Annotated in this window: 102 protein-coding genes, 2 tRNA genes, 1 other RNA gene and 1 pseudogene; 55 read left to right on the top strand and 51 right to left on the bottom strand. The window is 62.8% G+C overall.

Going from position 1 to position 104,648, the window contains the following annotated elements:
- Positions 1–396: 396 nt before the first annotated feature.
- The 5 genes and pseudogenes from ACR65T_RS12865 to ACR65T_RS12845 form a co-directional block, all read right to left on the bottom strand.
- Complete coding sequence (locus ACR65T_RS12865) at positions 397–1,695, bottom strand: AAA family ATPase (protein WP_434496853.1); 1,299 nt, start codon at positions 1,693–1,695, stop codon at positions 397–399.
- The gene (locus tag ACR65T_RS12860) at positions 1,692–1,925 is read right to left on the bottom strand and encodes a hypothetical protein (protein WP_434496852.1); all 234 of its coding nucleotides are present in this window, start codon (positions 1,923–1,925) and stop codon (positions 1,692–1,694) included. Before ACR65T_RS12860 ends, ACR65T_RS12865 begins: the two co-directional genes overlap by 4 nt.
- Before the next feature lie 10 nt (positions 1,926–1,935).
- Complete coding sequence (locus ACR65T_RS12855) at positions 1,936–2,097, bottom strand: hypothetical protein (protein ID WP_434496854.1); 162 nt, start codon at positions 2,095–2,097, stop codon at positions 1,936–1,938.
- A gap of 49 nt (positions 2,098–2,146) precedes the next feature.
- Positions 2,147–2,356, bottom strand: a pseudogene (locus tag ACR65T_RS12850) (single-stranded DNA-binding protein); the annotation flags it as partial.
- 154 nt (positions 2,357–2,510) lie between these two features.
- Entirely contained in the window at positions 2,511–2,837 is a 327-nt protein-coding gene (locus ACR65T_RS12845) for a helix-turn-helix domain-containing protein (RefSeq protein WP_434496851.1), read from the bottom strand.
- 852 nt (positions 2,838–3,689) lie between these two features.
- On the opposite strand from ACR65T_RS12845, the gene ACR65T_RS12840 reads away from it, so the two are divergent.
- Positions 3,690–3,842 (top strand): hypothetical protein, encoded by a 153-nt coding sequence (locus ACR65T_RS12840; RefSeq protein WP_434496850.1) that lies wholly within the window; start codon positions 3,690–3,692, stop codon positions 3,840–3,842.
- A gap of 87 nt (positions 3,843–3,929) precedes the next feature.
- A complete protein-coding gene (locus ACR65T_RS12835; protein WP_434496849.1) occupies positions 3,930–4,142 on the top strand; it encodes a hypothetical protein in 213 nt (70 codons plus the stop codon).
- Here the strand turns inward: ACR65T_RS12835 and ACR65T_RS12830 are convergent.
- The 3 genes from ACR65T_RS12830 to ACR65T_RS12820 all read right to left on the bottom strand — a co-directional run bounded on the left by ACR65T_RS12830 (position 4,129) and on the right by ACR65T_RS12820 (position 6,704).
- Positions 4,129–4,320, bottom strand: a complete 192-nt coding sequence (locus tag ACR65T_RS12830) for a hypothetical protein (RefSeq protein ID WP_434496848.1) — start codon at positions 4,318–4,320, stop codon at positions 4,129–4,131. The two genes, ACR65T_RS12835 and ACR65T_RS12830, sit on opposite strands and share 14 nt — an antisense overlap.
- 396 nt (positions 4,321–4,716) lie before the next feature.
- Entirely contained in the window at positions 4,717–6,336 is a 1,620-nt protein-coding gene (locus ACR65T_RS12825; protein WP_434496847.1) for a copper resistance D family protein, read from the bottom strand.
- Positions 6,336–6,704 carry a copper resistance CopC family protein gene (locus ACR65T_RS12820; RefSeq protein ID WP_434496846.1) on the bottom strand — a complete coding sequence of 123 codons (369 nt, stop codon included), beginning with the start codon at positions 6,702–6,704 and terminating at the stop codon, positions 6,336–6,338. The genes ACR65T_RS12825 and ACR65T_RS12820 overlap by 1 nt, the downstream gene beginning before the upstream one ends.
- 322 nt (positions 6,705–7,026) lie before the next feature.
- Between ACR65T_RS12820 and ACR65T_RS12815 the strand changes: the two genes are divergently transcribed.
- Positions 7,027–7,827 (top strand): SDR family NAD(P)-dependent oxidoreductase, encoded by an 801-nt coding sequence (locus ACR65T_RS12815; RefSeq protein WP_434496845.1) that lies wholly within the window; start codon positions 7,027–7,029, stop codon positions 7,825–7,827.
- Positions 7,828–7,955: 128 nt separating this feature from the next.
- On the opposite strand, the gene ACR65T_RS12810 is transcribed toward ACR65T_RS12815, so the two are convergent.
- Positions 7,956–8,531: a superoxide dismutase family protein gene (locus ACR65T_RS12810; RefSeq protein ID WP_434496844.1), complete on the bottom strand. Its 576-nt coding sequence runs from the start codon at positions 8,529–8,531 to the stop codon at positions 7,956–7,958.
- Positions 8,532–8,699: 168 nt separating this feature from the next.
- On the opposite strand from ACR65T_RS12810, the gene ACR65T_RS12805 reads away from it, so the two are divergent.
- The gene (locus ACR65T_RS12805; protein WP_434496843.1) at positions 8,700–10,772 is read left to right on the top strand and encodes a catalase; all 2,073 of its coding nucleotides are present in this window, start codon (positions 8,700–8,702) and stop codon (positions 10,770–10,772) included.
- Positions 10,773–10,827: 55 nt separating this feature from the next.
- The gene (locus tag ACR65T_RS12800) at positions 10,828–11,349 is read left to right on the top strand and encodes a hemerythrin domain-containing protein (protein ID WP_434496842.1); all 522 of its coding nucleotides are present in this window, start codon (positions 10,828–10,830) and stop codon (positions 11,347–11,349) included.
- Positions 11,350–11,370: 21 nt separating this feature from the next.
- Here the strand turns inward: ACR65T_RS12800 and ACR65T_RS12795 are convergent, their stop codons facing one another.
- The 4 genes from ACR65T_RS12795 to ACR65T_RS12780 form a co-directional block, all read right to left on the bottom strand.
- The gene (locus ACR65T_RS12795; RefSeq protein WP_434496841.1) at positions 11,371–11,934 is read right to left on the bottom strand and encodes a hypothetical protein; all 564 of its coding nucleotides are present in this window, start codon (positions 11,932–11,934) and stop codon (positions 11,371–11,373) included.
- 127 nt (positions 11,935–12,061) lie between these two features.
- Positions 12,062–12,982 carry an agmatinase gene (speB, locus tag ACR65T_RS12790; protein ID WP_434496840.1) on the bottom strand — a complete coding sequence of 307 codons (921 nt, stop codon included), beginning with the start codon at positions 12,980–12,982 and terminating at the stop codon, positions 12,062–12,064.
- Entirely contained in the window at positions 12,979–13,548 is a 570-nt protein-coding gene (locus tag ACR65T_RS12785; protein WP_434496839.1) for a pyruvoyl-dependent arginine decarboxylase, read from the bottom strand. The genes speB and ACR65T_RS12785 overlap by 4 nt, the downstream gene beginning before the upstream one ends.
- Positions 13,549–13,650: 102 nt before the next feature.
- Complete coding sequence (locus ACR65T_RS12780; RefSeq protein ID WP_434496838.1) at positions 13,651–14,472, bottom strand: cell envelope integrity EipB family protein; 822 nt, start codon at positions 14,470–14,472, stop codon at positions 13,651–13,653.
- A 107-nt stretch (positions 14,473–14,579) separates the two neighbouring features.
- Between ACR65T_RS12780 and ACR65T_RS12775 the strand changes: the two genes are divergently transcribed.
- Entirely contained in the window at positions 14,580–15,059 is a 480-nt protein-coding gene (locus ACR65T_RS12775) for a RidA family protein (RefSeq protein WP_434496837.1), read from the top strand.
- The gene (locus ACR65T_RS12770) at positions 15,056–15,823 is read left to right on the top strand and encodes a glycerophosphodiester phosphodiesterase family protein (RefSeq protein WP_434496836.1); all 768 of its coding nucleotides are present in this window, start codon (positions 15,056–15,058) and stop codon (positions 15,821–15,823) included. The genes ACR65T_RS12775 and ACR65T_RS12770 overlap by 4 nt, the downstream gene beginning before the upstream one ends.
- A 71-nt stretch (positions 15,824–15,894) precedes the next feature.
- Here the strand turns inward: ACR65T_RS12770 and ACR65T_RS12765 are convergent, their stop codons facing one another.
- The 3 genes from ACR65T_RS12765 to ACR65T_RS12755 form a co-directional block, all read right to left on the bottom strand.
- Entirely contained in the window at positions 15,895–17,460 is a 1,566-nt protein-coding gene (locus ACR65T_RS12765) for a SulP family inorganic anion transporter (RefSeq protein ID WP_434496835.1), read from the bottom strand.
- Positions 17,461–17,503: 43 nt separating this feature from the next.
- Entirely contained in the window at positions 17,504–18,151 is a 648-nt protein-coding gene (locus tag ACR65T_RS12760; RefSeq protein WP_434496834.1) for a carbonic anhydrase, read from the bottom strand.
- A gap of 240 nt (positions 18,152–18,391) precedes the next feature.
- Positions 18,392–19,930 (bottom strand): NAD(P)H-hydrate dehydratase, encoded by a 1,539-nt coding sequence (locus tag ACR65T_RS12755; protein WP_434496833.1) that lies wholly within the window; start codon positions 19,928–19,930, stop codon positions 18,392–18,394.
- Positions 19,931–20,001: 71 nt separating this feature from the next.
- On the opposite strand from ACR65T_RS12755, the gene ACR65T_RS12750 reads away from it, so the two are divergent.
- Complete coding sequence (locus ACR65T_RS12750) at positions 20,002–20,568, top strand: transposase (protein ID WP_434496832.1); 567 nt, start codon at positions 20,002–20,004, stop codon at positions 20,566–20,568.
- Between the two features lie 17 nt (positions 20,569–20,585).
- On the opposite strand, the gene ypfJ is transcribed toward ACR65T_RS12750, so the two are convergent.
- Positions 20,586–21,479: a KPN_02809 family neutral zinc metallopeptidase gene (gene ypfJ, locus ACR65T_RS12745; protein ID WP_434496831.1), complete on the bottom strand. Its 894-nt coding sequence runs from the start codon at positions 21,477–21,479 to the stop codon at positions 20,586–20,588.
- Between the two features lie 183 nt (positions 21,480–21,662).
- Between ypfJ and ACR65T_RS12740 the strand changes: the two genes are divergently transcribed.
- Positions 21,663–22,712 (top strand): bile acid:sodium symporter family protein, encoded by a 1,050-nt coding sequence (locus ACR65T_RS12740; protein ID WP_434496830.1) that lies wholly within the window; start codon positions 21,663–21,665, stop codon positions 22,710–22,712.
- Between the two features lie 25 nt (positions 22,713–22,737).
- Here ACR65T_RS12740 and ACR65T_RS12735 read toward each other — a convergent pair whose 3' ends face one another.
- Positions 22,738–23,580 carry a TIGR00282 family metallophosphoesterase gene (locus ACR65T_RS12735; protein ID WP_434496829.1) on the bottom strand — a complete coding sequence of 281 codons (843 nt, stop codon included), beginning with the start codon at positions 23,578–23,580 and terminating at the stop codon, positions 22,738–22,740.
- A 122-nt stretch (positions 23,581–23,702) separates the two neighbouring features.
- On the opposite strand from ACR65T_RS12735, the gene ACR65T_RS12730 reads away from it, so the two are divergent.
- On the top strand, positions 23,703–24,887 hold the full coding sequence (locus tag ACR65T_RS12730) for an aminodeoxychorismate synthase component I (protein WP_434496828.1): 1,185 nt from the start codon (positions 23,703–23,705) through the stop codon (positions 24,885–24,887).
- Positions 24,836–25,501, top strand: a complete 666-nt coding sequence (locus ACR65T_RS12725) for an aminotransferase class IV (RefSeq protein WP_434496827.1) — start codon at positions 24,836–24,838, stop codon at positions 25,499–25,501. The genes ACR65T_RS12730 and ACR65T_RS12725 overlap by 52 nt, the downstream gene beginning before the upstream one ends.
- A gap of 112 nt (positions 25,502–25,613) precedes the next feature.
- On the opposite strand, the gene ACR65T_RS12720 is transcribed toward ACR65T_RS12725, so the two are convergent.
- On the bottom strand, positions 25,614–26,891 hold the full coding sequence (locus ACR65T_RS12720) for a cell wall hydrolase (protein WP_434496826.1): 1,278 nt from the start codon (positions 26,889–26,891) through the stop codon (positions 25,614–25,616).
- 155 nt (positions 26,892–27,046) lie between these two features.
- Complete coding sequence (locus tag ACR65T_RS12715) at positions 27,047–27,463, bottom strand: secondary thiamine-phosphate synthase enzyme YjbQ (protein ID WP_434496825.1); 417 nt, start codon at positions 27,461–27,463, stop codon at positions 27,047–27,049.
- Between the two features lie 108 nt (positions 27,464–27,571).
- On the opposite strand from ACR65T_RS12715, the gene ACR65T_RS12710 reads away from it, so the two are divergent.
- Positions 27,572–28,243 (top strand): Crp/Fnr family transcriptional regulator, encoded by a 672-nt coding sequence (locus tag ACR65T_RS12710; RefSeq protein WP_434496824.1) that lies wholly within the window; start codon positions 27,572–27,574, stop codon positions 28,241–28,243.
- Between the two features lie 209 nt (positions 28,244–28,452).
- Here ACR65T_RS12710 and ppdK read toward each other — a convergent pair whose 3' ends face one another.
- Positions 28,453–31,131 carry a pyruvate, phosphate dikinase gene (gene ppdK / locus ACR65T_RS12705; RefSeq protein WP_434496823.1) on the bottom strand — a complete coding sequence of 893 codons (2,679 nt, stop codon included), beginning with the start codon at positions 31,129–31,131 and terminating at the stop codon, positions 28,453–28,455.
- Between the two features lie 222 nt (positions 31,132–31,353).
- Here ppdK and ACR65T_RS12700 point away from each other — a divergent pair, with 222 nt between their 5' ends.
- From ACR65T_RS12700 to ACR65T_RS12690, 3 genes are all read left to right on the top strand, one after another.
- Complete coding sequence (locus ACR65T_RS12700) at positions 31,354–31,542, top strand: DUF1192 domain-containing protein (protein ID WP_256033660.1); 189 nt, start codon at positions 31,354–31,356, stop codon at positions 31,540–31,542.
- Positions 31,543–32,152: 610 nt separating this feature from the next.
- On the top strand, positions 32,153–33,934 hold the full coding sequence (gene aspS / locus ACR65T_RS12695) for an aspartate--tRNA ligase (RefSeq protein ID WP_434496822.1): 1,782 nt from the start codon (positions 32,153–32,155) through the stop codon (positions 33,932–33,934).
- A 38-nt stretch (positions 33,935–33,972) separates the two neighbouring features.
- The gene (locus ACR65T_RS12690; RefSeq protein WP_434496821.1) at positions 33,973–35,457 is read left to right on the top strand and encodes a CoA transferase; all 1,485 of its coding nucleotides are present in this window, start codon (positions 33,973–33,975) and stop codon (positions 35,455–35,457) included.
- A 16-nt stretch (positions 35,458–35,473) separates the two neighbouring features.
- Here the strand turns inward: ACR65T_RS12690 and ACR65T_RS12685 are convergent, their stop codons facing one another.
- On the bottom strand, positions 35,474–35,809 hold the full coding sequence (locus ACR65T_RS12685; RefSeq protein WP_434496820.1) for a PepSY domain-containing protein: 336 nt from the start codon (positions 35,807–35,809) through the stop codon (positions 35,474–35,476).
- Positions 35,810–36,048: 239 nt separating this feature from the next.
- Here ACR65T_RS12685 and ACR65T_RS12680 point away from each other — a divergent pair, with 239 nt between their 5' ends.
- The 9 genes from ACR65T_RS12680 to ACR65T_RS12640 all read left to right on the top strand — a co-directional run bounded on the left by ACR65T_RS12680 (position 36,049) and on the right by ACR65T_RS12640 (position 43,820).
- Positions 36,049–36,690 (top strand): 50S ribosomal protein L25/general stress protein Ctc, encoded by a 642-nt coding sequence (locus ACR65T_RS12680; protein ID WP_434496819.1) that lies wholly within the window; start codon positions 36,049–36,051, stop codon positions 36,688–36,690.
- A 64-nt stretch (positions 36,691–36,754) separates the two neighbouring features.
- On the top strand, positions 36,755–37,360 hold the full coding sequence (gene pth / locus ACR65T_RS12675; protein WP_434496818.1) for an aminoacyl-tRNA hydrolase: 606 nt from the start codon (positions 36,755–36,757) through the stop codon (positions 37,358–37,360).
- Positions 37,361–37,420: 60 nt separating this feature from the next.
- Positions 37,421–37,778: a transfer-messenger RNA gene (gene ssrA, locus ACR65T_RS12670) on the top strand.
- Positions 37,779–37,879: 101 nt separating this feature from the next.
- On the top strand, positions 37,880–38,470 hold the full coding sequence (locus ACR65T_RS12665; protein ID WP_434496817.1) for an SspB family protein: 591 nt from the start codon (positions 37,880–37,882) through the stop codon (positions 38,468–38,470).
- The gene (locus tag ACR65T_RS12660; RefSeq protein WP_434496816.1) at positions 38,470–38,664 is read left to right on the top strand and encodes a DUF4169 family protein; all 195 of its coding nucleotides are present in this window, start codon (positions 38,470–38,472) and stop codon (positions 38,662–38,664) included. The genes ACR65T_RS12665 and ACR65T_RS12660 overlap by 1 nt, the downstream gene beginning before the upstream one ends.
- The gene (locus tag ACR65T_RS12655) at positions 38,661–38,957 is read left to right on the top strand and encodes a ribbon-helix-helix domain-containing protein (RefSeq protein WP_434496815.1); all 297 of its coding nucleotides are present in this window, start codon (positions 38,661–38,663) and stop codon (positions 38,955–38,957) included. Before ACR65T_RS12660 ends, ACR65T_RS12655 begins: the two co-directional genes overlap by 4 nt.
- Positions 38,958–39,087: 130 nt before the next feature.
- Positions 39,088–41,436, top strand: a complete 2,349-nt coding sequence (locus ACR65T_RS12650; protein WP_434496814.1) for an ATP-dependent helicase — start codon at positions 39,088–39,090, stop codon at positions 41,434–41,436.
- 291 nt (positions 41,437–41,727) lie between these two features.
- A complete protein-coding gene (locus tag ACR65T_RS12645) occupies positions 41,728–43,500 on the top strand; it encodes a helix-turn-helix domain-containing protein (protein ID WP_434496813.1) in 1,773 nt (590 codons plus the stop codon).
- Positions 43,497–43,820: a type II toxin-antitoxin system HicB family antitoxin gene (locus tag ACR65T_RS12640; protein WP_434496812.1), complete on the top strand. Its 324-nt coding sequence runs from the start codon at positions 43,497–43,499 to the stop codon at positions 43,818–43,820. The genes ACR65T_RS12645 and ACR65T_RS12640 overlap by 4 nt, the downstream gene beginning before the upstream one ends.
- On the opposite strand, the gene ACR65T_RS12635 is transcribed toward ACR65T_RS12640, so the two are convergent.
- A complete protein-coding gene (locus ACR65T_RS12635; RefSeq protein WP_434496811.1) occupies positions 43,786–44,100 on the bottom strand; it encodes a type II toxin-antitoxin system HicB family antitoxin in 315 nt (104 codons plus the stop codon). The genes ACR65T_RS12640 and ACR65T_RS12635 overlap by 35 nt on opposite strands.
- A 476-nt stretch (positions 44,101–44,576) precedes the next feature.
- Between ACR65T_RS12635 and ACR65T_RS12630 the strand changes: the two genes are divergently transcribed.
- Entirely contained in the window at positions 44,577–46,220 is a 1,644-nt protein-coding gene (locus tag ACR65T_RS12630; protein WP_434496810.1) for a L,D-transpeptidase family protein, read from the top strand.
- Here the strand turns inward: ACR65T_RS12630 and ACR65T_RS12625 are convergent.
- Positions 46,209–46,883, bottom strand: coding sequence for a class I SAM-dependent methyltransferase (locus ACR65T_RS12625; protein WP_434496809.1), 675 nt, complete (start codon positions 46,881–46,883; stop codon positions 46,209–46,211). The two genes, ACR65T_RS12630 and ACR65T_RS12625, sit on opposite strands and share 12 nt — an antisense overlap.
- A gap of 100 nt (positions 46,884–46,983) precedes the next feature.
- Between ACR65T_RS12625 and ACR65T_RS12620 the strand changes: the two genes are divergently transcribed.
- On the top strand, positions 46,984–48,795 hold the full coding sequence (locus ACR65T_RS12620; protein ID WP_434496808.1) for an ABC-F family ATP-binding cassette domain-containing protein: 1,812 nt from the start codon (positions 46,984–46,986) through the stop codon (positions 48,793–48,795).
- 171 nt (positions 48,796–48,966) lie between these two features.
- On the top strand, positions 48,967–49,428 hold the full coding sequence (locus ACR65T_RS12615) for a pseudoazurin (protein ID WP_434496807.1): 462 nt from the start codon (positions 48,967–48,969) through the stop codon (positions 49,426–49,428).
- Positions 49,429–49,539: 111 nt separating this feature from the next.
- Here ACR65T_RS12615 and ACR65T_RS12610 read toward each other — a convergent pair whose 3' ends face one another.
- Genes ACR65T_RS12610 through ACR65T_RS12600 form a run of 3 tightly spaced genes read right to left on the bottom strand, consistent with a single transcriptional unit; the run spans position 49,540 to position 52,445 of the window.
- A complete protein-coding gene (locus tag ACR65T_RS12610; protein ID WP_434496806.1) occupies positions 49,540–50,859 on the bottom strand; it encodes an MFS transporter in 1,320 nt (439 codons plus the stop codon).
- Positions 50,860–50,862: 3 nt separating this feature from the next.
- A complete protein-coding gene (locus ACR65T_RS12605) occupies positions 50,863–51,570 on the bottom strand; it encodes a class I SAM-dependent methyltransferase (protein WP_434496805.1) in 708 nt (235 codons plus the stop codon).
- A gap of 23 nt (positions 51,571–51,593) precedes the next feature.
- Complete coding sequence (locus tag ACR65T_RS12600) at positions 51,594–52,445, bottom strand: NADPH-dependent oxidoreductase (protein ID WP_434496804.1); 852 nt, start codon at positions 52,443–52,445, stop codon at positions 51,594–51,596.
- 90 nt (positions 52,446–52,535) lie between these two features.
- Between ACR65T_RS12600 and ACR65T_RS12595 the strand changes: the two genes are divergently transcribed.
- Both ACR65T_RS12595 and ACR65T_RS12590 read left to right on the top strand, forming a co-directional pair.
- Positions 52,536–52,838, top strand: coding sequence for a BrnT family toxin (locus tag ACR65T_RS12595; protein WP_434496803.1), 303 nt, complete (start codon positions 52,536–52,538; stop codon positions 52,836–52,838).
- Entirely contained in the window at positions 52,822–53,085 is a 264-nt protein-coding gene (locus tag ACR65T_RS12590; RefSeq protein ID WP_018405882.1) for a BrnA antitoxin family protein, read from the top strand. Before ACR65T_RS12595 ends, ACR65T_RS12590 begins: the two co-directional genes overlap by 17 nt.
- Before the next feature lies 1 nt (position 53,086).
- Here the strand turns inward: ACR65T_RS12590 and ACR65T_RS12585 are convergent, their stop codons facing one another.
- From ACR65T_RS12585 to msrB, 13 genes are all read right to left on the bottom strand, one after another.
- Positions 53,087–54,361 (bottom strand): glycerate kinase type-2 family protein, encoded by a 1,275-nt coding sequence (locus ACR65T_RS12585; RefSeq protein WP_434496802.1) that lies wholly within the window; start codon positions 54,359–54,361, stop codon positions 53,087–53,089.
- Positions 54,362–54,493: 132 nt separating this feature from the next.
- Entirely contained in the window at positions 54,494–55,246 is a 753-nt protein-coding gene (locus ACR65T_RS12580) for a DUF3142 domain-containing protein (protein ID WP_434496801.1), read from the bottom strand.
- The gene (locus ACR65T_RS12575; protein ID WP_434496800.1) at positions 55,216–57,345 is read right to left on the bottom strand and encodes a hypothetical protein; all 2,130 of its coding nucleotides are present in this window, start codon (positions 57,343–57,345) and stop codon (positions 55,216–55,218) included. The genes ACR65T_RS12580 and ACR65T_RS12575 overlap by 31 nt, the downstream gene beginning before the upstream one ends.
- A 171-nt stretch (positions 57,346–57,516) precedes the next feature.
- A complete protein-coding gene (locus ACR65T_RS12570; RefSeq protein ID WP_175092866.1) occupies positions 57,517–58,488 on the bottom strand; it encodes an HpcH/HpaI aldolase/citrate lyase family protein in 972 nt (323 codons plus the stop codon).
- 21 nt (positions 58,489–58,509) lie between these two features.
- The gene (locus tag ACR65T_RS12565) at positions 58,510–61,263 is read right to left on the bottom strand and encodes a phosphoenolpyruvate carboxylase (protein WP_434496799.1); all 2,754 of its coding nucleotides are present in this window, start codon (positions 61,261–61,263) and stop codon (positions 58,510–58,512) included.
- A gap of 100 nt (positions 61,264–61,363) precedes the next feature.
- Entirely contained in the window at positions 61,364–62,251 is an 888-nt protein-coding gene (sucD, locus tag ACR65T_RS12560; RefSeq protein ID WP_014890657.1) for a succinate--CoA ligase subunit alpha, read from the bottom strand.
- Between the two features lie 17 nt (positions 62,252–62,268).
- A complete protein-coding gene (locus ACR65T_RS12555; RefSeq protein ID WP_018405889.1) occupies positions 62,269–63,441 on the bottom strand; it encodes a malate--CoA ligase subunit beta in 1,173 nt (390 codons plus the stop codon).
- A 34-nt stretch (positions 63,442–63,475) separates the two neighbouring features.
- Entirely contained in the window at positions 63,476–64,108 is a 633-nt protein-coding gene (gene fchA / locus ACR65T_RS12550; RefSeq protein ID WP_434496798.1) for a methenyltetrahydrofolate cyclohydrolase, read from the bottom strand.
- 12 nt (positions 64,109–64,120) lie between these two features.
- Complete coding sequence (locus ACR65T_RS12545) at positions 64,121–64,981, bottom strand: NADP-dependent methylenetetrahydromethanopterin/methylenetetrahydrofolate dehydrogenase (protein WP_434496797.1); 861 nt, start codon at positions 64,979–64,981, stop codon at positions 64,121–64,123.
- 165 nt (positions 64,982–65,146) lie between these two features.
- On the bottom strand, positions 65,147–66,088 hold the full coding sequence (locus ACR65T_RS12540) for a D-2-hydroxyacid dehydrogenase (protein ID WP_434496796.1): 942 nt from the start codon (positions 66,086–66,088) through the stop codon (positions 65,147–65,149).
- Between the two features lie 89 nt (positions 66,089–66,177).
- Entirely contained in the window at positions 66,178–67,371 is a 1,194-nt protein-coding gene (locus ACR65T_RS12535; protein ID WP_175092860.1) for an aminotransferase class V-fold PLP-dependent enzyme, read from the bottom strand.
- A 64-nt stretch (positions 67,372–67,435) separates the two neighbouring features.
- Complete coding sequence (locus ACR65T_RS12530) at positions 67,436–69,169, bottom strand: formate--tetrahydrofolate ligase (RefSeq protein ID WP_434496795.1); 1,734 nt, start codon at positions 69,167–69,169, stop codon at positions 67,436–67,438.
- Positions 69,170–69,854: 685 nt separating this feature from the next.
- Positions 69,855–70,256 carry a peptide-methionine (R)-S-oxide reductase MsrB gene (gene msrB, locus ACR65T_RS12525; protein WP_434496794.1) on the bottom strand — a complete coding sequence of 134 codons (402 nt, stop codon included), beginning with the start codon at positions 70,254–70,256 and terminating at the stop codon, positions 69,855–69,857.
- A 118-nt stretch (positions 70,257–70,374) separates the two neighbouring features.
- On the opposite strand from msrB, the gene ACR65T_RS12520 reads away from it, so the two are divergent.
- Positions 70,375–71,943 (top strand): phytoene desaturase family protein, encoded by a 1,569-nt coding sequence (locus ACR65T_RS12520; protein ID WP_434496793.1) that lies wholly within the window; start codon positions 70,375–70,377, stop codon positions 71,941–71,943.
- Positions 71,944–71,994: 51 nt separating this feature from the next.
- On the opposite strand, the gene ACR65T_RS12515 is transcribed toward ACR65T_RS12520, so the two are convergent.
- A complete protein-coding gene (locus tag ACR65T_RS12515; RefSeq protein WP_434496792.1) occupies positions 71,995–72,237 on the bottom strand; it encodes a hypothetical protein in 243 nt (80 codons plus the stop codon).
- A gap of 125 nt (positions 72,238–72,362) precedes the next feature.
- Positions 72,363–72,611, bottom strand: coding sequence for a hypothetical protein (locus tag ACR65T_RS12510; protein ID WP_434496791.1), 249 nt, complete (start codon positions 72,609–72,611; stop codon positions 72,363–72,365).
- A 772-nt stretch (positions 72,612–73,383) separates the two neighbouring features.
- Here ACR65T_RS12510 and ACR65T_RS12505 point away from each other — a divergent pair.
- Both ACR65T_RS12505 and ACR65T_RS12500 read left to right on the top strand, forming a co-directional pair.
- On the top strand, positions 73,384–74,973 hold the full coding sequence (locus ACR65T_RS12505) for an MFS transporter (protein ID WP_434496790.1): 1,590 nt from the start codon (positions 73,384–73,386) through the stop codon (positions 74,971–74,973).
- Between the two features lie 267 nt (positions 74,974–75,240).
- Entirely contained in the window at positions 75,241–75,753 is a 513-nt protein-coding gene (locus ACR65T_RS12500; protein ID WP_434496789.1) for a CopD family protein, read from the top strand.
- On the opposite strand, the gene ACR65T_RS12495 is transcribed toward ACR65T_RS12500, so the two are convergent.
- Complete coding sequence (locus ACR65T_RS12495; RefSeq protein WP_434496788.1) at positions 75,723–76,214, bottom strand: DUF2231 domain-containing protein; 492 nt, start codon at positions 76,212–76,214, stop codon at positions 75,723–75,725. The two genes, ACR65T_RS12500 and ACR65T_RS12495, sit on opposite strands and share 31 nt — an antisense overlap.
- 147 nt (positions 76,215–76,361) lie before the next feature.
- Here ACR65T_RS12495 and ACR65T_RS12490 point away from each other — a divergent pair, with 147 nt between their 5' ends.
- From ACR65T_RS12490 to ACR65T_RS12480, 3 genes are read left to right on the top strand one after another with little or no spacing between them, the layout of a single operon-like run.
- Entirely contained in the window at positions 76,362–76,922 is a 561-nt protein-coding gene (locus tag ACR65T_RS12490; protein ID WP_434496787.1) for a cytochrome c oxidase subunit II, read from the top strand.
- Positions 76,919–79,402, top strand: a complete 2,484-nt coding sequence (gene ctaD, locus ACR65T_RS12485) for a cytochrome c oxidase subunit I (protein WP_434496786.1) — start codon at positions 76,919–76,921, stop codon at positions 79,400–79,402. Before ACR65T_RS12490 ends, ctaD begins: the two co-directional genes overlap by 4 nt.
- Entirely contained in the window at positions 79,399–79,722 is a 324-nt protein-coding gene (locus tag ACR65T_RS12480) for a hypothetical protein (RefSeq protein WP_434496785.1), read from the top strand. The genes ctaD and ACR65T_RS12480 overlap by 4 nt, the downstream gene beginning before the upstream one ends.
- A gap of 36 nt (positions 79,723–79,758) precedes the next feature.
- On the opposite strand, the gene ACR65T_RS12475 is transcribed toward ACR65T_RS12480, so the two are convergent.
- Complete coding sequence (locus ACR65T_RS12475) at positions 79,759–80,268, bottom strand: DUF1643 domain-containing protein (RefSeq protein ID WP_434496784.1); 510 nt, start codon at positions 80,266–80,268, stop codon at positions 79,759–79,761.
- A 188-nt stretch (positions 80,269–80,456) separates the two neighbouring features.
- Between ACR65T_RS12475 and ACR65T_RS12470 the strand changes: the two genes are divergently transcribed.
- Positions 80,457–80,708 (top strand): CsbD family protein, encoded by a 252-nt coding sequence (locus ACR65T_RS12470; protein ID WP_434496783.1) that lies wholly within the window; start codon positions 80,457–80,459, stop codon positions 80,706–80,708.
- Positions 80,709–80,769: 61 nt separating this feature from the next.
- Here the strand turns inward: ACR65T_RS12470 and ACR65T_RS12465 are convergent.
- The 3 genes from ACR65T_RS12465 to ACR65T_RS12455 all read right to left on the bottom strand — a co-directional run bounded on the left by ACR65T_RS12465 (position 80,770) and on the right by ACR65T_RS12455 (position 82,329).
- Positions 80,770–80,844: transfer RNA gene (locus ACR65T_RS12465), tRNA-Val, on the bottom strand.
- Positions 80,845–81,009: 165 nt separating this feature from the next.
- A complete protein-coding gene (locus tag ACR65T_RS12460) occupies positions 81,010–81,552 on the bottom strand; it encodes an HD domain-containing protein (RefSeq protein ID WP_434496782.1) in 543 nt (180 codons plus the stop codon).
- Positions 81,553–81,624: 72 nt separating this feature from the next.
- Positions 81,625–82,329: an HAD family hydrolase gene (locus ACR65T_RS12455; protein ID WP_434496781.1), complete on the bottom strand. Its 705-nt coding sequence runs from the start codon at positions 82,327–82,329 to the stop codon at positions 81,625–81,627.
- A gap of 130 nt (positions 82,330–82,459) precedes the next feature.
- Between ACR65T_RS12455 and ACR65T_RS12450 the strand changes: the two genes are divergently transcribed.
- The 3 genes from ACR65T_RS12450 to gor are packed head-to-tail and all read left to right on the top strand — an operon-like array spanning position 82,460 to position 84,980.
- Entirely contained in the window at positions 82,460–82,858 is a 399-nt protein-coding gene (locus tag ACR65T_RS12450; protein WP_434496780.1) for a hypothetical protein, read from the top strand.
- A gap of 29 nt (positions 82,859–82,887) precedes the next feature.
- Positions 82,888–83,610, top strand: coding sequence for a ribose-5-phosphate isomerase RpiA (rpiA, locus tag ACR65T_RS12445; RefSeq protein ID WP_434496779.1), 723 nt, complete (start codon positions 82,888–82,890; stop codon positions 83,608–83,610).
- Positions 83,607–84,980, top strand: a complete 1,374-nt coding sequence (gene gor / locus ACR65T_RS12440; protein WP_434496778.1) for a glutathione-disulfide reductase — start codon at positions 83,607–83,609, stop codon at positions 84,978–84,980. The genes rpiA and gor overlap by 4 nt, the downstream gene beginning before the upstream one ends.
- Positions 84,981–85,079: 99 nt before the next feature.
- Here gor and ACR65T_RS12435 read toward each other — a convergent pair whose 3' ends face one another.
- Positions 85,080–86,303 carry an acyltransferase family protein gene (locus tag ACR65T_RS12435; RefSeq protein ID WP_434496777.1) on the bottom strand — a complete coding sequence of 408 codons (1,224 nt, stop codon included), beginning with the start codon at positions 86,301–86,303 and terminating at the stop codon, positions 85,080–85,082.
- 193 nt (positions 86,304–86,496) lie between these two features.
- Between ACR65T_RS12435 and ACR65T_RS12430 the strand changes: the two genes are divergently transcribed.
- The gene (locus ACR65T_RS12430; protein WP_434496776.1) at positions 86,497–87,876 is read left to right on the top strand and encodes a class II 3-deoxy-7-phosphoheptulonate synthase; all 1,380 of its coding nucleotides are present in this window, start codon (positions 86,497–86,499) and stop codon (positions 87,874–87,876) included.
- A gap of 19 nt (positions 87,877–87,895) precedes the next feature.
- Here the strand turns inward: ACR65T_RS12430 and ACR65T_RS12425 are convergent, their stop codons facing one another.
- Entirely contained in the window at positions 87,896–89,038 is a 1,143-nt protein-coding gene (locus ACR65T_RS12425; RefSeq protein WP_434496775.1) for a ceramide glucosyltransferase, read from the bottom strand.
- A 244-nt stretch (positions 89,039–89,282) separates the two neighbouring features.
- Between ACR65T_RS12425 and gltX the strand changes: the two genes are divergently transcribed.
- The 3 genes from gltX (at position 89,283) to ACR65T_RS12410 (ending at position 91,284) form a co-directional block, all read left to right on the top strand.
- Complete coding sequence (gene gltX / locus ACR65T_RS12420) at positions 89,283–90,635, top strand: glutamate--tRNA ligase (RefSeq protein ID WP_434496774.1); 1,353 nt, start codon at positions 89,283–89,285, stop codon at positions 90,633–90,635.
- A 13-nt stretch (positions 90,636–90,648) separates the two neighbouring features.
- Positions 90,649–91,047 (top strand): DUF1622 domain-containing protein, encoded by a 399-nt coding sequence (locus ACR65T_RS12415; RefSeq protein WP_434496773.1) that lies wholly within the window; start codon positions 90,649–90,651, stop codon positions 91,045–91,047.
- 66 nt (positions 91,048–91,113) lie between these two features.
- Positions 91,114–91,284: a YegP family protein gene (locus ACR65T_RS12410; protein WP_434496772.1), complete on the top strand. Its 171-nt coding sequence runs from the start codon at positions 91,114–91,116 to the stop codon at positions 91,282–91,284.
- 93 nt (positions 91,285–91,377) lie between these two features.
- Here ACR65T_RS12410 and ACR65T_RS12405 read toward each other — a convergent pair whose 3' ends face one another.
- Positions 91,378–91,953 carry an NnrU family protein gene (locus tag ACR65T_RS12405; RefSeq protein ID WP_434496771.1) on the bottom strand — a complete coding sequence of 192 codons (576 nt, stop codon included), beginning with the start codon at positions 91,951–91,953 and terminating at the stop codon, positions 91,378–91,380.
- 30 nt (positions 91,954–91,983) lie between these two features.
- Positions 91,984–92,331 carry a hypothetical protein gene (locus ACR65T_RS12400; protein WP_256032192.1) on the bottom strand — a complete coding sequence of 116 codons (348 nt, stop codon included), beginning with the start codon at positions 92,329–92,331 and terminating at the stop codon, positions 91,984–91,986.
- Between the two features lie 143 nt (positions 92,332–92,474).
- On the opposite strand from ACR65T_RS12400, the gene ACR65T_RS12395 reads away from it, so the two are divergent.
- The 12 genes from ACR65T_RS12395 (at position 92,475) to ACR65T_RS12340 (ending at position 104,487) form a co-directional block, all read left to right on the top strand.
- The gene (locus ACR65T_RS12395; protein WP_434496770.1) at positions 92,475–93,053 is read left to right on the top strand and encodes a hypothetical protein; all 579 of its coding nucleotides are present in this window, start codon (positions 92,475–92,477) and stop codon (positions 93,051–93,053) included.
- Positions 93,054–93,423: 370 nt separating this feature from the next.
- The gene (locus ACR65T_RS12390; RefSeq protein WP_434496769.1) at positions 93,424–94,737 is read left to right on the top strand and encodes a winged helix-turn-helix domain-containing protein; all 1,314 of its coding nucleotides are present in this window, start codon (positions 93,424–93,426) and stop codon (positions 94,735–94,737) included.
- 56 nt (positions 94,738–94,793) lie between these two features.
- Positions 94,794–95,198 carry a methylmalonyl-CoA epimerase gene (mce, locus tag ACR65T_RS12385; RefSeq protein WP_434496768.1) on the top strand — a complete coding sequence of 135 codons (405 nt, stop codon included), beginning with the start codon at positions 94,794–94,796 and terminating at the stop codon, positions 95,196–95,198.
- Positions 95,199–95,203: 5 nt separating this feature from the next.
- Positions 95,204–95,440 (top strand): DUF1467 family protein, encoded by a 237-nt coding sequence (locus tag ACR65T_RS12380; protein WP_434496767.1) that lies wholly within the window; start codon positions 95,204–95,206, stop codon positions 95,438–95,440.
- A gap of 142 nt (positions 95,441–95,582) precedes the next feature.
- A tRNA-Lys gene (locus ACR65T_RS12375) sits at positions 95,583–95,658 on the top strand.
- A gap of 543 nt (positions 95,659–96,201) precedes the next feature.
- Positions 96,202–96,975, top strand: coding sequence for a glucose-1-phosphate cytidylyltransferase (gene rfbF / locus ACR65T_RS12370; RefSeq protein ID WP_434496766.1), 774 nt, complete (start codon positions 96,202–96,204; stop codon positions 96,973–96,975).
- A 60-nt stretch (positions 96,976–97,035) separates the two neighbouring features.
- Positions 97,036–98,091, top strand: a complete 1,056-nt coding sequence (gene rfbG / locus ACR65T_RS12365) for a CDP-glucose 4,6-dehydratase (RefSeq protein ID WP_434496765.1) — start codon at positions 97,036–97,038, stop codon at positions 98,089–98,091.
- A gap of 4 nt (positions 98,092–98,095) precedes the next feature.
- On the top strand, positions 98,096–99,334 hold the full coding sequence (locus ACR65T_RS12360) for a methyltransferase domain-containing protein (RefSeq protein WP_434496764.1): 1,239 nt from the start codon (positions 98,096–98,098) through the stop codon (positions 99,332–99,334).
- Positions 99,331–99,864 (top strand): dTDP-4-dehydrorhamnose 3,5-epimerase family protein, encoded by a 534-nt coding sequence (locus tag ACR65T_RS12355; protein ID WP_434496763.1) that lies wholly within the window; start codon positions 99,331–99,333, stop codon positions 99,862–99,864. Before ACR65T_RS12360 ends, ACR65T_RS12355 begins: the two co-directional genes overlap by 4 nt.
- A 92-nt stretch (positions 99,865–99,956) precedes the next feature.
- Positions 99,957–100,847 carry an NAD-dependent epimerase/dehydratase family protein gene (locus ACR65T_RS12350; protein WP_434496762.1) on the top strand — a complete coding sequence of 297 codons (891 nt, stop codon included), beginning with the start codon at positions 99,957–99,959 and terminating at the stop codon, positions 100,845–100,847.
- 132 nt (positions 100,848–100,979) lie between these two features.
- Complete coding sequence (locus ACR65T_RS12345; RefSeq protein WP_434496761.1) at positions 100,980–102,308, top strand: glycosyltransferase family 2 protein; 1,329 nt, start codon at positions 100,980–100,982, stop codon at positions 102,306–102,308.
- Between the two features lie 1,327 nt (positions 102,309–103,635).
- Positions 103,636–104,487 carry a hypothetical protein gene (locus ACR65T_RS12340; RefSeq protein WP_434496760.1) on the top strand — a complete coding sequence of 284 codons (852 nt, stop codon included), beginning with the start codon at positions 103,636–103,638 and terminating at the stop codon, positions 104,485–104,487.
- The last annotated feature ends 161 nt before the right edge of the window (positions 104,488–104,648 follow it).

The following is a 104,648-nucleotide window of genomic DNA, read 5'->3' as shown; positions in this document are numbered from 1 at the left end:
TCACCCATCCATCCAACTCCAGCGCGTTCGAGATGTGCAGATCGACCCAGCGGAAATAACGCAACGCGGAATTGCGTCCGCAATCATGTCGCGAAGAAAATCAGAAATGCGTGTCGGCAGGGCGAATAAGACGGGCTAGCGCGCGATTGAAGGTGCGGCAACACTGTGCGCGAGACGAACGACGGGATCATTTCGGCAGAGTGGCTCGATAACGTCGGGCGAGCGAGATAACGCCTCGGGCGCCGTTAGGTGGTCGGAGGGCGGCGAGCCCCCAAGGGCGAGCGGTCCGACCTTCGACCGCCTAGTAGGGGGGTATGGGGGGGTGTGGTGGCAGACCGGTCGTAGGCCGGTTGAAGGCCGGTCGTAGGGTCGGTCGAATGTCGGTCGAAGGGGTGATTATTCGTCGGCAGGCACCAATGTTCGGGATGGCCTTGATGCGGGTCCAGTGACTTCGACTCTGATTTTCTTTTCACGGAAAAGTCGATTCATTGCGGCTTCGAGCTGCTTCTTGGTGAACCCGTCCGCATCCGGCTGTTGCGCAAATAGCGCTGGGGCATAGCTTGTGCCGGTTTTCTCGCTGGCGTTCCGGCCTTGCTCGTTGAATTGCTTCAAAAGTTGCAGGAAGACGTCGTCGGCCTTTTGCTCTTGTGCGAGCTTATCGAGCCCGGTCGGTCCAGTGACTGGGACGAAGACGCCATCCTGCCAGCGGAGATTTATTTTGCCGCCGACTTCGCCATAATTGGCCTTCATGCCCTCGAAAGCGCGCAGGTTCTTATCGGGCGTATCGCCATCGGCCGTCTTCGGTGTTTTAAGATAGGCGCGGGCGCGGACGCCGTTGTTCCAGTCGGTCGAGCCGGATAGACCGGTTCCGGTGTTCATGCCGGTAAGGCTCGGGTGCGCCAGCAGGATGATTGTGCAATCGTGTTTCCGCGCCAGCCGCTTCAAGAGATTGATGAATTGCCGGACTTGCGGGCGGTCGCTTTCGTCGCCTGCGAACATATCGGCGAGCACGTCGAGTACAGTAAGGCTTGGCTTGAAGTCGGCCATGTAGGCGTCGAGCGCGCGATACATTTCGGTCGGCTCGATGCGTCCTTTCATCAGCGCAGCGAGGACCGAGTCTTCGCCGACCAGGTCGATTAATCGAATGCCTGCTAGCTCGGCCCATGACGCGCCATAGAAACTACGCACGGCGTCTAACCGCCTGTGTAGCTCTTCGCCATCGTCTTCCGCCGACAGGAGCAGCGTCTTGCCGGGCTCCGGCATGAGCCCGATCCAGTCGGCGCCCATTTGCCTCGCGACCGCCAACTGCAATGCCAAGAGGCTCTTGCCTTGACCGCCGTCTCCTGACAGCAAGCAGACTTGGCCATGCGGGAAATAACCGGGGACGCAGTATCGTCGCTCGGGAACGGGAACGCCCTCCCAATCGGCCGGATTAATGATCTTTTTGAAGGTCGGCGCAGGCTTTTGGTCGCGCCCGTTGCTTTGAGGCGCGGCCTCGCCCATCGGGTTGTAGGCGTCATGATCGTCGGGCGTCGGACCGGGGTCAAAAACCTCGATCGGGTCGGCGGCCTTATAGTCGCCGTCGAAATATCGTCGACCGCAATTTTGACGTGCGCGCTCGGCCTTTCGCTCTCGCTCGCGGCGATATTCTTCGGCGGTGTCGCCAAAGCCCTTCGGCAAAACGTCATCGTTCATGCCGCAGCCCTCCGCTCATCAGAAGCCGGGCGCATCTCGCGAAAGGTCTGGCAGGCGCTCTTGGTGGCGAGGACAATCTGGCGAAGGCGGACCTCGGCTTCGTCGTCATCGCCACGGCAGGCGGCGTCGGCGAGCGCGGCGGACAGGTCGCCCAGGACAATCGCGCATTCTCGGATGAAGTCGCGACGCTGAATCGCCACGTCCGTTTTGAGAGAGGTCGCTTTCGTCATTCGCGCGCCCTTAAAACGGTACGTCGTCGTCGAGATCGGCGTCGACGCGGTTGCGCTCTTCGCCTTGCAGATAAGCATTGTCCCGGCGCCGGGACGTTTCTTCTTTCTGCTTTGGCTTTCGTTGGCGTGGCGGCGCGCGCAGCGGTGCAACCTGGTCTGCGAGGATCGTCAACGCTACTCGAATCTCGCCATCGCGCGTCGACGTGTAAGACTTCAGATTTCAGCACGCCTTGCACCGCGACGCCGTCGCCATCATTGAGTCGCTGCAAGGCTTCGATCGCGTGATCTGAGAAGGCGAGGACCCTCACCCAGCTCACGGCATCGCCGTCGCGAACTTTCAACGTCGCGGTCGCGAATGCGCGTCCATTTTTGCTTCTGCGGATTTCGACGCTGCGAAAGATCGCGCCCGAGGCGAGGGCGAAGAGGCTCATGCGCAGCCCTCCGTGAAAGGGGCGCGAGGCGCTTGAACTTCATAGGCGGAAGATTTATTTTCGCGCTTGCAATTGCCGGAAACCGCCAAGCTGAGCATTGCAAGAGGCCCGCTTCTCGCTGCCGCAGGGGCGGGCTTCGTCGCGTTTCGGCGCATCATTTGGCGGGCGCGGCTTCCGCATTCGAGACGGCGGAGCGGCTGCGCAAAGGTTTAACCCGCCGCGCTTCGTCGCAAATCCGATCCCACCAAGGCTTTCGTCCTATTCTCTCGAAATGATCACGAATCCTCTGGACGGCGAGCGGCGAGAGCTGCGCGAAAATAAATTCCTCCAGCGCCGCGTATGGGATGCGGGTGATCAGCCCGATTTTGATGGTTTCAAGTTCGCCAGCTTCGATAAGAAGCTCGACGGCCTCGGGCGAGACGCCAAGCGCTTCGGCGGCGACTTCCGAGCTGAGGGCCAGCGGCTTCGATAGATGCGACATGGAGCGACTCCTTTCGTCGCCCCGATTCGACCCACGGCTCCAAGCGCAAATCCAGTAGGTTTTTGACCCTCTGGTTTGCGCTAAATTGCTGAACGCGTTACATAAAGTAACAGCGCGTAGCGTTTTTCAATATCGCGCCTCAAACTGAATAATCGTGCGGGCTCAAGTGTGGGTAAATCGCGAAATAGCGTCACAAATAGCTGAAATCAAAAACTATTATGCGGACACCCCTTCCGCCAGCATGGCCGGCAATCAATTGAAATATAATGGCTATTTGAATTGCTATTTCGCCGGCCCTACTACAGGCCCCATTTTCGGTTTGAGATTTCGAGCGACGAAGTGAGACGGCGAGGCCGGCTTCACAACCCTTCAATTCGTGCGGCGATCGCCTGACCGTTATGACTCGCGAGCATCGTCGGTTGGTGCCGGCACATACATGCGAATCTCCGCCAAATCGCGCGCAGAATATCCGATGCAGTTTTGAGAATGAAATAGCCCTACGTTGGATCGGTCCCGGTTCACTCCGCCCCAAGCCAGACCAAGCCAGGGGCAGGAGCCGCCAGACAGGCGCGCGGCGTGAGGAATCCGCATGACCCAAGAAAACCCCATCTTTACGAAGTCCGAATATCTCTTAGCAAGCGAGCGATTCATAAAGAGGCGCGCCGCTCGTCAGGCGGCCGAGGAAATCATCGCCCGCATCGTGAATGGCGCGCCGCGTGCGACCTTTGGCGACTTCACGATATCGTTCGACGACATTGAGAGGCGGCAATGGGGGATGACTTCGCAATCTCGCCCGGCTTCTGGCGCGGGACGCGAGAGGAATTTCGGATAGATCAGCGCCAACTCGCCGCCATGGCCAGCGTCGCGCAGTCTGGCATCGCCGGGCTTGAGGCGGACGGGATTGGCAGCCTCGAACTAAAGCTCAAAGTGCTCGAAGCGTTCCTTTGTCTCTGCGCGGGCGAAGACGAGGATGCAGAAATAGGCGCGATTGCTTTCGCAAGTTGAAGGAGCCTTTGCGGCCTCCCTCGCGTGCCGGCGCTCATCTAATAGCTGGAGGCCTCTATCGAACGCAGGCCAGAGGAGAAAGCAAAAATGCGTAGAGTCATCTTCGCCATGTTGGGCCTGCTGGCCGGGTATGCTGCTGGAGCTGCCCTCGGAGCAGCCCTCGTCTCGCTTTTCTCTGGCAACATGCACGATAAGGATCTTGAGATCGCGATGACATCTGCCTTCGTCACGGGGCCAACAGGAGCCTTGATCGGGCTGTTGGCTGGGTTGTTCATGCCACTCGGCGTCAAAAGGAGGTAAGCGAAAAAAGAAAGGCGAGCCCCGATAGAAGTAATGCGATGATGCCCAACGAGCGCACGAAACTCCCGATCTTGTAAAAGCGTTCGCTGCGCATGGAGTGACCGAGAAAATAAAGGCAGATGGAGGCGATCAGGAGCTTGAACCAGATCGGGGTATCGCCAAAGGGAAAGATCGGCACGACCATCTCACTTACCTTTCAAAAACGCTTGCCAGCATGAGCGAGAACGCGTCAAACTCGCTCGAACACAACGCGCCGAGCGTGTGTCGATCGCGTCGGGAATCCGGTGATGGTCTCCGGCTGAAGAGCTTCGGTAGGGATGGTGCGACGATCAGGCCGGGGCATGTGTCTTTACACTTCCACACGGATCGTTCTCCAGCAGAACGTCCTCGTGCCTCAATATCGCTCTGGCGTTCGAGACGGCTCTCGCGGATAGACCCGTCACAGCGCCACAGCGTAGGCATAGCGCTCATCTTCGTCGGGCGCCGCCCGCCGCTTCTATTGCATAAATAATTGCACTTTTTTCGTGACGTCTTCCTCTGTGCATCGGCTTCTTAGGATGCATTCTGCTACCGGTCACTGTTCTCGGTAGAGCAGCAGCAAGAAGCCCGATAGCATGAATGCGACGGGCCAGACATAACCGCCTATTCGACCCGCGAAGCTGTCCGACAAACGTATTTCCAGCCAGCGCGCGCTTGCGGAGACAACCCCGAGCAATGCGATAGGCGTATGGCTGATTGCGATCAGAACCTCGTCCGCGCCTTCCGTGTGTCCATAGTGCGTCAACAAAAACGCCGCCGCCGCGCCGGTTGTTATCGGGAAGACGTAGGCTGGCCAGTCGGATTTAAAGCGGCCTCGTCGAACCTGCCATTCGAATATCGCAAAGGTCGCAATGAGGACCGTAATGACTTTGTGTTGGACGATCTGAGGGTCGCGAAGACTTTCGAAGAACCCGATGGGTCCGAGCGGCCATGCGGTTTCGTCGGCGCGAATCACCAGAATGCCGCCAAGCAACAAAAACAGCAGAGGCCAATGACGCATCACCGGCGCAGTTCGCCAATAGTGCTCAAGCAAGGCGAAAGCGCCCATAAGGATAACAAGAACGCCCGCCAAATGATGATTCATTTCCGCCCAGGCAATGTCCGCCGCGCTGGGTGAGCTGGGCGTTCCTGGTTGGACTATGCCGGAGACTGCTTGCGCAGCAGACAATTCGGCATACGCTGGACTATGGAAACTCGGCCAACGCGGCGCGAAACGCGCCGCAATCTCCGACAGACTCGTGCGCTCCGCGCCGCCGTCGATTGGGAGCGACGCCGACGCGAGCGCGGCGGCGCAAAACAGCGTTACGAGGCCCAATCCCACCTCCACCTCGGCGAAACGCAATAATCTTCTGATCGAAGTGAAAGAAACGCGCCACAGTTTGCGCGTTGTCGAAAGATTGGCGGCGGCAAAGCAAAGCAAGCCAAACAGCAGCGCGATTTTGGTGGTGAGCAGCATTCCGTAATTCGTTTCATACAACGCACTGAGATCGGGAGTGTGGCGCGTCATCATCAAGAGGCCGGCAATAATCAACGCTCCCACGGCCCACATGGCGTTCCGCGAGAATTTGGAGGCGATCAATCGCCGCGCCTCGCCGCTCTTCGTCATGCCGAGCGCGACCAAAAAGAACGGAATGCCGCCGATCCAGATCGCCGCTGCAAGCACATGGACAATCTCGGTCGTCACCAGCAACGCAGAGGCGACGGGGCGGCTCGCGGCATGTGTCACGCCCACATGCGCAAAAACCAGCAGCAACGCCAAAGCAACGGCGCCCCCTCGCCACATGAAAAAGCTGCGGGTGTCGAGGCGGGCGTAAAGCGCCAGCGCGCCCGACAGGATCATGGCGATGACGTGACTGACGACGGCGTCGGCGCTGGCTGCGACCGCAAAATCCACCTGTAACGTTCCGACGAGCATCGCCGTCAGCACGCCCACGGCGACGATCTCGCCGAAGACCGAAGCACAGCAGCTCCAAAAAAGAATGCGAAGGCAACGTCGTGCAACTGGCGCCGCCTCGGCGTTTAGCTTCCCGTCAAGAGGGGACAGAACAAGCGTCAGAAACGCTATGCCGCCCACGACGATCGATTGCGTCGCGAGGAGATATGCGCGCAGCACGAGATCCAAGAAACCGTACAACGCGATGAAGGATTGCATCATCAGCGTTCCACGCGAAAATTCAGCTTGCCTTGTGTCAGATGGCCGTCAAGGCTCAGGATTTGCCACTCGAGCGTATACGCGCCCGACCGCAAATCCGGCGCTCTCGCCTTTAGGCCCTCCGATACAGGGCTCGTTTCGAGAGGCTGAACGACGCTTTGATCTGCGGCCTTGAGAAGCGTGAGACGCGAAAGCTTCGAGTCGATGCGGCTATTGAACCGAAGCTGAATGATGACGTCTCCGCTTGGAACCGTTGCGCCATCCTGAGGCGAAGCCGAGATCAGAGCCGCATGCGCGTGGCAGGGAGCGCGGACAAGCGCGAACGCCAGGATAAGCGACAGAAGAAAAGGTACTTTTTTCCGTAGGATCATCGTAAGCCCCAGTTGAAAACCAGCGCCTTCGGCCGTCAACGTCATTGCATCTAAGTCGCGCGCGTATACCGGCAAGCGGGGCATCGCCGATGATTGTTGCGCTGTCGCTTCGAGCATTTGCCGCCGAAAGCGCGTGCCCTGCCCTGCAGGTCGTTCGCCCGCTCGCTCTCGTTGTTGATGCGTTGATGCGGACCTTTGTCGTCGCCTCAGAGCAGGCTCGATAACCGACGAACGAAAGGAAAAGTGCGCGCGCCTATTGTCGATGTCGATGGGGGAACCAGTTCAGAAACAGGTTGTATGTATCCCCTAAAAGGAGAGCGTTATGGATCATACTTCCAGCGGCCGTCCGCTTGCGGTCGTCACCGGCGCTTCGGTCGGCATCGGCTTCGAACTGGCGCAAGTTTGCGTCGACAATAACTTCGATGTCGCAATCGCATCCAACAAGGCGCGCATATATGACGCCGCCGCAAGTCTCGAAGCGCGAGGCGCCAGCGTTGTCGCGATTGAAGCTGATCTTTCGACGATCGAAGGCGTCGATCGGCTTTATGACGCAGCTCAGCAATTCGGCCGGCCCGTTGACGTCCTCATCGCCAACGCGGGCATTGGACTGGGCAACGCCTTCCTCGATCAGGACTTTCAAAAGGTTCGTGATGTCATCGACACCAACATCACCGGAACAGTCTATGCGATCCAGAAATTTGGCCGCGACATGCGAAACCGAAACTCTGGGCGCATTCTCATCGTTGGCTCGATCGCCGGCATGGTGCCGGGAACCTTCCAGGCCGTTTACAACGGCACCAAAGCGTTTCTCGAGAATTTCGCTTTCGCGCTGCGGAACGAACTGAAGGACACCACCGTTACGGTTTCCCTGCTTATGCCGGGCATGACCGAGACGGACTTTTTTCGCCGCGCCGACATGCTGGATACGCGCCTCGGGCAGGCCAGAAAGGCGAATGCGGCCAACGTCGCGCGCGACGGCTTCGACGCGATGATGCAGGGCCAGGCGCAAGTCGTCAGCGGATGGAGGAACAAGATTTCCGCGACCTTCATACACGCTATGCCCGCGACCTTCCTTGCCAAACAGCATCGCAGGATGGCCAAGCCGGATTCTACGCGGCGCTAGTGGCCTGCATCATCGATTTTCAGGGCAAGTTCGGCGTATCGGCCCGGCGCAATCTTGTGAGACGAACCTGGACCAGGCCGGAACCTATGGCGGCGCACACCCCTTCCGCCGCGCCCATCGCGCCGACGCTATTTCAACACGGCGCGGGCGACGCGCCCGCCGGCGCCGCCAATCGGCTGCGACATGTGGTCGTCAGGGCTCGCATGCACCACGACCGCCGATCCATCCGCATCAAGGAGATTGATCTTGCCGCCGCTCAAGGACACGCCATCGATGAACATTTCCGCCTGCGCGGAGCCGTCGGAATAGGCATAGACATTCGGCAGATCCGCCGGGTGCGGCCCCTTGGGATTGAGGAACCCATGTTCGGCATTTGACGGATTTATATGGCCCTTCGAATGCATGAATTTTTCAATGTCGGAGCAGTCGCCAACTTCGTGCAGATGGACGCCGTGCCAGCCCGGCGCGAGCGCGCCCGGCCGCAGCATGACGCGAAGAACGACTCCATGCGGCCCCTGTTTGACCTCGATGGAGCCTATCCCCTTCCCTTTGTTGTCGATGACGTCGGCGGTTCGCTCCTCCGCGCGTGCGAAGCCGGTGATGAGCGCGGACCCTTCCCCCGTATCAAACGTCTTCGACGCACTGCGCTTCTGACGCTTTGCGCTTCTCTTGGCTCCGAGAGAATTTTCCTGCCCGGGGAACAAGTCAGATCGCCCGAGGTTTCGCTCCCGTGCGCTCGCGTCTCATCGCCGCTTCTTCGGAGTTTTCCTATGGGGTCAAAACGCAAACCGTCGTCCTCGAGCGAATCCGCCATCGCTAACGCTGTAAAGAGCCAAACCGAGCAACCTGATCTTGTCGCGGCCGAGACTGAGATGTCTTACGCGCAGCCGCAAGGCGACGGCGGTGAAACGCACCAGACCGCCAACGACGCGGTTGAGACGCTCACCACGCAACAGGGCATCCCGGTTTCCGATGACCAAAACGCGCTACGCATAGGCGCGCGCGGTCCGAGCCTCATCGAAGACTTCCATTTCCGCGAAAAAATCTTCCACTTCGACCACGAGCGCATCCCGGAACGCGTGGTTCACGCAAGGGGATTCGGCGTTCACGGCTATTTCGAACTCACGAAATCTCTCGCAGACGTCACGCACGCGGATCTTTTCCAGCGGGTTGGCGAGCAGACGCCGGTCTTCGTGCGGTTCTCGACCGTCGCCGGCAGCCAAGGGTCCTTCGACCTTGCCCGTGACGTAAGAGGCTTCGCGGTGAAGTTCTACACTAAGGAAGGCAATTGGGATCTCGTCGGCAATAACATCCCGGTGTTCTTCATTCAGGATGCGATCAAGTTTCCGGATCTGATCCATGCCGCGAAGGCTGAGCCCGATCGCGGCTTCCCACAGGCGCAAACGGCGCACGACAATTTTTGGGATTTCGCTTCACTGTCGCCGGAAAGCTTTCACATGATCATGTGGATCATGTCGGATCGCGCCATTCCGCGTTCCTTCCGTTTCATGGAAGGCTTTGGGGTTCACTCTTTCCGTTTCGTCAACGCAGAAGGCAAGTCGACGTTCGTCAAGTTTCACTGGAAGCCGAAGCTCGGTCTGCAATCGGTGCTCTGGAACGAAGCGGTCAAGATCAATGGCGCCGATCCCGATTTCCATCGGCGGGATCTGTGGGACGCCATCAAGGGCGGACATTTCCCGGAATGGGAGCTCGGCCTTCAGCTCTTTGACGACGCGTTCGCCGATAGTTTCGAATTCGACATTCTCGACGCGACCAAGATTATTCCCGAAGAGCAGATTCCCGTGCAGGTCGTCGGGCGGCTCGTGCTCGACCGGACGGTGGACAATTTCTTCGCGGAAACCGAACAGGTCGCCTTCTGCACGCAGAACATCGTTCCTGGCATCGATTTCAGCGACGATCCGCTGCTGCAAGGCCGCAACTTCTCCTACCTCGACACACAGTTGAAGCGGCTCGGCAGCCCGAACTTCACCCACCTTCCCGTCAATGCGCCGCGCTGCCCGATGGCGCATTTCCAACAGGACGGGCATATGGCGATGAAGAATCCCAAGAGCCGAGCCAATTACGAGCCCAACAGCTGGGGCGCGCTCGGCGGACCGCGCGAGAATCCCGAGCGCGGCTTCACGTCGTTCCCGGAGGAAGTCGCCGGTCCGAAGACGAGAATTCGCGCCGAAAGTTTCGCCGATCACTACAGCCAGGCGCGGCAATTCTTCATCAGCCAGGCGCCGATCGAGCGAAAACATATCAGCGATGCGCTCGTCTTCGAACTGAGCAAATGCGAGCGCCCGGACATCCGCTCGCGCGTCGTGTCGCATCTCTTAAACATTGACGTTGCGCTCGCGACGCACGTCGCTGACGGCTTGCGGCTTGAAATGCCCGATCCGGCGAAGGCCGCGCGCCCGACTCGGCAAGAGCTTCCCCCGTCCACGCCGTTGAGCATCTTGGCGCGTCCAAAATCCTTCACAGGGCGCAAGCTCGGGATTCTCGCGACGGACGGCGCTGACGCGAAGCTGTTGAAGGCGCTGATCGAGGCCGTCGAAAAGATCGGAGCGGTTTACGAGATTGTCGCGCCCCACATCGGCGGCGTGGTGCTTGACGACGGCGCCATGCAGCCGGCCGCGCAAAAGATCGACGGAGGACCGTCGGTGCTCTATGACGCCGTCGCCATTGTCGCGTCCGACACCGGCGCCGCCGATCTCGTCTCCGATGCCGCCGCGCGCGATTTTGCAAGCGACGCCTTTGCGCATTGCAAGTTCATCGGCTTCACCAAGAGCGCGTTGCCGCTGCTGGAGAAAGCCGGCGTCGCCGACGCGCTGGATGAAGCGTGCATTCAGCTTGCGACCGTCAAGGACGCGGCCGCGTTCGTCGCGGCCTGCGCCGAACTTCGCTACTGGCCCAGGGAACTGACGGTCGATCTCGACGCATGACGCGTCACGCATAGCAGAACAGTCAAGTTAACAAACGCGCGACAGGAGAACCAAAATGCCAACGGCGAGCACGGGCGGCAGCACGAAAAGGTCGAAGTCCCAAACGGGCCCGAAGACGTCGGCCAACGCCTCCAAAAAGGCGGACGCCATCAAGCTGCTGAAAGAGGACCACCGGGAGGTGAAAACCTGGTTCAAGCAGTATGAAAAGCTCGAAAAGGAAGCGGAGAAGGAAGAGCTCGCCCGAAAAATTTGCGCCGCGCTGACCGTTCACGCCAAGATCGAGGAGGAGATCTTCTATCCGGCGCTGCGCAGGAACATCGACGACGAAGAGCTTCTCGACGAAGCCGAAGTTGAGCACGCGAGCGCCAAACAGCTGATCGCCGAGATCCGATCGATGTCGCCGCAAGACCATCTCTTCGACGCAAAGGTTAAGGTGCTTGGCGAATACGTCATGCACCATGTCCAGGAAGAAGAGCAGGAAATATTTCCCGAGGCGCGCAAGAGCGAGGTCGACCTCGACGCCTTGGGCGTCAAGCTCTCGAAGCGTAAAGCCGAACTGATGAAAAAAGCGGCCTGATCGCGGCCGCCTCGATGCTCATTACGCCGCCGCGGCAGGCACGTCATGCGCATGCACATCGCGGCCGGAATGTTTGGCGATAATACGCTTGGCGGTCTCCTCGAGCGCGGCGTTTCGCGTTCGTACCCAGAGCAACAAGCCGCCATGGTCAAGTTGCTCCTGGAGATATTTCGCGTGACGCTCCTCCATGAACTCGCCAAGTGCGACGCCGACGAGGCCGCCAAATTCCGCGCCGATCAGGCCGCTCACGAGAAGCATCGCGAGGGCTCCGCCGGACGCGAGCGCCGCGCCGGCCGCCACAGTGGCGCCGACATAGACAAGACCGCCAATGATCGCGCCCTCTTTCTTGCTCAAAGACTCCCTCGGCGCATAGGCCACGCGCGGGGCGCCGCCGTCGTCTTCGGCGGCCTCGACCTTTTCATATATATGGCCGAGCTTGCCGACGATCGCCTTTTCGCCCGCAAGCAGGCTGATGTCGCCGAGATCGAACCCCGAATTCAACAATTCCTCGACGGCGCTCTCGAGCACATAGCCGTCCGAGAAAACGCCGACCACCTCTCGCGCCCGCCGCTCCGCACTGGACATGCCGCCCTCCCCTAGCCTTGCACGCCTCGATCCGCTTCGAAGCGGCCCGCCGCATCGCGGCTGTTCGGGGCAGAGTGCTGCCGAAGGCCGGCCTTTGGCAAGAGCCGCATTGACGCTGGCGAGGGAGCTAAGGAGATCCCGAGGCGGATCGGGACGAACCGGCTGACGCCGCCAGCAGGCAGAGGTATTCCCAGGCCATCGTCGCGCCGGCGAGCGCGGTGATTTCGGAAACGTCATAGGCCGGCGCCACCTCGACGACGTCCATCCCGACAAAGTTCAGACCGACGAGCTTGCGGATGATCGACTGCGCCTGCCAAGTGGCCAGGCCGCCGATTTCCGGCGTGCCGGTCCCGGGGGCAAAGGCCGGATCAAGCGCGTCGACGTCGAACGTCAAATAGACTGGGGCGTCGCCGACGACTTCGACGATCCGCGAGACGATCGCCGCTGGCCCAATCTCATGCGCCTCCTGCGCGGCGACGATCGTGACGCCTTGTCCAAGCGTCCAGTCGTAGACTTCGCGTTGCACCGGCGAGCGAATGCCGATCTGAATCATGCGGCGCGCATCGACAACGCCTTCGTTGATCGCATGATAGAACATCGAGCCATGCGCATAAGGCTGGCCGAAATTATCGGGCCATGTATCGACGTGGGCGTCGAAATGAATCAAACCCAGCGGGCCGCGTCTTCTCGCGCAGGCGCGCAAAAGAGGCAACGTGATTCCATGATCGCCGCCAAGCGTCACGAGATGTGCGTAGGCCGACGCCTGCTCTTCGATGAGCTCGAGACTTGCGGCGATGTCGCCCAGTGCGATGGCGAAATCCCCCACGTCGGCGAGCCGCAGATCGACGGGGGACGTCCAGTGCGCGGGGTGCTCGCCGTCGATCAACATACGACTCGCGTGACGAATCGCCGACGGCCCGAAGCGCGCGCCGCTGCGGTTGGTCGTGCCGATGTCGAAAGGGACGCCGGCGACGACAACCGCCGCGTCAGCATGCGGGGCGACGCCGAGAAAGGTCGACGAAGCGGCGAATGTCGGCGTCGCGCTCATGGTAAATTGTCGAGTTTGACGAAACGGAACACCGCCGCGGCGACCGCGCAGGTCCAGTCGCCGTTTGGAGCGCCTTCGGCCGCCGCGGTCAAAGACAGGCTCTCGACGATCAGCTCGCTTGTTTCATAAACCTTCTTGCGCTCGTTCCAGGCGGCGTCAGGATCGAATTCGATCCCGAGCGTCGAAGCGAGCATCGTCGCCGCGAGATCTTCCGCATGATCGCCGCTCTCGCGCGCCGTCATGCCATAGCCGTGATGTTCCGAAATATAGCCGTAGAGCGTCGGCTGCTTTGGCCGCGCCAAGCCGATGCTGGCAGTGACGCGCCGTCCGGGCTCGTCGGTCTCGGAACGCGCAAGCACCGTAAAAGTGATTTCACCAGGCTGAAGCGTCGCGACGCCCCGCTCCACCGGAACGACTTCGCATCCAGCTGGCAGAATCGACGACACCGCCACGAGATTCTGCTGTTCGATGTCGGCGTCGCGCAGCGCATATTCGAACGCCGTCAGACGATGGCGGTGAACGCCGACGCCGCGCGTGAGAAAGACGCATTGCGGAATGGGAAACATCGAACGCGCTCCCTCGCGCAAAGACCACCGCCTCAATTAGGACAAGCGGGCTAGACCGCCACGCCGATTGGCGGCGTTCCTTAAAACCAACAGCAGACCGCGCTATTTTTTGCAGGCCGGCGTCGGCTGCAAAATGAGATCCGTCATGTCGCCGCGCAAGACGAAGTCGCCATAGTCGAGCTTCAGCGCCCGCGAGACGCCGTTTTCATAAAGGTCGAAGGACAGCACATAAATCGGCTGCCCGTCCTTCTTGCCCAGGTCGAAATAGGAAATCGCAACCGGCCAGCGACGGATGTTGTTGAGCGCACTCGCGCGCGCGACCTTTTCCTGGGGCGGCTCGGTCGTCGGCTTGCCAATGACCGTTAAGGTATCGAACGCCTTCTCGCCGTCGCCCGTGCCGTCGAAGACCCGCGCTTCAAGCAGCTGTTCGCCGGCCGCGGCCGTTTCCACGATCTTGCGCAAATGTTCCGTCGGAAAGAGCATCGGACCGGCCAGCTCCAGTCGCGTGCGCTTTGGCTTTGCGAGATCGATGGCAAGCCGCGCGTCGGCGGATTTCTTGGCCTTCCCATCGACCTCATCGGTCCGCGAATTGTCGACTTTGGTCTCCACCTTGAAGCGAAAGTCCGCGCCGTCGCCGCCCTCGAATGTCGCCGAGCGCATGTCGGAGAGCTTGGCCGCCCCTTCCGAGGGCTGCAATTCGGTGATCTGGCGAAAATTCTGCACATAGCCCTCGCAGGCCGAACCGGAAAAATCGAAGGCGATCCGGCCGCGCGCCTGCGCCGGCGCCTTCGCGCCGCTCGATTTCAACAGGCTCAGATCATAAACAGCGCGATGATTGGCGAGCGGCAATGCGCGCTCGGCGAACGCCTGGCCGGCGGGCGTCGCCGCGCAGATCGCGGCGGCCAGCACGCGTAACGAATTCATTGGTCCTCTTTCTGTGTGGCGGCGCCTGGACGCCATTGCGTCGCGTGGAGTAGGAAACTAGGGTCGCGCGTCATTGGGAGCAACGACTTTCTCTTTGAAGAGGCGCCATGACCGCATCGTCCGACACCCCGCTCGCGCGGCTGAAAGAGCTGGGACTGACGCTGCCCGCCGCGGCCGCGCCGGTCGCCAACTATGTTCCTTTTGTGCGCACGGGCGCCTTGCTGTTCATATCGGGACAGCTGCCGCTCGGCGCCAATGGCGTCGATCCGGCGCATCAAGGCAAGCTCGGCGCCGGCGTTTCGCTTGAGGCCGGGCAATCCGCCGCGCGTCAGGCGGCGCTCAACGTCCTCGCCCAAGCCAACGCCGCCGTCGGCGATCTTGCGAAACTGCGCGCCGTGCGGCTCGGCGGCTATGTCAATAGCGCGCCCGACTTCGCTTCGCTGCCGCAAGTCGTCAACGGCGCTTCCGATCTCGTCGCCGCCGTGCTGGGCGAGAATGGCAAACATGCGCGCTTCGCCGTTGGCGTCGCGCAATTGCCGCTCGACGCCGCGGTCGAAGTGGAAGGAATCTTCGAGATTCTTCCGTGAACTCCCGTGATTTTTCATGGCTGACGGCGCGGCCGATCGCGCATCGCGGACTGCATGACGCCCGCAAGGGCGTGATCGAAAATTCGATTTCGGCCGCCCGCGCGGCGATCGCCGCGGGCTTTGGCGTCGAATGCGACGTGCAGCTCAGCGCCGACGGCGAACTCGTCGTCTTTCACGACGAGACGCTGGAGCGCCTGACCGAAAGCGCCGGCGCTGTCGCGAAGCACAGCGCGGATGAGCTCAGTCGTCTGAAGCTGCGCGGCGCCAGTGACGCCATTCCGAGGTTTTCCGAGTTTCTCGCCGCGATCGGCGGACGAACGCCCATCATTGTGGAGATCAAGAGCGCCTTCGATGGCGACACCACCATCGCGCAGCGCTTGGCGCAGTCGTTGGCGCGTTACGAGGGGCCAGTCGCCGTCGAAAGTTTCGATCCCGATCAGATCGCCTTTCTTCGCGCGCGCGCTGCTGCGCTCGGGATCGCGCATCGGCCGCTCGGCATCGTCGGCGAGGCGCATTACGACGCGGATGATTGGCCGCAGCTATCGAGCGCCCAGTGCGCGGAGCTCACGCACTTTCTGCACTACCGGCGCACGCTGCCGGATTTCCTGTCTTGGCGCGTGCGCGATCTTCCGCACGCGATTCCGCTGCTGCTGCGCGACGCGCTCAAAATTCCCATAACGACCTGGACGGTGCGCTCGCCGGAAATGGCGGCGCGGGCGCGGGAATGGACGGATCAGATCGTCTTTGAAGGTTTCGCGCCGTAAAAGTCAGCCGAGCGCAGTTATCTGACCTTCTCCGCCGCCGAGCGCTGACGTCAATGTGACTCGCCGCGGCGCTATTCTGCGGGAACCAATCCATTGACCGGCTCCAGGCCCCGCATTTCCTTGAGCTCCACGCGGATATTGTAATCGCTCGCAGCTTTGATGAAATCCTGAATCGTCTCCATGATGTCCTGATCGATAAAGCCGGCGCGCGTGCCATCGATCACGAGATAACTGTTCCCCTCGACATTCTCAAGGAAGTTGCGCAGCTGCGCCTTATTGAGGAAGGACACATCCTTTTGCAGGCGCAGCAGGTAGTTCCGGCCGTCGCGCGTGAGCGTGAACGCAGAGCGGTAATTCGCGCGCAACACGAAGAAGAGGCCCACGGCCATGCCGATCGCCATTCCCTTGAGAAGATCCGTCAAAAGAATGGCGCCGACCGTCACGGCGAAGGGCGCGAACTGGTTGAAGCCCTTCTCATATTGCTGAACGAAGAGCTTCGGCCTCGCGAGCTTGTAACCCGTCAGCAGCAGCACCGCAGCAAGGCATGCGAGCGGAATCATGTTGAGCAGGCTCGCCAGGAACATCGCGCTGAGCAACAGCAGCACGCCGTGGACAAAGGACGCCACCTTGGTGTGCGCGCCAGCGTCGATGCTGGCGGAGCTGCGCACGATCACTGCAGTGATTGGCAATCCGCCCAACATGCCGCTCAGGAAATTGCCCATGCCCTGGGCTTTGAGCTCCTGATTGGTCGGCGCGATGCGCTTGAGCGGGTCGAGCTTATCGACCGCTTCGAGACTCAGCAGAGTTTCAAGGCTGCCGACCAGCGCCAAAGTGGCGGCCGTCACATAGATCTGGACGTCGATCAGCCGCGTAAAGTCCGGAAAGCTGAACTCCCGCGCGAAATCTATCGGACCAAAAATGGCCGGAAGATTGACGAGATGCTGCGGCGCGATCGCCAAAGCGGGAAACAGCGTCTGAGCCGCGATGTTATAGGCGGCGCCAAACAACACCGCGACCAGCGCGCCTGGCGCGAGCGAAAGGTAGCGATGCTTCTTGATGTAGGGCGTTTCCCAAAGGAGCATGATCGCGAGGGAGGCGACGCTGACGATCACCGCTCCTGTCGAAAAGGAGCGAAAGGCGTCAAAGATAAAGGAGAGATGCGTGTGGCTATCGTCCTCGAGGAACGACAAGTCAGCTTCCGCGTCGGCGTCGTAGCCAACCGCGTGCGGCAACTGTTTCATGATCAGGATCAACCCGATCGCCGCGAGCATGCCCTTGATGACGGCCGACGGAAAAAACGCGCCGATGACGCCCGCCCGCAGAAAACCCATCCCCAATTGCAGGAGGCCCGACAACGCCACCGCAAGCAGCATGGCGTCGAAGCCGAGTTTTTCGACCGCGGTCGCGACAATGACGGTCAGGCCCGCGGCAGGACCCGCAACGCTCAACTGCGAACCGCTAAGAACAGAGACGACGAGCCCGCCGATAATCCCCGAGATAACTCCCGAAAAGGGCGGCGCGCCGGAAGCCACCGCGATGCCAAGGCACAGCGGCACTGCGACGAGAAACACCACGACGCCCGCCGGAATGTCGTGATCGAGGTAGCGGGAATAGTAGTCGAGATGCCGCCTAAACACGCCTAATTCTCCTCGTTAGCGGCTTTACGCCCCATGCAGCCGGTTAGAAATCCTCGCCGCCGTGTTGCTGATAGATGACGTCGACGTCGCTGCCCGGCGGCAATGTAATGAGCTGATGCAGTATTCCGTCATCGAGCCCGAACACCCAGCCGTGCAGCATCGGCCGCTGGTCTTCTCTCCAGGCGGTCTGCACAATCGAAAATTGCGACAGACGCATCACCTGCTCGATGACGTTGATTTCGACGAGTCGATTGGCGCGTTCCGTCTGAGAGTTGAGCGCGTCGATCTCATCTCTATGCATCCGATAGGTGTCTTTAATGTGCATCAGCCATTTATTGAGCAGCTCCAGATCGGGGCGCTGTCGGTCAAGGGCGGCGCGAACGCCGCCGCAATTATAGTGACCGCAGACGATGACGTGCGGAACTTTGAGCACCTGCACAGCGTATTGGATGACGCTGAGACAGTTGAAGTCCGTGCAGATCACCTGATTGGCGATATTGCGATGCGCGAAAATCGCGCCCGGCAGCGCGTTGACGATGATGTCGGCCGGCACGCGGCTGTCGGAGCAGCCAATCCACAAGAATTCGGGCTTCTGATCGGCCGCGAGACGCTCGAAATAGCCGGGATCGCGCTCACAGACTTCCTCGGCCCAGGCTTTGTTCTCAAGCAACAGTTTTTCGAAGGATTTCATAAGGCCCGTTTTTCTTTCAGCCGTCGCCTCAAGAGCGGTCTGTTGCGACAGCGATGCGATAGCAACGAAGCCGCTTGGAACAGGAGCGCGAACCAAGGCGATCATCGTCGGCGGCGCGCGCCCTCGCTCAAGCAGGGACGAGTCTACGAAGCTCTCGAGGTCGCGACAAGTCCGCGGGCTCGTCCTCGCATAGGGCCACGCTCGCGAAACGGCCAAGAGGCAACCGCTCGCTTCGGCTGCCTATTTTTGTTGAGCCGCGCAGAGCTCCCGCCACACCTGCGGCAGGGCGGCGATAATGTCGTCGGCGATCAGCCCCGGACCAAAAATCTCGGCGGCGCGCGCATGCATCCAGGCGGCGCAGGACGCCGCGAGGAAGCCGTCCATGCGCTGCGCCAGCAAGCCGGCGATGACGCCGGTCAAAACGTCGCCCGAGCCCGCGGTGGCAAGCCAGGGCGTCGCATAAGGAAGGATTGAGGCGCGTCCATCGGGCGCGGCGACGACCGTGTCCGCCCCCTTGAAGAGCACAACCGCGCCGCTGGCGCGCGCCGCCTCGCGCGCCTTGTCGAGTTTCGAGCGGCAGCCGCAGTCGTTCTCGCAAGCGGCGAAGAGCCGCGCGAACTCGCCGGCGTGCGGCGTCATCACCACCGGACCGGGCGCAGCGCGCGTCGCGCGCCACAGCCGCTCTGGATCGCCGGCGAAGCTCGAGAGCGCGTCCGCGTCGAGGACCGCGGCGCGGCGATAGGCCTGCGGCGCAAGCGCCGTTTCGACCTGTGCGCAGCTTTCTTCGCTGACGCCTAGCCCCGGACCGATGGCGACGGCATTTTTGCGCTCGTCGGAGAGAACCTTGGCGAGGCCCTTCGCGCCATTGGCCGGCCGAACCATGACCGACGTGAGCGCGCTGGCGTTGACCGCAAGCGCTTCAGTTGGGCTGGCGAGCGTCACGAGACCCGCGCCGGCGCGCAAGGCCGCCGCCGCCGAAAGCCGTGCGGCGCCTGTAAAGGAGGCGCCGCCCGAAACGACCAGCGCATGGCCGCGCGAATATTTGTGGCCCTCGACTTTCGGCAGGGGCAGCGCGGCGCGCCAGAGCTGCGGGGTGTTGACGAAAGTCTCGACGGCGAGCGAATCGAGCGCGGAGGGTCGAATCCCGATATGCGTGCAGGTGAGCGCGCCGCAATGCAGACGGCCGGGCAACAGCAGATGGCCGGTCTTCACGCGAAAGAAGGTGACGGTCGCGTCGGCTTCCACCGCCGCGCCGCGCACCGCGCCGGTCGTCCCGTCGACGCCGCTGGGAATATCGACGGCGACGACGTTCTGGCCGCTTTCGCGCCGCCAGCGGTTCAGGCGGCGGACAAGCGCGCTGGCGTTCGAATCGAGATCGCGGGCGAGGCCCGTTCCGAACAGAGCGTCGATAACGAGATCGATGCCGTCGAAGCTGCACTCGAGCGCGGACGAGACTGGACAGGGCCAGGCGGCCGCCGCTTGCGCCGCGTCGCCGCGCAATTGGTCGAGCGGGGTCAGGGAAGCAACGCGGACTTTATAGCGCTGCGCGCGCAGCAACCGCGCCGCGACAAAGCCGTCGCCGCCATTGTTGCCCGGACCGCAGAGCACCAAGACCCGCCGCCCGCTGGTGCGTTGAAGAATTTGGCTGGTCGCCCGCGCGATCGCCACGGCGGCGCTCTCCATCAGCGACATCGCCGGCACGCCGCTCTCGATCGTCAGGCGATCGGCGCGAGCCATTTGATCCGTCGTGAGGATTTCGAGCGGGAGAGCGGAGGGCATGGCGCGATGGTGACCGAAGGCCGCCGCCCGCGCAATGGGCGCCGCTCACAAGATGGACGCCGCGCCCGTTAATGAGGCGCCGCATTCCGCCGCGCCTCGGTTTCCGGTATGTCAGCGACATGCTGACCGCCGCGCTGATCGCCTTCGACTCTCCCGGCGCGCCGTTGCGCCCGGAGGCCGTGGCGCGCAGCCTCGGTTCGCTCGTCGAATCATGCGTCCTGGGACTGATCGCCGACGCTCTGATCCTCGCCGCGCCGGGACGAGGCCTGGACGGGATCGCCGACGAAGCCGGCTGCGCGCTGATCGAAGCGCCGCACGCCGCCGACGGCATGGCGCAGGCGCTGAAAGCGGCGCGGCGCGACCATCTTCTCCTTCTGCTGGCCGGTTTCGCCGTGGAGCGCGGCTTTGCCGAGGAAGCGCAGGATTTTTTCGCCTATGGCGACGCCAGCCGCGCCCGAACGCTTCGGCTGGCTCCCGATTCGCTGATCACCCGTCTTGCGCCGGGTCTGGCGCGTCCGGTCGGGCTCATTGCGCCAAAGAGCGCGCTCGCGGCGGCGGCCGAGGGCGCGGATCTGGCGCGACTTGTGCGAAAGATGCGAGGCGCCGATCTGACGACCCGCGCGCGCCGCGTCCTGTAGCCGCAGCGTCCGGCCGATTAGCGCGCAAATGTATTGCAGGCGTCAATGCTGCCCGTGCGCAAGCCTTTCAGCAGCCACTGCGTGCGCTGCGCCGCCGAGCCATGCGTAAAGCTATCCGGCACCACATAGCCGCGCGTGGCCCTTTGCTGCCGGTCGTCGCCGATCGCCTGCGCCGAAGCGACGGCCTGCTCAATGTCGCCTTCCTCGAGAATGGGCTTTTGCTTGTTGGCGTTGTTGGCCCAGACGCCGGCGAGGCAATCCGCCATCAGCTCCGCGCGCACCGAAAGCGCGTTGGCTTCCGAACGGCTGCCCGCCATTTGCTGCGCCCGCTGGATCTTCGGCAGAATGCCCATGAGGTTCTGGATGTGATGGCCCATCTCGTGCGAGATCACATAGGCATAGGCGAAATCGCCGCCGCCGCCGAAGCGCCGCTGCATGTCGCGAAAGAAGGACGTGTCGAGATAGATGCGCTGGTCGAGCGGACAATAGAACGGCCCCATCGCCGACTGCGCCGCGCCGCAGCGCGACTGGGTGTAGCCGCTAAAGAGAACGAGCCGCGGCGGCTGGAAGCGCACGCCCTTTTGTTCGGGAAGCACTTGCGACCAGACCTGTTCGTTGGAGCCCACCACCTTTGCGACGAAACGCCCCATTTGATCCGTAGGCGCGCTTTGCCGCGGCGCCTCCTGGCGGGGCAAAGCCGTCTCGCGCTCCTGGCGCATATTGTTGATCATCTGCGCGCCGCCGATGAGAATCGCAGGATTGACGCCGAGCGCCCAGCCGATCAGTCCGAGGATCACCATCGTGCCAAGGCCGATGCCGCCTGCGCCCATGCGGGGCCCGCCCCCCGTCATCGGTCCGGAGCCGCGACGATCCTCGATATTATCCGACGACTGGAGATCTTCCCATTTCATATTCGCGCGCTCCGGGGCTCGCGCCCCGGGGGCGCTGCTCGATGGCTATTTAAGCGAGCTTATAGGTTCTTGGTAGAGTTTATGCAGGCGACGGCGGCGCGCAGACGCCGACCGCAACGTTCGGTGCGCAAAACACATGCAAAGATCTCAATATCAGCTCGTTCAGCTAGCGGCAGCCTCACGATGAAGCCTCTTGAAAATAAAAGTAACGCTCTAACAATAGCGGGCTTTATTCATCACTATTTTATTTACATTGTAGGAGCTTCCTACTTTGCAGCCGCGCTTTGGCCAACGGCCGGCCTGAAGATTCGCAGCGTAGAATTCACTCCGCTCGATCTCTTCGCGGTGAAGCTGCATGTTTCGCCGCCAACGATCATGTTGGCGCTCCTGCTTTTCAACGCAGGGCTCTCCGCCAGGACCGCCGACATCAAAAACCTGCTGGGCCGGCCGACCCTCTTGGCGTCCGGGTTGGCGGCCAATATTCTCGTGCCGCTCGCATTTATCGCCGCGATAAGCGGCACGCTCTTGTTTTGGCACAATCCCCAAGAGGTTCAACAGATCCTGGTTGGGCTCGCGCTTATCGCATCCATGCCAATTGCGGGCGCTTCGACGGCTTGGTCGCAAAATGCGAATGGCAATCTCGCGCTCAGCCTCTCACTCGTGCTGCTCACGACGCTGCTCAGTCCGATACTGACGCCGCTTGTTCTGCATGGAGTCGGCTATGTGACGATCGGGGACTATTCCGAAGACCTCCACGAACTCGCCTCCGGCGGCGCATTCGCTTTTCTCGGCGCATGGGTAATCCTGCCGACGGTTTTAGGACTCGCGATCAATAGGGTCATGGGGCAAGAGGGCGTCGGCGCGGCAAGTCCTTACCTGAAGATCATCAATATGATCGTCCTGGCGCTGCTCAATTATTCGAACGCCGCGTTGTCCTTGCCGAACGTCGTCGCCCACCCGGACTTGGATTTTTTGGCGGCGATTCTGGCGATCGTCGGCGGCTTATGCCTCGTTATGTTCGCGGCTGGCTACGGTCTCGCCCGGGCCTTGGACGCCACTCGGGCGGACACAGCTTCGATGATGTTCGGTCTCGGCATGAATAACAACGGCACGGCGCTGGTGCTTGCCTCCACGGCCCTTGCCGAGCATCCGCAAGTGATGCTGCCGGTCATCCTCTATAACCTTGTCCAGCATTTTGCTGCGTCTCTCGTCGATCGCGCGGTGTCGCGATAGCGCTGAGCGAAACCCGCGCGCATGCTCATGACGCGTCCCATTGCTTGGGCCACTCTTCCCGCAGCCGGCCGCCGAGCCGCACCGGCGAGATCATGGTCGCCAGCCCGTCAGCGCCGATTTCGGCCGCCACGCCGCAGAAGGTCGCCTCGCCATTCGCCGGCTCATAGCGCGCGCCGGGCGTCTTGCGCAGGAAGCGGCGAAGCGGCTCCTCCTTGTCCATGCCGACGACGGAGTCGTAATCGCCGGTCATGCCCGCGTCGGTCTGATAGCCGGTGCCTCCCGGCAGAATCTGCGCGTCGGCGGTCGGCGTATGCGTATGCGAGCCGACCACCACGGACGCGCGGCCGTCGACGAAATGCGCCATCGCCATTTTCTCGCTCGACGCCTCGGCGTGCATGTCGATAAAAATGGCGTCGCATCCGACGCCAAGCGGGCAGGCGCCCAGCTCGCGCTCAATGGCGGCGAAAGGATCGTCGAGCGCGTCCATGAACACCCGGCCGATCGGATTGACGACGAGCACCTGCTGCCCGCGCGCCGCCGTATAGAGGCCGGCGCCGCGTCCCGGCGTCCCCGGCGGATAATTGACCGGGCGCAGCAGCCGCGGCTGGCGCTCGATGAAAACCAGCGCCTCGCGCTGATCGAAGGCGTGATTGCCGAGCGTGACGCAATCGACGCCAAGGCCGAGCATTTCCTCACAAATGGCTTCGGTGATGCCAAAGCCTCCGGCGGCGTTCTCGCCATTGGCGACGACGAAGTCGAGCGCCCATTTTTCGCGCAGCCGGGGGACGAAGCGCGATACGGCCGCGCGGCCCGAACGGCCCAGAACGTCGCCGATGAAGAGAAAGCGGAGCGGCGCGGATGTCGACATAGGGCCTCATAGCCCGCGCGCGCCGCGAGAGCAAAGCGGATCTAAGCTTGCGCGACGATGCGGCGTTTCATAACTGGAGCCGGCTGATGTAACATCAGATTCCATTGCGAGCCCCGCCAAAAATGCAAGACGCCGCCGAACGCCCCGCCGTCCTGACGCAAAAAGACGCGCCGGCGCGGCCTTACGTCGTTTTCGAAGACGGCCGCAGCGACGGACAGGCGCTGCTGTTCGAGGAGCCGGAGGAGATCATCGTCGCGCGCGCGGCGAAAGACGTCGCGGCGGCGTTCGAACGCATGGAGGCGGCGACAAGGCGCGGCCTCTATCTCGCCGGCTACGCCGGCTACGAGCTCGGCTATGCGCTGGAGCCCAAATTCGCCGCGCAAGCGACGCCCGACGCGCTTACGCCGCTGCTCCTCTTCGGCGCGTTTCGGGCGCCGCGGCCCTGGTCGCTGCCGCCGGCCGAGAGCGCGGCGCCGAACATTGCGCTTTCCCCTGCCTGGACTCAGGAGGAGTACACGCAGCGATTCAACACATGCCGAGACTATATTTTCGCCGGCGACGTTTATCAGATCAATCTCACCTTCCCGCTGTACGGACGCTATGACGGCGATGCGCTTGCGCTGTATCGCGGTCTGCGCAAGCGCCAGCCGGTCGCTTATGGCGGCGTCGTCGCGCTGGAAGCCGAAACCGTCGTGTCGCTCTCGCCGGAAGTCTTCTTCGAGGCGCAGGACCGCGACATTCGCGCCCGCCCGATGAAAGGCACCGCGCAGCGCGGCGTGATGCCGACCGAAGACATGGCGCGCGCCCAATATCTCGTCGAAGACGAAAAATCGCGCGCCGAAAATCTGATGATCGTCGATCTTCTTCGAAACGATCTGTCGCGCCTCGCCGTCGTCGGCACGGTGAAAGTGACGGATCTTTTCACCATCCAAACCTATCCGACGCTGCATCAGATGACGTCGGGCATCGAGGCGCGGCTGCGCGACGACGTGACGCTGAAGGATCTGTTCACCGGGCTCTTCCCTTGCGGCTCGGTGACCGGCGCGCCCAAGATCCGCGCGATGGAGATCATCCGCGACCTCGAATGCGCGGCGCGCGGCGTCTATTGCGGGGCGCTCGGCGTCATCGCGCCAGACGGCGACATTCGCTTTAATGTCGCGATCCGCACGCTGACGATCTTTCCGGGCGGCGACCTCGTCTGCAATGTGGGCTCCGCCATCGTCGCCGATTCCCGCGCGCGCGAAGAGTATGAGGAATGTCTGATCAAGGCGCGCTTCCTGACCGGCGCGAGAACGACTTCGGCCTGATCGAAACGCTGCGGTGGACGCGCGGCGAAGGCTTTCATCTGCTCCCTGAACATCTCGCGCGGCTCGCCGCTTCGAGCGCCGCGCTCGGCTTCGCCCATGACGAGGCGCGTATCCGCGACGCGCTGAACGCCGCTGTCGCGGGGGCGTCGAGCGGGCGTCTTCGCGTGCGGCTGGTCCTTGCGCGCGACGGAACGATCGAAACCAGCGTCACGCCGATCGAGCCGATTCCGAGCGATACCGTCTGGCGCGTCGCCGTCACGAAACGGCGCTTTGCCTCCGCCGATCCGCTGTTGCGGCACAAGACGACGCGCCGCGCGCTTTACGAGGACCCGCTCGCTGAAGCGGCCGAGCGCTACGGGGCCGACGAAGTTCTCTTTCAAAACGAGCGTGACGAGCTGTGCGAAGCGGCGCGCTGCAACCTCTTTGTCCCCCGGGACGAGATTTTGCTGACTCCGCCGCTCTCCTGCGGACTGCTGCCGGGAACGCTGCGCGCCGCGCTCATCGCGCAAGGACGCGCCCGCGAGTCGATCCAGCGCCTTGAAGATATTTCAGGGTCCGAGTTTTTTCTCGGCAACTCGGTGCGCGGCCTCGTTCGCGCGCGGCTCGTCGAGTGAGGTTCCGCCGACAACTCGTCATTGCGAGGAGCGAAGCGACGAAGCAATCCAGGGGCCGCTTCACGGCTCTGGATTGCTTCGCTTCGCTCGCAATGACGACTGACTACGTCGTCTACGTCTGTCCCGGCTTCAGCCGATAGAAAATATGCCTGCCGATGACATCCATCTTTCTGAGCGCGCGGGCCCAGCGCGGATGGGCGTAATTGGCGTGATAATGCGTCGAACGGCCGACGTCGGAGATGTAGGTTCGACCAACCATGACCTCCTTGGCGACGCGCACCGCCTGCTCCCAGGCGTCGCCTTCGGTGATGCGGAGCGATTTGCCCTCGCAGGCGAAGGAGAACTGGCAGCCACGATAGTGGCGCCGGTTCTGATAGACGACGCCGCAAACGCTCGACGGATAGAGGCCGCTCTGGACACGGTTGAGCACGACCTGCGCGACGGCGGCCTGCCCCGCCTCGGGCTCGCTGCGGGCCTCGAAATAAACCGCTTCCGCCAGGCAGCGGGCCTCGCGGCCAAGCTTTTCCGGATCGATCGAGGCGGCATAATCCGGACGTGACGCGCTCAACGCCTTGTCTGGCGTCGACAGCGCCAGCGTCGCGCCGGGGAAGGACGACACTTCGATGGGCACGGCGTCCGGCTGCGCCGGCGTCGACGACCCCAGCGCGACGGCGCGCGGCGTCTGCGGGGATGCGCCATGTAGGGCGCGTTCGGTCTGCGCCTCCCGCGCAACGTCGCGGGGCGCGTCGGCCCCGGTCGGCGTCGAGATCGACGAACTCTGCGCCGGCGAGGCTGCCGCCATCGACTTTTGCGTCGTCGCCGGCTCTGGCGCGGCGCCCGAATCCGCCTCTTCGAGCGCTTCGTCGCCTGGGGTTTTGCCGCGCGGCGCAAGCGGCGTCGCCGTCGGCCGCGTCGACTTGCCCTCAAGGCCGAAGGACAGCGGCGGCGACTCGCTCAGCCCTAAATTCGCCGGCTGCGGCCGGCGGGTCTCGAAACCGGGCCGCATGGCGACCACCGGATCGCCCTTATGCCGCCGATCGACCTGGGGAAAATGCTTCACATCGGGCTTGAGATCGACATGCGGCTCGCGCTCGTCGGGAGCTGCGCCCTCCTCCGGGCCGCCGACGATGAGACGCGCCTGCTGGATTTGGGCGCGCGTTTGGCCATAGAACCCGTAATCGCCGCTCGCCGCCTCGCTGAAGCCGAGCGTCAGCGCCCCCGGCGCGCGCGCCGCGAGCGGAGAAACGCGCCAATCGGCGACGGGGTCCTGCCCGGCGACCGCGGTGAAGGAGACCAGCACGCCGACGCCGAGCGCCCAGGGCGCCGTTACGCTAAAGACCCAGGGCGCAACCCCTCTGCGCACGATACGCGTTCTCGACTGACGACGCATAGACTGATCCATGTGCGACGGCGCGTCTGGCAAGGCGCCGCGATTTGCGCCGCGCCGCCCCGGATGCGATCCTTCGTAAAATCTTATCGTTCATTAGCCTTGCGGAACCGTTGCCGCCGCGGCGCCGCCATCGTGCCAGAATGACGCAACGGCGATCATTCGCCGATCAGATGCAGCGCGACTTCGCGCCTGTGCGGCCGCCGGCGGTGCTCGAAAAGAAAGACGCCCTGCCAAGTTCCCAGCGCCAGCGCGCCGCCAATGAGGGGGATCGAGAGCTGCGTCTGGGTGAGCGCGGCGCGGATATGCGCCGGCATGTCGTCGGCGCCTTCCGTATCATGGGCGTAATCCACGCCTTCGGGGGCGAGCCTTGCGAAGACGGCTTCGAGATCGCGCAGCACGGTGGGATCGGCGTTTTCCTGAATGAGCAGCGACGCGGAGGTGTGGCGACAGAACGCCGTCGCCAGCCCCTGCGTCATCCGCGCGCCGCGGGCAAAGTCGCGGACGGCCTCGGTAAATTCGTAAAATCCGCGCCCGGATGTGTCGATCCGCAGGATTCGGCTCGTTTGTCGCATGGAGCGAATGTGCGAAAGCGCATGGGAAAGTCCAGTCCCGCAGGCTTTTTTGAACGCTTGTCTTGATTGCGCGCAAAGGTTAAGCGCGGCGTAAGGATGGAAGCTGAAATGTCCGAATTGATCGATACGCTGATGAGCTGGGCTGCGTCGGATACGGGAAAGACGATCGGCGGGGCGGCGCTGACGGCGCTCGCCTGGGCCGAAGCGTCGACGGTCGTCGGCGCCGCTTACATGAAGCGGATGATCCCGCTGCGCATCACGGCGATGCTTGGCAATGTGCTGGGCGTGACCTTGGGGCTCATCATCGCCAGCCCGCCGACGATCGCCAAACATGCCATCAACCTGCCGCTCAACTTCACCCGCATGCGCGAAATGCGCAAGCTCATCGCCAGCGTGCGCGAAGCCAACGGCAGCGATTTGAACATCGAATGGCTGAAGCCCTTCATGCATCCGCGCACGCTGCGCCGCGGCGAAGCGGTCTTCATGAAGGGCGACGCAGCCGACGAGGCCTTCGTCGTCGTCGAAGGACGCGTCGAAATCGTCGAACGCGGCGCGATTCTCGCGCCCGGCGCAATTTTCGGCGAGATGGCGCTATTTACGACCAACGGCAAACGCACCGCGACGGCGCGCTGCATCGATGACGTCAGTCTGCTCGTCATCACCTATGAGCAGTTCGAACAGCTGTATTTTCAAAACCCCGAGTTCGGCCTGTATCTCGTGCGGCTGATCGTGCGCCGCTTCGAGATGAACCACCGCGAGGAAGAGCTGGAGAGCGCGTGAGAGGCGCGGCGCAGCGCGCGCGGCGCCTCTCCTGCGTCATGCCCGCGCTTGTCGCGGGCATCCACGCCGGGACGTTCCGCAATGGCTGCAAGGCGCATGCAATGTCGACACGTGGATGGCCGGGACAAGCCCGGCCATGACGGCGTAACGGCGACTCGCAGGGGGCCTGCGTTGTCTCCTTAGCAGGGGGTCGCCCGCTCTCTAGGCGATTACGCCGTGCTCACGGCCTTCTCGCCGAGCGCCGCCTGGGCGGCGGCGAGCCGCGCGATCGGCACGCGGAACGGCGAACAGGACACATAGTCGAAGCCGATCTTGTCGAAGAAGGCGACGGAAACCGGATCGCCGCCATGCTCGCCGCAGACGCCGAGCGTGATCGTCGGGTTCGCGGCGCGGGCGCGTTTGCAGCCGAGCTCGACCAGCTCGCCGACGCCTTCCTGATCGATCGTCACGAAGGGGTCGGCCGGCAGCAGCCCCTTTTCGACATAGGCGTTGAGGAAGGAGCCCGAATCGTCGCGCGAAATGCCGAGCGTCGTTTGCGTCAGGTCGTTGGTGCCGAAGGAGAAGAAATCCGCCGATGGCGCGATGTCGCCGGCGCGCAGCGCCGCGCGCGGCAGTTCGATCATGGTGCCGACGTGATAATTCGGCCTGATCCCGGTCTCGTCCTCGACAAGCTTCGCCATTTCGGCGACGCGCGCCTTGACGAGATCGAGTTCGGCGCGGGCGAAGACGAGCGGCGCCATGATCTCGATGTCGACCGGTTCGCCCGTCGAAAGACTGGCTTCGATCGCCGCCTCAAAGATCGCGCGCGCCTGCATGTCGACGATCTCGGGGAAGATGACGGCGAGCCGCACGCCGCGAAAGCCGAGCATCGGATTGAATTCGGAAAGCTGCGCGGCGCGGCGGCGCAGCTTCACCGGATCGGCGCCCATCGCCTTCGCCACGGCGGCGATCTCGGCATCCGAATGCGGCAGGAATTCATGCAGCGGCGGATCGAGCAGACGGATCGTCACCGGCAGGCCCGACATGATCTCGAACAGCTGTTTGAAGTCCTCGCGCTGCATCGGCAGCAGTTTCGCCAGCGCGAGGCGGCGGCCCTCAGTGTCGTCGGCGAGAATCATCTCGCGCACCGCGACGATGCGCTCGCCTTCGAAAAACATATGCTCGGTGCGCGCGAGGCCAATGCCTTCGGCGCCGAAACGGCGGGCGGCGCGCGCGTCTGACGGCGTTTCGGCATTGGCGCGGATTTTCAGACGCCGCTTCTGATCCGCCCAGGACATCAGCACGGCGAATTCGCCAGTGAGCTCGGGCCGCTGCATCTTCACTTCGCCGGCGATCACCTGCCCGGCCGAGCCGTCGATGGTGATGCGGTCGCCCTTGCCGAAACGCTTGCCGGCGACGGTAAAGCTCTGGTCCTCGTAGTCGATGCGCAGCGCGCCGGCGCCGGTGACGCAGGGCTTGCCCATGCCGCGCGCCACGACGGCGGCGTGCGAGGTCATGCCGCCGCGCGCGGTGAGAATGCCTTCCGCCCCATGCATGCCGCCGATGTCTTCGGGACTCGTCTCGATGCGCACGAGGATGATCTTGCGGCCGTTCGAGGCGAGCTTCGCGGCTTCTTCCGGGTCGAAGACGATTTCGCCGACAGCCGCGCCGGGCGAGGCGGGGAGACCCGTGGCGAGAATATTGCGCTTCGCCGCGGGATCGATCGTCGGATGCAGCAATTGTTCGAGCGACTGCGGCTCGACGCGCGTGATCGCCTCATCCTTGCCGATGAGGCCTTCGCGCGCCATGTCGACCGCGAGTTTCAGCGCCGCGCGCGCGGTGCGTTTGCCGACGCGCGTCTGCAGCATCCATAATTTCCCGCGCTCGACCGTGAACTCCATGTCCTGCATGTCGCGGAAATGGCGTTCGAGCTTGTCGGCGTAGCCCTTGAATTCGGCGAAGATCGCCGGCATCGCCGCTTCGAGCGAGATTTTCTCGAAGCCGGAGGCGTGGCTCGCGGACTGGGCGATCGGCTGCGGCGTGCGAATGCCGGCGACGACGTCTTCGCCCTGCGCATTGATGAGATATTCGCCGTAGAGTTCGCGCACGCCAGTCGAAGGGTTGCGCGTGAAGGCGACGCCGGTCGCCGACTGCGCGCCCATATTGCCAAACACCATCGCCTGAATACTGACCGCGGTGCCCCAGCTTTCGGGAATGTTGTGCAGGCCGCGATAGACGATGGCGCGATTATTCATCCAGGACGAAAACACCGCCTTGATCGCGCCCCACAATTGCTCGCGCGGATCCTGTGGGAAGCTCTTGCCGGCGGCCTGTTCGACGATCGCCTTGTATTGCGCGGCGACCTTGCGCCAATCGTCGGCCGTCAGCTGCGTATCGAGCGCGAAGCCCTTGCTCTCCTTGATTCTCTCCAGCGCTTCCTCGAACTGGTGATGTTCGACGCCGAGCACGACGCTAGAATACATTTCGATGAAGCGTCGGTAGCAGTCCCAGGCGAAGCGTTCGTCGCCGGAGTTGCGCGCGACCGTTTCGACTGTCGCGTCGTTGAGACCGAGATTGAGCACCGTGTCCATCATCCCGGGCATTGAGGCGCGGGCGCCCGAACGCACCGAGACGAGCAGCGGCTGCTGCGGGTCTTCGAAGGCGTGCCCGGCGACGCGGCCGATATCGGCAAGCGCCGCGTCGACCTGCCCGGCGAGATCGGCGGGAAAGGTCTTGCCGTTGGCGTAAAAATAGGCGCAGACCTCGGTGGTGATGGTGAAGCCGGGCGGCACTGGCAGTCCGAGCGCCGCCATTTCAGCGAGATTGGCCCCTTTGCCGCCCAAAAGCTCTTTCATCGACGCCGATCCCTCGGACCGACCGGCGCTGAAACTATACACCCACTTGGTCATACCTATTTCGTCCGGCGAGAGAGGCGGGCGCGGGACGCGCCGCGCCCTGGCGGTCTTGGGCGCTTCCGGCCGCGCCTCGGCGGCCGACGACGCCCCGCCTGCGCGGATCATCAAGCGCGCCGGAAGTTACGCTCAAATGACGCGCGTCCACAAGTTGGCGCATGACTCCTCAGGCGCTATTTTGGCCAGCGAGCGAAGAAATCCAGCCGAGGTCGCACGGTGATGAAAAGCGAACAGGATGACGCGCCGCGTCCCGCGGCTTTCGAGATCGGCCAGCCGCTCGATCTGCTGTCCGTCGCCGAACTCGATGAACGCATCGAGCGACTGCGGCTAGAGATCGCCCGGCTCGAGGCCAAGCGCGCGGAGAAACAGGCGGCGAGCGCGGCGGCGGAAGCGTTCTTCAGGAAATGAGCGGTGACAGTAGGACGTATCCCGCTCCTGCGCCGACGCGCTGGTCGCCAGGCTCGAGCATCCGCGGTCACCGTTGACGCAGGCCCTACCCCGTCGCTTACAGACCCGCAGCGATCTCTCTCAAATTCTGCCGGGAGGACTGGGGCTGGGTCTAAAGCCGCGATCATAGCGGGGGAAAGCCTCCATATCCCACTTTCCTCCTCCACAAGCTGAAAGGGTTGCCAGCAGGAGGAGCACGAATCCTATGTGAAGACGTCTCATGTATATCACTTCATAGATGGGTAATTGAATCTTGCTTAACTCAGAACGGCTTGCTCCACTTTACGGCGCATCCCGCCAACGCTGACACAGCAAGAGTAATTATAACCGCTTTGACTAACCACAAATAATACCTATCCATCGGAAAGCCCAAAGTTGAGAAAGGCCAATGCAAAGTGCCGAAGCGGAGCTTTACTGTCAAGAAAATTGAGCGCATCGCGCTGACTTGGCTCGGATAGAGCGTCCCTAGCATTCTCCATCGTGCGCTTGACAAATTCCGCGCACCCGTGTGCTTGTCGCGCGAAACGCAGCGTTTCGCGCGCCGACGCCTTACTGCCTCCAGAGAGATAAAATGCATCGCTACCGTTCGCATAATTGTGGCGCGCCTAATGAGGCGCTCGTCGGCCAGAAAATCCGCCTTTCCGGCTGGTGCCATCGCATCCGCGATCACGGCGGCGTGCTGTTTATCGACCTGCGCGACCATTACGGCCTGACGCAATGCGTCGTCGACCCCGATTCGCCCGCCTTCGCGCAGGCGGAGAAACTGCGCTCCGAATGGGTGGTGCGGCTCGACGGCGAGGTGCGGAAGCGCCCCGCCGGCACCGAAAATCCCGACATGCCGACAGGACAGGTCGAGGTTTACGTCAACGAAATCGAGGTGTTGGGCGCCGCCGCCGAACTGCCGCTGCCGGTCTTCGGCGACCAGCCATATCCCGAGGACACGCGGCTCAAATATCGCTTCATCGACCTGCGTCGCGAGAAGCTGCACGAGAACATCATGCTGCGCGGCCGTATCGTCGATTCGATCCGCATGCGCATGAAGCAGGCGGGCTTCTTCGAGTTCCAGACGCCGATCCTGACCGCCTCCTCGCCCGAGGGCGCGCGCGACTTTCTCGTGCCCTCGCGCCTGCATCCAGGAAAATTCTACGCGCTGCCGCAGGCGCCGCAACAGTTCAAGCAGCTCATCATGGTCGCCGGCTTCGATCGCTATTTCCAGATCGCGCCCTGCTTTCGCGACGAGGACGCGCGCGCCGACCGCTCGCCGGGCGAGTTCTACCAGCTCGACGTCGAGATGAGCTTTGTGACGCAGGAAGACGTGTTCGGCGCGATCGAGCCGGTGCTGCGCGGCTTGTTCGAGGAATTCGCCAACGGCAAGGCGGTCACGCAGAAATTTCCGCGCATTTCCTTCCGCGAGTCGATGCTCAAATATGGCACCGACAAGCCGGATCTGCGCAACCCGCTGCTCATCGCCGACGTGTCGGAGGAATTCGCCCGCGAGGACGTGAGCTTCAAGGCGTTCAAAGGCAAGACCGTGCGCGCCATCCCCGCGCCGGGCGCCGCCGCGCAGCCGCGCAGCTTCTTCGACAAATTGAACGACTGGGCGCGCAGCGAAGGCGCGCCGGGCCTCGGCTATGTGATCTTTGAGGAAGAAGGCGGCGCGCTCGCCGGCAAGGGCCCGATCGCGAAATTCATTCCCGCGGAGGCGCAGGCCGCGATCGCCGCCAAGGCGGGCGTCAAGGCGGGCGACGCGGTGTTCTTCTCCGCCGGAGAAGAGACCGCCGCCGCAAGGCTCGCCGGCATGGCGCGGCTACGCATCGGCGACGAACTCGGCATATCGAAGAAAGACGTCTTCGAATTCTGCTGGATCGTCGATTTCCCGATGTACGAGTGGAACGAGGACGAGAAGAAGGTCGACTTCTCGCACAATCCCTTCTCGATGCCGCAAGGGGGCATGGAGGCGCTGGAAAGTCAGGACCCGCTCACCATCCTCGCCTACCAATATGATATCGTCTGCAACGGCGTGGAATTATCGTCCGGCGCGATCCGGAACCATCGTCCCGACGTCATGAAGAAAGCGTTCGAGATCGCCGGCTATGGCGAAGATGTGCTGATCGAGAAATTCGGCGGCATGTATCGCGCCTTCCAATATGGCGCGCCGCCGCATGGCGGCATCGCGCCGGGGGTCGATCGCATCGTCATGCTGCTCGCCGAAGAGGAAAACCTGCGCGAAGTGACGCTGTTCCCGATGAATCAGCGCGCCGAGGATTTGCTGATGGGCGCGCCGTCGGAAGCGACGATGAAGCATCTGCGCGAACTGCACATCAGGCTGAATTTGCCGGAGACCAAGGCGTAAGCGACAGTCGCCAAGGCGCGCGTTGCGGAGTTGAAGACTTGTACAGCGCGCGGCAAAAAGAAATTCTCGCGGCGATCGCGCAAGGACTGAACTTACCTCAACATTCGTCGCATGTTCATGTCGATCAGACGCTTGGCTATGTCGACTCGCCGATCGAGGTTCATGACTTCGCCGTCGCGCTGATGGGCGCGATCGGCGCAACAATCGCCTCGATCGGCGAGAGTCGCGGCCTCGGCGCGCAGCAGGTGCGAATCGATCGGCGGCACGCGGGCCTGCTGTTCAACGAGATCGCCTATTTCTTTCAAGGCGGCTGGCAATTCGACATCAGCGCCGTGCATACGGCGGTGAATAATTTCTATCGCACCCGCGATGGACGGCGCATCTTTTTCAATGGCGCCTATCAGCATCTGCGCGACGGCATATTGCGCTATCTCGACTGCCCAAACGAGCGCGAAGCCATCGCCAAAGCCGTTGCGCGTTTCGATGCGCAGGCGCTGGAGGACGAACTTTCGGCGCTCGGCTTCTGCGCGGCGACCCTGCGCAGCCCTGAAGAGTGGCGCGCGCATCCGCAAGGCCGCGCGATCGGCGATACGCCGCCGATCGAGCTTGTGCGGCAGGGCGACGCGGCGCCCGTTCCTTTCACGCCTGCCGTCGCGCGGCCGCTCGAGCGGCTCCGCGTGCTCGATTTCACGCATGTCGTCGCCGGGCCGACGATCGGCAAACTGCTGGCGGAGCATGGCGCCGACGTCATTCACTGTCGCAACCCCTATCTCGACCATATTCTCGGCTTCGACATCGACACGTCCTTCGGCAAGAAGACCGCCTATATCGACTTGCGCGCCGACGCTGATCGCGCCCGCGCGCTCGATCTCATTCGCGACTGCGACGTTTTCGTGCAGGGATTTCGCTGGGGATCGCTGGCGAAGCGAGGATTCGGGCCGCAGGAGTTGTGGCGGATCAACCCGCGCCTGATCTACGTCGAGGTCAACGCTTACGGTTTTCAGGGTCCCTGGGCCGAGCGGCGCGGTTGGGAGCAGCTCGCTCAGGCGGCGACCGGCCTCGCCGCCACGCACAGTGCTGAACTTGGCGAGCCGGCGCTCATTCCCGCCTATTTCAATGATTACGGTTCAGGCTGCCTCGGCGCGCTCGGCGTTCTTTCCGCTCTACTGCGCCGCGCAGAGGAAGGCGGCCGCTGGATCGTTCGTGTGTCGCTCGCCAGGACGGCCATGCTCGGCATGCGTTTCGCCGCCAACGCGGAAGCGCCCGTTCCCATCAGCCAGGACGATCTCAATCATTATCTGGTCGATCAGGACTCCCCGCTCGGTCTGTTGACGAGGGTTGCGCCGGCGATTCACTTGGAGAAAACCCCACCCTATGTGGATCGCGCCGGAAGCTTTCCAGGCTCCTCAACGCTCGACATCGGGTGGGGACCTGATGCTATCGCGCCACACGCGCCGCCGCACCGGCCAGCGTCGATCTTCCGGCGCGGCGTCGCGCATATGCGCGGGCGGCAAATCCTATGACTGCCGAACGGCGGCGTTAATACACGCCGCGCCTGTGGCTGCGGGTGTTATCGCGCGTGTTGTAACGTCCGCTGCCATAATACCCGCCACGGCCGTTTTCGAGCTCCTTGCTGGTCATCTTGAAATTCTGATCGAACGTCAGATCGTATTTTTTGCCGCCCCGACACCTGGCGTCGTCGACTTCAAATCTTCCATCGTCGAATTCCATCTTGCCCCCCGAACAGCCCATGTCCTTCATCGCCGATCGGATGCTTGATTTCTCCTGACGGGTGAGCCGACGGTCGGCCTGGGCCGGCGTCGCCGCCATGCCGACGAGCCCGAGAAGCGCGATGCACGTCACCAGAATACGCATGTTGAACCCTTTCTCTTGCAGCCGGAACGAAGCCGCGGCTGCGCCATGCCGCCCCAAAAGGCGAGCGATCTGCGGCCATATGAGGCGCCAGCCGCTATCGGAAAGGGGGTCGATTGAATGTTTCCGGCCCTCCGCCTTGCCTCCCGTGGCGCGGTCCCCTATAAGCGCCGCGGCGCCTGCGTTTCCGACACCCCTGGAGGCGAAGCAGCGCCTTTTCTTTTGATTTAAAGGACACCGACATGGCCGAGACCAAGAAGCTCGCGGCCACGGTGCGCAGCGGGACAGGCAAGGGGGCCGCCCGCAGCGTTCGCCGTGAGGGCCGTATACCAGCAGTGCTCTATGGCGGCGGCGAAGCGCCGCAGCCGCTCTCGCTCGAAAAGAAGAGTCTCTCTCAACTGATCTTCGCCGGGCACTTCCTCACGACGATCTTCGAGCTCGACATCGACGGCAAGAAGGAGCGCGCCATCCCGCGCGACTATCAGCTTGACGTCATCAAAGACACGCCGATGCATGTGGATTTCCTGCGCCTGAAGCCGGGTTCGCGGCTGCGCGTGCAAGTGCCGGTGCATTTCACCAACCAGGAAGCGGCGCCTGGCATCAAGCGCGGCGGCGCGCTCAACATCGTCTATCACACGGTGGAGATGTGGGTGCCTGCCGACAATATTCCGGAGGCCATCACCGCCGACCTGACGGGCATGGACTTCAACGATTCGCTGCATATTTCGGCGATTCCGCTGCCGGAGGGCTGCAAGCCCACGAATCCCGACAAGAATTTCACCGTCGCGAGCCTAACGCCGCCCGCTGGCGGCGGCGCCGAGGAGGCTCCGGTCGCCGCAGCAGCGCCTGCGGCCGCTCCCGCCAAGGAAGAAAAGAAGAAGTAAACGCTGCGAAGCTTACCGTGATAATGGCCGGGTTCGCCCGGCCATTTTTATGTCAGAGGCTCACATGCTGCTCCTTGTCGGACTCGGCAATCCCGGACGCGCCTACGCCAAGAACCGGCACAATATCGGCTTTATGGCGCTCGAAGCGATCGCCAAGCGACACGGCTTTCCACAAGCGCGGGCGCGCTTCCAGGGCCTCGTCAGCGAAGGGGCGATCGGCGGCGAAAAGGTCATGCTGCTGCAGCCGCAGACCTATATGAACGAGAGCGGCCGTTCGGTCGGCGAAGCCGCGCGTTTTCACAAGATTGGCCTCGATGAGATCGTCGTCCTTCACGACGAACTCGATCTCGCGCCAGCCAAATGCCGGATCAAGACCGGCGGCGGCGTCGCGGGCCACAACGGGCTGCGCTCGATCACCGCGCATATCGGCAATGACTATAAGCGGCTGCGGCTCGGCATCGGCCACCCCGGCGATAAGGCGCTGGTCCATGCTTATGTGCTCAGCGATTTCGCCAAGAGCGAGGAGCCCTGGGTGGCTGCGCTCTGCGAGGCGATCGCCGAAAACGCCGGACTGCTCGTCAAGGGCGACGACGCCGGGCTGCAGAACCGGCTGCATCTGGCCCTCGACGCGAAGGGCTTTGGCGCGGTGAAGCGCGTCGGCGCGCAATAGGCCAGGCTCGTTCGCGCCACACGTCCCCTTCGACAAAAGCGCTGAAGACGCACACGGTGGGGACTTTCACAAAATCCCGCAAGCGCCTATATTCAATCTGCCGTCGCTTGCGTCGGCTATGGCGATAAACGAACACCGTAATAAACCATTCGGACCCGGGGGCGGTACCCGGCGCCTCCACCAAAGCCCGTCCGCGCGGCGGGTTTTGGCGGGGGCGAAATAGGATTGACGAGGGTGTAAAGGGTGATTTTTTGCTCGGCATGATACCGCCGTTATCGGGTCAAACTTATAGTTGCCAACGACAACTATGCTCCGGTGGCCGTCGCCGCGTAATGCGGCGCCCAAACTGGGAATTAAGCCCTAGGGGTTAGCACTTCTAGGCGGGGTCAGGAGGCGCCTGGCAACAGAAGCCTCCACTTCAATTTTCTCGCGCCGCGCCGCCGTGATGCAAGCGCGGCAGGCATGGCGGTCGGAAACAGTAGCCGGTCGACCATACGGATGGCAGTCTGGCGCGACGCGATGGCTAAAGACATTATTCGCTACGATCTTCTCGTTCAGGACGCCATGCGCGGCGTCATGCGCAAAGTGCTGGGCGACGTCGCCGAGAGCGGCTATCTGCCCGGCGATCATCACTTCACCATCAGCTTCCGCACCGACGCGCCGGGCGTCACGATTTCGCGCCGCCTCGCCGAACAATGGCCGAGCGAGCTGACGATCATCCTGCAGCATCAATGGTCGAATCTGGAAGTCGACGAAGAAGGTTTCGGCGTCACCCTGTCGTTCCGCTCGGTCGCCGAGCATCTCTACGTGCCCTTCTCGGCGGTCACCGGCTTTTTCGATCCCGCCGTCGAATTCGGCCTGCGCTTTGAGAGCGCCGAAGACGCGCTTGAGGAAGACGAAGAGGAGGACGCGCCCTCCCCGGGACCAAGTCTTGTCGCGAAAACGCCGGACCCGGTAAAGGCATTCAAGCCGGCCAAGGTCGATCCCGCCAAAGCAGAGCCGAACAAGACGCCGAGCGCCGATAAGCCAAGAAAACTTAAGCCGGTCGAAGCGAAGGAAGACGGCGACGACAAGATCGTCTCGATCGACGCCTTCCGCAAAAAGCCCTGATGGGCGAGATCGTCAATCTGCGGCGCGCGCGCAAACAACGCGACCGCCGCGTTAAGGACGACGCCGCGCAAGCGAAGCGCGCAGCCTTCGGGCGCAGCAAATCCGAGCGGGAGCTGACCGCCGCGCAGGCGCAGCTGGAAAGCGCCAGACTTGAGGCGCATCGGCGCGAGCGGGAAGCGGACGATCCGGCGTGAGCGAGGCGCAGGCGCCTCAGGACGCCAGTTCCCGCCGAGTCGTCAAGCATTCGGTCGTCATCGCCGGCCATCGCACCAGCGTCTCTCTTGAAGACGCCTTCTGGCGCGCGCTGAAGGACATCGCCGCGCAGGAAGACGTGTCGCTCCCGGCGCTCATCGCGCGGGTGGATGCGGGGCGCGGAGAGGCGAATCTCTCGTCGGCGCTGAGAGTGTTCGTGCTGGAGCGGGCGCTGGAATTACACCCTCCCCTGGAGGGGGAGGGTCGGCCTGCGAAGCAGGCCGGGGTGGGGTGAACTGCCGCCACACTTACGTTTCTCACCCCCTCCCGCTCGCCTGCGGCGAGCGACCTCCCCCCTCAAGGGGGAGGTGAAAGCGCTGCAATCTCGTGATTCGCCTTCCGTTCTCCTATATGATTGAAGAATCATGAAGAGCCCTCCGCCCGAGATCGACGATTACGCGCCGCAGACGGGCGGGCTTGCCGCCCGCGCCGCGGCGAGCGCCGGACGGCCGCGCTATCTCGACGCGCTCAACCCCGAGCAGCGCGCCGCCGTCGAAACGCTCGATGGGCCGGTGCTCGTGCTCGCCGGCGCCGGCACCGGCAAGACGCGCGCCCTGACGACGCGCATCGGCCACATCCTGGCGCTCGGCAAGGCCCGCGCCTATGAAATCCTCGCCGTCACCTTCACCAATAAGGCGGCGCGCGAGATGCGCCAGCGCGTGGAAGCGCTCGTCGGCGAGGGCGCGCAGGCCATGCAATGGCTCGGCACGTTTCACGCGATCAGCGCCAAGATTCTGCGCCGACACGCCGAACTCGTCGGGCTGAAGCCCAACTTCACCATTCTCGACACGGATGATCAGATCCGCCTCTTGAAGCAGGTGCTGCGCGCGGAGAACATCGACGACAAGCGCTGGCCGGCGCGCGCGCTCGCCATGCGCATCGATGGCTGGAAGAACCGCGGCTTGACGCCGGCGCAGGTTCCCGCCGGCGACGCCGAGAGCTTCGCCAACGGCAAAGGCGCGGCGCTTTACGCGCTCTATCAGGAGCGGCTCAAGGTCTTGAACGCCGTCGACTTCGGCGACCTCTTGATGGAGAGCCTGCGGCTCTTTCGCGACAATCCGGATGTGCTCGCCGATTATCAACGGCGCTTCAAATATATTCTGGTCGACGAATATCAGGACACCAATATCGCGCAATATCTGTGGCTGCGGCTGATCTCGCAGCGGGCGCCGGGAAAACAAAATCTCTGCTGCGTCGGCGACGACGATCAGAGCGTCTATGGCTGGCGCGGCGCCGAGGTCGAGAACATCCTGCGTTTCGAGCAGGATTTTCCCGGCGCCAAGGTCATCCGCCTGGAGCGCAACTACCGCTCGACCGGACATATTCTCGCCGCCGCCTCGCATCTCATCTCGCATAATGAAGGCCGGCTCGGCAAAATGCTGTTCACCGATGGCGGCGAGGGCGAAAAGCCGACGCTCACCGGCGTCTGGGACAGCCAGGAAGAAGCGCGCAGCATCGGCGAGGACATCGAGCAGCTGAGCCGCAAGAACCATTCGCTCGAAGAGATCGCCATTCTCGTGCGCGCGTCGTTTCAGATGCGCGAATTCGAAGAGCGCTTCGTCGAGATCGGCCTGCCCTATCGCGTCATCGGCGGCCCGCGCTTTTACGAGCGGCTCGAAATTCGCGACGCGCTCGCCTATCTGCGCTGCGTCGCGCAGCCGGCCGACGATCTCGCCTTCGAGCGCATCATCAATACGCCCAAACGCGGCCTCGGCGACGCGACGCTGCAGATGCTGCATGAATATGCGCGGCGCGAAGCCATTCCGCTGATGCAGGCGGCGCGCGTTCTTGTCGAAAGCGAGGAGCTGAAGCCGAAGCCCCGCGGCGCGCTGCGCGGCCTCATCGGCGATTTCGACCGCTGGCGCACGCTGATCGATTCAAAGCCGCAGCATGAGCTTGCCGAGCAGGTGCTCGATGAATCCGGCTACACGGAGATGTGGCGTTCGGACAAGACGCCAGAGGCCACCGGGCGGCTCGACAATTTGAAAGAGCTTGTCCGGGCGATGGAGGCCTTTCCCGACCTTGAGTCCTTCCTCGAACATGTGTCGCTCGTCATGGAGGCCGACAGCGCCGTCGATCAGGAGCGCGTGTCGATCATGACGCTGCACGGCGCCAAGGGCCTCGAGTTCGAGACCGTCTATCTCCCCGGCTGGGAGGAAGGGCTGTTTCCGAGCCAGCGCACGCTCGACGAACAGGGACGCGCCGGCCTCGAGGAAGAGCGCCGCCTCGCCTATGTCGGCCTGACGCGCGCCAAGCGCCGCGCCAAGATCTATTTCGCCAGCAACCGGCGTATTCACGGGCTGTGGCAAGCGACCGTGCCGTCGCGCTTCATCGACAATCTGCCGACGGACAATGTCGAGGTGGTCGAGGCGCCGAGCGGCTCGCAATATGGCTCCTATGGCGTCTCGCGCTTCGCCAATCTCGACGTCTATGGCTCCGACTATTCGACGCCCGGATGGAAGCGCGCGCAGGCGACGCGGGGCGACGCCGGGCGCGGCGAGATGCGCGGCGCACGCGGCAAGCAGCCCGTGACGATCGAGGGCGAAGTGATCGCCCGCTCGTCCGGCGGTTCGCACTTTTCAGTGGGCGCGCGGGTGTTTCACTTGAAGTTCGGGCCTGGCTCCGTGGCGGCGGTCGACGGCAATAAGCTCACGGTCGATTTCGACAAGGCCGGCAGGAAGATGGTGTTGGAGAGTTTTGTGCAGGCGGGGTGAGCGAACCTGGAGTTAGCTGGCACAGGGTGAAACACGCTGCATTCCGGCGATTTTTATTCCTGACGTGCTATGAATGCACTGACGAGAGCAACTATCGTCGCAAGCGCTGCAGCGTGCGCGTTGAACAGTCCTGCAAAACCAAGGATTGCCGACAAGAGAGCCAAATTTTTGCTGTTCATTTGGTTCGAGTATCGCTTTGTTACCTGCACTTGATGCGGGCTTATGCATAGCGAATCCTGATGCTCAAAATTTGCGGATTAGCCGCGGAAAAAATGCGGAGTAGATGCGGAAATGGCATCAAAGACCTTCGGCTCCGCCCTTGGAGCCTTGATTCATTCGCGTCGGAAAGCGAAAGGACTTACTCAAACACAGTTGGCCGAAGATGCCTTCGGAACCCCCGGTAAAACACGTCGGATCAGCGAGCTGGAGAACGGTACCGTTGCCAACCCTCACCCCAAGACGATTGATCCGATAATTGCCCTTTTGGAAATAACAGAAGACGAAATCGAACAATGTGCGAAGGCCTCAAATGGTAAGCCCGACGCAGATTTGGACAGAGCCTATCGTGAAGCGCGTAATTTAGTTGAGGTAGTTGCACGTCAGTTTGAAAACGACAATCCCAACGCAACGTTGTCGGATCTAGATGAATTTCTTAGGGACAAGGCTCACGAATGGGCTCAGTTGCGGGAGCGGATTAGAAAGATCGACGAGGCCGACCACAAACTTGGAAATCTAAAGGCCTCTGCCGAAGCGGCTCTCGATCACGGTCGTTTTGATGAAGTAGATGCTCTGTTAATCGAGGCAGAAGATGTTCAGCAGCATTCCAGAACGCTGAACGAGGTCCGTATTCAAGCCAACCTTCGCATTCTACGAGCCGATACGAGCTTACTTAAAGGCGATGATGACAGGGCGGTCGAGTTGTATCGTTCTGCTGCCGAATTTTTCATGCCCTTTGATAAGGCGGAAGGTGTCCAGCTTTTACAAAATTTAGCACATCGACTTTATGAAACTGGTAGACGGTCGTTGGCAGGAACATTTCATGTCGGCGCGCGTCTGCTCGAAACAGTTTTAACGGATTTCGTAGCGGAAGATCGGGCTGTGCGATCTAAGACGCGCTATCAATTGAGCTTGCTATACCGAAATGCTGCCGAAGGCCGGAGAGCACCAGAGACGCTTACGTTTTTGACGAAGGCTGTCGACTACGCACGAGAAGGTCTCTCCGATTTGAAGGAAGGCGACGATCCTTTTGATATAACTGCTATGAAGATTTCGCTAGGAAACTGCCTATTCGAAATAGTTAAGCTTACCGAGGATGATGATGCGCTTTCGGAAGCAAAATCAATGCTGAAATCCGCAAGAGATCAGCTACTGATGCAAGGCGCTGGACCTCACCTCTTGGCATGTGTCCACAATAGCTTGGGTGGCGCAACCTTAGAAAAGCTCAACTACTCTGATGTTGAGGACGAAGAAGCGATGCTAACGGAGGCCATTGGCTCATTTCAGGCTGCTATAGTCGCAGCAGAAAAATGCAGCTACCCGGAGATTTGGGGTGTTGCGAATCACAATCTCGGAAACGCGTTAGCAGGGCTTGCAAGGTTAAAAGACACCAAGCCAGAAGACCGAGGATTTTTGCGCGTTCGGGCCGTTGCGGCTGTGTCAGCCGCAATTGAGACTTATCCCGAGGCGCGATTCCCTTTTCATTTTGCCAAAGCACACGCCTCGCTAGCCCGCATTTTTTGGGATATGGCGGGGACGGAACAGGGAGAGATGATTGAGCCTTGTCTCGTTCGCTCGATTCATTCGTGGACCGTTGCTCAGCACATTTACACCAAGGAACAGTTCCCGGATCAATGGGCAGAAATACAAATGCATATTGGAGCGATTTATGGAGCGCACGCCGGCATCGATGGCATCGAAACAAAGCACGAAGACTTACTCGAGGCACAACGGTGCTTAAGTGAAGCTCTTGAGGTTTTTAAAGAGCGGGATATGCAGACTCAAATTGATTATTGCAGTCACAGCCTCAAGGTTGTCGCTAGACGACTCAAAGATAGCAGTAAATGAGCAAGGCAGTGCTAAGCCTCGAAGGACTGACGCGAATGACGCATTACGTCGCCATTGTCGAAGAGGAAGAAGGGAAGGCTGTCGGCGTCTGGTTTCCCGACTTGCCCGGCTGCATCTCCGCCGGCGACTCATTGGATGAGGCGATGACGAACGCCGCCGAGGCGCTCGCTCTGTGGATCGATGTCGCGAAAGAACACGGAGACGAGGTCCCATCTCCACGGGCGTTGACCGAGTTGAAGCGCGACCCGGAAATCGCGGAAGACATCGCGCGCTACATGGTCGCGCTCATTGAGCATCATCCTTTGAGTCAGGCCGCTTGATCGATCGACTGGACGGCGGATCAATCGCGAAGATAAAAGCCGCGTCCGCAAAATCCTCCACCCATCGAATGTCGGCCTTCAATTCGGAAAGAAGGTGCGGATTTGGGATGTCGCTTCCGTCCTCGCGCATTCCCTCCGCCCAAAGCTCCAGCGCCTCAGTCGCCATGGCGAAGATATCGTCAATCTCGTCGGCCGCCGAAAAACATCCCGGCGCGTCGGGAAAGCTCATGCCATAGGCGCTGTGTTCGTCCTTATGGACGATGACGATGTAGGGCTTCATTGGCGGCCTCTGGGATCCACGACAAATCATAGCGCGTTCGAGTCTTGCCCGCCATCGCCCGGCGCCACTGTGCAGGGCTTTGACCTCGGGCTTATTTCAGCTCGCTTTCAGCCGTTGTGCCGGGCATCCACGCCGGGACATCGCAAAACGCATCGCGCGGAGACGGCATTCGGCTGATGTTCTCACAATTGCCTCGTGTCGTCGCGTGGCTGGCCGCGACAAGCGCGGCCATGACGCGGTGGGACGCCTCGCTAACCTGGATTCGGAGCCCGGCGCCATGTGGCGTCGCCGCCACAGTCAGGCTTTTTCGGGGGCTGAGCGAGGCGCGTCGCCGCGCGCCGATTCCCAAGCCTGACGCCGCGCGTTACTGTTCCGGCGAAGCAATGGAGGATTGCCGCGCGGCGGCGCTCCGCCCATATTTCGTTTGGGAAAGGCGCTCCGACCTCGCCGCGACGAGGTTCGCGCGAGGTAAAGCCATGACCGCTGGCGGAAATGCCGGGCGAATTCTCCGCATCGTATTTGCGGCCGCGACCCTGTCGGCGTTCGTCGCTCCTGCGGTCGCGGCGCAATATCCGCCGCGCCGCGCTGAACTTTTCAACCCGCCGCCGCTCGTCGCGCTCTTTGACGTCGAGCGGGTTCCGACCCGCGCGCCGTTGGAAAATTCCGCTTTCGCCGTCGCGGACGCCGCGCCAGCCGCGGTCCTGCTCGATGTCGAGCTGCGCGCCGAGCCTGCCAAGCCGGACCCGCTTGACCTCGCCTGGAGCCTTCAGCCCGAGGAGAAGCGCGGTCTCGCCCTGGCGCTCGACGCCTGGGCGGCGTCCGGCGACGCGGCTCTCGGGCCGGAGCGTCGTCGGCTGCGCGCGGCGCTGGCCGCCGCCTACACCGCCCGAGATCTCACGCCCTTGTGGATCGAAAATGGAGAATGGCGCGCCTCGGCTCGGGCCGCGCTCGCGCGCCTCGCGCTCGCCGCCGATGACGGGCTCGATCTTCGCGCCTATGCAGCGCCCGACGCAGAGAAGGCGGCGCCCACGGCGGCGGACGAACTCGCTCTGTCGGAGGCCATCGCCGCCTTTGCGCTGCAGGCGCGCGGCGCCCGGATCGACCCTGAGCACATTTCGCGGCTCGTCGGGGCGAAAACCACCCTCCCCGATCCGGCGCTGGCCGTGGCCGAAGTCGCCGGCGCCGGCGCAATCGCCGGCGACGCGCTGCAGGCCTATAATCCCGCGCATTATGGCTATCAGCAGCTGCGCGAAAAACTCATCGAGCTGAGAACGCAGCGCGCCAGCGCGCCGGCCTCTGACGGACTTTACGCCGCAGCCACTGGGAACGTCACCCAGAGCGACGTCCTGCCGCCCGCAAGCAAGTCCAAGCGGCGCCGCGCCGCCGGGCTCGCCAAGGCTTCGACCTCGCGAGTCGAAGCCGAAATCATCGCCAATATGGAGCGGTGGCGCTGGTTGCCGCGCGACCTTGGCGAAGAGCGGGTCGAGGTGAATATTCCCGACTTTGAACTCGCCGTCGTGCGCAATGGCGAGGTGACGCATCGCACGCGAATCATCGTCGGCAAAGAGGCGACTCCGACGCCGATCTTCTCCAACGCGCTGCAGTACATCATCGTCAATCCGTATTGGAACGTGCCGCCGTCGATCCTGAACAAGGAGATGCTGCCGAAGGCGAACGGCGACGTCGCCGCCATCGCGGCGAGCGGCTTCAACGTGTCCTATCGCGGCGGCAAGCTCGTGGTGCGCCAGCCGCCTGGCGAGCGCAACGCGCTTGGTCGCATCAAATTCATGTTCCCGAACGATTTTTCGGTCTATTTGCACGATACGCCGTCGCGCAACCTGTTCGCCGCGTCGCATCGCGCCTTCAGCCATGGCTGCATGCGCGTCGACGCGCCTTTCGCCTTCGCCGGAGCCGTGCTCGGCCCCGGCAGCGGCTGGTCGGAGAGCCGCGTTCGCCGGCTTATCGGCGGCTCGGAGCGCTACATCAATCTCGCCAAGCCGCTGCCGATCCACATCGAATATTTCACCGCCTATGTCGACGAAGGCGGGCGAATCGTGCTGCGCCCCGATCTCTATGGCTATTCGGCGCGGGTGCGGAAGGCGTTGGGGCTAGGCGCCTGAACCTTTCACCGCCGCCGAAAACAGCGCGGCGCAGCCGACCGTTTCGACGCTCACCGCGCTGAAGCGCTTTTCGAGTTCGCGCGTCAGCGTCTCCAAATCGTCCTGCGTGTTCGAGAATACGCCCTTGGAATTGTAAAACGCCATCAGCCTCTGCGCCGCAAAGCTGCGCGAGGCTCCGCCCTGCAGCAGCGTCGAGCCGAAGACGACGGCGCCGGGGTTCATCAAAGGCGACAGGAAATCGAACGCGCGCGCCTTCGTCGCCATGTCGCCCGGCAGGCAATGCAGGAGATAGTTGACGCCGAGCGAGTCGAATTTGGCGCCGTCAAAGTCGATTTTCTCTAGGACATTGCGCACATAGATCTCGGGCCGGTAGCGGGCGATGCGTCGCGCCGAGAATTGCAGCGCGTCGCGGTTTAAATCCATCAGCGCGAGGCGCGGCGTCGCAGTCGGAAAACGGCAGCGATCGAGAAAATAGCCGGTGCCGACGCCGACATCGAGGTGATTGCCGCTGACGTGCCGATCGTAATGGGCGAGCAGCCGCGGCGTCGGGCATTTCCAGATCCAGCGATTGGACAGGCCGAGCACCAGCACATCGTAAATCGCGAGCATATTCGGCGTGTAGACCGCCTGTCCGGCGTGAATTTGCTCGGTGGTGATCGGCATCGCTCTCGCTCCAGGACTATCGACGGCTTCGGGGGTGACAACCGACCCCGCTGCGTGGAAGAAGCTTATCTCATGTTCATAAGACGCTGCTAAGCTTCCAATGGCCCCTCCGCCCCTCCTCGCCCTCCAGGGCGTTATGCTCACGCTCGGCGGGAAGCCGCTGCTGGAGGGCGCCGATTTCGCCGTCGCGACAGGCGCGCGGCTCTGCGTCGTCGGCCGCAACGGCTCGGGCAAATCGACGCTGCTCAAGATCGCGGCCGGCGAAATCGAGCCGGACGGCGGCGTGCGCTTCCTGCAACCCGGCGCGTCGCTGCGCTATCTGCCGCAGGAGCCGGACTTTTCCGGCTTCGCCACGGCGCTGGCCTATGTCGAAGCTGGCCTCGGGCCGCTCGACGATCCTCACGTCGCCAGAACCCTGCTCAACGATCTGGGGCTCGAGGGGGACGAAAACCCCGCACGCCTCTCGGGCGGCGAAGCGCGACGGGCGGCGCTCGCCCGCGTCCTCGCGCCTGAGCCCGACATTCTGCTGCTCGACGAGCCGACGAACCACCTCGATCTGCCAACGATCCTGTGGCTCGAAGAAAGGCTCGCGGCGTTGCGCTCGGCGCTCGTGCTCATCAGCCATGACCGCCGCTTCCTTCAGGATCTGACCCGGGAAACGCTTTGGATCGACCGCGGCCGCACGCGCCATCTGGCGCGCGGCTTCAAGGAATTCGAGGCCTGGCGCGACCGGGAATTGGAGGAAGAGGAAAAGCAGCAGCACAAGTTGGAACGCAAGATCGTCGCCGAGGAACATTGGCTGCGCCACGGCGTTTCGGGGCGGCGCAAGCGCAACATGAAGCGACTCGGGGGGCTGCATCATCTGCGTGCAGAGCGCCGCGATCGCGTCATGCCGACCGGCGACGTGAAACTCGAAGCCAGCGAAGCGCAGCTGTCCGGCAAGCTGGTCATCGAGGCGATCAAGATCGGCAAGTCCTACGGCGAACGCGTCATCGTCGAGAATTTCACGACGCGCATATTGCGGGGCGATCGCATCGGAATCATCGGCGCGAACGGCGCCGGCAAGACGACGCTCGTCAACCTGCTGACCGGCGCGCTCGCGCCCGATAGCGGCAAGGTGCGATTAGGCGCCAATCTCGAAATGGCGACTCTCGAGCAAAGCCGCGCGAGTCTCGATCCGGGAACCACCTTGCAGGACGCGCTGACCGGCGGCGGCTCCGACACGATCGAAATCAATGGCGAGCGGCGGCACGTCATCGGCTACATGAAGGATTTCCTGTTCAAGCCGGAACAGGCGCGCACGCCCATCGGCAGGCTTTCGGGCGGCGAGCGCGGACGCCTAATGCTTGCGCGGGCGCTGGCGAAGCCGTCGAATCTCCTCGCGCTCGACGAACCAACCAACGACCTCGATCTCGAAACGCTCGATCTCTTAGAGGAAATGCTCGCCGATTATCCCGGCACGCTCATCGTCGTCAGCCATGATCGCGATTTTCTCGATCGCGTCGCAACCAGCGTTTTGATGAGCGACGCCGACGGCCGCTGGATTGAATATGCCGGCGGCTATAGCGACATGGTCGCCCAGCGCGGCAAGGGCGTGGAGACGCGGGGCGCGTTCGCCTCAGCGCGGGAGACGAAAGAAAAGCCCGCGCCGCGCGAGAGGGCGGCGATACGGCAGAAGCTCTCCTTCAAGGAGCAGCATGCGCTCGCGACCCTGCCCGGCAAGATCGACGCGTGGCGGGAAAAATGCGCGAAATTGCAGAGACTGCTCGATGACCCGGAGCTTTATTCGCGCGATCCGGCCAAATTCGCAAAGGCGAGCGAAGCATTCGCCGCGCTTCAAGCTGACATCGCTGAGGCCGAAGATGAGTGGCTTGCGCTCGAAATCAAGCGCGAGGAAGAGCGGTCAAACTAGAAGGCTTCCACTCTACAGCAGCACAATGGAAGTCTTCCATGCAAAGTTTTGCTGCTCGTTATTGCTGATCGAAAACAGCATAGCTAGATGTCTGGCTCTCTTCCAAGAGAAGCGCCGCGGGGAAACTTGCATCGGCGCGTCAACTAATAATAGTTCCAGGGAGAAAGCTTCGTGACACGCGCATATCTCACTCTTGGCCGCCCTTTCGGCGCGACCGCTTTGGCTCTTGCGATCCTCATGGGATGGTCGCGCCCTTCGGTGGCGGGCGAAACCGTCGAGATCAAAATGCTCAACAAGGGCGCGGACCGTTATATGGTGTTCGAGCCGGAGGTCGTGCGGATCAAACCGGGCGACACGATTAAATTCGTCGCGGCCGACAAGGGGCATAACGCCGTCACCATAAAGGAGTTGCTCCCTTCGGGCGCCGAGCCATTCCGCGGCAAGATCAATGAGGAATTGGCGATCACACTGTCCACGCCCGGCGTCTATGGCTTCCGTTGCGATCCGCACTACACGCTGGGAATGGTCGGCGTCGTCATCGTCGGAGAGCCGACCAATCTCGACGCCGCCAAGCAGGCGAAGCTGCCCGGCAAGGCGGGCGAGGTCATGACGAAACTTCTGGGGAGCCTCTGAGGCTTCGCGCCTAAATGCGGCTTTGGCGAACGCCCAATCAGTCGCAACGAGAGTGGCTTTCGCCGCGGCGAAAGCCTCTCTCCGGAGCCGAGAAATGGCCGGCACAAGACATCAGGCGCGAAGAAATCGAAGGCTGACCCTGCCGATGCGGAGAATCAGCAAAGCTGCGATCAGCGGTCCCAGGGCGAGCGCGAGCAGCGCGTCAGAAAATTCGCCCGTCGCGCCTTTGACGAGACCGACGAGGTAAGGCCCGGCAAAACCCGAGATATTGCCGATCGAGTTGATCACCGCGACGCCGACCACGGCGTCGCCCGTTCCGAGCGCCAGCGTCGTGAAACTCCAGAACGTCGGCAGCGCCGCGATCGCGCCGACAGCGGCGACGGACAGCGCGATCATCGACAGCAACGGCGTCGGCGCGTAGGCGGCGCAGGCCAGTCCCATGGCGCCGACGACGCCGGCGAGCGCCGTGTGGCCGACGGTCTCACGCCGCCGGTCGGAGCTGCGGCTCCAGGCCCACATCGCCAGCGCGGCGCAAATATAGGGAATCGACGCCAGCAAACTCGTCGCGACGACGCCGAATCCGAAAGCTTTGATGATTTGTGGGAGCCAGAAGCTCAAGCCGTAGAGCGCAATGACGATCCCGAAATAGGCGACGCCGAGAATCAGAATGCGCACATCCTTGAGCGCGCGCCAATGGTCGCCATGATCTCGCCCGGCCTCGCGCTCGAGCACGGCGCGCAACGACGCCTTTTCGCCGGACGTGAGCCATTTCGCCGACTGAGGTCCGTCAGGCAGATAGAAAAAACAGACAACCCCGAGAATGATCGACGGCAGCGCCTCCATCAGGAACAGCCAGCGCCAGCCGCTGATCCCGCCGACGCCGTTCAGCGAGGCGAGGATGAATCCCGAGATCGGCGATCCGATCGCGCTGGCGAGAGGAACCGCAATCAGGAAGCTGGCGAGCACGCGCGCGCGCTGGGCGGCGGGGATCCAATAGGTGAGATAGAGAATGACGCCCGGCGCGAAACCGGCTTCCATCACGCCGAGCAGCAGACGCAGAACAACGAAGCTCGCCTCGTTCCAGATGAAGGCGGTGAGCGCCGATACGAGGCCCCAGCTGACCATGATGCGCGCGATCCAGATGCGCGCGCCGACGCGATGCATGATGTAATTGCTCGGCGCTTCGAACAGGCAATAGCCGACAAAAAAGATGCCGGCGCCCCAGCCGAAGAATTCCGGCGTGAAGCCGAGTTCGCCATTCATCGTCAGCGCCGCGAATCCGATATTCACGCGGTCGAGATAGGCGACGATAAAGGCCGTGACGAGAAAAGGGACCAGTCGCCGCGCCACTTTCGCGACGACGCGGTCGGCGTCGAGGGCCTCGCGCGCCGCGCCCGGCTTTGGAGCGGCTGCGACCGCCGCTTCCGACATCGGCTAGGCCCGCTCAAAGCGCATGAGATGGTGCCAGCGATGCGGAACATCGCCCGGCAAGCGCGTCAGACCCGCAGCGCGCGCCTGTCGCTCTAGAAGCGACAATGGTTCCGGATAGTCGCTTGTCGAGACATGATCGAAAATCGCGTCTTTTTCAGCCCGCGAAAGGCCGCTCCAATCCTTCTCGATCCAGGCGAAATAATGCCTCAGATAGTCATCGCGCGTTTCGTCTTCCTCGCGCATCGTGTCGACCAGCAACAGCAGGCCGCCGGGCGCGAGCGCCCGCGACGCGCGGCGGAAGAATTCCGCTTTGTCCTCGGTCGACAGGTGATGCAGAACGAAACTGCTGTGGAGGACATCATAGGAGGCGCCGTCGGAAAGAGCCGACAGCATGTCGCTATGCGCGAGCTGCACGGGGCATGGCAGAGATTTCAGATTTTCGGCTGCGCGCGCGAGCGCGGTGTCCGAAAGATCGATCCCCTTGTAGCTCGACGGCGGGATCCGGCGCAGAATCGGCGCAAAGACATGCGCATCGCCACAACCGAGATCGAGCAGTGAGAAGGCTCGCCCCTCGAAGCGCTCGCGCAAGGCGCGCTCGACCTCTTCGCCGAGCGCCGCGTGAAACATGAAATCTTTGACGACGACTTTCTCATAGGTGTCCCAGAGATCGAAAATCTCGCCTGAGTATGCGCTCTTTACATCGGCGTTCATAAGCCAGCCTTTTTCTCGTCGATTCACTTAAGAGCGAAGCCCAATGCGTTGAGGGCTTCACGAATGCGGTCGCGACCGCTCAACGCCTCCGGTCCGCGCACGCGCGACAGCGCCTGACGAATCCACCCCTGATCCGGCAGGCCCTGCTCCTTCTGGAATTCCTTGAACTTTTCATCGAGCGTTTCGATCGCCTCGCGCTGCGCCTCGCCCCATTCATATTGCTCGTGATGAAGCACCGCCGCCTGACCAAGGCGAGGTTTAACGGCGGCGTTGGCGGCTGGATCGGGAACGCCGACAACCATGCCGAAGACGGCGAAGACATTCGGCGGCAAATTCAATTCCTTGGCGACCTCCTCCGGCTTATTGCGCATCGCGCCGATATAGCAGCAGCCCAGGCCGATCGATTCAAGTGCGCTGACCGCGTTCTGCGCGGCGAGCGCGGCGTCGACGACGCCGGTCAGGAACAACTCGAAATACGAGAGTCCGGCTGCATCGCGGCCCCTCTCGCGCCCGAGATTTTCGAGCCGCGCAAGATCGCAGAGCCAGACGAGAAACAGTGGGGCGTGATGGATGTGCTTCTGGCCGCCGGCAAGATCGGCGAGACGAGCCTTGCGCGCCTCGTCCTGCACCGCGACGACGCTCCAGACTTGCAGATTCGACGATGTCGACGCCGACTGCGCGGCCGCGACGATGATCTCCAGCGCGCCCTCGGGCAGCGGCTCGGGCAGGAAATTGCGATGCGACCGATGCGCCAGAATGAGATCGAGCGTGTCGTTCCACTGCTTGGGCTTTGGCGAATCGTTGCGGCGATAGCGTTCAAACATCGCCGCCGCGCCACGCGGATCGAATGGTTGCGGGCTTAAAGGCTTGTTCATGGCGCTTCCTTTAGGCGGGTTGCTCTGCTGGCGCAACATTCCGCCCTTTCGCTTTATTGACTCTGTTGTATATTATGGAAATATACATAAATGGTCAATTTCGAACATGTCGTCGGTTTCGAGTGGGATCACGGCAACGCGCGCAAAAGCGTCGAAAAGCACGACGTGAGCCAAGCGGAGGCTGAGCAGATTTTTGCCAATGATCCGCTGATCGTGACGGATGACTTGGCTCACAACGAGAGCGAGTCACGCTATCACGCCCTTGGTCGAACGGACGCATCTCGATTGCTGCATGTCACATTCACGCTGCGCTCAAACGGGACGCGCATTCGAGTTATCTCCGCTCGCGACATGAGTCGCAAGGAACGACAACGCTATGAGCAAGACGACTAAGACTCCGCCGCCGACTTTCGCAACCGAAGCAGACGAACGTGCTTATTGGGAAAGTCACGACTCCGCGGAACATGTCGACTGGAGCAAGGCGAAGCGGGTTCGGATGCCGAATCTCAAACCGTCGACAACCTCGATCTCTCTGCGGCTTCCGGTCAGTCTGCTCGAGCAGATCAAGATCGCAGCCAATAAGCGCGACGTGCCCTATCAGTCGCTCATAAAAATCTGGCTCGCCGAGAAGGTCCGCTGACTTACACCCGCTTCGGCACCAGGATCGCGCGGAAGTCGTTGACGTTGGTGCGGGTCGGCTTGGTCACGACGAGGTCGCCGAGCTTTTCGAACGCTGTGTAGGCGTCATTGTTGGCGAAATGCGCCTTCAGATCGACGCCGCCTTTTTTCGCGCGCTCGAACGAATCCGCCGTCATGATCGCGCCGGCGTTGTCCTCGCTGCCGTCGATGCCGTCGGTGTCGCAAGCGATCGCCGATATGCCGCCAAAGCCTTCGAGCGCGAGCGTCAATCCGAGCAAGAACTCCGCGTCACGTCCGCCCCGTCCCTTGCCGCGCACGGTGACGGTCGTCTCGCCGCCCGAGATGATGGCGACGGGCGGCGCGAAGGGCTGGCCATGGAGAGCGATCTGCTTTGCGATGCCGGCATGCACGAGCGCCACGTCGCGCGACTCGCCCTCGAGGTCGCCCAGGATGCAAGGCGTGAACCCCGCCGACTTCGCTACAGCCGCAGCCGCGTCCAGCGAGCCTTGCGGCGTGGCGATGAGAATGTTCTGCACTTTCTCGAAGATGGCGTCGCCGGGCTTGGGCGTTTCGCATCCGGGCTTTTGCAGATGCGCCAGCACCGCCGACGGCGCGTCGATCTTATATTTGGCGATGACGGCCAGAGCATCTTCGCGGGTCGTCGGATCGGGAACCGTGGGGCCGGAGGCGATCACCGAAAGATCGTCATTCGGCACATCGGAAATCATCAACGCCACGACGCGCGCGGGCGCCGCGGCGCGGGCGAGACGCCCGCCCTTGATGCCGGAGAGATGCTTGCGCACGCAATTCATCTCGGAGATGTTCGCGCCGCTCTTCAACAGCGCCTTATTCACCGCCTGCTTTTCCTCAAGCGTGACGCCCTCGGCCGGCAGCGCCATCAGCGCCGAGCCGCCGCCGGAAATCAGCGCAAGAACGAGATCGTCTTGCGAAAGCCCCTGCACCTTCTGCAAAATGCGCTTGGCCGCCTCGCGTCCCGCCGCGTCAGGCACCGGATGCGAGGCTTCGATCACTTCGATGTGTTTCGTCGGCGCGCCATGCTCGTAGCGCGTGACGACGAGCCCTTCGAGCGGGCCTTGCCAATGCGCCTCCACCGCCGCCGCCATGGAGGCGGCCGCCTTGCCCGCGCCGACGACGATGGTGCGGCCCTTCGGCGGCGCGATCTTCGCGAGATAGGGCGGCAGGCAGACCGCAGGCGACGCAGCGGCGACGGCGGCGTCGAACATGGCGCGAAGGAGGGTGCGGCAATCGTCGGACATCGCGCATTTTACCTTGTTCTTTTGGCAATCCGTCGGTTAGCGCCGTGCAACTGCGATAACCGTCGGCGCTGTCTTTTCAGCATCTCAAGCGCCCGTCAACCGGGCGTGGAGTCGCGCGCCGCGGCGGCCCGCTCATCGCGGTGGATTACGCAAAAACACGACATAGCCGCGAAAATAAGGGTGACGCGCCAGTGTTTCCGGCGGCGACCAGACGGCGCCCTCCGCGAGGCCGAGCCGGAAAGGCGTATGGACACGTCCGACGCGCGCCAGGTAATCGTCGATATGATCAACGGTGGCGCGGCCGCGATAGGTCTGAAACACGACCTCGTCGACGCTCCGACTAAGTCTGTCAATGTCTTCCGGCGTGGCCTGAGAGGCCCAATCCATAAGGCCGCTAATGCCGAGCGCGCAATCCGCCGGCAACGTCTGACGTAGCTCTGCAAGGAAGGCTGCGTATGTGGTCAGGCCACGCGTCGCGGCGTCAAAGTCGATCTGAACGCCGATGACCTTGTCCGATTTGGCGCGCCACTCGGCAAGCCGACGCTTGACCGCCGCAAAAATCGCGGGCGTCCAGTCGATGCTGCGCACGCGATAGACCAGCCATAATGCTTGCGGATGAGGGCTCGGCTCGGTGGCGCCCTGCGCCTTTAGACGCATCTTGCCTGAATCATCGGGTCCGATTTCAGCCTGGAGCAGATAGATGGTCTTGGCGGAAGCGATTTCGGGACGCGCGCGCACGCCGGCCCATAGCCAATAGGCGTCGTAATCCGCCGCGCGCACAATCGTGTCGGCCGCCGCTGTCAAAACGACGCCAACGGCGAGAAGACAGGCGGCGGCGACACGCCGCGACATCGTCACCAGTAAAATCTCAGGCTTTTCGCCCATGTTGTCGCGCCATATCGCGCCTTGAGCTGGTCATACCAGGCTTTGCGCTGCGCCTTCTCGACGTCCTTGCCGCCGCAAGTGTTGTTGTTCGCCGGCGCGTAGCAATTGATCGCGCGGTAGAGCGCATAAGCCCGGTCGCGCGCAGGCGTCGCCGGCGAGGCGATGAGTTTCTTATAGACCTCGCCACGCGCATAGGGTTCGCCGGGAAATATGGATTTGCCGCCGCCAAGTTCATCGGGCGCCGGCCGGGACGCCTCAAAACCGTCGAGACTGTTCACGCGGATGAAGTCGCCAAAGCACAGCATGGCGTGCGGGTCCTGAGGATTGGCGGCGAGTTCGCCGACAATCGACTTGATGTCTGGACAAGCGTAGCCCTTGTCGGCGCCGCCGCTCCACAGCAAGACGCTGGATTGGTAATTGGGATATTGCCCGGGCAGCGCGGTGTCGGCGTCGTCCTTCGCCAATCCCTCCGCAGAATAATCCCGAAGGAACCCCGCATATTGGCCGTGCGTCGCCTCTTTGAGGAGAAGCACGAAGCGCGCAAGCTTGCGCTCCTCCGCCGAGGCCGGGTCCGCGACGGCCATCCGCAGCAGGATCGGACCTGCAATATATCGCAGCAGCATCGCGCGAATCCGCGGCGACGACAGTTGCTTATCCTTCAAGAAGACCTTGTTGACCTCTCCGGAGCGTTCCCAGCTCAACGCGAGGCCGAGTTCGACCGCCTCTTTCTGCCAAGGCTGCGTGGCGAGCGGCAACAGCCGCCTCCAGTGGTCGACTGCCGCCGCATACTGCTCCGACGCCAGCAGCGCCTGACCGCGAAGAACTTCACGGCTGAAGCCGAGATAGGGCGGCGACAACGGCCCGGGCGTCGGATCACCCAACAGCTTCAATGCCGTCGCATGGTCGCCGTCGACATAATAGGCGCGCGCCGCCTTCAGAAAGGCGAACAGCGCGTCATGGCCTGTGAAGTCTCGCGCCTGGGCGTCGAGATCAGCCGCCGAGAACTTCTTCTGCGACGCATCGGTGGGCCGCATCCTCGTCAAATCGTCGATCGCGAGAAGATTCGCGTCATGGACGTCTTTTGAGTCGAGACCGAGTTTCGAGTCGATTTCAGCGGCGAGATCCGAACTGCGGAGATTGGCGTCCGGATCGCGCGCATGCGTCAGCTGCCAGGCGTACTCCGTCGCGGCCTGCGATCGATCGCCAGCGAGCCAATAGATGCGACGTAACAAGCCGCGCGCCGACGCGACGTAGCGTCCGTGCGGATAGTCGACGAGATAGGATTTGAATTCGGATTCCGCCGCTTTCAGCGATTCGTGATCCGACACTTTCGGCTCGGGAACGCCGTCCAGTTCGGCGAACGCGCCAACGGACGCCTTGTTCAAAAGCGTGCGGGCGATCATGTAGCGTGCGCTCTCGCGCACCCACACATTCTGCGCTTTCGCGAGGCTGCGAAAAGCTGTGAGCGCAGCGTCGAATGCGCCGCCGTAAAAGGACTCTGCGCCGGCAAGATAAGCGGCGAATTCGCGCGCGGCTGCCGATGCGTCGGCGCCCGCGACATAAGCCTTCGAGGCGCCGGGCGCCGCATCCTTTCCTTGGCAGGCGGTCGTGATCTGCTTGCGGGAATGGATCAGCGCAGCGCGCTCAGCTTCGCTTAGAGCCTTTTCGGCCTGCGCGGCCCGAATAAAGGCGTCCTCGCCGCTTTGAGCAGAGACGCATCGCGTGCCTTCATCAAAGAAGTCGCTCGGCGTCGTCGTCACGTCTTTGACGGGCCGGCCCGCATAATCGCAAGAGTTTCGCGCGAAGGTGTCGTTAAACGCGTCACGCGCGAAAAGCACGAAATAGTCGGGATAGATGTCGAGCTTCACCTCGCCCTTTGGCGGCTCGACGGGCCAAGGCCGCGCGTCCATCATCAGGAACTGCGCGTTGACGCGGCTGTCATTGCCCGGACTGAGGAACGGCAAATTGTCGCGATTGGAAAAATCCTTGTGATCCAGCTTCCATCCGGCGCGGCCGAGACCATCGCCGGCGCAGGCGAACGCCTGGCTCGCGGAGCACAGCAGCATAAGAGATGCGAGACTCGAAAAAAGCTGGCGCATGGCGGTTCCCTGAACGTGGCCGGCAAGCTGCGTCAGACTGCTTCTACCGGATCGGCGGGCGCGCGTCTGTTGAAAATAATCAAGTAGAATTTAGACGCTTCAAAAATAGGGCGAGGGTGGCGCCATGCCGTCCTCGCCCTTTATATGCCCCGCTCTTTGGTGGGCTGCGGCTTACGCCGCCATTGCGTTGGCCTTTTCGATCAGCGCCTCGGCCATGCGGATCGAGGCGATGTCGATCAGGCGGCCGTCGAGAGAGACGGCGCCCTTGCCTTCCTTGGCGGCCTGGCTCATCGCGTCGAGAATGCGGCGGGCCTTCGTCACCTCGGCGTCGGACGGCGTGAAGACCTGATTGGCGAGTTCGATCTGCGAGGGATGGATCGCCCACTTGCCCTCATAGCCGAGCACCGCGGCGCGCTTGGCGGCGGCGATATAGCCGTCCGGATCGCCGAAGTCGCCGAAGGGGCCATCGATCGGACGCAGGCCGTAAGCGCGGCAGGCGACCATCATGCGCGTCTGCGCCGCATGCCACTGATCGGCCCAGTAGTATTCGCGATTGCCGCTCGCGTCCTTGTCGGTCAGCACGCCGTAATCCGGATTGACGCCGCCGATGACGGTGGTGCGGGCGCGGGTCGACGCCGCATAGTCGGCGACGCCGAAGGACATGGCCTCAAGGCGCTTTGACGACTGCGCGATGGCCTCGACATTGGCCATGCCGAGCGCGGTCTCGATCAGGATTTCGATGCCGATCTTCTTGGTGCGCTTCTTGTACTGCTCGATCTGCGTGATCATCATGTCGATCGCGTAGACGTCGGCCGGAACGCCGACCTTCGGGATCAGCACGATGTCGAGGCGCGGGCAGTTCTCGAGAACGTCGACGACGTCGCGATAGCAATATTGCGTGTCGAGACCGTTGATGCGCAGCGTCATCACCTTCTTGCCCCAGTCGATGTCGTTGAGGCCCTGGATGATGTTCTTGCGCGCCTGTTCCTTGTCGTCGGGCGCGACGGCGTCTTCGAGATCAAGAAAGATCTGATCGGCCTTTGACTGCGCGGCCTTTTCGAACATGCCCGGCGCGGAGCCCGGCACGGCGAGTTCCGAGCGATGCAGACGCGGCGTGGCCTGCTCGATTAACGTGAAGCTCATATTTTACCCCTTCCTGTTGAATTAGCCTGTGGCCCCGAGGCCGGCCGCGACGCAGCTGATCGACAGCAGCAGAGGCACTTTGACGGCCTCTTTCTCCGCTTCGTCCTTTGCCTCGCGAAACCGGCGAAGCAGCGCCACCTGCTCGCGATTGACCTCGTTGATCGTCTGCAGGCGATGCGAAAGCCTCGCCTGATACTCCTTGAAACGCTCCGCCAGTTCGACGCCGCCGGTGACGCGCAACGCCATCTCGCGCGTCAATGCAAATTCCTCTTCGATGGCCTTGAAGATTTTATTTCGCACGGCTTCGTCAGCGACGAGCCCCGCATATTGTTTGGCGATCGAGAGATCGACGAGCGCGAGCGTCTTCTCGACTTCATCGATAATGAGCCGGAACATGCGCGAATCTTCGAACATGCGGCGCAAAAGCTCAAAACCCCGGTCGCCGCGCACGTCAACGAAATTCTTCAGACCGGATCCGACGCCGTACCAGCCGGTGATCGAATGGCGGTTCTGCGCCCAGGCGAAGACCCAGGGAATTGCACGCAAGTCCGCCAGGCTTTTGGCGCCGAAGCGCCGCGCCGGCCGCGACCCGATGTTGAGCAGCGAAATCTCTTCAAGCGGGCTTGCGGCCTGAAAGTAAGCCACAAGGTCAGGATCGCCGATAAATTTCGCATAGGCCGCGAAAGAGGCGCCGGAAATCTCCTCGAGCGCCTCATCGAACTCCGCATGCGGCGCCAACGCTTCCTCGCGTTCGGACTTCAGCGCATGCTGGAATACGGAGGACGCCAAGAGCTCCATCTGATACGCCGCCGTTCCGCGATTGGCGTATTTGAACGAGACGACCTCACCCTGTTCGGTGACGCGAAAACGGCCGCGGATAGAGCCCGCCGGCTGCGCCGCGATGGCGTGGCCGGTCGGCGCGCCGCCGCGCGAGACCGAGCCGCCACGTCCATGGAAGAAGGCGATGGCGACGCCCTGCTCCCGTCCGACCTGACTGAGGCGGGCCTGCGCCTTGAACAGCTCCCAATTCGACGACAGAAAGCCGCCATCCTTGTTGGAATCCGAATAGCCGATCATCACCTCTTGCAGATTGCCCTGCCAGCGCGTCGAGCGGCGCACCACCGGGACCTGCAAGAGATCGCGCATGATCGCCGGCGCGGCGCGCAGATCGCCGATCGTCTCGAAGAGCGGCACGATCGGCAGCGTGAGGATCTCGACGCCGGGTTCGTCGAGAAACAGCCCTGCCTCCTTGGCGAGCAGATACACGCCGAGGACGTCGACCGCCGAGCGCGTCATCGACAAAATGAATCCGCCGAAGGCTTCGCGGTCGAGCTGTACGCGCATCTCGGCGACGACCTCGAACATTTCGATGACGTCGCGCGTATCGGCGGAAAGCGTGTCGCGCGGGAGAGGCGCCTGACGCGGCTTTGCAAGCTCGGCGAGCAGCCATTGGCGCCATTCGGGAGCACCGAGGTCGGGCGGCGTCTCGCCGCCGGTCTTCACGCGCCACAGCTCCTCGAGCGCCTGCGTCGTGCGGGTCGTGTTCTGGCGGATGTCGAGGCGCACCGTGCTGAAGCGGAAAGTTTCCACCGCGCGGCGCAGCGGACGCACGAGATCGGTCGCGAGCGCATCGCTCTTGGCTTCATTGAGCGCCTTTTCGAGCGCCAGCAGGTCGGCGATGAGTTCGTCGGCGCTCGCATAGCGCGGACCTGTCGTCGGCTCGGCGTTCACGGCGCGCAGCGTCTGGTCGAGCTTGCGCAGAATCGTCATCACGAACTGCCGGTAGGGCTCATTTTGATTGCGCGCTTCGATCGCGGCGCCGTCCGGCAGCGCGGCGAGGCGTTCAGCCAACTCGTCGCGGAAAGACTGAGGAATATCCGCGGCGCGCTGGCTGATCGACAGCATGCGCGCAAGATCGACGAAGCGCGTTCGATAGTAATTCAAGCTCGCCGCAGCGTTTTCGCGCATGGTGCGGCGGGTGACGTCATTCGTCACGAACGGATTGCCGTCGCGGTCGCCGCCGATCCAGGACCCGAACTGAAAGAAAGGCGCGACCTCGAATGTCTCGCTGGGATAGTGGCGTCGCAGCGCGCGTTCGCAGGATGACAGAAGCTCCGGCGCGAGATCGAAAATGCTCTCGTGAAAGAAGTGCTGACCCCAGGCGACTTCCTGATCGACAGTGGGCTTTTCGAGATGCAATTCGCCGGTGAGCCAGAGAAGTTCGATCTGGTCATAGATCGACTTCACCAGCGCCTCGCGCTCGCGGTCCGTCCAGCGGGTCGATTCGAGTTCGCGCATCAGTAGATAGATGCGGCGATATTTTTCGAGGATCGAGACGCGCTTCGCTTCGGTCGGATGGGCGGTGATCACGGGCCGAATGCGCAGCGTCTGCAGTTGCGCGCGTATTTCGTCTGGCGCGACGCCTGAGGCCGCGGCGCTCGACAAGACGTAATCGAACGTGCCGAGCAGCTTGTCGTGGCCCTTTTCGCGCTCGATCCGGCGGCGCCGGCGCATGGAATACGCCTGCTCCGCGATGGAGACGAGCTGAAACAGGATGCCCTGCGCCTGCAGCGCGCGCGCCATCTGACGCGGCTCCAGACCCGCGCCCGCCTTTGAGTCGCGCACGACGGCCTCGATCTCCGGCGTGTGACGGCGAATGACAGTGAGCAATTGCTCGCGCAGGAAGTCGGAAGCTTCGGTGACCGAACGAGTCGCGTAAGCAGACGGCAAGCCAGTCGAAGACAGGCTCTTCAATGTCTGGGTCTCGGCGGTCATCAAAACTCCTTAGGCGCTCACGACGCCGCGCAGGATGAACGGCTTCGCAAAATACGGCCGGACGCCGGCGCGCGACGCGCCGACGCCAATGCTGCATTCCTCAGGCGCTCTGCAATACCTTGGCGACAGTCGATCCGAATTCGGCCGGGCTCGGCGCGACAGTCAGCCCGTAAGACTTCATGATCTCGGTTTTTTCCGCAGCGCTGTCGCCCGTCGCCGAAATGATGGCGCCGGCGTGGCCCATGCGGCGGCCCTTGGGGGCCGTGAGGCCGGCGACGAAGCCGATTACCGGTTTGGAGAAATTCTCCTTGATCCAGGCGGAGGCTTCGGCCTCCTGCGGACCGCCGATTTCGCCGATGATCAGCACGGCCTCGGTCTCCGGATCCTTGTCGAACAGCACCAGATGGTCGAGGAACGACGAGCCGTTGATCGGATCGCCGCCGATGCCGACCGAGGTCGATATGCCGAGGCCGAGCGCCTTCAGCTGCGACGCCGCTTCATAGCCAAGCGTGCCGGAGCGCGAGATCAGCCCCACCGGACCCTGCTTGTAAATGTGGCCGGGCATGATGCCGAGCATCGCCTTGCCCGGGGAAATAATGCCGGCACAGTTCGGGCCGACCAGCATCGGCCGGCGATCCTTGGGAAAACGCAGGAAGTAGCGCTTTACGCGCATCATATCCTGCGCCGGAATGCCGTCGGTGATCGAGCAGATCAGGCGGACGCCGGCGTCGGCGGCCTCCATGATCGCGTCGGCGCAAAAGGCTGGCGCGACGAAGGTGATCGACGCCTGTGCGCCGGTTTCGCGCACCGCTTCGCGGACCGTGTTGAACACCGGCACGCCGTGGTGAGTCTTGCCGCCCTTTCCGGGCGTGACGCCGGCGACGACATTGCTGCCGTAGTCGATCATCTCCTTGGTGTGGAAGCTGCCCTTGTCGCCGGTGATGCCCTGGACCAGGATCGGCGTCTTTTCGTCAATGAGAATGCTCATGTGTCGTTCTCCGGCGCTTACTTGGCGCCCTGATAGGCGGCGACAGCCTTCTCGGCGGCTTCGGCCAGCGTGTCGGCTTGGATGATCGGAATGCCGCTTTCGGCGATGATCTTCTTGCCCGCTTCGACATTGGTGCCGGCGAGACGCACGACGAGCGGCACGCCCTCGATCTTTTCGGCGCGCACCGCGTCAACGACGCCCTGCGCGACCCAGTCGCAACGATTGATGCCGGCGAAGATGTTGACGAGCACGACTTTCACGCGTCTATCCGACAGAACGAGACGGAACGCGGTCGCGACGCGCTCTGGCGAAGCGCCGCCGCCGACGTCGAGGAAGTTCGCCGGATTGCCGCCGGCGTGCTTGATCATGTCCATCGTCGCCATGGCCAGCCCCGCGCCGTTGACGATGCAGCCGATCTCGCCGTCGAGGCCGATGTAATTCAGGCTGTGCTCGGACGCCTGCGCCTCGCGCGGATCGCTCTGCGAGGGATCGTTCATGTCGACGATATTGTGACGGCGGAACAGCGCATTGTCGTCGAAGGACATCTTCGCGTCGAGCGCCAGAACCTTATCGTCCTTGGTGACGACGAGCGGATTGATCTCGAGCATGGTCGCGTCATTGTCGCGGAAGGCGCGATAGGCGCCCATGATCGTCTTCACCGCGCGCGAGACCTGCTTGATATTGAGGCCGAGCTGAAAGGCGAGTTCGCGCGCTTGAAACTGCTGCAAACCGACGGCGGGCTCGACGATGACCTGGAGCAGTTCGTCGGGGGTGTTCTTGGCGATCTCTTCGATATCCATGCCGCCGTGCTTCGAAGCGATGACGCGCACGCGCTCCAATTTGCGGTCGAGAACATAGCCGAGATAAATCTCGCGCTCGAAAGGATCGGCGACTTCGACATAGACGCGCTGCACCGGCTTGCCTTCCGGCCCGGTTTGCGACGTGACGAGCCGCTTGCCGAGCAGATCGCGCGCCGCCTGCTGGACTTCGTGATAGGTGCGGCAGAGCTTGACGCCGCCCGCCTTGCCGCGCGCGCCGGCGTGAATTTGCGCCTTGACGACCCAATGCGAGCCGCCGAGCTCAGTCGCGGCGTAGACCGCCTGATCCGGGCTGAAAGCGACCGTGCCGGGCGGAACTTCGACGCCGTGGCTCGCCAGTATTTCCTTGGCCTGATACTCGTGGACGTCCATTTCAGTCCTCTCCTCGCAATGCGGCGCGGCTTCCTCAGCCGCCTATTTTGGCTTTGACCGTCTCATAGACCGCTTCCGTTTCGGCCGCGGCCTTGGCGAGAAGCGAATTGACTTCGGCAAGCTGCTGCTCGGCGAAGTCGCGATCCTTGATCGCCTTGGCGTTGATGAAGACATTGAGGGCGCAACTGCGCAGTCCGGCATTGGCGGCGAGCACCGCGACTCCGGCGTCGCTGATGACGTTGAGGTTGCCCTTGTCGGCGGCCTCTTTCGACAGGCTGATGACATCATAGCAGATTTTGCACGTCTTCAGCGGCGCCAGCGTCGCTTCTTTCAACGCCGACTGAATCGTCCCCGAGCGCTTCGCCTTCTCCTCATCCGTGCCGCGCGGCAGGCCATAGGCGCCCATCAGCGTGTTGAAGGCGACGACGTCTTCATCGACGCCCGCGGTCAGCTCGGCGCGCAGCTTTTCAGCCTTGGCGAGAGTGAGCTGCAGATCGGCTGAAACGGCTTCGTAATTCTTTTTGCCGATGGTGAGATTGCACACCATCGAAACGAGCGCCGCGCCCATGGCGCCCGAAAGCGCCGCCGCGCCGCCGCCGCCGGGAGTCGGCGCATCGCTGGCGAGTTCGTCGAGGAATTTTCCAATCGTATCGGTCTTGGCGCTCATATCTTTCCTCGCTCAGGCGAGCTCTTTGGCTTGCGCATAAATGTTTTCGCAGTCGAACACCTGGTCTGCGGCGTCAAACAGCTTGCCGACGCATTCGCGATGCAATTTGAGCTTGAGCCCGCCCAGCCCCAGCGCGCCGATGACGATCTTGCCGTGGCGCTCCTTGGCCTTGTCGATCGCCTCGACGCCGCCGACGCCGAGCGGCGGCTGCGCGTTGCAGTCGGCGATGAGCTGGATCGTGGGATCGTTCTGCCAATCCGTCTCGTCGAGCAGCGGGACGCCGATGGCGCCTGCCGCGAAGACGATCTGAGCGCCTTTGATGGCCTGGGCGCGCGCGGCGTTATCCGACGCTTCGATCACCGCGGGCGTGAAGCCGAAGCGCTCCTGAATGGCTTTGGCGGCCGCCTCGGCGCGCGCCTTTTGACGCGAGGTGATTGTCACTTCCGCGCCCTCGATGTTCAGCATCGCCGCGGCGCGCATGCCGACCGGGCCGGTGCCGGCGAGCACGACGGCCTTCTTGCCCTTGAGCGAACTCGCCTTGGCGAGCAGCGCCACGCCCGCCGCGGCGGTCGTATTGGAGCCGTTCGAATCGAGCATCGCCGACACGCGGAAATTTGAGAAGAAACGCTTCTTCACCGCTTTGAACACGGCTTCGCCGGCTGTCATGTCGCCGCCGCCGACGAAGATCGCCGTATTTTGCTTCTCCTTCGGGCCACGCGTGTAAATGCAGCCGTCGACCAGCGCGCCGACGTTCTCGGGCGTCACGGCGCCATAGCCGATGATGCGGTCGGCGCCGCCATCATAACCGACCACCGTGTCGAAAACGCTCGGAACCGGATCGGTATCAAAAAGGAAAAGCAGTTTCTTGGTCATTGGAATTCGAACCTTTCACTGGCCCCCTCCCCAACCCTCCCCCGCGCTTCGCGCAGGAGAGGGAGCAGACTCGGCCATCGACGCGCATTCGCGCAACCTCGGGCGTTGGTTCCCTCTCCCGCTTGCGGGGGAGGGTGGCGCGAAGCGCCGGGAGGGAGCGTAGCTTCACCCCGCCACGACGTTGCGCGGGTTGCCGGCGACAAAGGCGTCGATATTGTCGACGAGCTGGTCGGCCAGCACCTGCATCGCCTCTTTCGAGGCCCAGGCCACATGCGGCGTGATGATGAGATTGGGAATCGTCGGATCGAGCAGGATGTTGCCGTTCTTGGGCGGCTCGACCGTCAGCACGTCGAAGCCGGCGCCCGCGATCACTCCCTTGCGCAGCGCCTCGGCGAGCGCCGCCTCGTCGACAATGCCGCCGCGCGCCGTATTGATGATGCAGGCGGACTTCTTCATCGACGCGAACTCCTTCGCGCCGATCATGTTCTTGGTCTCCGGCGTGAGCGGCAGGTTGAGCGTGATGACGTCCGCCTCGCGCAGGATCGTCGGGATGTCGACCTTGTTCGGCACGTCCGTGACGTCGTTGATCAGCACCTTCATGCCGAGCGCGATCGCCCGCTTTTCAATTTCCTTGCCGAGCGCGCCATAGCCGATAATGCCGAGAGTCGAGCCGGCGATGTCGTAGATCGGATAGTCGAAGTAGCAGAACTGATTGGCTTCGCCCCAGCGCCCCTGCCGAACGGAATTATAGTAGTTCACCAAATTGCGCCGCAGCGCGAACAGCAGCGCGAACACATGTTCGGGCAGCGTGTTGAACGCATAGTTACGAATATTGGAGACGACGATGCCGTTGGCGCTCGTATAGGCCTTGTCGATCACGTCGGTGCCGGTCGCGGCGACGGCGATGAGCTTGAGGCCCGGAAGCTGCTTCAACGTCGCTTCGCGCAGCGGCACCTTATTGGTGATGCAGATCGTCGCGCCTTTCAGACGTTCAACGATCTGGTCGGGCGCCGTCTGGGCGTATTCCGTGTAGTCGTGAGGAAAATTCGGCTTGCGCACATTGGCGTCGAGCGTTTCCCGATCGAGAAAGACGATTTTGTGCGACATGTCCTGGTTTCCCCTCTTTCTCAATTCTTTTTTTGGCAGTCGTTCATCGGGCTCCGGCGGTCGGAACGCTCCGACCGCCGGTCGCCGATTTACATCTTGAGCATCGGATTGGCGCGATAGACCGCCTGCGCCGCCGCGACGCCGGAGCCCGGCGTCAACTTGATGCCATGGTCGAGCATCGCCATTTCCGCGCCGGCGATGGCGCCCAGCAGCATCAACTCGTTCAAATCGCCGAGATGGCCGATGCGGAACACCTTGCCCGCGACCTCCGAGAGGCCGGCGCCGAGCGCGAGATTGTAGCGCTTGTAAGCGGTCTCGATGACCTTGGCGGCGTCATAGCCTTCCGGCACCACAATGGCGGTGACGGTGTCGGAATTCCACTTCGGCTCCTTGGCGCAGCACTTGAGGCCCCAGGCCGCGACCGCGGCGCGACAGCCCTCGGCGAGGTGGTGGTGGCGCTTGTAGACCTGATCGAGGCCTTCCTCGAACAGAATCGAGAGCGATTCCTTGAGGCCATAGAGCAGCGGCACGGAGGGCGTATAAGGGAAATAGCCGTTCGCGTTCTGGGCGATCATGTCCTGGAATTCAAAGTAAGCGCGGCGACCCTTGTTGGTCTTGCCCATTTCGATCGCTTTCGGGCTCGCCGCCATCAGCAACAGGCCGGCAGGCAGCATGAAGCCCTTCTGCGAGCCGGAGACGATCACGTCGACTCCCCATTCGTCCATCTTAAATTCAAGCGAGGCGACGGAGGAGACGCCGTCGACGAAGAGCATCGCCGGATGCTTGGCGTTGTCCATCGCCTTGCGCACCGCGGCGATGTCCGAGGTCACGCCCGTCGCCGTCTCATTATGCGTAGCGAGAACGGCCTTGATCTCATGATTCTTGTCGGCCTTCAGCGTCTCTTCAATCAGCTCCGGATCATTGCCGGTGCCCCACTCGCGCTCCTGCACGACGACGTCCAGGCCCTGGCGCTTGCACAGATCGATCCACAGGTGGGAGAACTGGCCGAAGCGCTGCGCCAGAACCTTGTCGCCGGGCGACAGCGTGTTGGTGATCGCGGCTTCCCAGCCGCCGGTGCCGGACGCCGGGAAAATGAAGGCGTGGCCCTTTTCCGTGCCGAACACCTTCTTCAGGCCGGGGAAGAGCGGCTTGACCAGGTCAGGGAACGTCGGCGAGCGATGGTCTTCGGACGCGACCGACATGGCGCGCACGATGCGGTCGGGCAGATTGGTCGGGCCCGGCACAAACAGGAAGTTCCTGCCGGGAATTCTGGAATTCAACATTTCTCAAGCTCCTTTCGAGCGGCGGGTTTCAAAATGGCGCGGCGTCAATGACGCCGGGAACACGCTAGAACAGGCCGGCGATACGGCCGGAGTCGTCAACGTAGATGTTGTTGGCGGCGGGGACCTTCGGCAGTCCTGGCATCGTCATGATGTCGCCGCACACCACCACGATGAACTCGGCGCCCGCGGAGAGACGCAATTCGCGGATCGGGATCGTGAAGGCCGAGGGGGCCCCTTTGGCGTTCGCATCCGTCGAGAAGCTGTATTGCGTCTTCGCGATGCAGACCGGGAAGTTGCCGAAGCCTTCCTTCTCCAGTTCGGCGAAACGCGCCTTGATGCTAGAATCATAGGAGATATCGGCGGCGCCGTAGAGCTCCTTGGCGATCGTGCGCACTTTTTCGGCAAGCGGCATGTCGTCCGGATACAGCGGCTTGAAGTTCGAGGGCTGCGTCTCGATGGTGTTGACGACCGCCCTGGCGAGATCCGCCGCGCCGGCGCCGCCGGAGCCCCAGTTGTCGGCGACGACGCATTCGACGCCTTCCGCCTTGCAGAGCTTGTCCAGCGCCGCCATCTCGGCCGCGGTGTCGGACGAGAACTTGTTGATCGAGACGAGCACCGGCACGCCGAATTTGCGGACATTGCCGATATGGCGCTTCAGATTCTCGAAGCCCTTCTCGACCGCGGCGACATTCTCGGCCTTCAGATCGTCCTTGGCGACGCCGCCATGCATCTTGAGCGCGCGAATCGTCGCGACGATCACCGTGATGTCGGGCTTGAGGCCCGCCTTGCGGCACTTGATGTCGAAGAACTTCTCCGCGCCGAGATCGGCGCCGAAGCCCGCCTCCGTCACGACGTAGTCGGCGAGCTTTAGGCCGGCCTTCGTCGCGATCACCGAATTGCAACCATGCGCGATATTGGCGAAAGGCCCGCCGTGGATGATGGCCGGGTTGTTCTCCAAGGTCTGCACCAGATTGGGCGCGATCGCGTCCTTGAGCAGCGCGGCCATGGAGCCGGCCGCCTTCACTTCTGAGGCGCGCACGCTCTTTTTGTCGCGGGTCTGTCCGACGATAATGTCGCCGAGCCGCCGCTGCAGATCGGCGAAGTCCGAGGCGAGGCAAAAGATCGCCATCACTTCCGAAGCGACGGTGATGTCGAATCCGTCCTCGCGGGCGAAGCCGTTCGTGACGCCGCCGAGGGACGACACGATCGAGCGCAATGCGCGGTCGTTCATGTCGACGACGCGACGCCATGCGACGCGCCGCGAGTCGATCTTCGGCTCGCCGCCCCAATAGATGTGATTGTCGATCAGCGCCGCGAGCAGATTGTTCGCCGCGCCGATGGCGTGGAAGTCGCCGGTGAAGTGGAGGTTGATGTCCTCCATCGGCACGACCTGCGCATAGCCGCCGCCGGCGGCGCCGCCCTTCACGCCGAAACAGGGGCCGAGCGAGGGCTCGCGCAGACAGCACAGCGCCTTTTTGCCAATGTGATTGAGACCGTCCGTGAGGCCGACGGTCGTCGTCGTCTTGCCTTCGCCGGCGGGCGTCGGCGTGATGGCCGTGACGAGGATCAGCTTGCCGTCGGCTTGGCTGTCGAGCGACGAGATGTAGTCGAGGGAGATCTTGCCCTTATAGTGGCCGTAGGGCTGCACATGTTCGGCCGGGATGCCGAGCTTGTCGCGCGCGACGTCGATAATCGGCCGCATCTTGGCGGCCTGCGAAATCTCGATGTCGGACTTCGGCGCAAGATGCTGGTTGTCCTTTCCGCTCGCGCCCGGCGCGGCGGTTGACCGTTCTGACATGCAGTCCACTCCCTATCAGGCCTGCGTCGCACAAGCCCACAATTCGTTTTTTTCGGTCGTCGAGAACCGAGCGTCGGCGCCGCCGATCCCGCTCCCGGCCGACCGGGCTGAAATCCTGCCGATGCAGGCTGCAGCCTTTTTTGCGACCGTAGTTTTCTCCAATTCGCGCATCAAGGCCCGCGGTTCGCCGCAACGAGCCGACGCGCGCATGAATCCGCTTACTGAAAATTCATTGGCGGACACCTCGTATGACGGGAATCAAAATTGATCGTCAAGCCGGCAGAGCCGCCAGCGGCGTGACGACGTCATGGGCGCCGCGATGCGGCTCCCGCTCGCGCGACACACCCGCGAGGCGAATCGCTTATTCGACAAGCCGGGCCAGCCGCCTATCCTTCACCTACCCGATAGAACAGGAAAAGACAGGCTGTGCGCACATCAATCAATGCGCGCATTCGCTACAAGAAGGGTGACGTTTCCTACACGCCCGAAAAGCTGATGCGGCGGGTCTGGACAGGCTCGCCGCCGGCGCTGGGAAGAAACCGAGGCCCGTCCTTACCTATCCGAAGAAACCGCAAGCCAGCGGTCGCGGCATTCGTTGCGACGTCCTTAAAAAAATATTTGTCGCAGCCAGCGTCGCAGCCTTGACTCTATCGGGCGATCACGAAGGCCGATAGTCTTTTGACGCCTACTCTGGCTGAAAATCGAGCGCGACGCCATTGATGCAATAGCGCAGGCCGGTCGGCGGCGGGCCATCGTTGAAGACATGCCCGAGATGCGACCCGCATCGGCTGCAATGCACTTCCGTGCGCACCATGCCATAGTTGCGATCGACGGTCGAGCCGAGCGCGCCGGGAAGCGGATCGAAGAAACTCGGCCAGCCGGTGCCGCTTTCGAACTTCTCGCCCGAGCGAAACAACGGCTGGCCGCAGCCGGCGCAATTGAAGGCGCCGCGGCGTTTTTCGTGATTGAGCGCGCAGCTTCCGGGGCGTTCGGTGCCATGTCCGCGCATGACGTCATATTGCTCGGGCGTGAGAAGCGCGCGCCATTCGGCGTCGGTGTGGGTTACGGGGAAGTTCGCATCGGCCATCGCCAGCGCCTTATCTGAAATTCTTGGGCTGGGTCCTATCTTGTATCAGCCGCCGCCTTTCGCCAGAGGGGCGTGGCGGGATAGAGTGGCGATCTTTCAGCGGCAAAGACGATTCGGAATGAGCGACAAGAAATTCGACGCCGTGGTGATCGGCTCGGGACTGGGCGGATTGACGGCGGGCGCGCTGCTTGCGCATGCCGGCTACAGCGTCTGCCTGCTCGAACGCAATTTTAGCCTGGGCGGCGCGGCGTCGGTCTACAAGGTCGGTCCGCTGACCGTCGAAGCCTCGCTCCATCAGACCTCCGACGCGCGCAACCCCCGCGACGTGAAGCACGACATCCTGCGCCGCCTGGGGATTCTCGACGAAATCGAATGGCTGCCCACCGGCGCTCTCTATACGGTGCGCGGCGGGCCGGTCGGCGAGGCCTTCGAACTGCCTTTCGGCTTTGCCGCCGCCTATGAGGCGCTCGCCGCCAGGTTCCCCGACAAACGCGCCGCAATCCAAAGATTTCTCGGCGATGTCGAGCAGATTCACGATGCGCTGTGGACCTTGAAACAGGCGCGTGAGGAGAGTTCCTTCGCCAAATTGGCCCGCGGACTTTGGGAGGTCGCGCCGGCCGCCGCCGGCTGGCAGAATTCATTGCACGAGATCATGGAGCGGGATTTCGCCGGCTGCGAGGCCCTGAAATGCGCGCTCGGCGCCAATCTCGCTTATTACGGCGACGACCCGCGCCGGCTGTGGTGGATTTTCTACGCGCTCGCGCAGGGCGGCTATATCGCGTCCGGCGGCGCCTATATCAAAGGCGGCTCGCGACAATTGAGCCTCAAGCTCGCCAAGTGCATCACCAAGAGCGGCGGCGTGGTGCGCATGGGCCGGCAGGTCAACGCCATCGAGACCGATGCGGACGGCAATGTGGTCGCCATACGCCATGTCGCGCGGCGCGCCGGCGACAGCGAGGAACGCATTGAAGCGCGCATAGCGATGGCGAATTGCGCGCCTTCGGAGGCGGCGGCGATGATGGACGCGCCAGCGCGCGCGAAAATGGAGGAGACCTTCGGGTCCCGCCGGCTTTCGACCTCGCTGTTTTCAGCCAATTTCGGCTTGAGCGCGAAACCCTCCACGGTCGGGCTGACGAATTTCACGACGGTCGTCATGCCGCCCGACATGCGGCGCTTCGATCAATATGGCGACGGCGCCGGCGCGATGGCGGAAGATCCCAAGGGGGAATTGCCCCTCCATACGATCGCCAATTTCACCGCTGTCGACTCAGGTCTTTGGGACGAGCCGCCGATCCTCGTCAGCGTGCTTGGCCTGGATCGCATCGACAATTGGCGCGATCTGCCGCGCGACGCGGCGCTTGCGCGCCGCGAACGCTGGCTCGACGCCATACAGGCTTCTCTCGACCGCGACTATCCGGGCTTTTCCGGTCTGGTCACGACGCGGATGCTGCTCAACGCCTATTCGATGGCGAGCTATCTCAACACGCCGGAAGGCGCCGTGTACGGCTTTGCGGCGCTGCCCGCCGAAGCGCCGATCTTGATGGGATTTCCGCGAACGCCGCAAACGCCGATCGCCGGACTCTATCTCGCCTCGGCTTTCGGCGGCGAGCATGGCTTCAACGGCGCGATGTTGTCGGGCGCCGAGGCCGCGCGGCTCGCCGAAAGACGGCTCGCCGTCGCGACCTGATATGCGTGAGGCGCGGATTGAGGGCCCCGCAACGCGTTGCGCCGCGCGTTATTAGCGCTTGCGCTTTTTGCCGCCCGCCGACGCGAGGCCGAGTTCGGCTTTGCAGGCGGCGCTGATCGATCCCGCATTGGCTCTCAGGCATCGCTCGATGGCGACGGCGTCCGGAATATACGCCTCGCAGACGCGATTCGCGTCGCCTTCACAGGCCTCGCGCTGTTCAGGCGTTCCTTGAGCGAAAGCCGGCGTGAGCGCAAAAAAAGTCAGCACAGCCGATAGCCTCAAAATGATGCGCATTCAGATTGTCCTTCCTGTTGTCCGCGCTTCGAGGCGTACCGCAGACGCGCCACGCGGCAGGCGCGCTTCCTCGAGCGACAATGGGGACGTTGATTGCATCGCGCCCGCTGGGAATCAAGTCGCATTTATCCCTCCGGGACGGACTCATTCGCCGGATCCGCGGAACCAACGTGCTGCGGCGCCGCCTCTCGTGGCAGCCGATGGCGCGGCAAATAAAGACTGTTTGCGATCATCGTGGGCACGATCGCCGTCGCGATGATCGCGGCGACGAGCGTCGAATATTGGTTTTCGTCGATGAGTTTGTTTGACAGGCCGAAAAGCGCCGAAATCGAGCCGAATGTGAGGCCGGGGGCCATCAGCAGCGTCGTATGCATGGCGTCCTTGTGCGGCGACCGAATCGGCGCGCTACGGGATAGACGCTGACGATCTTGGTCGCCATCTCGACGGCAAGAAGGGCGGCGACGCCAAGCGGCGCGGCGAGAACGGCCGGGACGGAGAAAAGTCTCCGGCTCGGATGAAATAGAAGAGCGTCAGCAGGCCGATGGTCACCGCCCGGAACCTGCGAATGAGCGCATGGTCGCACCCGACGCAGCCCGCGAGCGCGATGCCGATCAGATAGGCCGGCAAGACGCCTTCGCTCCCGGCCGGCGGGCGCGAGGAAGTTCGCAGCGCCAACCGACGTAGCCTCCTTCCACTTCAGCTTAAAACGTCGGGATCGAGTTCGGCGCCAGCGAGAAACGTCGGCGCGATGGCGCCAAGTTCGGCGAGCGTCTTGACCCAAGGCCCCTAAACGCTGAAGATTTTAGCGCCGACAGTCGCGGCGAAAAACGTCCGCGCGCACATGCCGCTAATAATTTCGGTCAGCCCCGTCGAGATGCGAAATCTCGCGGCGATGAGCGCGAGGCCGAATATGAGCGCCGCCTGAAGCCAGATCCTGTCATGGCCTTTTCCGCTTCCAGCCGGCTGGTATGGCGTATGGCGCCGACCATTGACAAGCTTGCGGCGCACTATTCCGCGCACGCGCTTCGTGACAAATGCGCTTTTTTGAGTGATGACTCGCACGCCGCAAGTGAGGAAACGGATGAACCCGCGCTCTTCAAGCGACCTGCAATCGGCTTGGCGTCCCGCCCTCCCTGTTGGAGCGCAATGGTGTTGACCGAGCAGGCGCGAATGAAAGGCTGGCGATTCCTGCTGCTCAACGTCGCGGCGGGCGCGGCGAACGTCGTCATGTTGTCGAATGTGCCGGGTTATACGGTGCTCGCGCCCTACGCCGCCGGAAGCCTCGAGGGCGTGACGCCGAGCTACGGAACATGGGCGACGACCGACCATATGGTCGGCATCGCGCTCGGCCTTCCGTTATCGCGGTGGCTTTCAGGCCGGCTTGGCGACTATCGCGTGCTGGTCGGCGCCCTTGTCGCCTACGCCGCCGTCTCCCTGATGTGCGCGGCAAGCGAGACGATCTGGTTTTTTGCGCCGATGCGCTTTCTGCTCGGCCTGATTGGCGGCGTCGCCCTTCCGCTCGCGCAATCGATGACGCTTGGGCAATATCGGGATGATCAGCGCACGCTCGGCGTCGGCTTTTGGGGCGTCATGAGCATGGCGCCCTTCACCATCGGCGTCTTCATGGGCGGCTTCTGGGCCGAATACTTCAACTGGCGCTGGCTGTTTTATTCCAACGTCGTGGTCGCGCTGCCAGCGGCGGCTGTCATCTGGGCGCTGTTCTACCGGCGCGACGTTGAGCGCCGCGTGACGCGCTTCGACACGATCGGCTTCATTCTGCTCGCGACGGTGCTGCTCGGCGTGCAGACGATTCTCAACATGGGCAATGATTTCGACTGGTTTGCCTCGCCCCTGCTCGCATGGCTGCTCCTGGTCGTACTCCTCGCTTTGCCGATGTTCATCTTCTGGGAGTTCGGCGAGCGGCGGCCCGCCCTCGACCTGCGGCTGTTTCTGCACCGCAATTTCGCGATCGCGACATTCTGTTCGCTGATCGGTTTTCTGATCATTCAGGGCCTGCTGTCGGTGTTCATCGTACAATTGCAGGTGCTGCTCGGCTACACGTCTTCGCTCGCCGGGATGGTCTATCTGGCCATGATTTTTCTGGCGATGGCCGCCGCCGCCGTTGTGCATGAGATCACGAGAAACGTCGACGCGCGACTCATCATCTTCCTCAATTTCATCGGCCTCGCGGTGACCTTTGTGTGGCTCGGCCAATACGACAAGAGCGCCTCTTTCGATAATGTCACGACGCCGATGTTCTTCTTCGGCTTCTCGCTCGCGATGTTCTTTGCGCCGCTCGCGACGCTCGCCATGACCGGGCTCGCCGGCGAACGACTGATCCGCGCCGCGGAGGAGCTGGCGATGCTGCGCACGGTGTTCGGCGCCATGGGCATCACGCTGCTCGGCGTTCTCTTTTTCCGCCGCATGCCCTTCCATCAGCTGGACCTCGCCGATCATTTTGGCGGACGCCGCTTCGCCTCGCTCGACCTGCTCGCCTCGTTCCTGGAACGCATGCAGGCGATGGGCATGTCGCCGAATGCGGCGCGCAGCCGGGCGGCGCAGCTCATCCGCCAACAGGCCGGGATCCTGGCGCTCGACGACGCCTTTCTGTTCGGCGCGATGACGTTCATCTTGCTGGCGGGGATCATCTGGCTCGCCTCCCCAAGCTACGCGTCCAAGAAGCGCCAGCAGACGCTCACCCGGCTTACGGCCGAGGAGCTGATGGAGCAGCCGTAAGCGCCGGCGCAAGAGATCGAACTGCGCCATCAGCTTCAACGCAGCGGTTCGCTTCATTCACGCCGCGTTTGGCCCACACCTCGCGTAAAGATTAGCTCTGGATTGGGAACACAGCGCAGCTTCAATCGTTACTGTTTTGAATTTTTCGAACCTTCGAAGCGCCGTGACGGATCGCACATTCGTAGATGCACGTAATGTTTTCGCGCGCGCCGATGAAACGCGAAGGAAGAGCGTGCGCCGCCGCGCGAGAGTCGAAGGCGGCCTTCGATGATCGGCCCGCTCACGCCATTGGTTCCCCATTTCTTGGCGTTCCACGTCTTAACGCTTGCGCTGTGGTGCGCAGGCCTCATCGCCTTGCCGCTGATGCTGTCGCGCCACGACCCGGCGATCAGCCAGGCGGATTATGCGCGAATCCGGCGCTATACGCATTTCGCCTATACGCTTGGCGTGACCCCTGCCGCGGTTCTGGCGGTGGCCTCGGGGACAGTGCTGGTCTTTCTGCGCGACGCGTTCACGCCATGGATGTTTTTGAAGCTCGTCTTCGTCGGCGCTCTGGTCCTCACCCACGGGTGGGTTGGGCACACGGTCACATTGATGGAGGAAACCCACGGCCTTCATCGGCCGCCGCATCCGGGCCTACAGACCATGGCGACGTTCGTTCCGATCCTCGCGATCCTGTTTCTCGTGCTCGACAAGCCTGACTTCAGCGAGCTTCGCTTTCCGCACTGGCTCTCGCAGCCGCAGGGCGGTCAGCTCCCCTTTTTGGCGCCCAGCCGATAGTCGAAGACGAGCTTGCCGCCATGCCATCCGGTCACCGACGCCATGATCACGCAAAAGATCGACAAAAGAAGTCCGTAGGGCAGCACGACGGCTTGGTGGTCGTGCAGCCGATAGCCCCAGTTCACGCCGAGAAGCGCGAGCAGCAATACGGCAAGAATGAAATGCGACCAGGCCGCTGTCCTGGCGCGTATGCCGGCGACAAGCAACAATTCCGCAGTTCCGGACAGCCCCGCGAAGAGGCCGAGCAGAAAGCCGCCGCCCGCCGACCACACGCCGGCGCGCGCCCAGAACGCATCGCCTGTCCACCAGTAAAGGAGATCGGCGCCGAGCAAGGTGAATGTCAGCGCGATCGGAAAGGCGACGGACATTGCGTGGATCGGATGGCCAAGCACCGCCACTCGCGATTCGGTTTCGTAAAATTCTGGAAGCTGTTGGATCGGATCAATGAAGCCTCGCTTCATATCGTTTCGTTTGTTCGCCACCGGCGTTCCTCCGCGCGTCGTCTCGTCCTTTTAACGCCTCTGGCGGTCGCTGGTTGCGCCGGCGGTCTATCAACAGTCGATCCGGCGGGCCCGGCCGCGGCGCGCATAGCGACGCTGTGGTGGACGATGTTGGCGGGGTCGGCGGCGATTTTCGCGCTGGTGATGCTGCTGCTGCTGATCGCCTATCGGCGAACGCCGGCCCCTCGTCAGAGCGAGCATCGACAGGAGCGCTTCTGGCTGTATGGCCTCGGCCTCGCCTTCCCGCTCGTCACCCTGGCCGCGCTGCTGATTTATGGGCTGGTTCTGGGGGAGACGCTTCTTCCCAAAAGCGGCGAAAAGGTCGTGAGGGTGCGCGCAGAGGCGCGTCAGTGGTCCTGGAGCTTCGGCTACGCTGACGCCGGCGGACTGCGCACGCAGGGCGTTCTGCACATCCCTGCCGGCCAACCCGTCGACGTCGAGATCACCTCGCTCGACGTGGTCCACAGTTTCTGGGCCCCTCGGCTCGCGGGCAAGCTCGACGCCATTCCGGGGCAGGTGAACGTTTTGAGGATCGAAGCCGCGGAGCCAGGAGAATATCAAGGAGTCGACGCCGAATTCAGCGGCCCCGGATACAGCGGCGACGCCTTCACCGTGATCGCGCATGATGCGGCGGGCTGGGACGCCTTTCTCGGGCGCGCAAAAGAATGAACGCGCTCGCGCGCCATCGCGCCCTCAGTCGCATCTGGTCTTCGCAGCCCGGCTGGAGAGGCGTCATTTCGACCGTCAATCACAGCGATATCGGCAGAATGTTTCTTCTTGTCGCGACGCTCTTCTTTCTGATCGGCGGCGTCCTCGCAATGTTGATCCGAACGCAGCTCGCCACGCCGCATTCGGCGTTCGTCGCGCCCGCGATCTACGATCAGATCTTCACGATGCATGGAACAGTCATGATGTTCCTCTTCGCGATTCCGCTGTTTGAAGGCGCGGCCGTCTATCTGCTGCCGAAGCTGCTGGGCACGCGCGATCTCGCTTTTCCGCGCCTCACGGCCTACGGCTTCTGGTGTTACGTGTTCGGTGGGGTGATGCTGGTCTTCGCCTTGCTGGTCGGTCTCGCGCCAGACAGCGGCTGGTTCATGTATCCGCCGCTGTCTTCGAGCGCGCATTCGCCGGGCGTCAACGCCGACTTCTGGCTCATCGGCGTCACCTTCGTCGAAGTTTCAGCCATCGCCGCGGCCGTCGAGATTTGCGTCTCGATCTTGAAGTTTCGCGCGCCGGGCATGTCGCTGGACCTCATGCCGATCTTCCCCTGGTATGCGCTCGTCACCGCGCTGATGATTCTGATGGGCTTTCCGCCGCTGATCCTCGGCTCCATTCTGCTGGAACTGGAACGCGCCTTCGGCTTTCCCTTTTTCGAAGCCGCGCTCGGCGGAAGTCCCCTGCTCTGGCAGCACCTCTTTTGGCTCTTCGGCCATCCCGAGGTCTACATTATCTTCCTGCCCGCCGCCGGCGTCGTCTCCACCGTTCTTCCAGTGATGGCGCGCACGACGCTGCTTGGCTACCGCTGGATCGTGACGGCGGTTGTCGCGCTCGCATTCCTGAGCTTCGGGCTCTGGGTGCACCACATGTTCGCGACAGGCATCCCGCATATGGGACTGGCGTTCTTCTCGGCCGCCTCGACGCTCGTCGCGGTTCCCACAGGGATTCAGATCTTCGCCTGGCTTGGCACGCTCTGGAAGGGTCAGCCGCGCCTGACGCTGCCGATGCTTTACATCATTGGCTTTTTTTTCACCTTCGTCATTGGCGGCCTGACCGGAGTCATGGTGGCGATCGTGCCGTTTGACTGGCAGACGCATGACACGGCTTTCATCACCGCGCATCTGCATTATGTGCTGTTTGGCGGATTCGTCTTTCCGATGCTCGCCGGGCTGTACTACTGGCTGCCCCAGCTCACCGGCCGCAAGCGTTTCTTTCGAATCGGCGAGATGGCCTTTTGGCTCATTTTTCTCGGATTCAACGGCGCCTTTCTGGCGATGCATTGGGTTGGCCTCCTCGGCCAGCGGCGGCGGATCGCCTGGTATCCCGAGGACGCCGGCTGGAGCGTGATCAACCTGATCTCCTCGATCAGCGCTTTCATCATGGCGATCGGCGTCGCGATGGTGATCTTCGACATTGCGCTGCATGCGCTCCTCGCGATCCGAGGGTCTCGCAATCCCTGGGGCGCCGGGACGCTGGAATGGGCGATGCCGACGCCGCCCGCCGCGTATAACTTCGCCAGCATACCGATTGTCGGCGATCGTGAGCCGCTGGCGAGGGACCCGGAGCTCGCAAATCAAATCGCCTGCGGCGAATATTTTCTCGGGGAGCCGCGCGGAGAGTTGCGCGAGACGTTGACCGTCGACGCGGCGAGCGGAATTCCTGAAGCTCTGGTCATTTTCCCCGGCAATTCGACGCTGCCTATCGCGCTTGCGGCGGCCACCGGAGCGGCCTTCCTCGGCGCTTTGATAAGAGTCTATTGGCTCATCCCGTTAGCCTTGCTGTTCGTCGTCGGTCTGTCGCTGCGCTGGGGCTGGTCGCAACACGCGGCGGCCTATCCAGGACTTCAGAATGTCGGGCGCGCGACGCTTCTGCCGCAGGCCATCGAGACTGATCGGTCTCCCGGCTGGTGGGGATCGGCCTTCCTGCTTGGCGCGGACGCCGTTCTCTACGGTTCACTCTTCTTCGGATATGCCTTTCTTTGGACCGTCGGACCGAATTGGCCGCCGCCCCAACGGCTGTCGCTATCCGTTCTCGAACTGGCCCTTGGTCTCACCGGCGCGGCGGCGGCGGCCATTGGACTCCACGCCGCGGCGCGCGCCGCTTCGCGCGGCGCGTCTCTATGGCGCGGACTTCTCATCGCGCTCGCCGGCTCGGGATTGACGATCGCGGCGCTTGCGACGACGCTAACGCGCGCGGGCCAACTGACGGATTACGCCTATGGCGCGACGATTTTCGTGATGATCGCCTATGCGCTCATTCATGCTGCGATCGCAGCGATCATGATTTGCTCGCTCGCATACCGAACCTTGCGCGGCGGCGCGGCGCGTCCGCGAACATCCAACGTCAACATTTTGCGCCTCTGGACCGATTACGCGGCCTTCGTCGCGGCAACCAGCCTCATCGCGACGCAGTTCTCGAGCTATCTCACATGAAGGACGTCGTTCGAATCGTCATCGCCATGCTCGTCTGGCTCGCCTTGTTCAGCGCCCTTTATGGGCTGGAAGGCGTCGGTTGCGCGGCAGGCTGGCAACACATCCCGGTCAATGGCGCGACGCTCTTCCAAGCCGCCATGACGCTCGCGTTTTTTGTCGCGCTTTTTATCCTTGTCGCCGTTCTCGTCGCGCTGCGTTCGCCGCGCTTTCGCTCCGCCTCTCCCTTTGTCGCGCACATCAGCATCATTCTCGCGGTCGCGGCTCTGGTCGCGGGGGCATGGACTCTGTTCCCGGCCTTGGCGCTTTCACGTTGCGCATGAAGCTTCAGGCCGAGCGCGCAAGCGCGGCGCGGCTTTTTACGGAAAGCGCTCGACCGGCTGATCGGCGCGAACATAGAGCGGATGGCGCGGCGCGCCGCGCTGCGTCCTGCCGAGGCAGGCGAGACGCGCGCCCGATGCGTGAAACATCCGGACCGCCTCATCGATCTGATCTTGTCGGGCCAACGCGCCCCACGCGCAGATGATAGGCGCCGATTGAGCGATCGCTTGCGCCGCGAGGCGAACGAGCGTTCGCCAATTCTGTGGGCCAATCGGGTCGCGCGACGCCCAGAGCGCCTCGGGCGAGGACGCGCGCAGCGCATAAAGATTGGCGACGATGAGTCCGCCGGCGCCTTCGCGCCGCGCGAAGCCGATGCAGCGGCGAATTGTCGGATCATCCTCTTTAGCGTCGGCCGTCGACGGATTGAGCATGACGAAGGGCAGAAGCGGCGCGCCGCTCCATTTGCGCGTGAGACTGTAGCGATAAGCGCCGCACGCGGAGATGACGGCCGCTCTTTCCATTTGGCGCGAGACGGCGAAGACAGGCATTGAATTGGCCTTGGGCCTCAGTTCCGGCGTCGGCGTTTCAAATGTAGCGAATGATCTCACAATCGTCATGCCTCGAAGCCCGACTAATAAATCGGCCGAAACCGGAACATATCTGCAGCACGGCGGTTATTCATTTGTCTTGACCGTGGCGATGGTCACGTAGCGATCTTCACAAGGAGGAAGTTTTCATGAGTTCGACCAGCGATAAACTTAAAGGCGCCCTGAATGAAGCGACAGGGTCTGCGAAGCAGGCGGCCGGGAAAGTGATCGACTCGCCCCAACTGGAAGGCGAAGGCGTGTTGCAGGAAATGAAGGGGAAGGGCCAGACGGCGCTCGGAGAGGCCAAGGACGCCATTGCCGATACGCTGGAAACGGCGGCAACCAAGGCGAAGGAACTCGCCAAAAACGCCAAGGACGCCGTTCACCGCGCGACCGAATAAGAGATGCCGCTCGCGAGCCTCCCTCTCCTTCTGAGGGGGAGGTTCGCCGTGCGGCGCTTATTGGTGGGCGGCACAGGGATTGAACCTGTGACCCCTCCCGTGTGAAGGGAGTGCTCTCCCGCTGAGCTAGCCGCCCGTCGCCATCGGCGATCGATCCTCCTCGTGTAGGAGAGGCCGGCGCCCTCCGTCAAGATCGGAGATCGCCCTCAGTCACCGTAGATCCCCCTATCCCGCCGAGGCTCAAGCCTGCGCCGGGACGCCGCGCAGCGTCGCCGCGCTCCCGCCCGATACCCCCGGCCGCTCACGGCGGGGTCCATTCCTTCGACAGAACGCGGCGCACCATCGGCTCGAAGGTCGCGAGCGGCTCGTTTTTGTAGGCGGGATCGAAGGACACTTCGTCATATTTGGCGCAGAACTCGATCGTCTGCTCATAGGCCGGGTCCGAGCGGAATTTGTCGCGGGCGTTCGGATCGAGGCCGAGATGCGCGGCGTAGAAATAGGTCTGGAACAGGCCGTGCTGCGCCAGCATCCAATAATTGTCGCGGCTGATGAAGGGCCTCAGGATCGCGGCGATCACCTCGCCATGGTTGAAAGGTCCAAGCGTTTCGCACGCGTCATGCAGCAGCGCGACGACCACATATTCTTCGTCCTTGCCGTCGCGCAGCGCGCGCGTCGCCGATTGCAGACAATGATCGTAGCGCGTGATGTTATAGGCCGTGTCCTTGCCAAGATCGCGCAGCAGTCCAAAGAGCCGGTCCGGCAGTTCCTTGAGCGTGTGCTCATGAACCTGTTTGAGGATCTGAAAGTCTTCGTCCGTGCCCTGGTCCATCCGCGTGAAGTGCATTTTCTCCATAGTGCGAACCTTTCCCGTAACTTGCGCGGTGCCGGCCTCCACGGCGAAGCGGGGCTCAAACGATCAAGACGCCTCAACCGCGCGTTGGAACAGCGCCTCGTCCAGTGACGCCACCGCATCCCACAGCTCGTCGAAATGCGAAATCACGCGATCGGGCGAAAACGCCGCGACCGGCGTGTCGGTATAGCCGAAATCCACCGCCACCGACGGCGTTCCGGCGGCGCGGGCGGTGTCGATGTCGGTCTTGGAATCCCCGACCATCACCGAGCGCCTTGGGTCGCCGTCCGCCGCCTCGACCGTCAGCCACAGCGTGCGCGGATCGGGCTTGTGCATGGGAAAGCTGCCGCGGCCGCAGATCGCCGCGAAACGGTCCGCCGCCGAGAGTTTTTGCAACAGCAGCCGCGCCAGCTCTTCAGGCTTATTGGTGCAGACGGCGAGACGAAAGCCGGCCGCCTTGAACCGATCGAGCGCCGCGAGCGCGCCGGGGAACAGCCGGCTTTCGTCGGCGATGTGCGCCTCGTAGTAAACCAGGAAGTCGCGCACCAGCCCCTCGGCGCGCTCGGGGCCGAGCGACGCGCCCTGATGGGCGAAGCCGCGCTCGATCAGCGCCCGCGCGCCAGCGCCGACAAGCGGCCGTCCAGCCTCGAGCGCGAGCGGCGTCAATCCCTCGCGCATGAGCAGCACATTCAGCGTGCCGATGAGATCATAGGCGGTGTCGGCCAATGTGCCGTCGAGATCGAAAACGAGAGCAGGGGCGCGGCTTGTCATAGCGCAGGGGGTAGCCGCGCCGCCCCCCGGGATCAAGCGCCGTTGATTCGACAGGCGAATTTTGTCGCCTCCGCACGCGAGGGCTCTGCGTGTAGACTGCGCCGACCGATTCGCGACAGGGAGCGCAAATATGCGTGCAACGCGCAATTTCCATACGCGTCGACGTGCAGCTTTGACGGCCGGCGCGCTTGTCCTCGCCCTTTCCGGAGCGTCGATGGCGACGGCCGGAAATTACGAATTTCTGGCGGCGCCGCAGACGGACCTCAATCGCGTGTTTCGCCTCGACCGCTCCAATGGCGAGGTCGGCGCCTGCCAATACGGCTTGAAGGAAAGCGCAGCGATCGGCGTGACGCTGTGCTATCCGCCTGGCGAAGGCGCGCGCGCCGGCGTTTTCAGCGAATATGCGCTGGTCGCATCGCGTCATACCGGCGAAGGCGGCGTATTCCGCGTTGATCTGCGTTCCGGCATGATGTCGATCTGCTTCGTGCTGAACGAAACATCGGTGGTCTGCACGCCGCCGGCCAAATGAGCGAGCGACCTGGCGAAGCGAATGTCCCTATGAGCGCCTTTTCCGCCGAGGCAATGAAGCGCGCCGCCGCGCGCGCGGCGCTCGAGTCCGTCACGCATGGCATGCGGCTCGGGCTCGGCTCGGGATCGACGGCGGCGCATTTCGTCGATCTTCTCGGCGCCCGCGTCAGGGAGGGGCTGGAGGTCATTTGCGTGCCGACCTCCGAGCGCACCCGCGCTCAGGCCGAAAGCCTCGGGATATCGCTCTCCACCCTCGACGAGACGCCGCAACTCGAACTCACCGTCGATGGCGCTGACGAATTCGACGCGGCGCTTCGCCTGATCAAAGGCGGCGGCGGCGCGCTGCTGCGCGAGAAGATCGTCGCCGCCGCCTCGACGCGCATGTTCGTCATCGCCGACGCGACGAAGGAGGTAAGAACGCTCGGCGCCTTCCCCCTGCCGGTCGAAATCGATCGGTTCGGCGCACGCTCCACCATGCTGCATATCGAACGGGTCGCGCGCGGTCTGGGACTCATCGGCCCGCTGACGATGCGCGAAGCGGAGCCGGGCGAGCGCTTCATCACCGACGGGGGACATTACATCGTCGATTGCGCGTTCGGCGCCATCGACGATCCGGACGCCCTCGCTGCGCGGCTTTCGGCGATTCCCGGAGTCGTGGATCACGGATTGTTCATCGGACTCGCAACGGCGATCTTCATCGCCGGCGCCGAGGGCGTGCGCATCCTGGGAAACATATCGGGCGACCCCTTATGACCTTCGACTATGACCTTATCGTCGTCGGCGCCGGATCCGGCGGCGTCCGTGCGGCGCGCGTCGCCGCCAGCCATGGCGCGAAAGTCGCGATCGCCGAGGAATTTCGGGTCGGCGGCACCTGCGTCATTCGCGGCTGCGTTCCCAAAAAACTTTACGTGCTGGCGAGCCGCTTCCACGATGATTTCCAGGACGCCGCCGGGTTCGGCTGGCGCGTCGGCGACGTGTCGTTTGACTGGCCGGCCCTCGTCGCCGCAAAGGAAAAGGAGATCACGCGCCTTTCAGACCTTTACGCCGAAACGCTCGCGAGCTCCGGCGTCGAGCTCATCCGCGCGCGCGCGACGCTCACCGATCCGAACGGCGTGCGTTTCTCCAACGGCCGCTCCGCCCGCGCCCGCTACATTCTCATCGCCACCGGCGGTGCGCCGGTGCTCGCCCCGCACATTCCGGGCATCGAATTCGGCATATCTTCAAACGAGATTTTCGATCTGCCGAAGTTTCCGCAAAGGCTGCTGATCGTTGGAGCGGGATATATCGCCGTCGAATTCGCCAGCGTCTTCGCGCGGCTCGGCGCGAAGGTGCATCTCGCCTATCGCGCCGACCTGCCGCTGCGCGGCTTCGACGACGATCTGCGTTCGCGCCTCTGCGAAGCGCTCAAGACGGCTGGCGTCGCGCACCGGGCCGGCGCCCTGCCGACGTGCATTACGAAAAGCGCTGACGTTCTGGAGGTCGAGATGAGCGACGGCGCGCCGCTCGAGGTCGACTGCCTGCTCATCGCCACCGGGCGCAGGCCGATGACGCAGAATCTCGGCCTGGAGGCGGCGGGCGTCGAGCTGCGCGAAAACGGCGCGGTCGCCGTCGACGAGCGCTCGCGCTCGAACGTCGACTCCATCTACGCCGTCGGCGACGTCACCGACCAGATCAATCTGACGCCCGTCGCCATTCGCGAAGGGCAGGCCTTTGCTGACAGCGTCTTCGGCGCGACGCCGACGACGGTCGACTACGCGTGCACGCCAAGCGCCGTCTTCACCACGCCCGAAATCGGAACGGTTGGACTGACCGAGGCCGAGGCGCTGGCGCAGCATGGCGCGATCGATATTTATGAGACGCAGTTTCGCCCCATGCGCGCGACGCTCTCTGGACGCGGCGAACGCATTTATATGAAGCTGATCATCCACGGCTCGAATGGACGCGTGCTTGGCGCGCATATTTTGGGTCCCGAGGCGGGGGAGATGGCGCAACTCATCGCCGTCGCCCTGCGGATGGGCGCGACGAAGAGCGATTTCGACGCGACGATGGCCGTGCATCCGACGATGGCGGAAGAACTCGTGACAATGCGCGCGCCGTCACGGCTGCTCAGGCCGCAGGCCTAGCGCGCATTCCTGAGTATCGATTCAAGAATACGCGCTAGTAGTTTCTCGAACTAACGCATTTTCTACGCCGAACCGGCAGCCACTTCGGCGGAAAATGCTTTAGGCTTCGATCCGTTGCTGCGGCGGCTGCGCCGCAACGGGCTGCTGCGCCGGAGCCGGAGTCGGAGCGGCGGGCTCGGGCGCCCATCTGTCGAGAAGGGCGCGAAGCTTGCGCCGCGCCGCGCCTGTCTTCGCCTCGGTGACGCGGGAGAAGAAATAGCCGGCGACGATGGCGACTCCCATCACCGAGAAGGCCACGGCATAATTCTGCGGGGTGGCGAGCTGCGTCGCCCAGTCATTCCCCAATGTGCTGCCGACCGCCGCGCGCGCGAAGATCAGGATCGGCATATGGATACTGTAGAGCGAGAAGGAAAAATCGGCGAGCGTCTTGTGGAACTTCGGACGCAGCAACGAAAAGCCTTCGGCCGGCCCATAGCGGAAGGCGAGCAGGACATTGACGAACAAGCCCGACGCGAGAAGATCGCCGGCATCGGCGAGCCAGGGATGGGCCTCGAGAAGATGTCCGCGCACGACCAGCCGGATGATCGCGACGACGGCGGCGTAGAGGATGAGCGCCTGCCAGCGCGAGCGGATGATCGGCCGGCCGATCAGCGTGGCGAAGGCGCCGCCGGCCCAAAGAATATAGCCGAATTTGAACCAGCTCGGCGGCATGGAAAGCGCCAGGAAGAGCGCCGCGCCCAGCGCGAAACCCAAAAAGCGCAGCGCCAGCGGGTAATTGCGCGCAAAAGGCAATAGCAACAGCGGAAATGTCACGTAGTACCAGAACTCGCAGGCGAGCGACCAGAGCGGCCCGTTGGTGCCGAAATAGTCGAAGGCGATGCCTTGCAGATTGAGAAAACTTGCAAGAAACAGAACCGGGGAGAAATGGCCCTTGAACAGCGGCCATTCATAGACGCCGCTGCTGGCGAACAGCCACCTGCCGAGCGAATCGAGAACGAGCGTGAGCGCGACGGCAGGCCCGACGACGAGATAGATTCGCGACACGCGATGAATGAAATATTCGCGCAGGAAGCCCTGATTCTTGCGCATATGCGCCAGCACCGCGCCGCCGACGAGATAGCCGGACATCACGAAGAAGGCGAGCACCGCCTGATGCCCAAGCTCGAAGGCCGAGTAGAACCACCAGACATAGGCGAGCGGCCCGTGCGGCGCGCTCATGATGTCGGCGTTGTTGATGAAGAGGTTGGACGTATGGACGGCCAGCACCACGAGCGCGCCGAGCCAGCGGCTCGCCTCGATGAATTGCGATAGAATGAACGGCATCGCCCCGGTTCGCCCCCTCGCTCTCGGCCGCGCTCGCGCCCCGGCTTTATAGCGGGTCTCCCCGGGCTTCGCCAAATCGCCGCCGCCAAGCGGAGGGTCGCTTTGGAGGCGAGAATCCTCTATAAGCGCCGCTGGCGTCGCTGCGAGAACGACCCCAGCGCCTATCGGGCCTGATTTTGCGGAGTTTTGCGAAGTGGAACGTTGGTCGCCGGGCAGTTGGAGGAATCTACCGATCGAGCAGACGCCGGTCTATCAGGACCAGGCGGCGCTCGCCGACGTGGAGCGCCAGCTCGCCGGGTTTCCGCCGCTCGTTTTCGCCGGTGAAGCGCGCAATCTGAAGCGCCACTTGGCCGAGGTCGCCGCCGGCAAGGCGTTCCTGCTGCAGGGCGGGGACTGCGCCGAGAGCTTCTCGGAACATTCGGCGGACAATATCCGCGACTTTTTCCGCGTTTTCCTGCAGATGGCCGTCGTGCTGACCTATGCCGCCGCCTCGCCGGTGGTGAAGGTCGGGCGCATCGCCGGCCAGTTCGCCAAGCCGCGCTCCTCGCCGCTCGAAAAGCAGGGCGGCCTCGAGCTGCCGAGCTATCGCGGCGACATCATCAACGACCTCGCGTTCAACCCGCAGGCGCGCGAACCCGATCCGCAGCGCCAGCTGCTCGCCTATCGGCAATCGGCGGCGACGCTGAACCTCATCCGCGCCTTTGCGGCGGGCGGCTTCGCCAATCTCGAAAACGTCCACCGCTGGATGCTCGGCTTCGTCAAAAGCAGCCCGCAGTCCGAGCGCTACCAGAAGCTCGCCGATCAGATCACCGAGACCTTAAGCTTCATGCGCGCGATCGGTCTCGATCCGGAGCATCATCCGGAGTTGCGCGGCACCGACTTCTACACTTCGCATGAGGCGCTGCTGCTCTGCTACGAACAGGCGCTGACCCGCATCGACTCGACGACGGGCGACTATTACGCGACCTCCGGCCACATGCTCTGGGTCGGCGACCGCACCCGTCAGGAGGACGGGGCGCATATCGAATTCGTCCGCGGCGTCAAGAATCCGCTCGGGCTGAAATGCGGTCCGAGCCTGAAGCCCGACGCGCTGCTGCGCCTCATCGACGCGCTCGATCCCGAGAACGAGCCCGGGAGGCTCACGCTGATCTGCCGCTTCGGCGCGGACAAGATCGAGGACGCGCTGCCTGCGCTGGTGCGGGCGGTGACGCGCGAAGGCCGCAACATCGTCTGGTCCTGCGATCCGATGCATGGCAACACGGTCAGCGCCGGAGGCTACAAGACACGGCCGTTCGATCGGATCATGTCGGAAATTCGCAGCTTCTTCGCCGTGCATCAGGCGGAAGGCTCCTACGCCGGCGGCATCCATCTCGAGATGACCGGCAAGGACGTCACCGAATGCATGGGCGGCGCGCGGGCGATTTCAGAGAGCGATCTGCGCGACCGCTATCACACTTATTGCGATCCGCGCCTCAACGCCGAACAGGCGATCGAAGTGGCGTTCCTGGTGGCCGAGCTTTTGAAGGCGGAACGCGTCGCCCGCGGCGTGCGGGAGCAGCACGCCGCGGAGTGAGGCAAGACGCGCGGGCTGGCTAGCCCGTCGTCTCCTCCGCCTCGCGGACCGTCATCTCGGCGCCGTGCCAGACGAAATCGTCGTAGAGCAGCGCGTCGATGAACATCACCGGCAACATCAGGTCGCGCACCAACAGCGCGAAAGGCGTGCGCCAGTCGAGCGGGAAGCCGCAGACCCGCGCCAGCCAGATCTCGCCGCCGTGCAGCGAAAAGACGATGAGCGTCGTGACCAGCGCCACCGTCGAAATCCCGCCGTCGAGCTGAACGGCGGCGTAGGCGCCGAGCACGATCGCCGCAAAACTGCCGTTCATGAATTCCGGGGCGTAATGCGCGGGGAAGGTCGCGCGCCGCAGCCGCGCCCAGCGCACGTGCCGTGAATAGACTTCACGGGCGGTGCGTTGGCCGAGCGGCTGCTCGAATGGCATGTCGACGAGGCGCACATCCATGCCTTGAGCGCGGATGACTTTGGTCGATGCGGCGTCCTCGGCGATTTCGCCCGCCAGCGCGCGAATGCCGCCAGCGCTGTCGAGCACGTCGCGCCGCCACATCATGTTCTTGCCCTGCGCGAAGGCGGCCCCAATCGCCTCGGCGCCATATTGCCAGCGCGCCTGAAACGTATTGAGGATCGCGCATTCGACCATCGCCCAGAAGCCTTTCGGACGCGAACCGATCGGCATCGACACGCTCATCGCCGTATTGGCGCGGAAGGCGGCGAGCATGGTCTGGATATAGTCGCGCGGCGGCAGCGCGTTGGAGTCGGCGAGGATCACATGATGATGCCGCGCCGCGTCCCACCCCTTGACGCAATTGTTGAGCTTGGGATTGGCGCTGACATAATCGTCGCCGACGAGCAGCCGCGCCTCGCGCTCGGGATGCGCCGCGATCAGCCGCTCGACCAGCGGAATGACCGGATCGCTCGGCGATTGCACGCAGAATATGATCTCATAATCGGGATAGTCGAGATCGAAGGTCGCGCCGAGCGTCTCCTCGCTGAAGGGCTCCAGCCCGCGCAACGGCCGCACAATGCTTACCGGCGGCGCATTGTCCGGCGGCGGCAGAGTTCGCTCCCGCGCCCGACATTTTCGGGACATCAGCGCCATGCTTGTGAAATTGAGGATGAGGATGAAGGCGCACCAGCCGGCGCAGATATAGGCCAGGATCATGAACGGCGCTTTTTCTTAAGAGTCGTAACGCAGAGAATCGCAACGCCGGACGCCTGCGGAGCGGCTCGGCTTCCGGCGCGCAACGCCGGGACGCGGCCATTTTGAAATTCCGCCTGACAAAGACGCGGCGTCTTGGCAAAAGGATGGTGGCGCGAGAATCTTCTCCCGACGCGCGACTGTCGAAAATTCCTGCTGAAAACCCTGCTGCTGAATTCCCTGTTGAAACTCCTGACGAAGCTTCCTCATGACCTCTCCGATCGTTCGTTTCGCGCCCTCGCCGACCGGCCGCATTCACATCGGCAACGCGCGCGTCGCGCTGTTCAACTTTCTGTTCGCCGCCGCCAACCTTGGACGATTCGCGCTACGGTTCGATGACACTGATTTTGCTAGATCCAGCGAGGAATTCGCGCGCGGAATCGAGATTGATCTCGCCTGGCTGGGCGTCGTTCCGCACGCGGTTTTCCGCCAGTCGGAGCGCGTCGCGCTCTATGAGGACGCCGCCAATCGCCTGCGGCGATCCGGCCGCCTCTACCCTTGCTATGAAACCCAGGAAGAGTTGGACAAGCGCCGCAAGATGCAGCAGGCGCGCGGGCTGCCGCCGGTCTACGATCGGGCGGCGCTGCGCCTGAGCGCGTCTGATCGCGCCGCGCTCGAAGCCGAGGGCCGACAGCCGCACTGGCGATTCATGCTCGAGCCGGGCGTCGCCGAATGGAATGATCTTGTGCGCGGTCCGGCGCATATCGACTGTTCGGCCCTGTCGGACCCGGTCCTGATCCGCGAGGACGGCAGTTTTCTTTACACGCTGCCCTCGGTCGTCGACGACATCGACATGCGGATCACCCATGTTATTCGCGGCGAAGACCACGTCACCAATACGGCCGTCCAGTTGCAGCTCATCCGAGCGCTCGCGCCTCATGCGCCGGCGCCGATTTTCGCGCATCACAATCTTCTCATCGGCGCGGGCGGCGAGGCTCTGTCAAAGCGAACCGGATCGCTCTCCATCGCCTCGCTGCGCGAAGACGGCTACGAGCCTCTCGCCGTCGCCGCGCTGGCGACGCTGACCGGCTCCTCGGACAATGTCCACGCCGTGCGCTCGCTCGGCGAACTCGCGCAGAGGTTCGATCTGTCGCATGTCTCGCGCAATCCGGCGCGTTTCGACCCCGCCGATCTTGAAACTCTGACGCATCGGACGCTCGCGCTCTATGAATTTGAGGACGTGCGCGAGCGGCTCGAAGCCTTGACGATCGTCGGCCGCAAGGCGGAGCCGCTATGGCGCGCGGCGCGCGGCAATCTTGCGCGTTTCGATGATATTCTGACATGGTGGCGCGTCGTGGACGGCGAGATTGAGCCGATCCGCGAGGATGAATCATTCCTGCAAGACGCGGCGCAGCTTTTGCCGTCGGAGCCTTGGGACGAGACCACATGGGCGGCCTGGACAAGCGACATCAAGACGGCGACCGGCCGGAAGGGCAAGGCGCTTTTCCATCCGCTGCGGCTGGCGCTGACCGGCGCCGAGAGCGGGCCGGAACTCGCCGCGCTGCTGCCGCTCATCGGCCACGCCACGGCGCTCGCGCGACTTGTCGGCGCCCGCGCATGAAAGCGAAGCGCTAGTGCCCTATCTGGCGAGCATCCACGAGATCATCAACTTCGCCGGCCTGGCGCTCGACGTCGTCGGCGTGCTGATCATCGTCATTGGCGCGGTCCTGTCGACGCTCGCTTTTCTGACGCCCTGGAGAGCACACCCCCTCACCTACCGCGGCTACCGAAAGAATGTCGGCCGCTCGATCCTGCTCGGGTTGGAGTTCCTCGTCGGCGGCGACATCATCCGGACCGTCTCCGTCGAACATCCAAGCCTCGAGAACGTCTTCGTGCTCGGACTGATCGTGATGATCCGCACGGGGATGAGCTTTTCGATGGAGGCGGAGCTCGAAGGCCGCTGGCCATGGCAGGGCCGAAGCCTGGAGACGCCGGCGCCAAGCGAGGACCAATCCTCGCCGTCATCGGACTAAAGTGGGAGTGTTACGCATGGCGATTCTCGAAAAAGTATCGCCTAAACTCAACCAAAGGATATTTTCATGTATTACCACGTCTACAAAGACGCAGCCAATCAGTGGCGGTGGACGCTCATCGCCGCGAACAACAAGAAGATCGCGAATTCGGGTGAAGGCTATTTTAATAAAGCCGACTGCCTGAGCGCTATTGAACTGGTAAAGGGGTCGGCGTCAGCTCCCGTCCGCGAAAGCTGAGCGCCGCACCGGCCCAAACGAGGCGCGGCCTGCTATGTAATCCGCTGCGCTGAGCGCTTTTGCGCCCGGCTTCTCATTTCGCGCGCGCCAGACTTAAGCGGGCAGCACCGAAACGCCGAACAGCCAGGGGTGCAGATAGAGCACGATGAGGAACAGCGCCGTTCCGACGCCGAGCGCGATCGCGTCGCCGCGCGTGAACTGCGAAATCCGCGGCGCGCCCGCGTCCCCGCGCCTCTTCACCGCGATGCGGTCGAAGACGCCCCAGGCGAGAAAAGACCCGAACAGGATCATGCCGCCGAGATCGCCATTGACGAGAAGATGCGCCAGCGCCCAGCTCTTTACCGCGACGAGCGTCGGATGGCGCAGCGCGCCGCGAATGCGGCCTGGCGGCGCGCGACGGCTCACGATCGCGACGAAAGCGAACCAGACGAGCGGCATGGCGACATGGCGCCCCCATGACGGCGGCGTCCAGACATAAATCAGGCCCTCTGCGCGATAACGAATGAACCCATAGACGATGAGCCCGAGACCGATGGCGGCGACGAGCCCGTAGGCGGCCTTATAGGTTTGAAGGCCGTAGCGCTCGATCAGGCTGGCGCGCGTCTCGCGAAACGCCGTAAGCGTATGGACCCCGAGAAAAATCACGATTCCGAGAATGAGAATAAGCATGGCCTCTCCGCCTTCCGCATCAATTCGCGTCTAAAAGCACCGCACCTGCGCCTCGGCCTGAGCGCGGCGCAACTCTTGAAGCATATCGCGGGCCGCATCCGTATTGCGCATCAGCGCGCCGACCTGCCCCGCCTGCTGATTGACGCTCGCGACGGTCTCGGCCGTGACATACCGCTCATAAGGCAGAATGGTCGCGATGACGTCTATGGAGCAAGAGCACTGGTCCAAGGAGAGGCGCGTATCGCCGTTCGCCTTCATGCAGCCGAAGACGTAATCGGCGCGCGCGGAGGTCGGATAGTCGTTGAGATCCGCCGCCCGCGCCCAAGCGGCCGGAAGCGGAAGCAGCGCGACAATGAGGAATTTCGATACCGGGCGCATCTTTTTCGTTCCTGCCGGGTTCTTTCCTTGGACAGCCTATCGCATGCGCGTGGGCGACGCACCGAACCGCTATTCGACGAAGGGATGACGCGCAAGCTGAGTTTCAGAGCAGCGTCATCCAGCCTTTGAACAGGGAGGACGGCATGTCGAAGCCTCTTAGTCCTATTTGGTTGCTGATGATGGCGGCGCTCGTCTGCGCGCCTCTATCGCTCGCTTTCGCTCATGGCGCGATGCAGCGCCAGCAGAACGCCTGCATGCTGAAAATCGGCCCGGATGTCATGTATTTCTCCGGCTATCAGCCTGCGGCGTCGCGCAACAGGTTCTGTGAGGACATTCCCACGATTGGCGCGACGATTTTCGTCCTCGATTATGCTCAGGACGAGATGCGGGAGATGTCGACGGACTTTCGCATCATCCGCGACATCGGCGACAAGGAGCCGCAGGAGCGCCTCGACGCCGTCACGGTGGCCTATCTGCCGCCAAAGGTCTATCCGGCCGGCACGCTGAACTTTGAACATGTCTTCAACGAGACCGGCCAATTCGTGGGGATCGTCACAGTCGACGGTCCAAACGGCGAGCACTGGGTGTCGCGGTTCCCCTTCACCGTCGGCGGCCGGCCGCTGTTCGCGCGGATGCCTTACTTTCTTTTTGCCGCCGCCGGCGTTCTGGCTCTCGTGCTTTTCGTTTGGGGAAAGGATGACCAGAGCGCGCGCGGCGCTTAGAGCGCTTATCAATCACAAGAAATCATGTGATCAATAAGGAATCGCTCAAAATCAAAATGTTGAGCAGGTTCTCATCGAAAAAGTCTCTCAACTTTTTCGCAACCTGCTCTTGGCGGAAGGCGGCGCGGCGTCATGCGGCCGTCAATTTGGACGCGCATAGACTGTGTCGAGCCTTCCGAACGTGCTGCGTATCTGGAAGGCTCAAACGCCGGGCCGGAGGTACGTCCGGCGTTTTTTATTTTGGAGAGCCGACGGCCGCCGGGAAGGGCCAGAATTTCAAAAAAACTATGTGATTTTGAAGACTTAACCATATACGCCTCTTGCCGAAGCCGCGCCGTCTTGCCATCATCGCGGCTGGCTGGGGGCTGCCATGGGCGAGTTGGTGAAGCGATTTTCAGGATTCAGTTACAGCGCACAGGGCGGACTGCAGCGCGACGGCAAGCGCATTCATCTGGGCCCGCAGGCGCGCCAACTTCTTGAAATGCTTCTGGAGTCGCCTGGCGTCCTGATCACCAAGGGCGAAATCGCCGCGCGGCTGTGGCCGGATCGCGCCGCGTCCGACGATTCCATCGACCGCTGCGCCTATCTTTTGCGGAAGCCGCTGCGCAACGCCGGCGGCGAGGAGCTGATCGCGACCGCCTATGGCCGGGGGCTGTCGCTGCGCGGGACGGTCGAGACCATCGACGAAGGCGCCGCGCAAACGCTCCGTCTCGCCCCGTTGAGCGAGCCGCATATTCTCGATCTCTGGCAGACCGCCTACGAGCTTGCCGGCGACCGCACGCGAGAGGGCTTCGCGCGCGCGCAGGAAGCGATCGCATCCGCCGCCCAGCTCGACCCCGGCAATCCGGCGGTCTGGGCTCTCGCCGCCGACATCGCCGCCGGCCGAGTCGTACGCGGGTTTCTTCATCCCGCCCAGGCGGCGGGAATGATCGAGGACTTCGCTGGCCGGGCGCTCGGCGTCCTGCGCGATCATACGCCGGCGCTGGCCGTTCTCGGCTGGGCTCGCGGCGCGCTCAGGGGCAAGATTGCCGAGGGCCTCGCGCTCCTCGATCGGGCCGTCGCCGTTGATCCTCTCTACGGCAAAGCGCGCGTCTACCGCTGTTGGCTGCTTGCGGCGGCCGATCGTCTCGACGACGGCATCGCCGATTGCGAAGAGGGCCTCGTCAACTCGCCGCATGATCAGGCGCTGCTGTCGCTGCGCGCGTGGCTCATTCTCTGCGCCGGCGATCTCGAACGGGCGCGCCGCTATGCGCGCGACGGGCTCGACTTGCGGCCCGACGCCGCGACTCTGCATCTCGTGATGTCCATCGCCTACAGCCTTCAGGGCGTTCACGAACAGGCGGTGAGCACGGCGCGCCGCGCCGTCGCCTCGAGCCCAGACGATCCCTTCCAATTGACCGTGCTCGCCTATGCCCTCGCCCGCGCCGGCCGCGCCGAGGAGGCGCAAGCGCTCATCGGCAGGCTCGTCCAAGACGAGGAGCTCTACGCGCCGCCCTGCTTTCTCGGCGCGGCGTTTTTCGCTCTGGGCAAGCGCGCCGAGGCCCTCGAAGCGATTCGACGCGGCCTTTCCGAAGGCTGTCCCTGGAGCTCCTTCGCACGCGTCGATCCGCGCTTCATCGCTTTGCGCGGCGCCATCGACGGATTCGGCCGCCCGCAGCAGGCCGAGGCGCGCCCCGCCGGTTGAAATTGCCCGCCTCAGCGCTTATTGGCGCTGCACAGCATTCTTCCGGAAGGAAAAAAATGATCGGCCGTCTGAACCATGTCGCTATCGCTGTCGATAGCGTCGAAAAGGCTTCCGCCATCTACCGCGACGCGCTGGGGGCGAAGGTTTCGGCGCCAGAACGCATCGCGGCGCACGGCGTTACGGTCGTTTTCGTCGAATTGCCGAACACCAAGATCGAGCTGCTCGAACCCTACGGCGAAAACTCGCCGATCGCGGGCTTCGTCGCGAAAAATCCAGCCGGCGGCATCCACCACATCTGTTATGAGGTCGAAGACATTATCGCGGCGCGCGAGCAGCTCAAGGCCTCGGGCGCGCGCGTGTTGGGCGATGGAGAGCCCAGGATCGGCGCGCATGGCAAGCCGGTGCTGTTTCTGCATCCCAAGGACTTCTGCGGCGCCTTGATCGAACTCGAGCAGGCTTAACGCGCATGCCCTTTTCCCTGCCGCTGGCGGCGGCGATCTACCTGACGATCTGGTGGATCGTGCTGTTCGCCGTGCTGCCGCTCGGCGTTCGCTCGTCCGAAGAGGCCGAAGAAGAGCTTCCCGAGGGCGCCGACCCCGGCGCCCCAGCCTCTCCCGATCTCTTGAAAAAGGCGGGGATCACGACGGTCGTCTCGGCTGTCCTCTTCGGCCTGCTCGTGCTTTTCGCCAAGCTCACGGCGTGAGCGGGCGCGGTCGCCCGCCGGGGGTTGACCGGCCCGCCGCCCGCCGGTAGTTGATCGCCAAGCGCGGGACAGACGACCCGCACGGCCGAACGGACCGACCCGCTCAGTCGACTTCGGCGGCGCCGCCCGCCGCCTCTGGAGCGAGCGCGTAGCTCAGTCGGTAGAGCACCTGACTTTTAATCAGGGGGTCGTGGGTTCGAGCCCCACCGCGCTCACCAAATTAATCCAATCATTGCTGTTATCGATCGGTTTAAAAAAGAGGTTTGGCGCCAAATGGCGCCCATCAGTCAGAGCGCGTTCGTGATTGATCGATTCTCGCCGCACGAGTGCGCAAGCTCGTCGTCCTCGCCAACGCCAAAGCACTAAGGCTATGCCAGCCACGTCGCGAACGTTTACGCGTTCACAAAGGTTGGCAGGTTCAAAGGACAACAAAAAGGCCAAGACGGTTGATTGGTTGATGGAGTGAGGTGGCTCGCGAAAGGAGCCGCCGCGCACCCGCCGCCGCGCACCCGCCGCCGCGCACCCTTGGGATCTATGGAGACGACTTACCCGTACATCTGCCTAAGATCACCGAATCTGCTGAGAAATGCTCTTTGGGATTTAATCAAGCGATTTTGAGCTGGCTGCGTCAATCAAGCATCGATCGCTTGCCAAGCGCCAGTCCAATTGAGCGATTTGGCAAGCACGTATAGGAGAATGCGTCGCAACTATATTAAATTGGCCCATCGATAGGCGCCGTCCGCGACACTGGAGGAGAAAAAATGCAGGTTGTCATACTTGCGGGCGGCATGGGGACGCGAATTTCCGAGGAATCTTATCTCCGCCCGAAGCCGATGATCGAGATCGGCGGTCGCCCAATATTATGGCATATTATGAAAATCTATCACGCTCATGGCGTGAACAACTTCGTCGTTTGCCTCGGCTATAAGGGCTATATGATCAAGGAGTATTTCAGCAATTATTTCATGCATAACGCCGACATAACCGTCGACGGCGAAACCGGACAGGTGGAATTTCATAGTCGTAAAAGCGAATCCTGGAAGATCACGCTGGTCGACACCGGCGAATCGTCGATGACCGGCGGACGGCTCAAAAGAGTCCGCAGCTACCTCAAGGCGGGACAGCCTTTCTGCTTCACCTACGGCGACGGCGTGGCCGACGTGGATGTCGGCGCGCTGATCAAGTTTCATCGCGCGCACGGGCGCAAAGCCACCCTCACCGCTGTGACGCCGCCCGGCCGTTATGGAGCCTTGTTTCTCGAAGGCGACGCCGTCACCAAATTCATCGAAAAGCCGCCCGGCGACCAGAGCTTCATCAATGGCGGATTTTTCGTTCTGGATCCTTCCGTAATCGACTATATCGACGGCGACGCGACGCCCTGGGAGGAAAGGCCGCTGGCGCGTCTGGCGGCGGAAGGAGAATTACGAGCATATAAGCATGAGGGATTTTGGCAGCCGATGGACACGCTGCGCGACAAGAATCGGCTCGAATCTTTGTGGGATAGCGGTCACGCGCCATGGAAGGTATGGAGCTGAGGCGCCGAATGTGACCGGCGGGCGCGAGGAAATATGAAGCTGGACTGGCGGGAATAAAGCGTGGACAAATGGAAGACCTTAGCCGGCCGCCGCGTTCTTTTGACCGGCCATACCGGCTTCAAGGGCGCTTGGCTGGCGCTCTGGCTCGATCGACTCGGCGCCGAAGTCTACGGTTTTGCGCTTCCGCCTGAAGGCGATGCAAGTCTTTACGAGATGGCGCAGGTCGGCAAGCGTCTGAATTCGACTTTCGGCGACCTGAACGATCTCGAATCGGTCGAGGCCGCCGTTGCAAAAGCCCGCCCGCAAATCGTTTTGCATCTCGCCGCGCAGGCGATCGTCCGCCGGTCGCACGCCGATCCGCTCGGCACGCTCGCGACAAATGTCATGGGCGCCGCGCATCTGCTGCAGGCCCTGCGCAGCGCGCCTGACGTTTCGACTATTCTGGTCGTCACCTCCGACAAAGTCTATGCGAATGACGAGCAAGGCGCCGCCTTCGCGGAAGACGCGCGCCTCGGCGGCAAGGACCCCTACTCGGCGTCCAAGGCGGCGGCCGAACTCGTCACCCGCGCTTACGCGCAGTCCTTCTTCAAAAATACGAGCGTGAAAATCGTCACCGCGCGGGGCGGCAATGTCATCGGCGGCGGCGACTACGCGGCCGACCGCATCGTTCCCGACATCGTGCGCGCGGCGGCAAAGAACGAGAGGCCGGTGCTGCGCATGCCGCAGGCGACTCGGCCCTGGCAGCATGTGCTCGATTGCCTGCATGGCTATTTGACCTATGTCGATGCGCTTGAACGCGGCGAGAGCCTTCCCGAAACGCTGAATTTCGGGCCCGACCCGACAGCGCCGATCACGGTGGGCGAACTCACCGAGGAAATGCTCAAAGCGCTTGGCCGCGATGCGCGCTACGAACATCAGCCGGCGGATTCGCGCGAAATGCATACACTGGCGGTCGACTCCTCGCGCGCCCGGGCGCTTCTCGGCTGGCGGGACCGCTTGCCCGGCCGGCTGGCGATCAATTGGACCGCGGACTGGTACCGCGGCGCCTTCGCGGAAAGCGGCCCTCTGGCGACGACGCTCGCGCAGATCGACGCCTTCGAGAAACTTCCTGGATAAGACAATGCAAACGCCAGCCTGCCGCTTTTGCGGCGCACCACTGAAACATGATTTCGTCGATCTCGGCTCGACGCCGCTCGCCAACTCCTATGTCACGGCGGAAGAGATCGCGCGGGGTCTCGACAAGAGCTTTCCGCTCCACGCGCGCGTTTGCGACGCCTGCTTCTTGGTGCAGGTGGACGCGCCGGTGTCGTCCGAGGCGATCTTCTCCGACTACGCCTATTTCTCTTCCTATTCTGACAGCTGGGTCGCGCATGCGCAGCGTTACGCGGATGCGATGATCGAGCGCTTCGGACTTGGCGCGCAGTCGCTTGTGATCGAAGTCGCGTCAAACGACGGCTATCTGCTTCAGCATTTCATCGCGCGCGGCGTGCCGGTGCTGGGGGTCGAGCCGGCGGCCAATGTCGCCGAGGCGGCGCGCGCCAAAGGCGTGCCGACGGAAGTCGCCTTTTTCGGCAAAGAGACCGCCCGCAAGCTGGCGGCGCGCGGCGTCGCCGCCGATCTCACGGCGGCCAACAATGTGTTGGCGCATGTTCCCGATATCGGCGAATTCGTTGCCGGATTTGCGGAAATTCTCAAGCCCGGCGGCGTCGCGACCTTCGAATTTCCGCACGTCTTGAACCTCATCCGCGAACTGCAGTTCGACACGATCTATCACGAGCACTTTTCCTATCTCTCGCTCGTGGCGGTGGAGCGCGTTCTGGCCGCGAACGATCTTGTCGCTTTCGACGTCGAGGAACTGCCGACGCATGGCGGCTCCCTGCGCCTGTTCGTCTGCCGCAAAGGCGCGGATCATGCGCCGACGCCGCGCCTGGAGGCGGTGCGCGGCGCCGAACGCGCCGCGCGTCTCGATGCGATCGAAGGCTATGCGGGCTTTGCCGAAAAGGTCGAAGCGGTGAAAGCTTCCTTCTTGAATTTTCTCGCGCGCGCCAAGGCGGAAGGCAAGACGGTCGCCGCCTATGGCGCGGCCGCCAAGGGCAACACGTTCCTCAATGTCTGCGGGGTGAACGCGAATGACATCGTCTGCGTCTACGATCGCAGCGCCGCCAAGCAGGGAAAGTTTTTGCCGGGGAGCCATATTCCAATTCGCGCGCCCGCGACGATCGCCGATACGCGCCCCGATTATCTGGTGATCCTTCCGTGGAACCTGCGGGAGGAGATCGTGGGCCAGATGGCCGAAATTCGCCAATGGGACGGCAAGTTTGTCACCGCCGTCCCTGAAACCCGAGTGTTCGACGCTTGAGATTCGCGCCGACCGAAATACCGGGCGTCGTCGAGATCGCGGCCGAGCCGCGCGCCGACGCGCGGGGGTTTTTCGCGCGCCTCTATTGTCCCGAGGAATTTGCGGCCGCCGACATTTCCTTCACATCGACGCAGATCAATCTGTCGCGCAACGGTCGTATGCATACGCTGCGCGGCATGCACTGGCAGGATCCGCCTTACGCCGAGGCGAAGCTGGTGCGCGCGACGCGTGGCGCGATCCATGACGTTGTGATCGACCTGCGCCGCGAGAGTCCGACATTTCGGCGCTGGATCGCCCGGCGCCTCGACGCCGATCGCGCCAACGCGCTGTTCATTCCCGAAGGCTGCGCGCACGGCTTTCTCACCCTCGAACCCGACACCGATGTGCTCTATCAGATGAGCCGGCCGTTCGTGGGCGGGCAGGCGCGCGGGCTACGCTATGACGATCCGGGATTTGCGATTAGCTGGCCGGCCCTGCCCGCCGTGATCGGCGAGGCGGATCTCGCCTGGGCGTCGCCCTGGCGCGGCTGAAACGACAGGGATTTGCCGCCGCCGTCCCTATTCTGTATGCGTTCGTTGCACATGCAAACGTTTTATGCCGGGGGGTCGCGTTGCGAGTTCTGGTGACGGGCGCTTCGGGATTTGTCGGTAGGCAGACGATCGGCGCGCTGGCTCGCGCGGGCGTCGAGGTTCACGCGCACGCTCAGCACGCTGAGAAAGTCGACGGCGCCGTTGTCGCCTATGGTGGAGATCTGCGCGCGCCCGGCGCGGCTGGCGCGCTGATCAATCGGGTACGGCCTGATACTGTGCTCCATCTGGCGTGGAACGTCGAGCACGGCGCATTTTGGACCAGCCGAGACAATCTCGACTGGACCGCCGCAACGCTACTTCTTGCTCGCGCCGCGCTTGACGCCGGCGTTCAGCGCTTCGTTGGCGTTGGGACATGCTTCGAATATCGCTGGCCGGACGACGGGACGTGTAATGAAGGGACCACTGAAATCGCGCCGGCGACCCTTTATGCCGTCGCAAAGGACGCAGCGCGACGGGTGCTGCAGGAGCTTGGCGATATTTCGTTTGCGTGGGCGCGCCTGTTCTATCTTTATGGGCCTTTCGAGCATGAGGCGCGGCTTGTTGCTTCCCTCGCGGCGAAACTTGCCCGCGGAGAAGCCGCGCCGCTTTCGCGGGGGCTTGCAGTGCGCGATTTTCTCGATACCCGCGACGCTGGCGCTGCGCTCGCAGCGCTCGTTCTAAGCGAGACTACGGGCGCTGTGAACATTGCGAGCGGCGAGGGAGTGAGCGTCGCTTCCATCGCCGAGCGTCTTGGCGCGATTGCGGGTCGCTCGGATCTTATTCGCGTCGGCGCGCTGCCTGACCGTCCCGACGAGCCGCCACGCATTGTCGCAGATGTGAGCCGACTGCGTGACGAAGTGAGGTTTCGACCGTCGAGAACGCTCGACGAGGGTCTCGCCGAAACCTACGCTTGGTGGCGCGCAGAGCTAGGGGGCCGGCCGTGATCGCCGCTATTGCGAAACAAGCATATGCTTGGCGGGATAATGTCGCTCACTGGCCGAGCGACTTGGTTGAACGGCGTTCTTGGCCGGACGGCCCGCTCCACATTCCAGTCGCGAGAATAAGGACTAGCGTTTATGAGCGAACCTGATTTCAGTCTGGTCATTCCGACCCGTGAACGCGCCGCAACTTTGCGCTTCTCGCTCAAAGCATGCCTGGAGCAGGACTTCGATTCCTATGAGATCGTTGTTTGCGACAATTGCAGTTCGCCGGCGACCCGCCAGGTCGTCGAAGAGATCGGCTCGCCGAAAATTGTCTACCACCGCGCGCCAGAGACTTTGTGCATGCGCGATAATTACAATCTCGCATACAGCCTCACGCGCGGCAAATATATCACCTATATAGGCGACGACGACTCGCTCATGCCGTTCGCTTTTTCGACGCTGCGCGGCTTATTCGCCAAACAGAATGTGAAAGCGATCAGCTGGGACAGCGCCCTTTACTCCTGGCCGAACATCGCCCGCGACGATCTTGCGAATCATTTGCAGATTCCGCTCAAACGAAATGTCGAGCGGATGAATGGGCGCCAGACGATGGAGGACGTTCTGGCGGGACGCGCGCCCGCAACGCTATTGCCCAACATCTATCACGGCTGTGTGGCGCGCGAAGTGCTTGAGCAAGTCCGCGCGACCACGGGAAAAGTTTTCGATAGTTTCCACTGCGATACCTATTCCAGCTTCGCTGTTGCTTATTTGGCGGGAGAATATCTGTCGCTCTCGGCGCCGCTATCGATCAGCGGGTTCTCCGCATCCAGCAACCACATCGCCTTTAGTTTTCTGCGCAGCAAACATCAAATCGCGCAGACATTTCGCGGCGAAAATGAGGTCGCAGGCCTGCGCCTCCATCCTTCCGTTCCCGATCTGCCTTCAGGATTCATTTGCGTTGCGGATTCTTTCCTTCGCGCCAAGGAAGACCTATTTCCCGACGATCCGATAAGCCTCGATCGCCAGGCGATGGTGGAGAGCTTCTTGCTCGCCCCGCCGATCGACGACCTTGACGAATGGCCCTATGTGGAAGCGGAATTGCGGCGATCCCTGTCGGACGATCCTGCGCTCGTTTCGTGGTTTGACAAGCGCATCGAGAATTTTACGCCCCAGCCGTCGCCCCGCGACAGTTATCGCCCCAATTTGGAAGGGATACACGCCCAACGTCTGTTTCTCGACGCGAGCGGCTATGGCGCGACGGACATTGCCGGCGCGACGCGCCTGTCGTCGCGTCTGCTGGGTTATCGGGGCAAGACGCCCGAATGGATTGCCGGCTTTGCGCCCGACGATTCCCGCTTACGTTCCTTCTACCGCCAAAAGCGACTGGAGATGCTTTTGAATCTCCTCAAGACGCGAGGTCGGGTGGGGTCGGCGCGCCTTCAAACGCAAAGCGAGGGTTCTACCGGCGTCAATCGGCGCTGACGTTTGGCGCGCCAAACGGCGTCGCAATGCGGGTCATCCGCTTTCACAGAGTCGCGCGGCGGCAATCAAGACGCCGTTGCGGCGGCGTCGCCGGGCCGGCAGCGATTGGCCGTTCAGGCGCCGCCGCCTGGACGATCGGCGCGCAGGCGCGGCAAGCGTATTTCGGGCGCGCGATCCGCACGACGCGATTCCTGGCCTGTCGCAATTTCTGTGGCCGAAGTCGTGATTGGCGCGTCTCAGGCAAGGTTAAGAGGCGCGAATTCGCGCCGGCGCAGAGCCGCTCCGCGCATGCCGCGCTTCGACATCGATTCGTTGAGGAGGAGCGGGCGTGCTCGCCGACGCGGCCAACCCTGAACATTCGCGCGCAGCGCGCCTTGGACACGCAGAATCCACGGCGTCCAAGTTTTGGCCGCCAGCCCGCGCCAAGATCAACAAGTCCTTACCAAATGTTGGGGCGGAGCGCGCGCGACGTTTCCACAAATCAGCGCGTCTCCCTCGCGACGTTCAGGATTACGACTCCGCTCTCCATGGTCTTATTTAATATAGATCGCGGCAGACAGCATCGGTGCACGCCTCGATTCCAGAACGGCGAGTCATTCAGCATTTTAGCAAAACAATCGACATGTAACATTCTCACATGTCACCTGAGCAATGCATGCTAATTGGCTTTGCTCCAGCGATTCACGCGCTGGCAGCTATGCATTTTATGAGTTTTGCACGACCTGTATTTATAGGGCGGCCGTGATCTGAACGTCTGAGAGCCATAGCTCGGCGGATTTTGTTCGCGAATCATATTCTCCAGCACCACGGTGCCGATCGGGCCCATATCTCCTTGCGCCATCAGCGAAGTTGGGCTCGTAACGGCCAATGAGAGAAAGGCGGCGGAGATCAGCTTAAGTTGGTGAAATACCATTATTTTTCCTCGCATGACCGTAGAGCGCTCGAGTTGATTAGCTATGCCGCGAACGTCCATGGAATACAAGAAGACTCTTTGGCATTCATTTAATGTTCACATTTTGCAAACGTTCCATAATTCTCATCTTCACCCCGACGACGATGTCGAATCCTCCATGGTAAAGTTTGTCCACGCGTTCAAAAGCCCATGTTTTTTTCATTCAGCGTCCAAAATATTGATGATATCTCCGATATTTAGACCATGTACATGGCAGCGCATTACAATGTTGCACTTTCGCCACACTTATTACTAAAACTGGTTAGCGAGACATTTAGTGGCTGGACGGATCGACTGCCCTTGGACAACTCTGCGCCTCGATGATCGGCGCGCTGGTCGTCGGAATTAAACAAAATCACTAGAAGGATCCTCCCCATGAAGAAGCTCTCGCTTGTGGCCATCGCCACTGTGCTCGCCGCTCCCGCCTTCGCCGATCCGATCGGCGCCAACGTCGGCATCAACACCTCCGTCTCGCAGGGCGTGAACGTCGGCAGCGTCACCAACCTCGGCCTCAACAACGTCGGCATCGTCAATCAGAACGTCGCCGTCGGCGGCGGCATCGCTCTGGCGCCGAGCGCTTTCGACCAGCGCTTCGCCGACTTCAACATGGACACGCATGCCTTCAGCGTCGGCAGCATCGTCGACTCCGGCAATGGCGGCAACGGCGGCGACGTCAATGTCGTGGCGATCAACGCCGCGGTGGCGCTGTCGAGCAATGAATCCGATCAGGCCGGTCTTGCCGGCGGCCTTGCGATCCCGGTCGCTCTCGCCGCTCAGGGAACCGCGCTGCAGGACGCGTCAGCTACCCCTATCGTCCCGGTTAACGTCGGCGTCGGCGTCGGCCGCAACGAAGCCGAGTCTGCCGCGAAACTCACCACGGTGCAGGCCAATCTCTCGTCGCAGGATTCGACCACGGTCGCCGGCGCCAGCCAGCACGGCGTTGGCAACGGCATCGACGCCAATGGCGGCGACGGCAAGGCCTTCATGATCACCGTCGGCTCCAACAACACCAGCATCGACAACACGTCGGTGTCGAAGATCACGGTCGACACGACCATCAACGTCGCGGATCGCGGCGGCGTCGCCGGCGGCTTGAAGATCGAAGACGCCTTCAACACGACCGACGTCAATCTCAAGACCGTCGACGTGACGAAGATCGAAGACTCGTTCAACGACAATGCGGTCGCCTATCAGGGCTTTGCCGCCACGCTCAACCACAACTTCTAGTTATTGCAGCGAGCGCCGGTGGAGCTATCGCCGATTTTTGGTGACGGCCTGAAGGATCAGGCGGCGGCGGTTTGGGGCTGAGAATCGGTCGGCTTGGCGGCGACCTCGAGCCCGTCGATGAACTTCACACCCTCGATGATCTTTAGCAACTGGTTATGGCC

The sequence above is a fragment of the Methylocystis sp. genome (genome assembly GCF_051061285.1).
GTDB lineage: Bacteria > Pseudomonadota > Alphaproteobacteria > Rhizobiales > Beijerinckiaceae > Methylocystis.
Note: the sequence above shows the minus strand (reverse complement) of the source record. Positions and strands in the feature narration are given on the sequence as shown.

What these genes read in the sequence shown, in the direction of transcription:
- ACR65T_RS12865 (WP_434496853.1), bottom strand. Translation starts at nt 1,695, where the DNA reads ATGAACGATGACGTTTTGCCGAAGGGCTTTGGCGACACCGCCGAAGAA.
- ACR65T_RS12860 (WP_434496852.1), bottom strand. Translation starts at nt 1,925, where the DNA reads ATGACGAAAGCGACCTCTCTCAAAACGGACGTGGCGATTCAGCGTCGC.
- ACR65T_RS12845 (WP_434496851.1), bottom strand. Translation starts at nt 2,837, where the DNA reads ATGTCGCATCTATCGAAGCCGCTGGCCCTCAGCTCGGAAGTCGCCGCC.
- ACR65T_RS12840 (WP_434496850.1), top strand. Translation starts at nt 3,690, where the DNA reads ATGGCCAGCGTCGCGCAGTCTGGCATCGCCGGGCTTGAGGCGGACGGG.
- ACR65T_RS12835 (WP_434496849.1), top strand. Translation starts at nt 3,930, where the DNA reads ATGCGTAGAGTCATCTTCGCCATGTTGGGCCTGCTGGCCGGGTATGCT.
- ACR65T_RS12825 (WP_434496847.1), bottom strand. Translation starts at nt 6,336, where the DNA reads ATGATGCAATCCTTCATCGCGTTGTACGGTTTCTTGGATCTCGTGCTG.
- ACR65T_RS12820 (WP_434496846.1), bottom strand. Translation starts at nt 6,704, where the DNA reads ATGATCCTACGGAAAAAAGTACCTTTTCTTCTGTCGCTTATCCTGGCG.
- ACR65T_RS12815 (WP_434496845.1), top strand. Translation starts at nt 7,027, where the DNA reads ATGGATCATACTTCCAGCGGCCGTCCGCTTGCGGTCGTCACCGGCGCT.
- ACR65T_RS12805 (WP_434496843.1), top strand. Translation starts at nt 8,700, where the DNA reads ATGTCTTACGCGCAGCCGCAAGGCGACGGCGGTGAAACGCACCAGACC.
- ACR65T_RS12800 (WP_434496842.1), top strand. Translation starts at nt 10,828, where the DNA reads ATGCCAACGGCGAGCACGGGCGGCAGCACGAAAAGGTCGAAGTCCCAA.
- ACR65T_RS12795 (WP_434496841.1), bottom strand. Translation starts at nt 11,934, where the DNA reads ATGTCCAGTGCGGAGCGGCGGGCGCGAGAGGTGGTCGGCGTTTTCTCG.
- speB (WP_434496840.1), bottom strand. Translation starts at nt 12,982, where the DNA reads ATGAGCGCGACGCCGACATTCGCCGCTTCGTCGACCTTTCTCGGCGTC.
- ACR65T_RS12785 (WP_434496839.1), bottom strand. Translation starts at nt 13,548, where the DNA reads ATGTTTCCCATTCCGCAATGCGTCTTTCTCACGCGCGGCGTCGGCGTT.
- ACR65T_RS12780 (WP_434496838.1), bottom strand. Translation starts at nt 14,472, where the DNA reads ATGAATTCGTTACGCGTGCTGGCCGCCGCGATCTGCGCGGCGACGCCC.
- ACR65T_RS12775 (WP_434496837.1), top strand. Translation starts at nt 14,580, where the DNA reads ATGACCGCATCGTCCGACACCCCGCTCGCGCGGCTGAAAGAGCTGGGA.
- ACR65T_RS12760 (WP_434496834.1), bottom strand. Translation starts at nt 18,151, where the DNA reads ATGAAATCCTTCGAAAAACTGTTGCTTGAGAACAAAGCCTGGGCCGAG.
- ACR65T_RS12755 (WP_434496833.1), bottom strand. Translation starts at nt 19,930, where the DNA reads ATGCCCTCCGCTCTCCCGCTCGAAATCCTCACGACGGATCAAATGGCT.
- ACR65T_RS12750 (WP_434496832.1), top strand. Translation starts at nt 20,002, where the DNA reads ATGAGGCGCCGCATTCCGCCGCGCCTCGGTTTCCGGTATGTCAGCGAC.
- ypfJ (WP_434496831.1), bottom strand. Translation starts at nt 21,479, where the DNA reads ATGAAATGGGAAGATCTCCAGTCGTCGGATAATATCGAGGATCGTCGC.
- ACR65T_RS12740 (WP_434496830.1), top strand. Translation starts at nt 21,663, where the DNA reads ATGAAGCCTCTTGAAAATAAAAGTAACGCTCTAACAATAGCGGGCTTT.
- ACR65T_RS12735 (WP_434496829.1), bottom strand. Translation starts at nt 23,580, where the DNA reads ATGTCGACATCCGCGCCGCTCCGCTTTCTCTTCATCGGCGACGTTCTG.
- ACR65T_RS12730 (WP_434496828.1), top strand. Translation starts at nt 23,703, where the DNA reads ATGCAAGACGCCGCCGAACGCCCCGCCGTCCTGACGCAAAAAGACGCG.
- ACR65T_RS12725 (WP_434496827.1), top strand. Translation starts at nt 24,836, where the DNA reads ATGTCTGATCAAGGCGCGCTTCCTGACCGGCGCGAGAACGACTTCGGC.
- ACR65T_RS12720 (WP_434496826.1), bottom strand. Translation starts at nt 26,891, where the DNA reads ATGCGTCGTCAGTCGAGAACGCGTATCGTGCGCAGAGGGGTTGCGCCC.
- ACR65T_RS12715 (WP_434496825.1), bottom strand. Translation starts at nt 27,463, where the DNA reads ATGCGACAAACGAGCCGAATCCTGCGGATCGACACATCCGGGCGCGGA.
- ACR65T_RS12710 (WP_434496824.1), top strand. Translation starts at nt 27,572, where the DNA reads ATGTCCGAATTGATCGATACGCTGATGAGCTGGGCTGCGTCGGATACG.
- ppdK (WP_434496823.1), bottom strand. Translation starts at nt 31,131, where the DNA reads ATGACCAAGTGGGTGTATAGTTTCAGCGCCGGTCGGTCCGAGGGATCG.
- ACR65T_RS12700 (WP_256033660.1), top strand. Translation starts at nt 31,354, where the DNA reads ATGAAAAGCGAACAGGATGACGCGCCGCGTCCCGCGGCTTTCGAGATC.
- aspS (WP_434496822.1), top strand. Translation starts at nt 32,153, where the DNA reads ATGCATCGCTACCGTTCGCATAATTGTGGCGCGCCTAATGAGGCGCTC.
- ACR65T_RS12685 (WP_434496820.1), bottom strand. Translation starts at nt 35,809, where the DNA reads ATGCGTATTCTGGTGACGTGCATCGCGCTTCTCGGGCTCGTCGGCATG.
- ACR65T_RS12680 (WP_434496819.1), top strand. Translation starts at nt 36,049, where the DNA reads ATGGCCGAGACCAAGAAGCTCGCGGCCACGGTGCGCAGCGGGACAGGC.
- pth (WP_434496818.1), top strand. Translation starts at nt 36,755, where the DNA reads ATGCTGCTCCTTGTCGGACTCGGCAATCCCGGACGCGCCTACGCCAAG.
- ACR65T_RS12665 (WP_434496817.1), top strand. Translation starts at nt 37,880, where the DNA reads ATGGCTAAAGACATTATTCGCTACGATCTTCTCGTTCAGGACGCCATG.
- ACR65T_RS12660 (WP_434496816.1), top strand. Translation starts at nt 38,470, where the DNA reads ATGGGCGAGATCGTCAATCTGCGGCGCGCGCGCAAACAACGCGACCGC.
- ACR65T_RS12650 (WP_434496814.1), top strand. Translation starts at nt 39,088, where the DNA reads ATGAAGAGCCCTCCGCCCGAGATCGACGATTACGCGCCGCAGACGGGC.
- ACR65T_RS12645 (WP_434496813.1), top strand. Translation starts at nt 41,728, where the DNA reads ATGGCATCAAAGACCTTCGGCTCCGCCCTTGGAGCCTTGATTCATTCG.
- ACR65T_RS12640 (WP_434496812.1), top strand. Translation starts at nt 43,497, where the DNA reads ATGAGCAAGGCAGTGCTAAGCCTCGAAGGACTGACGCGAATGACGCAT.
- ACR65T_RS12635 (WP_434496811.1), bottom strand. Translation starts at nt 44,100, where the DNA reads ATGAAGCCCTACATCGTCATCGTCCATAAGGACGAACACAGCGCCTAT.
- ACR65T_RS12630 (WP_434496810.1), top strand. Translation starts at nt 44,577, where the DNA reads ATGACCGCTGGCGGAAATGCCGGGCGAATTCTCCGCATCGTATTTGCG.
- ACR65T_RS12625 (WP_434496809.1), bottom strand. Translation starts at nt 46,883, where the DNA reads ATGCCGATCACCACCGAGCAAATTCACGCCGGACAGGCGGTCTACACG.
- ACR65T_RS12620 (WP_434496808.1), top strand. Translation starts at nt 46,984, where the DNA reads ATGGCCCCTCCGCCCCTCCTCGCCCTCCAGGGCGTTATGCTCACGCTC.
- ACR65T_RS12610 (WP_434496806.1), bottom strand. Translation starts at nt 50,859, where the DNA reads ATGTCGGAAGCGGCGGTCGCAGCCGCTCCAAAGCCGGGCGCGGCGCGC.
- ACR65T_RS12605 (WP_434496805.1), bottom strand. Translation starts at nt 51,570, where the DNA reads ATGAACGCCGATGTAAAGAGCGCATACTCAGGCGAGATTTTCGATCTC.
- ACR65T_RS12600 (WP_434496804.1), bottom strand. Translation starts at nt 52,445, where the DNA reads ATGAACAAGCCTTTAAGCCCGCAACCATTCGATCCGCGTGGCGCGGCG.
- ACR65T_RS12595 (WP_434496803.1), top strand. Translation starts at nt 52,536, where the DNA reads ATGGTCAATTTCGAACATGTCGTCGGTTTCGAGTGGGATCACGGCAAC.
- ACR65T_RS12590 (WP_018405882.1), top strand. Translation starts at nt 52,822, where the DNA reads ATGAGCAAGACGACTAAGACTCCGCCGCCGACTTTCGCAACCGAAGCA.
- ACR65T_RS12585 (WP_434496802.1), bottom strand. Translation starts at nt 54,361, where the DNA reads ATGTCCGACGATTGCCGCACCCTCCTTCGCGCCATGTTCGACGCCGCC.
- ACR65T_RS12580 (WP_434496801.1), bottom strand. Translation starts at nt 55,246, where the DNA reads ATGGGCGAAAAGCCTGAGATTTTACTGGTGACGATGTCGCGGCGTGTC.
- ACR65T_RS12575 (WP_434496800.1), bottom strand. Translation starts at nt 57,345, where the DNA reads ATGCGCCAGCTTTTTTCGAGTCTCGCATCTCTTATGCTGCTGTGCTCC.
- ACR65T_RS12570 (WP_175092866.1), bottom strand. Translation starts at nt 58,488, where the DNA reads ATGAGCTTCACGTTAATCGAGCAGGCCACGCCGCGTCTGCATCGCTCG.
- ACR65T_RS12565 (WP_434496799.1), bottom strand. Translation starts at nt 61,263, where the DNA reads ATGACCGCCGAGACCCAGACATTGAAGAGCCTGTCTTCGACTGGCTTG.
- sucD (WP_014890657.1), bottom strand. Translation starts at nt 62,251, where the DNA reads ATGAGCATTCTCATTGACGAAAAGACGCCGATCCTGGTCCAGGGCATC.
- ACR65T_RS12555 (WP_018405889.1), bottom strand. Translation starts at nt 63,441, where the DNA reads ATGGACGTCCACGAGTATCAGGCCAAGGAAATACTGGCGAGCCACGGC.
- fchA (WP_434496798.1), bottom strand. Translation starts at nt 64,108, where the DNA reads ATGAGCGCCAAGACCGATACGATTGGAAAATTCCTCGACGAACTCGCC.
- ACR65T_RS12545 (WP_434496797.1), bottom strand. Translation starts at nt 64,981, where the DNA reads ATGACCAAGAAACTGCTTTTCCTTTTTGATACCGATCCGGTTCCGAGC.
- ACR65T_RS12540 (WP_434496796.1), bottom strand. Translation starts at nt 66,088, where the DNA reads ATGTCGCACAAAATCGTCTTTCTCGATCGGGAAACGCTCGACGCCAAT.
- ACR65T_RS12535 (WP_175092860.1), bottom strand. Translation starts at nt 67,371, where the DNA reads ATGTTGAATTCCAGAATTCCCGGCAGGAACTTCCTGTTTGTGCCGGGC.
- ACR65T_RS12530 (WP_434496795.1), bottom strand. Translation starts at nt 69,169, where the DNA reads ATGTCAGAACGGTCAACCGCCGCGCCGGGCGCGAGCGGAAAGGACAAC.
- msrB (WP_434496794.1), bottom strand. Translation starts at nt 70,256, where the DNA reads ATGGCCGATGCGAACTTCCCCGTAACCCACACCGACGCCGAATGGCGC.
- ACR65T_RS12520 (WP_434496793.1), top strand. Translation starts at nt 70,375, where the DNA reads ATGAGCGACAAGAAATTCGACGCCGTGGTGATCGGCTCGGGACTGGGC.
- ACR65T_RS12515 (WP_434496792.1), bottom strand. Translation starts at nt 72,237, where the DNA reads ATGCGCATCATTTTGAGGCTATCGGCTGTGCTGACTTTTTTTGCGCTC.
- ACR65T_RS12510 (WP_434496791.1), bottom strand. Translation starts at nt 72,611, where the DNA reads ATGCATACGACGCTGCTGATGGCCCCCGGCCTCACATTCGGCTCGATT.
- ACR65T_RS12505 (WP_434496790.1), top strand. Translation starts at nt 73,384, where the DNA reads ATGGTGTTGACCGAGCAGGCGCGAATGAAAGGCTGGCGATTCCTGCTG.
- ACR65T_RS12500 (WP_434496789.1), top strand. Translation starts at nt 75,241, where the DNA reads ATGATCGGCCCGCTCACGCCATTGGTTCCCCATTTCTTGGCGTTCCAC.
- ACR65T_RS12495 (WP_434496788.1), bottom strand. Translation starts at nt 76,214, where the DNA reads ATGAAGCGAGGCTTCATTGATCCGATCCAACAGCTTCCAGAATTTTAC.
- ACR65T_RS12490 (WP_434496787.1), top strand. Translation starts at nt 76,362, where the DNA reads ATGTTGGCGGGGTCGGCGGCGATTTTCGCGCTGGTGATGCTGCTGCTG.
- ctaD (WP_434496786.1), top strand. Translation starts at nt 76,919, where the DNA reads ATGAACGCGCTCGCGCGCCATCGCGCCCTCAGTCGCATCTGGTCTTCG.
- ACR65T_RS12480 (WP_434496785.1), top strand. Translation starts at nt 79,399, where the DNA reads ATGAAGGACGTCGTTCGAATCGTCATCGCCATGCTCGTCTGGCTCGCC.
- ACR65T_RS12475 (WP_434496784.1), bottom strand. Translation starts at nt 80,268, where the DNA reads ATGCCTGTCTTCGCCGTCTCGCGCCAAATGGAAAGAGCGGCCGTCATC.
- ACR65T_RS12470 (WP_434496783.1), top strand. Translation starts at nt 80,457, where the DNA reads ATGAGTTCGACCAGCGATAAACTTAAAGGCGCCCTGAATGAAGCGACA.
- ACR65T_RS12460 (WP_434496782.1), bottom strand. Translation starts at nt 81,552, where the DNA reads ATGCACTTCACGCGGATGGACCAGGGCACGGACGAAGACTTTCAGATC.
- ACR65T_RS12455 (WP_434496781.1), bottom strand. Translation starts at nt 82,329, where the DNA reads ATGACAAGCCGCGCCCCTGCTCTCGTTTTCGATCTCGACGGCACATTG.
- ACR65T_RS12450 (WP_434496780.1), top strand. Translation starts at nt 82,460, where the DNA reads ATGCGTGCAACGCGCAATTTCCATACGCGTCGACGTGCAGCTTTGACG.
- rpiA (WP_434496779.1), top strand. Translation starts at nt 82,888, where the DNA reads ATGAGCGCCTTTTCCGCCGAGGCAATGAAGCGCGCCGCCGCGCGCGCG.
- gor (WP_434496778.1), top strand. Translation starts at nt 83,607, where the DNA reads ATGACCTTCGACTATGACCTTATCGTCGTCGGCGCCGGATCCGGCGGC.
- ACR65T_RS12435 (WP_434496777.1), bottom strand. Translation starts at nt 86,303, where the DNA reads ATGCCGTTCATTCTATCGCAATTCATCGAGGCGAGCCGCTGGCTCGGC.
- ACR65T_RS12425 (WP_434496775.1), bottom strand. Translation starts at nt 89,038, where the DNA reads ATGATCCTGGCCTATATCTGCGCCGGCTGGTGCGCCTTCATCCTCATC.
- gltX (WP_434496774.1), top strand. Translation starts at nt 89,283, where the DNA reads ATGACCTCTCCGATCGTTCGTTTCGCGCCCTCGCCGACCGGCCGCATT.
- ACR65T_RS12410 (WP_434496772.1), top strand. Translation starts at nt 91,114, where the DNA reads ATGTATTACCACGTCTACAAAGACGCAGCCAATCAGTGGCGGTGGACG.
- ACR65T_RS12405 (WP_434496771.1), bottom strand. Translation starts at nt 91,953, where the DNA reads ATGCTTATTCTCATTCTCGGAATCGTGATTTTTCTCGGGGTCCATACG.
- ACR65T_RS12400 (WP_256032192.1), bottom strand. Translation starts at nt 92,331, where the DNA reads ATGCGCCCGGTATCGAAATTCCTCATTGTCGCGCTGCTTCCGCTTCCG.
- ACR65T_RS12395 (WP_434496770.1), top strand. Translation starts at nt 92,475, where the DNA reads ATGTCGAAGCCTCTTAGTCCTATTTGGTTGCTGATGATGGCGGCGCTC.
- ACR65T_RS12390 (WP_434496769.1), top strand. Translation starts at nt 93,424, where the DNA reads ATGGGCGAGTTGGTGAAGCGATTTTCAGGATTCAGTTACAGCGCACAG.
- mce (WP_434496768.1), top strand. Translation starts at nt 94,794, where the DNA reads ATGATCGGCCGTCTGAACCATGTCGCTATCGCTGTCGATAGCGTCGAA.
- ACR65T_RS12380 (WP_434496767.1), top strand. Translation starts at nt 95,204, where the DNA reads ATGCCCTTTTCCCTGCCGCTGGCGGCGGCGATCTACCTGACGATCTGG.
- rfbF (WP_434496766.1), top strand. Translation starts at nt 96,202, where the DNA reads ATGCAGGTTGTCATACTTGCGGGCGGCATGGGGACGCGAATTTCCGAG.
- ACR65T_RS12360 (WP_434496764.1), top strand. Translation starts at nt 98,096, where the DNA reads ATGCAAACGCCAGCCTGCCGCTTTTGCGGCGCACCACTGAAACATGAT.
- ACR65T_RS12345 (WP_434496761.1), top strand. Translation starts at nt 100,980, where the DNA reads ATGAGCGAACCTGATTTCAGTCTGGTCATTCCGACCCGTGAACGCGCC.
- ACR65T_RS12340 (WP_434496760.1), top strand. Translation starts at nt 103,636, where the DNA reads ATGAAGAAGCTCTCGCTTGTGGCCATCGCCACTGTGCTCGCCGCTCCC.